The organism is Paenibacillus sp. NPDC058898 (genome assembly GCF_049316025.1).
In the GTDB taxonomy this organism is placed as follows: Bacteria; Bacillota; Bacilli; order Paenibacillales; family Paenibacillaceae; genus Paenibacillus_AQ.
On record NZ_JBMOSM010000004.1, the window covers coordinates 173,015 to 288,357 of the forward strand.

The following is a 115,343-nucleotide window of genomic DNA, read 5'->3' on the forward strand; positions in this document are numbered from 1 at the left end:
GTTGTCACTTATGGCCATATTTTGAAACGGATGCTTAAAGGCGAATTGAAAAAGGTGCTGGTCGTTGCTACCGGAGCCTTGCTTTCGCCTCTTTCTTACCAGCAGGGTGAGAGCATTCCGTGCATCGCTCACGCTGTAGCTTTAGAGATGGGAGGATAACGCAATGCAGTTTTTATGGGCGTTTATTATTGGCGGTCTGATTTGCGTCATTGGGCAAATTATGATGGACGTTATTAAATTGACACCGGCACATACGATGAGTACGTTAGTGGTCGCCGGAGCCATCGCCGACGGGTTCGGATTGTATGAGCCGCTGGTCAAATTCGCGGGAGCGGGAGCCTCGGTGCCGATCACCAGCTTTGGTAATTCGCTTGTGCACGGAGCCTTGACGGAGCTGGGGAGGGACGGCTGGATCGGGGTCGTGACGGGGATATTCGAAGTCACCAGTGCAGGGATATCCTCGGCCATCATTTTCTCGTTCCTGGCCGCTCTGTTTGTTCGTCCGAAGGGATAAAACTAAAATCATCAAGAAGGAGAGACCCAGGCATCATGCCGGGGTCTTTTCCTGTTTATAGGGACGATAAGAAGGTGAATAGGCAAAATATCTCTTCGAATGTACTCCGGGACCTCGATCATGTACAATAGTACTAAAATAAGTATTTATTCCCTTACAGGAGGTTAGTCATACATGCCCGTAAGCCAAGAATCCATGAAAATCATTACCTCGGTGCGAACCAATCTGGAGTCGTGCCTATTAGGCAAAGAATTTGAGATCCAATTGCTCCTTACGGCGCTGCTCGCTGGCGGACATGTACTGATCGAGGATGTGCCCGGCACAGGAAAGACCCAACTGATCAAAGCATTAGCGAAATCCATGCAGGGAGACTACCGACGCATTCAGTGTAACCCGGATATTCTCCCGAGTGATATAACGGGCGTTTCGGTATTCCACCCGAGAGACGAAATGTTTTACTTCCGTCCTGGCCCAGTCATGACCAACATTTTGCTGGCGGATGAAATCAATCGAGCGACAACCAAGACGCAATCGGCCCTGCTTGAGGTAATGGAGGAGCGCAGCGTAACAGTGGATGGAGCTACCCACGAGCTTCCGCATCCCTTCATGCTGTGCGCGACCCAGAACCCGATCGATTTTGAAGGCACCTATATGCTCCCGGAAGCACAGCTGGACCGGTTTATGCTGAAGCTGAGCCTGGGTTACCCTGATGCTGCTACGGAGAAGCAGTTGATGTACCGTTCGCGGGACGGACAACTGGCGGACAAGCTTCAGCCGGTGACGCATATGGATACCATTTCGGCTATTCAACGTGAGATTCGCGAAGTATTCATCGGTGACCCCGTCGCCGATTACTTGCTGAATATTACCCGGTCGACCCGCGAGCACCCTTCCGTTATGCTGGGCGCAAGTCCCCGGGCAACGCTGTCATTCATGAATGCTGTTAAAGCTTACGCCTTCTTGCAAGAGAGGGATTACGTTCTGCCAGATGATGTGAAGACGCTGGCTCCATACGTACTTTCGCACCGGATCATGCTGCGTCCGGAAGCCAGGCTCGACAATGCGAGTCCCGAATCGGTGCTCGAGTTTATACTGCGTCAGGTCAAAGTGCCTGTTCAGATGGGGAGATAGGCATGCGCCGCGCTGTTTCGTTATTTTTGAATGGCATGCAGCCGTCTAGACTGGCAGCGGTATTGGCGGTATGGTGCCTATGTCTTTTGTATGTATTATTTCAGGGAGGCAAAACCTCGCTCATGCTTTTCTCCATGGTCAGCCTTCTGACGATCTATTTGATCGGTGCAGGCTTTGGTGGGGTCAATCGTGTGAAAGCCCAGCGAAGAGTGCTGGGACGATCGGAGCAAGAAGGAGAACTTCTTCACGCCGGTGAACAGGTTCGCGTGAAGTTGGAGGTCCATGTTCCGGGATTGCTTCCGATGCCCTATATGATCGTGCGTGAAGTATTGCAAAGGCACAACGGCGACTCCTGGTCTTTTGAAGATAGCGTCATTCCGAACCTCCGCGGAGCGGGCAAACTTGTATTTCAGACCCCTCCGCTTGAACGGGGGCGGTACGCTTTTTCAAAGACGGAATGTATTAGCGAGGATATTTTCGGATTAATGGAGCACAAGGGACGGATTGAAGTTCAGACCGATTTCCGCGTCCTGCCAAGAACTATATATATTCCTAAATGGCAGCGAAACATACGGAATTCAAGATTGGGCGGTACGCATACCACGGTTTCGGCTTCAAGACGGGAAACAACGCAGATTAACGGAGTTCGCGATTATGTATATGGCGACCGGATCTCCCGAATTCACTGGAATGCAACGGCGAAGACGGGCTCGTGGAAGTCGAAGGAATTTGAGCATGAATCGTTTCCCAGAACGATGATCGTGCTGGACTGCACTGCTGACGGATATGATCATGCCCAGCAATTCGAGCTCGCCGTATCGGCCGCCGCATCGCTGATCGAGTATGGGGCCAAGGAGCATGCGGGTACAGGCTTGTTCACGGCTACCCGAGAAGCTCAAATATTCGCTCCCGCTGATCACGCCGGAGAGCGGATGCGCATGATTCAGCATTTGGTTGACGTGGATTATAACCGCAAAACCAAATTGATTGCTTCCCTGGAGAAATCCTATCGCCATTTTCCAAAAGGAGCCCTGTTCCTGCTGATCAGCCCGATGAGCGGCAAGGATGCTTCAGAGATCATGCGCTGGGTAGAAACCAGGGGAATGAATCCTTGCTTCTTGCAAATAAACAATTCCAATGAAACGAAAAAACGCGATGAATCCATATCGCTTCTGCAATCCCGGGGGATTTCAAGCTATTCGGTTTCTTCCCTTGATGAGCTTCCGGCTGCGCTGGGAGGTGGTGCATGATGAAGTTATGGCTGGACAAACTATCTACTACCTTCTTTAGTACCTTAACGATGCTATGGATCTGGATCATCGGGATGCAGTGGGTCTCCTTTACGGAGACGATATGGCTCTCGGAAACGACAGCCATGGTTATCGCAGCATTAACCATTACGGCGGTTACCGAAGCGCTGCTGCCGATCAAGCAAGGTTACCGGGTGCTTATCCAGTTTGTTTTGATCTTGTATTGTGTGTACAGTTTGCTGAAAACTTACGGTAATCCGGTTCCCGCCTTCGGAGCTGAAGGCGTTCTGACCGAGGAAATCATGTATCTTTTTCCTTATTTGTGGTTTGCTATCGCCGCATGGGCCGCTTTTCTGTTCCTTACGCGGTGGGCCAAAACCAAGGGGCGCGTGCTTTTTGCAGTCGGGATCAACGTCATCGGTTTTGCCGTGCTGGATTCCTTTACGAAAATCGTGCTGTGGGATGAGATCGCCTGGGTGGTTGGAGCAGGGATGGGCTGGCTCGTATCCAGCCATTTTAACCGGTTCCGCAGGCGTTTTCCGCAGGGTTGGGTCAATTTATCGAAATATCCGTTTAAGATTATCGCCAACATTCTGGTCATCTTCTCTTTGATCATTGTGGCCGGTGTGAATATGCCGCATGTGAAGCCGACATTAACCGATCCTTACACGGCGTGGAGAGAGTGGAACGGAGTGCCGTTATCCGGCAGCAGTACAACCGGGACCGGAACCCTTATCGAGTCACCGTCTGAAAGCATGTCCGGGTATGGACGAGAGGATAATGACCTTGGCGGCGGTTTTAATTTTGACTATTCACCGGTGATGTCGATTACCTCGGATGAACGCAGCTATTGGCGAGGGGAGACCAGAGCCGTCTACTCGGGAACTGGTTGGGCGGACGGAGCCAGCAGCCGGCGTTCCGGTACGGGCGTGGGCATCGGTGAGGAATTGCCGGGAGAAGCCAGCGCATCCGTACCTACCAAAACGCTGGAGCAATCGGTAACGATGCTGAGTGATACGGTGTATCCGGTATTGTTCGGTGCCTACACCGTTCGTCAGTTGGAGAATTTGGATGAGGATATCGATCCGAATCGGCTCAGCTGGGTAACCGAAGGCGCGGAGATACATCTGGACGACGTTCGTAATGCGGACTACCCGAAGAGTTATACCTTAACGTCGCAAGTGCCGGTGATTCCAATCGATGAGCTGAGCACCAGGACTTATGATGAACTATATTCCAGCTCGATTGACGATGCTTATATCCAGATGCCGAGAAACTTTCCTGACCGCGTTTCCGATCTGGCCGAAGAAATTACCGCGGACGGAGATACGCCGTATGAGAAGGTCATGCTCTTGCAACAATATTTAACGAGCAACTTTACTTATACCAACACACCGGATCTTACGCGCAAGAAGAGCGATGATTTTGTGGATGCGTTTCTGTTTGAAATCCAGGAAGGGTATTGTGATTATTTCTCTACATCCTTGGTGATGATGACACGGTCGCTGGATATCCCCGCGCGCTGGGTCAAAGGCTACGCGCCGGGAAGAATGACGGCTTCGGAGTACGTTCCGACCGATGGTCAGACCACGATTGAGCCCGGAAACTATACCGTTACGAATGCTGACGCTCATTCCTGGGTTGAAGTATACTTCGGTGAGTACGGCTGGGTTCCGATTGAAGCGACACCGGGCTTCAGCATGCCGATTTTGACGGCCGACACAGACGCTAAGCCTGTCATTGAGGAAGAAGTTGAAGAAGAAGAGAAGGCAGAGGACAAGGCTACGCCAGCCGCAGCCTCTGATCATCAGCAACCTGTCTGGGTTAAAGTTGTTGTCACGGCAGCCGTGGTTGTTATCGTATTGTGGATTCTGTACATCGTGTGGAGAATGCGCATCAGCCTGCGTTTTGCCGGGGCACGCATTCGGGCGGGCAAGCCGCTGACGGCAGCGGATAAAGTCATTGCCGAAACCGAACGATGGATTCGTTCCGTGCAGCGCCGAGGCTTAGTGAGGCAGGAACATGAAACTCTCCGTGAATCGGTTGGCCGCTGGGTAAGTGCACACCCTGAGCTGGGAGCGGAGCTGAGACCGCTGCTGCAGCAATTTGAAGCGGCTCGGTACAGTCCGGCTGAAGTGAAGGATGAGCAATGGCGCTCCGTCCAACATGATGCTCAGAAGCTGAAGAAGTCCATCAAGAAGGTCCGCATTGTATCCGAGAAACGTCTATCAACCTAATCCAAGAAGACAGATTCGCGTGATGGGTGGTTGTTGTTGCGTGTATCAGGATAACTCGATATGAATACGTTCTGATATCCGGTCATTTCAAGACCGCCCGGTCTGCTTCCAATTAGCCGCCGGGTGGTCTTTTGCTAGTAAAGTCAGCGGTGCGGTATAAGGGAAGAAAAAGGCTCGTGATTATTTTTACTAAGGAACCGGAATATGGTATAGTTTTTCGTATGAAATTGAGGTGACGAACTTGTTTGAAATGTTAATTCCAAAGCTCCGTGTCAATACGGTTTTTGATATTAACCTAGAGGAATTATATGAGCAGGGGTATCGGGGGATCATTACCGATTTGGATAATACTCTTGTAGGGGCGAAGGCACCGGTTGCCACGCCGGAACTGGTCGTTTGGTTCAAAAGGGTGAAGGAGATCGGTTTCCAGCTCATCATCGTCTCCAATAACCAGTTGGAACGCGTGTCTAAATTTGCGACGCCGCTGGATATCCAGTATGTGCATGAAGCCCGCAAACCCAGCAATACCCCGTTTCGCAAAGCGATGAAGATGATGGAGCTTACGCCGGAGAAAACGGTAGTTGTCGGCGACCAGATGCTGACCGACGTATATGGCGGGAATCGGCTGGGTCTGTATACGGTACTGGTTATGCCCATCGCCATCAACGATGAGGGATGGTTTACGCGCCTGGTCAATCGCCGGGTGGAGCGCATCGCACTGACCCGTTTGCGCAAAAAAGGATTATGGATGGAGGAGGAACCGAAATCATGACGTTGCCTACTGGCGGAGAAGACATCAAGAAGTGCAGCGGCTGCGGCATACAGCTTCAGAGTGCAGCACAGGACAAGCCGGGCTATTTGCCGGAGAAGGCTTGGGACCGCGACCCGGTTATTTGCCAGCGCTGTTTCCGGATAAAGAATTATAATGAAGCGTCCTCGGTTGCCGTAGACCAGGATGAGTTTTTACGGCTGCTGGGACAGATCGGCGGCAAGAACGCGCTTGTCATTCATATCGTGGATCTCTTCGATTTTGAAGGCAGCCTTATTTCGGGGCTGCAGCGGTTTGTCGGCAACAATCCGGTTATTCTTGCCGTTAACAAGACGGATCTTCTGCCGAAAGTCACCAATTGGAACAAGGTTCTCAATTGGGTACAGAAGCAGTGCAAGGAGCATGGCCTGAGAACCGAAGACATCGTGCTCTGCAGCGCGAAGAAGAATCAAGGCTTTGAGCGGTTGCTGGAGACGGTAGCGCATTACCGAGGCGACCGGGACGTCTACGTGGTTGGCGCCACGAATGTGGGTAAATCCAGCTTGATCAATCGCCTGATCCGCGACTACAGCGATTTAGATCAGGAGCTGACCGTTTCCCGTTATCCGGGAACGACGCTGGATATGGTCAATATTCCGCTGGACGACGGCCGGTATATTATTGATACGCCGGGCATCGTGTACCCTTGGCGCTACAGCGAGCTTGTAAGCCGTGAGGATTTGGGGACGGTTATGCCGGAAAATCCGCTGAAGCCGATGGTTTACCAGTTGAACGAAGGGCAGACGCTATTCTTCGGAGGTTTTGGCCGTTTTGATTTTCTCCAAGGAGAGCACCAATCCTTTACTTGCTTTATTAGCGGCAGATTAGGGATTCATCGGACCAAACTGGAGCGAGCGGATTCGTTATTTGCTGAGCATGCCGGAGAGCTGCTCTCACCGCCGACCAAAGAACGGATTGAAGAACTACCGGAATGGACAAGACATGAAATCCGTATTCCTAAGGGAACCCGCCAAGACGTGTTTATCTCAGGGCTCGGCTGGATCAAGATCAATGGTGAACAGGGAGCGCTTGTTGCGGTTCATGTCCCTAAAGGAATCAAAGTTCTGTCGCGTCCATCCTTGATATAATTGATGAATCGCTCTGGTATACCGTCCGGTTTATCATGGGAGAGATAGGGGAGAAATGAAAGTGAATCCAATGATCGAGCGTGATTATTTGCTCCTTGGCGTAATGGGGGACCCGATCGGTCACTCGAAATCACCGGCCATGCATCATGCGGCGATCACCGTCCTGGGATTGTCAGGGGCCTATGTGCCTCTTCATATACGTCCGGAAGGGCTTAGTGACGCCATCCAGGCTGTCAAAGCGCTGGGATTCCGGGGGGTGAACGTAACGATCCCGCACAAGGTGGAGGTTATGAAGTATCTGGATGTCGTCGATGAAGGGGCGCGGCGCATCGGTGCCGTGAATACCATCGTCAACGACAATGGCCAATTGACGGGTTATAATACGGATGGGATCGGATATGTTCGTTCATTAAAGGATGAAGCCTGTCCCGATCTTAAGGGGAAGCGCATCGTCGTCATCGGCGCTGGCGGAGCGGCCAGGGGGATCATCTATGCCCTTACCGGAGAAGGGCCTCAGAAGATATCCATTGTGAATCGGACATCCGCCAAAGCGCTGGCGTTGGCCGAGGAGTGGAGCTCGCTTGCCGACTTGAGGGGATACGGAGAGGATCATGCCAGAGAGGCGTTGTCGGATGCCGATGTTGTGATCAACACCACTTCGGTGGGCATGTTTCCCCGGGTTTCCGAGCTTCCCATTCCAATGGAGTATATACCGGAAGGGATCGTTGTCAGCGATCTGATCTATAATCCGATGAAGACCGAGCTGTTACGGGTAAGTGAGCTTCGGCAATGCACGGTGCATGGCGGACTTGGGATGTTCATCAACCAAGGGGCGTATGCATTCGAGTATTGGACAGGTCTGACGGCGCCTGTACAGGCGATGAAGGAAGCGGTTCTAACCAGCTTCTAAGTCGAGGTTTAATATCTTGTTTATTGATTAATGCTTATGCAAAAGCTACAATATAGCTTTCGATAAGCAGCAAGCTTTAATAATTGAATATTTAAGGAGTAATGACCAAGCATGTTAACAGGAAAGCAAAAACGACATTTACGTTCGCTTGCGCATCATCTGGATCCGCTGTTCCAGGTAGGCAAGGGAGGCAGCAACGAGCATCTGATCCGGCATATTTCCGAGGCGATTGAGAAACGGGAACTCATGAAAGTATCCGTTCTCAACAACTGTCTTGAAGACCCGCGCGAAATCGCCGAGGAGCTTGCTGAAGGTGCCGGAGCCGAACTGGTACAGGTTATCGGCAAGACGATTGTGCTTTATAAAGAATCGAAAGACCACAAAACCATCGAATTGCCGTAAGGGGGCCCTAATAGCTCCAGTTTAGCGGATATAGAATAACTCTCTTATTAGGGGAGGTGAACCCGAATGAAGGTAGGGATAATGGGCGGAACCTTCGATCCCATTCATATCGGGCATATGCTAGCAGCCGAGTGCGCGCGGGACGCTTACGATCTGGAAGAGGTATGGTTTATGCCAAGCCATATCCCCCCGCACAAGGAAGATGCTGGCGTAACCGGTCTGATGAGGCTGGAGATGACCGCTGAGGCAGTAGCCGACCATCCATCTTTTCGTACATTGGATTGGGAAGTGAAGCGCGGCGGCGTATCCTATACGGTAGACACGGTTAGAGAACTGAGGGATACGTATCCCGAGCATGATTTCTCGTTCATTATCGGAGCGGATATGGTAGCGTATCTTCCCAAGTGGAATCGGATCGGGGAGCTGGCGGACATGCTGACGTTTATTGGGCTTAACCGTCCCGGATCCAAGCTATCGGTGGATGATCTGCCTGATTTCCTGCAAAAGGTGGTAGTGACAGCGGAGATGCCGTTGATCGAAATGTCCTCCACCATGATTCGGAGCAGAGCCGCATCAGGTTCGTCCATCCGTTATATGGTGCCGGACCGTGTATACGATTATATTGTTAGGAGCGGTATTTATGGAGTACAGCCGTGATGAACTCATTGAAGCGGTATCCTCCCAGATGCCGGCCAAGCGCTGGGATCACACAAAAGGTGTAATGGAAACCGCGGTCATCCTTGCAAAGAGGTTCGGGGCCGATCCGGTTAAGGCGGAATTAGCTGCCATCCTGCATGATGTGGCCAAATACTGGCCCATGCAAAAGCTTCATCAAATGATGGTGGAGCATGCGCTCTCCGAAGAGCTGCTCCATTACGATAAGCAGCTTTGGCATGCTGAGGTAGGCGCATTCGTAGCGGAGCAAGAGTATGGCGTGACGGATGCGGAGGTGCTTGACGCCATCCGATACCATACGTCGGGGCGCATAGGCATGACGCTGCTTGACAAGGTGGTCTGTCTTGCGGATTATATGGAGCCGGGACGGGATTTCCCCGGCGTGAATAATATTCGCGAACTGGCCAACCATAGCCTTGAAGAGGCGCTTGCAGCCGGTTTTGATTCGACGATCGGACATCTGCTTTCGCGCAGACAAATCATTTTTCCGTTGACGGTACTAGCCCGCAACGATCTAATTAAGCAATTGGAGGCGAATTCATGACGTTGAAACCGAATGAATTATTAAATGTGGCAGTGACTGCCGCTGAAGATAAAAAAGCGATGGATATCGTGGTTCTGGATCTTAGAGGAATCTCCCTGATCGCAGACTATTTTGTCATTTGCCATGGTAACTCGGATACACAAGTGCAAGCGATCGCAACCGAAATTCGTAAACAGGCTCATGATGCAGGAGTGGCTTTGCGCGGACTGGAGGGAATGGATGCAGCCCGCTGGGTGCTGATGGATCTCGGAGACGTGATCGTTCATATCTTCCATCGCGATGAGCGCGAATATTACAACATCGAACGACTGTGGTCAGATGCTAAAGTGGTGGAGAACGTATGAGTCTGATTGCCGGCACATTAACGAAACTCGTCGTTTCCAGAGAAGTGTCCCCTTATGGTTATTTTCTGGATGGCGGAGATCGGGATGTGCTTCTTCATTATTCGGAGCTCACGGGTAAGATTGAGCCGGGGGATACGGTAGAGGTCTTTATATTCTTTGATACGGAAGACCGCCTGGCCGCTACGATGAAGAAGCCTTACCTTACGTTGGGTGAAACCGCTAAGCTTGAGGTGGCGGACGTCCATCCGCGCCTCGGCTGTTTCCTCGAGATGGGGCTTGGCAGGCAGCTTCTGCTTCCAATCCGAGAATTGCCGGAGTTGCGGGAGCTTCACCCCCAAGTGGGAGACCATGTGTTTGTCATCATGGAGCATGATAAGCAAGGACGACTTCGCGCGAAACTCGCCGGAGAACAAGAGCTTGCTCCGCTTGCGTTCCATGCGCCTGAATCGTGGAAGGGCCAATGGTTCACTGCTCTGGTGTACAAGCCGCTCCAGATGGGCACGTTTGTCATCATCGATGGTGGTGTGATCGGTTTCGGCGCGATCGGTATGATCCATTCCTCGGAACGGACGCGTATGCTGCGGCTTGGTGAAGAGGTGAAGGTCCGGGTCAGCCATATTCGGGAAGATGGCAGGGTCAACCTGTCCATGGTTCCGCAAAAAGAGATCGGCCGGACGGATGATGCAGACCGGCTGCTTGCTTTTCTGAAGGAGCGTCCGGGCCATGGGATGCCGTATTCGGATGAAACGCCCCCCGACATCATTAAGCAGCGGTTCGGCATTAGCAAATCCGCCTTTAAACGCGCGCTTGGCAAGCTGATGAAGGACGGTTTGGTTACGCAAAAGGACAGCTGGACGTATATGGTCAATCAAGAGGAGAACTCCGGATCAAACGAATAACCCGGCAAGGTAGGGGAAGCTTCTAAGGAAAGTGGTGTCATCATGTTGTCTTACCGCAAGTTTGCTTACGTATATGATCAACTCATGGAAGACATGCCGTACCCGGATTGGATTCGTTTTGCGAGAACCGCCTGGGATAAGCACGGAATGCCAAAAAGCGTCGTTGAGCTCGGGTGCGGGACAGGCAGCATTACCATTCCGCTCGTGAACTCCGGTTTCGAGGTAACAGGAATTGATCTGTCGGCAGATATGCTCTCAGTTGCTAGACGCAAGCTGGAGGGTACACCTCAGGGGCATCGATTGTTCCGGGAAGGCAGCGTCCGCTGGGTACAACAGGACATGCGTTCGTGGGAGCTGCCCGAGCAGGTGGATTCCGTCATTTCATTTTGTGATTGTGTGAACTACCTGCTGGAGGAAAAGGACATCCGCTCTGCATTTACAAGGACCTACAACGGTCTCAAGGAAGGCGGCACGTTCCTGTTTGATGTGCATCACCCGAACACACTGCTTCGATACGACGAAGAACAGCCCTTTGTGCTGGACGAACGGGAAGTGTCCTACATTTGGACATGCGACCTGGATGAACGACGGATGGAGATTGAGCATCATCTCTCCATCTTTGCACGTGACGGCCAAGACCCTACGGTCTACCGTCGCTTTGAGGAAACGCATGTGCAGCGGGGATATGACCCCGAATGGATGAAGGTCGAGCTGATTAAGGCCGGATTCCGGGATGTGAAATGTTATGCCGATTTTGAGTGGATGGAAGCGGGCCAGGATGCATCCCGGCTGTTCTACGTTGCCGTAAAATAAACGAAAAAATCCTTTTATGAGAAGCACTTCTCTCGTCTGTAGCGACGAAAGAAAGTGCTTCTTTTTTCGTTATGCATGGATTCATTATATTCAAAGACATTTCTTTTCCGCTTTATTTGACTGTAGTTAAGGTTTGGTAGCAGGGATATGGGTTTGCTTCCGGGACTGTGCTACGATGAGGGGTAGATAGGATGAACAGAAATGAGAGCGCTATCTCAAGAGATGTTTCTATGCATCCGATGTGCTCTGAATGACTGTATTTGAGTTCAATGATGATCAAATGATGCATAAGCTAATCTATTGGGTCGAGAGAGGATGAATGAGCATGAAACTGTCCGTATTTACAGTCGCAACTCCTGACTTACAGCCTGAGGAGTTGGCAAAAGCCGCGGCGGATGCCGGTATTGAAGGAATCGAATGGCGTTTCAAGGAGATTCCGGAAGAAGCTGCGGGGGAGAAGCCCTCCTTCTGGCGGCATAATCGCTGCTCCATGGATCCAAACGGCACGCAGGAGGATTGGCTCAGGTTTCAGCAAGCAGCCGACAAGCATGGCCGGCGGAGTCTTGCGGTCGTCCCTTATCTGACATGCGGCGACGTGGAAGCAACGGAGAAGGTCATGCAAGCGGCCAAGCTGATCGGAGCCTCCTTTATTCGCGTGGGTATTCCGGGATATGACCGAAAGCGAAATTACAATGAACTGTACGACCAGGCGGTCCGTTATCTGCATGAGGTACAGGATCTCGCTGCGGCATACGGGGTCAAGGGAGTAGTGGAAACACATCATCTTACGATCACTCCGAGCGCGGGATTGACGCACCGGCTTGTATCTCACTTCAATCCGCAGCATATCGGCGTGCTGTATGATCCGGGAAACATGGTCCATGAAGGTTACGAGAACTACCGGATGGGCTTGGAGCTTCTTGGTCCCTTCCTGGCTCATGTCCATGTGAAAAACGGAGGCTACCGCAAAACGCCTTCCGAGGATGGCACCTCGGCGACGTGGTCCGGGGAATGGGTCCCGCTTGCCCAGGGGGCCGTGCCATGGAAGCAGGTTATACAGGATCTGCAGTCGGTTGGTTACGAAGGTTATTACGGGATCGAGGATTTTAGCGAAACGTTCCAGTCCAGGGAATTGCTTGTTCGTTTTGCCGAGCAGATGAAGTTGTGGTCAGATCAGAAACAAAACGCGTAGGTCACTTTTGAAGGAGGCTATAGATATGGAACAGGTAAGAGTAGGGGTAATCGGACTGGGGATGGGTTTTTCGCATGCCAGATCGCTGGCGTCCGGGCGGATCAAAGGCGCGCGGCTTAGCGCTATATGCGATCTGAATCCAGCCAAGCAGGAAGAAGCGAGGGCAACGCTGCCTTCGGACGTAAAAATTTGGAGTGATACGGACGCTATGATCTCATCGGGGGAGATAGATGCGGTAATTATTGCTACGCCCCATTATGCCCATCCTCAAGTGGCGATCGAGTGCCTGAATCATGGACTCCATGTCCTGATCGAGAAACCGGCAGGCGTTTACACGAAGCAGGTACGGGAAATGAATCGCGCGGCAGAAGCCAGTGACAAAGTGTTCTCAATTATGTACAACCAGCGCTGTAACCCGCTATATAAGAAGCTGAGAGAGCTTATTGCCGACGGTGAACTCGGCGAAGTCCGGAGGATGAATTGGATCGTAACGAATTGGTACCGGTCCCAGAGCTATTATGATTCAGGCGGATGGCGAGCTACCTGGGCTGGAGAAGGCGGAGGGGTGCTGATTAACCAGTCCCCGCATCAGCTGGACCTCTGGCAGTGGACGACCGGCATGATGCCAAAGAGAATTCGTGCATTTTGTGCTTTCGGTAAGTACCGGAACATCGAAGTCGAAGATGACGTGACGGCTTATGCGGAATACGAGAATGGTGCTACGGCCGTCTTTATTACGACAACGGGTGAAGCCCCGGGCACTAACCGATATGAAGTGACGGGAGACCGCGGAAAAATCGTTATCGAGGACGGCAAGCTCACCTTCTGGCGCCTCCGTGTGCCAGAGCCGGAATTCAATCGGGAGTATACCGGGGGCTTCGGCGAACCGGAATGCTGGAAATGCGAGGTGCCGATCTCGGGGGATAATCCGCAGCATAGCGGCATTATCCAGAACTTTGCGGATGCTATTTTGCATGGAACGCCATTGATTGCCCCGGGTGAAGAGGGAATTCATGGATTGACGCTGTCCAATGCCATGCATCTGTCCACCTGGACCGACAATTGGGTTGATCTGCCTCTTAACGAAGAGCTGTATTACGAAATGCTGCAGGAACGGATCACACATTCTTCCGCTCAGAAAACGGTCAAGGAGATCGGACCGGTGGATATGAGCAAAACGTTTGGATCCTATTAAATAATCAGGAGGCATATGGTATGGACCGCAGTAATGGAATGCTCTATGCGCCGGTGGGCAAGGCCCAGCCGGTGTGCAAGCCCGGAGAGTTTATGTTTGCCGCCATGTCGCTGGAGCATGGCCATATATACGGCATGTGTAACGGATTGATCGAGGCCGGGGCGACGCTGAAGTGGGTATATGACTCAGACCCCGCGAAGGTTGCGGCTTTTTGCAAGGCTTACCCAAGTGTAACCGTCGCTTCATCCGAGGCACAGGTGCTAGAGGATGCGGAGGTTCATCTGGTAGCGGCAGCGGCCATTCCTTCGAAACGATGCGAACTTGGCCTGAAGGTCATGTCGCATGGGAAGGATTATTTTACGGATAAGACGCCTTTCACCACGCTGGAGCAGGTGAACGCTGCTCGCGCCAAGGCGGCGGAGACGGGAAAGAAGTACATGGTCTATTACAGTGAACGGCTGCATGTGGAGAGTGCCGTCCATGCAGGAAGGCTGATCCAGGACGGGGCGATAGGGCGAGTGGTGCAAGTGATGGGAACAGGTCCGCACCGTTTAAATGCGCCTTCCCGTCCGGACTGGTTTTTCCGTCATGAACAGTATGGCGGCATTCTGTGTGATATCGGCTCCCACCAGATTGAACAATTTTTGTTTTTTGCCGGTTGCCGCGATGCCAAGGTGCTCAGCAGCAAGGTGGGCAATTATGCGAATCCGGATTACCCGGAGCTGGAGGATTTCGGAGATGCAACGCTTGTGGGAGACAACGGGGCCACGAATTATTTCCGTGTCGACTGGCTGACACCTGGAGGCCTTGGCACCTGGGGCGATGGAAGAACCTTTATTCTGGGGACGGAAGGATACATCGAGCTTCGCAAATACATCGATATCGCAAGGCATCCGCAAGGCGATCATTTGTACCTGGTTAATGGCGAGGGAGAGTTTCATATGGAGCTTCAAGGCAAGGTGGGCTATCCATTCTTCGGGGAACTTATCCTGGATTGTCTGGAACGTACGGAGCATGCCATGTCCCAGGAGCACGCCTTCAAAGCCGGAGAATTGTGCGTCATCGCCCAAAATGAGGCCGTGCGCATTCCATAAAATCATTTATAATAGAGAAAACCCCGTTTTGTTGAGGGTTGAGGATTAGACAACTCCAAAATCGCTAAAGGGGCGATTCTCTAGATGACCTCATCTGCCGATATGATGCCAGGCTTTGACCGCATGCAGCTGCAGGCGCCGTTCGATCTGACCTATTACAATGAACAGCCGTTGTCCGGAGGACAGTTTCACTCGCATGCTTTTTATGAAATTTATTATTTCCATGAAGGACGCTGCACTTATTTGATCGGCGATTCCGTTTTCACGCTGAGGCCGGGGGATCTGCTCTTGATGAACGGGCTTACGCTCCATTGTCCGAATGTAGAGCCTGATTCCAGATATGTCAGAAGCATTCTGCATTTTGATCCGGCCTGGATTTGCAAGGGGCTTTCGGAGACGGCCAGATCGATACTGCTGGACCCCTTCGAAACGCTGCGAAATCATCGCATGACACTGACAGGGGCGAACCGGGACGAATTTGAAGGCATGCTGGCCGATATGCATCGCCTCTCGGCATCCACGGCCGGTTTTCGTCAGGAACGGATGACCTTGCGTATTCAAGAGATGATGTACGTCATCGCGGACTGGTGCCAGGGTGCTGTGCAGGATCAGGACTCCATCTCCGAGAAAGAACGGCATGTCCAGCATGTCGTGTCGTTTGTCGAGGAAAATTATATGCAGGATCTGACGCTGGAGCAAATCGCCCGCGATATGCATATTACGAAGCACTATTTGTCCTCCTTGTTTAAGGAGGTTACTGGAACGACGGTGTTTAAATATTTGTATCACCGGCGGATTAACCAAGCTAAAATTTTGCTCAGGCTCCATCCTCATCTCAGCATCACGGAGATCAGCCAGGCGGCAGGCTTCAAGCATTTGGCTCATTTCAGCAGGATGTTCAAGGCCATGGTCGGGACGACACCGGAATATTATCGCAGAAGCGGAGAAGAGCTTTCGTTGACTTGATCGGACTTTTTGGGTATAATAGCCACATTAAAACGGTAATATGAACGCGATGATGAGGATCAATCGTTCCACTTTCGATCATGCAGAGAGCCGGTGTCTGGTGAAAACCGGTTGACGATAGGAATGAACTCGCCTCGGAGCAATGGTGTTAACCCGGCCGTCGGAGGGCTGTATTCCGGCAGATTCGGCCGCTGAAGCATCGTCGTCTCATCCGCGATAAGGATGCAAAGGGAGTGAAAGGCAAAGCATGCCTTTGGCTAACTAGGGTGGTACCACGGGAATCAAACCTCTCGTCCCTAGCGATCAGCGCTATGGATGATGAGGTTTTTTTGTTTTTTTGGGCAATGGCATAGGCCTTGTCTCTCGACTGTGAAGGAGGAGCAATGAAGTATGACGGACAATCAACCAACGGGCCACGGCTATCAGCCGCAGGCCATCGAACCGAAGTGGCAGCAATACTGGGATGAGAACAAAACCTTTAAAACGGAAGATACCTCATCCAAACCGAAATTTTATGCGCTGGATATGTTTCCATATCCATCAGGTGCAGGCTTGCACGTAGGGCATCCGGAGGGATACACGGCGACTGACATCGTGTCCCGTTACAAGCGGATGCGCGGATACAATGTGCTTCATCCTATGGGATGGGATGCCTTCGGTCTGCCAGCGGAGCAGTATGCAATGGACACAGGCAAACATCCTCGCGAGTTTACCGTGCAAAATATTGATACATTCCGCCGCCAGATCAAATCTCTCGGCTTCTCGTATGACTGGGACCGCGAGATCAGCACCACCGATCCGGAATATTATAAATGGACCCAGTGGATCTTTATCCAGCTCTATAAGCGCGGCCTTGCCTATGTGGCTGAAGTACCGGTGAACTGGTGCGAAGCGCTCGGTACCGTGCTTGCGAACGAAGAGGTCATCGACGGCAAGAGTGAACGCGGAGGCCATCCGGTCGTACGTAAACCGATGCGCCAATGGATTCTGCGTATTACCGAATACGCGGATCGTCTGCTTGAGGATCTGGATGAATTGGACTGGAGCGAGAGCCTGAAGGATATGCAGCGCAACTGGATTGGCAAATCCACAGGCGCTGAGGTTCGTTTTGACATCGAAGGGTACGATGGTCATCTGGAGGTGTTCACAACCCGTCCAGATACGCTGTTCGGGGCAAGCTACTGTGTCCTGGCGCCGGAGCATGACCTCGTGGATAAGATTACGTCAGCCGATCAGCGTGAAGCCGTCAAGGCTTATCAAGATCAAGCAGCTCGTAAAAGCGACCTGGAGCGGACGGATCTGGCCAAGGATAAAACTGGTGTATTTACGGGTGCGTACGCTATCAATCCGGTAAACGGCGCTAAAGTGCCGATCTGGATCGCGGATTACGTGCTTGCTGGCTATGGAACGGGAGCCATTATGGCGGTTCCGGGTCATGACAGCCGCGACTGGGAGTTTGCGAAGCAATTCGGTCTTCCGATTATTGAAGTTGTTCAGGGTGGAAATGTTGAGGAGGAAGCATACAGCGGCAGTGGCGCGCATGTGAATTCCGGCTTCCTGAATGGGTTGGATAATGAAGAGGCTATCCAGGCGATGAATGAATGGCTGGAGCAAGAGGGCAAGGGCAAGAAGAAGGTAACTTACCGTCTGCGCGACTGGCTGTTCAGCCGTCAACGCTATTGGGGTGAGCCGATTCCGATTCTGCATCTGGAAGACGGAACGATGAAGACCGTGCCGGAGGATCAGCTTCCATTGCTGCTGCCGGATGTGGATCAGATTAAACCGTCCGGTACCGGAGAATCGCCGCTGGCTAACGTTACGGAGTGGGTGGAAACGGTAGATCCCGAAACGGGCATGAAAGCCCGCCGCGAGACCAATACGATGCCGCAATGGGCTGGCAGCTGCTGGTACTACCTGCGTTATATCGATCCGCGTAATAATGAGGAATTGTGCTCCAAGGAGAAGCAGAAGGAATGGCTGCCAGTTGACCTGTACATCGGTGGTGTGGAGCATGCGGTGCTTCATTTGCTGTATGCACGCTTCTGGCACAAAGTATTGTATGACCTGGGTGTTGTCGATACGAAGGAGCCTTTCCAGAAACTGGTCAATCAGGGTATGATCCTGGGCAACAATAATGAAAAAATGAGTAAATCCCGCGGCAATGTCATCAATCCGGATGATATTGTTAACGAATACGGTGCCGACACGCTGCGCGTGTACGAGATGTTCATGGGGCCGCTGGAAGCGACCAAGCCATGGAACACCAACGGGGTTGAAGGAACGCATCGTTTCCTCTCCCGCGTGTGGCGCCTGTTCATCGGAGACGACGGTCAATTGAACCCTAAAATCGCGGAAGGCGAGGGTGCGGACGAATTCAAACGTACGCTGCACAAAACGATTAAGAAAGTAACCGAAGACTTTGAACATATGCGCTTTAACACAGCGATCAGCCAGCTGATGGTATTCATCAACGAGGGATACAAGACGGAAAAGCTTCCGCGCAAAGCGATGGAGAACTTCGTTCAGCTGCTTTCCCCGCTGGCCCCTCACCTGGCTGAAGAGCTGTGGAGCCGTTTAGGCTACACGGAGAGCGTAACTTACGTGCCATGGCCGGAGTATGATGAGGCTTGGACTGTAGAGGCCGAAGTTGAGATTGTTGTTCAAGTTAACGGCAAAATCGTAGAACGTGCCAAAATCTCGAAAGACATGGACCAAGAAGCCATGCAACAACATAGCCTCTCCCTTCCGAATGTCAAGCAGGCGCTGGAAGGAAAGAGTATTCGCAAAATTATTGCCGTACCGGGTAAACTGGTCAATATCGTGGCCGGTTAATCGTAAAACCGAAGGCAGCATCCAGTTTGGCCAAATCCTCCTCATACTTTTCGTGTGTGGTTTTGATCAATTGGTAGAACAATCCGTTCAGGTTTGAATCGAGCAGTGCCAAAGCCTGAGCTGTGATGCCTCCGGGAACCGCAACCCGCTCTTGCAGCTGTTCGGGGGAGAAGCCCTCCTCCGTTAGCAGCTTGCCGGTGCCAAGCAGCATTTCACCGGCTAATGCATTAAGGGTCCTGCGGTCGATTCCGGTTATTTCAACGGCAGCGTCGATCCATTTTTCCATGAATAAACTTAAAAAAGCAGGTCCGCAGCTGGAGAAATCGGAAGTGATTCGTGTGTGCGATTCCAGTATCTCGAGCGGCCTGCTGATATAAGACAGGAGGCTTTCTATAAGCTGCCTGTCTTCTTCTTTTATTCGGGAACCATACATGCATAACGATGCTCCGCCTCCGGTTAAGTTGGTGATGCTCGGTATGATTTTCGCCACCTTGCAGGGCAGCGTTGATTCCAGATGGATCAATTGGACCGGACTCGTGATAGATATCGCGATTTGCCGAGCTTCAAGCCTGTCTTTGATTTCGCTGATGACCGATTTGAATTCAAGCGGCTTGATACATAGGAATATCAGGTCGCTCTGAGAAGCCGTCTCCATGTTACAGCTGCATACCGTCAGACCGGGATGACGTTTTGCCAGCTGCAGCGGCTTTTCAGGGCTTCGGTTGCTGACCCGAATCTGCTCAGGCAGGAGTGCGCCCGATTGTATGAAGGCATCGATCAACAGACTACCCATGCTGCCCGTACCGATAAAACCGACCTTCATGTGTATGTCCCCTCCTTTCGCGCTTTACGGCAGAAATGTACCGTCCTTACGTTTAATGTATGCGGGGAAGATGCCGATTCATGACGGTTTTTCATGCGATTTCGGTAGGGAAACCGAAGAATATTCATAGGTTTGTACCAAATGAACTTTGATGTTAAGGAGAGATCATAGATGAGACGAGTATCTTTAGGTTGGAGTCTTGCCGCAACGATTGCGGGCTGCGGGTTCATCTTGTTTGCTGGCGGTACGAATCAGGGGATCGAGGGCTGGCAGCCGCTAAACGATCAGCTGGAGCAGGTGGTTGCTGCCGAAGAGAATGCGGGTGTGAAGACATCTGGGGCTGATTCCCGGCATAAGGACGTGGAACCGGCTGGAGCATCTGCTGAGCCCGAAGCGGACGTGAAAAATGCTGCAAAGACCGCTCAGGCTGGGCAGATCGAGCCTGCACATAACGCGAAGGAGCCCATGCCAAACCAAGACCAAGGAGCGGCAGGGAGCAGTACAGCAGATCATCTCGCCCCATCTTCAACCTCTGGCCAATCTGCTTCGGCCTCGGTTCCACCTCAGGCTGAAGGTGTCGGTCAGCAGTTACAGCAGCAAGCCCCTGTTAACAGTGTAGCGCAGCAATCAGCAGCTCCAGATTCATCCGGGTTGATTAATGTCAACACGGCGGATGCCGCAACGCTCATGGAGCTGCCTGGCATTGGCGAGGCCAAGGCCAAGGCGATTATCGATTATCGAAATCAGTTTGGTCCATTTCGAAGTCAGGCGGACTTGATGAACGTAAAGGGCATCGGTCCCAAAATGCTGGAGAAGATGAAGCCTTACGTTGGACTTTAGCTATGTGCTACAATAAAGGGAATATTGATAAGGAACAGGTGATAGATGATGAGTGCAGATCAACGTAAAGATTGGGATACTTATTTCATGGATATTGCCTTTATGGTTTCTACCCGCTCTCAATGCCCGCGGCGTCATGTCGGAGCGGTGCTGGTGCAGGGGAAGAAGCTGCTCGGAACGGCATATAACGGCGCGCCGATGGGAGTGCCTGATTGCTCGGAAGCTGGCTGTATGATCGCTGAGGATTATGAATTGGTCGTACAGGACGGCAAGGAGAGCATGGTGAAGAAACAGCGCTGCATCCGGACGATTCATGCTGAGCAGAATCTGCTGTTATTCACGGACCGGATTGATCGTGAAGGCAGCACGGTGTACGTGACGGATGAGCCCTGCTGGACCTGTGCGAATATGCTTGCCAACAGCGGCATTGTCGAGGTTGTGTTCCACCGTCCTTATCCGAAGGATTCGGGCAAGGTGTCCCGCATGATGGAACAGAAGGGTATTTTGTTCCGGCAGCTTGAAGTGTATGAGCCGCCGCGCGAAACCTTGATGACGGTAGCGGAATGATTTATGAATATGGTTGCTGAAGAATGTAAATAGGAAGACACAGAGGAAGGACCTTTGACTGCGATCTGCAGGCAAGGGTTCTTTTTTATTTAATGATGAAGGGATTGTTCAAATCATGAGGCGAAGGCCGTTACTTGTGTTTACCGTGTTATGGGTAATCGGCAGCGGTGCTGCATGCCTGTACGATGGATGGAGGCTGGCTTTGATTGCAGCCGGGCTGATTCTCATACTGCTTGCTGTATGTCATTGGGCGGGGGCGGGGCGTCTTTTTACGCTCTGCATGCTGTTTTCCTTGTGTATGTCGGGTACTTACTGGGAATGGCATGATAGGGCAAATGTAAGTGATTTCGAGTCGGTGCTCCCCGGGGAGACATCGACGGACACCGTTCCGGTTACTGCGTTTGGTGTAATCACATCCCCTATAGAAGTGGACGGTGACCGCGCGGATTTTAATGTTGTCCTGCATGAAGCTGATCTCATGCTAGCAAAGCCTCCAGCGCCGCAAAAACAAGCGAATCCGGATAACGGGACCATGCTGAAGACCGATGATATCGTTAGGGTTCAAGTAAAACTGCTGGATAAAAGGGAGCTGGAGAGGGTTAACCGATGGCAGCGCGGGGACCGCATACAACTGACGGGAGAGTTGCAAAAACCTGGAGAAGCCCGAAATTTTGACGGATTTGATTATGCTCAATATTTGCGAACCCAGAAAATTCATTGGATGATTAAAGTGAAAGGCTCTGAACAAGTGGGGGTCACTCCGCCTGACAGCTGGAATTTAAGTCATATTCTAAGATGGACGGATGCCGTTCGCCATAAGCTTGGGGGCAAGCTGGATGAATTGTACGGCGGAATCCACGCGGGTTATATGAAGGGACTTGTCATTGGCAATCGGGATGATCTGGATCCCGATACATTTATGGAGTTCTCGCGGCTGGGATTGACCCATATTCTTGCGATATCGGGCATGCATGTGGCTGTTGTCGTAGGATGTCTTTTATTCATATGTACCACCCTTCGAATGACGAGGGAGACCTCGCTGACGGTGGTCATGTGGCTGATTCCCGTCTACGTCCTGCTTACCGGGGCAAGCCCTTCTATCGTCCGTGCCGGCATCATGGGGATGATCGGTTTGTATGCCGCACGGCGTCGGCTTTTGAAGGATGGACTGCATATTCTGAGTGTTGCCGTGCTCGCCATGCTGCTGTGGAACCCGTATTTTCTCGTTAACGTCAGCTTTCAATTGTCATTCATTGTGACTGCGGGCTTGATGATATTCGTGCCGAAGCTGATGCCGCTGCTGACATTTTTGCCCCGCTGGCTTGCGGGAACCGTTGGAGTCACGGTCGTAGCGCAGCTGATCTCCTTTCCTCTTACCATTCATTATTTCAACCAGGTGTCGCTGATTTCTGTTTTCGCCAACATGCTCCTGGTTCCAGTCATTAGCCTTGTCGTTCTTCCGCTAGGAATGGTGTCTTTGCTGATGGGGTGGGTGTGGATGCGAGGAGCCGGCTGGCTGGCAGCTGTAACGGAATGGTTAAACCAAATGACGTTCCGAATCGTTGAATGGATGAATGGTTCATCCGTGTTTATGACATTGTGGCCATCCCCGTCGATAGCCTGGATTCTGTGTTATTTTGTTCTTCTGTATGCATTGCTGTCCATTTTGAAAAAGAGTTCCGAAAATCGCGAGGGAGAGCGAAGCGAGTCCGATGATACAGTTCCGTTGGAAGGACGGATACCCTTGGATCGTAGAGGAAGCTTGTCTAGAGCGACCGGCATGTTTCCGCTTGTGGATCGATGGGCCGGTGCATTACGATGGAGAGGTTTTCTTCGCGCCAGTGATTATATCGAACGCTATGCAACGAGATCCGCGATCGTCCTGCTGTCCGGAGCTTTGGGTCTTTTACTGTACGGCGGCTATCAATCTCCGTCCATGCACGGAGCGGGACTGGTACAATTCCTGGATGTAGGACAAGGAGATTCGATACTGGTAACAACACCTGAGGGCAAGCATATTCTCATTGACGGTGGTGGCACGGTGAATTTTCGTAAGGAAAAGGATACTTGGAAAGAACGAAAGTCTCCGTATGAGGTGGGAGCGAAAGTGGTGGTTCCCTTGTTGAAAAAACGGGGCGTACACCAGCTTGAGGCTGTCATCATGACCCATGGGGACCAGGATCATATCGGCGGCTTCCAGGCTGTTCTGCAGGAAATCCCCGTAAAATCGGTTGTATTCAATGGGACCTTGACCGACTCCGCTTCCTTCCGGAAACTGATGTTAACCGCCGTTCAGCAGCGCATTCCCATTTACGAGGCTGGATTTGATCGGGAAGTATGGAAGCTTGACAGTCATACGCAAATCCAATTTTTAGCGCCTATTTTCCCAGAAAGTGGAGAAATCATAAAACCATTACCGTTGATTAAGGAGCAGAATCATGCTTCACTAGTATTTGTCCTTCAGATGAACGGCAGCCGGTTCTTATTTACCGGTGACACGGACCAAGCTGCCGAACATAATGTATTGCTGCACCTGGAGGAACGTTCTTCACAGGATGATTTCGTTTCACGGAGCGCTGCTGCCGAAAACCGGATCGATGTCATGAAGGTTGCCCATCATGGAAGCAAAACCTCGACATCCGCACTCTGGCTGAATGCATGGAAGCCGAAGGCAGCGGTTGTTTCCGCTGGCGTCAACAATATGTACGGCCACCCTCATCCGGATGTGGTCGGACGGTTGGAACGTTCCTCGACGCTCATCTATCAGACCAACCTTCACGGTGAAATCCAGATGAGGATCAAGGATGGACATATTGAAACGCGTACGAAGCTTCCATGAAAAAACAGCCCGCTGTCCTTTGGACATAGATTCGTAGTATGATCTTTTATAGGAAAATGCAGCGGTGACTATAATCTTTATATTTGGTATAGTTAGATGAAGTTTCCTAAAAAAATAATAGGTTACATACTGCAACATTTTTTTAATTCTATCCGTCTGTATGTATGCAGGGAGAGGGGGATCCACTGTGGTGGAGCAGGGACTCATAAGAGCCGCTCAATCGGGCGATCGCGACGCTCTAATCACCCTATTGCGAGAAATTGAGCAACATGTTTACCGAACTGCTTATTACATTTTAAACAATGAACAGGATGCTATGGATGCAGCCCAGGAAGCACTTATACGTGTATATACGAAGATTAACTCCTACGAGGAGAAGGCTCAGTTCAAAACTTGGGTCCAGCGGATTGTCACCAACATATGCATTGATAAATTCCGCAGGACCAAGCCGACGGTTTCCATCGATGAACATGATCTGGTGTTTCGGGATAATCTCGATGTAGAACGGGAAGTGATGTCGGGATATCTGGCTCAGGATATTCAGGAAGCCATTAATCAACTGCCGGATCATCATCGCACGGTCATTGTCTTAAGGTATTTGCAGGATCTATCCTACAACGAAATTGCTGATTGTCTGAACCTCCCGCTCAATACGGTGAAATCCTATTTGTTCAGGGCCAGGCAGCAGCTGCAGAATATGCTCCAAGAGCATCAGAAAGGTGGTGTATCAGGATGAATTGCCAAGAGGTGGTGGAACGTATGCACCGGTATTTGGACCGGGATCTCACTTCGGAGGAGACGGCCGAAATGTATCAGCATATTGCCGTGTGCCCTATGTGTGCGGAGACCTTTAATATATTGAAATCATTGAACAGAGAGCTTGAGGATCTCCCGGCCGTAACCCCGCCTGTCAGTCTGGTAGACGCTATCATGCCTAGACTGGATGCCATTGACCGTGAACGCCAGAACCTTGTCGTACCTCCAGCCGTGAAAAGCCAGGAGCCTGCCGAAATGATGCCGGAAATGCGGCGTCCGCGACGTGCGGGAAGCTGGTGGAGCACGGTTGGCGGAAGAACGGCTATCGGTGCCGCTGCCGCTGTACTTATTTTTAGCGTAGCTATTTTAAATAATGAACCGAAGATGCTATCCGATGCGGAGATTCCATACGAAGAGGCAAGCACGACCAGTGCCGGGGCGAATGACGACTCGGCTGCAACGCAGAGTCAGGAAATCGCTCAGCCGTTTGCCGCCGAAGGCGGCACGGAGTCGGGTGGCGCATCGGATGAGGGAAGCGATCCATCCGCAAATCTGCGGAGTTCGCCTTCAGAATCGTCATCGGAAGCCAATTCTAAGTCAGCTCCGAATGAAACGAAGGCAACGCCGGAACCATCGGATGGGGCTAACGGCACCAAGAAAGATGTTACAGCACCCGATACTTCGGTCCAGAAGAAAGATAATGGGGAACCTCAAGCGTCAGACCAACCTGCAACGAGCAACAATGAGGTACCAAAAAACAATACCACAAGTCCGTCTGACCCTCCCGCCAGTGAACCTGAGCAGGACTCTGAGACCATGGATGCCCAGACTTCGCCTACGGAATCGCCAGATACCTCGTCAGAGATGCTGCCTCCAATTAGCGATCCTTCCGGCGATGCAGGCACGGGAAGCACCGAATCATCCGACAGGTCAACCGGATCGTACCAAGGACTGGTGAAGGTACCGGAACAGTGGTCGTCCCCGGACGGCCTCTACCGAGCTTCGCTGGAGGCCGACCATCTGATTATCTATCGCCTGCCATCGGGAAGCCAAACCTCGCCTGAGGCGGTTGAAACGGTTGAGACGATTCCGCTCGGCGGAAGCTGGGTATCCGGTCAATGGTCAGAGGACGGCTTAACGTTTAAGTACAAGGTGCAGACGAATAACGAATTGGTTGAATCCGTCTATTCCATTGAGAAGTCTCAGCCTCCGGCGACTACGGGGCAGAAGCAGCCTAAACAATAGAAATATTCAGAGATATATACAATCGGTGCACCAATGCCGGGAGATATGAATACACTATATATTAGAGAGAGCATTATACCAACTACCGTCGTATGACCGACGGCGAGGTGTTTCTAGAGCATACTTGCCGGAGTTTATATAGATGTGTTGGGACGAAGGGACCTTGCCGCTGCCAAGCCGAGGTCTCTTTGTTTTCGTGTGGATGATTTCATTTTTATGCTTGTTGTCTATCGCATTCAGGCACTCTTTTTTGGTATAGTGTACAGAGTAGAAAGGGGGGACGCCGATGGATGCCAAAGCGGCGGCCAAGGCGGTTAAGCAGGGAGATGTGTCTGCCGTCTATTTGTTGTATGGCAGCGAGAAATTTCAAATGAAGGAATTCGCTGAATTTCTGGAAGCCCAGCTGATCCCAAAAGAAGACCGTGATTTTGCGCTTGTTCATATGGATTTAGGGGAGGTTCCGATTCAAACCGTCATTGAAGAAGCGGAGACGGTTCCATTTATGGTTCAGAAAAAATTGATCATGGTCAGGGACACGGCTTTTTTTACCGCAGCAAAAGATAACGGGAAAGTGGATCATCGTCCAGAGGCTTTGCTGGATTATTTGACCAATCCCGCTGATTATAGTGTGATTGTCTTTATGGTTGGACAAGAAAAGCTGGATGAACGCAAAAAGGTAGTCAAGGCAGTTAAGAAATCAGGGGTTGCCTTGTCCTTTATGCCTTTGGGCGGGGAGGATCTGCTTCGCTGGGTGGACAAGCAGGTGAAGAACGGAAACTGCACGCTGCGAGAAGGTGCGGCGGAGGCGATCGTGCGAAATGCGGGAACCAGTCTTCAGGCATTATCAGGTGAGATCGAAAAGCTGTGTTTATACGCTGGTGCCGGCGGAGTGATTGATGTCGCAACCGTGGATATGCTGGTGGCGCGCAGCACGGAACAGAATGTGTTTGCGCTTGTAGAGGATATTGCGAATCTCCGATTGGACAAGGCGCTCGGAATCTATTATGAGCTGCTGAAGCAGCGCGAGGAGCCGATCAAGATTGCGGCGCTCATCACCAGACAGTTCCGGATTATTCTGCAGGTGAAGACTCTATCTACCCAGAGCTACTCGCAGCAGCAAATTGCTTCCCAGATCGGATTGCATCCCTATGCGGTGAAGATTGCGGGCGAGCAAGCCCGCAAGTTTGAGACAGCACGCCTTGAAGGAATTCTGAACCATCTGGCGAATCTGGATTACCAGATGAAGACCGGGGCCGTGGATAAGGTGCTCGGCATCGAATTGTTTTTGCTGCGGCTTGGGGCTTAACACATCCGCAGGCTAGTTAAGAGCGTACGGCCGCGGGAGCAGTCGTACGCTCTTTTTGTTTAGAGATCAGAAAGCATGAACTTCAGAGGCTTACCCACCTGATCTTGCAAGAAAAAAAATCCGCTATATGTGGTTGTCTGCCGAGAAGAGCACGTTGATCAACGTACCACAAAAAGCCCTGAGCAGTGTGAACTGTTCAGGGCTTTTTCCATGTCGTATTCAACAAACGTTACTTACGCTTGCGACGTAAGAGCGTTCAGTCTTTTCGCCAGACGGGACTTCTTGCGGGCAGCTGCGTTCTTATGGATCAGGCCCTTTGTTACAGCTTTATCAAGCTTCTTGGAAGCAGCCTGGAAAGCAACTTTAGCAGCTTCGATTTCTGTACCGTTCAACGCTACGTCAGCAGTTTTAACAGCTGTGCGAAGCGCGGATTTTTGAGAAATGTTAAGCGCGTGGCGTTTGTCATTTGTCTTTACACGTTTAATCGCGGATTTAATGTTTGGCATTACATTCACCTCCTGTAAGGCATTTCAATAGAGCGAAATGATTCACAACTTAAAATATTTTAGCATGGGGGTGGACAAAAAGCAATACTCATTCGGACTTCTGCATAATCTCTCCCATACTCTCGCACACTACTAGCAATATGAGGAGGAGTGTGAATTTCGATGGATCTGGATCTGCAAAAATACTCGGTCCGAACGGACCTGGCGGTGGAATCAAGAGAACTGGCGGGAGGCAAAGGGGGCGCGCCCATTCCTGGTGTGATGGAGGATGTGGTGCAGGAGGACGGAATCAAGATTACAAGGCTGGACGTGGAGAACGATGCAGCCTCTAAGCAAATTGGAAGAGTAAAGGGCCATTACGTCACGTTGGAGGTGCCCGATCTTCGCAAGGGGGATACGGGGCTTCAGGATCAAGTATCTGTTGTCTTCGCTCGTGAGTTTGAGGCATTCATGTCCCGGATCGGGATCGGACCCAAGGCAAGCGTGCTCATTGTCGGGCTCGGCAACTGGAACGTGACGCCGGATTCCCTGGGACCGCTGGTGGTGGAGAACGTGATGGTAACCCGACAGTTTTTCGAGCTAATGCCGGATCGGGTGGCGCCAGGCTATCGACAGGTTAGTGCCGTAGCGCCAGGCGTTCTCGGTCTGACAGGCATTGAATCGAGCGAAACGGTTCAGGGCATCGTGGAGCAAACCCGTCCCGAACTGATCATCGCTATTGACGCTCTGGCTTCGCGCTCGCTGGAACGGGTGAATACGACCATCCAGATTGCGGATATCGGAATCCACCCCGGTTCTGGCGTCGGCAATAAGCGCAAAGGATTGACACAGGAGATTCTCGGGGTCCCCTGCATTGCGATCGGAGTTCCGACCGTCTGCTATGCTTCCACCATCGTTAATAACGCCATTGAGCTCATGAAATCCCATTTTGGCGAAGGTGCGCCGGAGACGGGCAAAATTATGGGCATGCTCCATGATATACCCGAAGCTGATCGTCTCGCACTGGTGAAGGAGGTTCTGGAGCCGCTGGGCCATGACCTTATCGTAACGCCCAAGGAGATTGACGAATTTATAGAGGACATCGCCAATATCGTGGCAACCGGCCTGAACGCAGCGCTGCATGAGGCTGTGGATCCCGGCAATGTAGGTGCGTACACGCACTAACCCAGCATGAAAGCTCCGAATCTATCGGAGCTTTTATATTTTTCATGGATCTAGTTCTATCGATTCTCCCCGGTTCATAGATTTGAAATATAAGAGATTACACAAGTCGCGGGAACGGCGGAATGATGGCCGAAATAGCTCCCGGCGAACCGAGGAGGGCATCGTTATGAACAATCGCAAGTTTCGAATCTGGAATATTGCCAGACTGAAACGGAAGGTTATGGAAGGTCTGAGCATGGGTCGAACGCTCATTATACTAATGCTAGGTTCTCTTATATTTTTTATTTTACTAGGGCTCGGAGGGATGGCGGAACAGCGGATGAATTCCTCGCCCGTATCATCAATGAAAGGATTGGCCGCTTCGTTATCCAGCCATTTTTTCATTGATATGATCGGCATGGAGATGCCGCATATGACGGCTTCCAAAGAGACCTCAAGCTTCTCCGGCGAGAAAATGTCGACCTTCGTCTTTGAACTGCTGACGAGTGTGAACCCGAGGGATCCAAAAAGCCTTCTTGCAGGAGAACTGCCTGGCATGAAAGCAAATCAACCGGTACAGCTGTCTCATGGGTCCGGTAACGAGGATGGGGAGGCACCGGCGGATTACCGGCCGGATCCCGCGGAGGGGCAGGCAGAGGGCGATCCTGCTGATGCCGGAGAAGAGCCGCCACAAGGCGGTCGGGGAGATATCGGCAATGAGGATAATGGTGAGGATGTCCCGGGTCAGGGCACGGAGGACGAGCCCGGCAGTAAGAACGATCCTGGAAGCACCTCCAAGGATGGAAAGTCTACGAATGGAAAGAAAGCCGTTCTCATCTATCATTCACACCCGCAGGAAGCATATAACCCGCTGCTGACACATCCTTCCGATAATCCGGGGGCGGTATCCCCGAGCAAGAACGTCATGCTAGTAGGCAGTTTGCTGAGCAAAAGACTTGAAGCCAACGGGATTGGCACCCTGCATGATCAAAGTGACTATCAATCTACCATTGAAGGGTATAATTACAACTTTTCTTATAAATACTCGCGTCAGATGGTCATGGAGGCCATGTCCCAGAACGACGGCATTAACTATCTGATCGATATCCATCGGGATTCGCAGCGGTATAACAAAACGACAGCAACCGTAAACGGCGTCAACTATGCCAAGGTTTACTTCATCATCGGACATGCGAACGAGAACTGGAGACAGAACGAGGCGTTTGCAAGCAAAATCAATGCCAAGCTGGAACAGTCCTATCCCGGGGTGTCTCGGGGAGTGTGGGGTAAATCAGCGGATCAAGGGAATGGGGAATATAATCAATCCCTGTCGCCGAACAGCATCCTGATCGAAATCGGCGGCATCGATAATACGAAGGAAGAATTGCAGCGGACAGCTGAAGCGTTGGCGGACATCATTGCAGATGTGTATTGGCAGGAGCAAGAGGCGAAGAAAGCCAGTGTGAAAAAAGACAATGATCAAACGAAGAAGCAGTCCGTTTCCGCGGAAACCAAGGGCGGAAGCAAAAAAGGCACAGCAGCCAAAGCAGGCTAACATTTCAGCGGCAACGATGGAGCAAGAGTGAGCGGGTAAATCAGGGAGGGACTCTGTGATGTCAAGAATGGGAAAACGATTTGTGGCTCTTATCATATGGACAGGCATCGGCATATTGGTCGGCATGCAGCTTGGCGGGGCAAAGGCACCCGTATCGACAGACGGTACAGGCGCCGTGCAAACTGTGCAGCAAGACCATGCTCAGAATCCGCAAGGCGGAGCTGCCCAAGGGAATGGATGGGGAGGGACACGCAAGACCCCTCCCTTATCAGAGTCCGCTGTTCTAGAACAAGATGCTCGTAAGACACTACCTGAATATGAGCCTACGCCAAGCGACATCCTGCTTCCCGAACGCTCGCAACCGCCTGCCGATGTCCTTGCCGACAAGACGGCAGGACTGCTCCAGCAGCTGTCTGACAAAAGCATCCGCTGGGTCGTGTCGATGTTCGGATCGATCGCGGAATAAATTCACCTTTATTCTCATCATTGCTGTGCATCCCCTCAACTGGTATAATAAGTTGATTCAAACATCTGGTGGTTGTTGGGGGTTAGGCATGACAGACGTACAAGCAAGACAACAAAAAATTCGTAATTTCTGTATCATTGCACATATAGACCATGGGAAATCGACGCTTGCTGACCGTATATTGGAATTTACGGGTGCATTAACTTCGCGTGAAATGCAAGAGCAGGTACTGGATCAGATGGATCTGGAGAGAGAGCGCGGGATTACCATCAAGCTGCAGGCGGTTCGCCTGAATTACAAAGCCGATGACGGCGAGGAGTATATATTGAACCTGATTGATACTCCAGGGCACGTCGACTTTACGTATGAGGTATCTCGAAGCCTGGCTGCTTGTGAAGGCGCGCTGCTCGTCGTTGATGCTGCACAGGGAATTGAAGCGCAGACGTTGGCCAACGTATATTTGGCACTGGATAACAATCTTGAAATTCTGCCTGTCATTAACAAAATTGACCTGCCAAGCGCCGATCCCGAGCGGGTGAAGCAGGAAGTTGAGGATGTCATCGGACTGGATGCCAGCGATGCCGTATTAGCTTCCGCCAAGGCGGGCATCGGAATCAAGGAAATTCTGGAGCAGGTGGTTCAGAAAGTCCCTGCGCCAACAGGCGATTCGGAAGCACCCCTGAAAGCGTTGATTTTCGACTCCCATTATGATCCTTACAAAGGTGTCATCGTATATGTGCGCGTTCTTGACGGAAGTATCAAAGCCGGTTCCAAGATCAAGATGATGGCTACCGGCAAAACCTTCGAGGTTATTGAGGTGGGGGCGTTTAAGCCGCGCATGTCCATCGTGGACGAGCTTAATGTTGGCGATGTCGGTTTCATCGTGGCTGGCATGAAGAGTGTTGGCGATACGCAGGTCGGTGATACGGTAACGGATGCCAAGCGTCCGACGGCCGAGCCGCTTCCGGGTTACCGCAAAATCAACCCGATGGTATTCTGTGGTCTGTATCCAATCGAGACGTCAGACTACAATGATCTGCGCGAAGCGCTCGAGAAGCTGCAGTTGAATGATGCATCGCTCAGTTTTGAGCCAGAGACATCCAGCGCGCTCGGATTCGGTTTCCGTTGCGGATTCCTAGGCCTGCTGCACATGGATGTCATCCAGGAGCGGATTGAACGCGAGTTTAATATACCGCTGATTACAACGGCGCCGAGCGTTATTTACCGCATTACGTTGACAAACGGGGAGCAGATCCAGATCGATAACCCGTCTCATTATCCTGAGGTCGGCAAGGTCGATTATGTTGAAGAGCCTTATGTTAAAGCAGGTATTATCGTTCCGAACGATTATGTTGGAGCGATCATGGAACTCTGTCAAAATAAACGCGGCGAATTCGTGAATATGGAATACCTGGACACAACGCGCGTCACCATTACCTATGAAATTCCGTTGTCGGAAATCGTGTATGATTTCTTCGACCAGTTGAAATCGAGCACCAAAGGATATGCTTCATTTGATTACGAGCTATCCGGGTACCGTCGATCCAACCTGGTCAAAATGGATATTTTGCTTAATGCCGAGCAAGTTGATGCCTTGTCCTTTATCGTGCACAAGGACCGTGCCTATCACCGCGGACGGTTGATTTGCGAGAAGCTGCGCGAGCTGATTCCTCGTCAAATGTTCGAAGTGCCGATTCAAGCTTCCGTTGGTACCAAGGTTGTGGCCCGTGAAACGGTTAAAGCGATGCGTAAAAACGTTCTTGCCAAGTGTTACGGCGGTGACATCTCCCGTAAACGGAAACTCCTTGAGAAGCAGAAGGAAGGTAAGAAACGGATGAAACAAGTCGGCAGCGTTGAAGTGCCGCAGGAAGCTTTCATGGCGGTATTGAAAATTGACGACAAGTAATTTTGCATAGGAATGGCAGGCCCACGAGTTAATGGGCTGGACTGGTCCTACGTGTATAGCCTTAGTAAATGATGGGAAAGCCGATTCTCGGCTTTCCTTTCTTTCATTCCAAGAGGCATAGCGTTATAGTAGAGAAGGAACTTTCGAGAAGTTACTTTAAGTAAGTCATGCCAGAGGTTTACATGAGGGGGCAAGAAAAGAATGACGGCAAACGATCAACGGACGGAAGCAGTGTACATTCACATTCCGTTTTGTACCAATAAATGTTTTTACTGCGACTTCAATTCCTATGTGTTGAAGGATCAGCCGGTGATGGATTATCTGCGCGCGCTGGATAAGGAGATGGAGCTAACCGTTCAGGCCAACTCGCCGGGACGAATCAAAAGCATTTTTGTAGGCGGCGGGACCCCTACGGTGCTGAAGCCAAATGAAATGGAATACTTCTTGCAAAGCGTGAAGCGCCATTTTCCGGAATGGTCGGATGACATTGAATTTTCGATGGAAGCGAATCCCGGCACCACGGATTTGGAGAAACTGTCCGTGATGCGCGAAGGCGGCGTGAACCGGATCAGCTTCGGGGTGCAGGCGTTCCAGAACAGCTTGTTGACCGGCATCGGCCGGATTCACGATACGGATGATGTGTATCGAAGTCTCGAGAACGCCAGAACCGCAGGCTTTGATAACATGTCCATAGATTTGATGTTCGGACTTCCGAACCAAACGTTGAACATGCTTACGGAAAGCGTGGATAAGGCGCTAGAGCTTGGACTTCCGCATTATTCAATCTACAGCTTAAAGGTTGAAGAAAATACGCTGTTCCATACGATGTACCAGCGAAACCAGCTGCCGCTTCCGGATGAGGAGGATGAGCTGAATATGTATCTTCTATTAATGGAGCGGATGCAGGCTGCCGGATATAAACAGTATGAGATCAGTAATTTTGCCAAACCCGGCTTTGAGAGCCGGCATAACATGACGTATTGGCGCAACGAGGATTATTATGGCTTGGGCGCGGGAGCGCACGGATACGTCGGTCGTCAGCGACATGTGAACATCAAAGGCGTCAACCCATATAATGAAGCAGCGAATCAAGGACTTCCGCGATTGGAGAGCTTTGAGGTATCAAGGGAAGAAGCGATGGAGGATTTCCTCATGGTCGGGCTCCGCGTGCTGGATGGCGTTTCGCGCAGCCGGTTCCGGCAGCAATTCGGAACTTCCATGGAAGAAGTATTCGCCGGGCCGCTGAATAAAATGGTGAGTGCGGGACTTCTTGATTCTACGGAGGACGGATATAAACTGAGCAGTAAAGGCATTCTGTTCGGCAACGATGTGTTCGCTGAATTTATAGGCAGTTTGACGGCAAATTAATCTATTGAACTTATATGCGCTCTGTTGTATATTTATTCATAACATGACGGAGCGTGTAAAGGGGAGACGGACAACCATGTCGGCGGTATGCAGAAAGGCGAAGTTAGAAGATGTCGAGCCGCTGTATCAGATGATTCAGGGATATGCGGAACAGGGGATTATGCTGCCCCGGTCCAAAAAAGTGTTGGAGAAACAAATCGGGGAATTCGTTGTGGCCGAATCCGAAGGGAACGTGATCGGCTGCGGTTCCTTGTGTCAGCTGGGAAATGATTTGGTGGAGATTCGTTCACTCGGCATCTCTGATGGTTATAAAGGGCAAGGGATCGGCTCCATGCTCGTGGATTCTCTTCTAGAGGAAGCGAAACGCCGTGAGCTTCCGAAAGTGATGGCTTTGACGTATGAAGTATCCTTTTTCATCAAAAACGGTTTTGCCGTCGTGGAGAAGGAGATTTTTCCCGAGAAGGTGTGGACCGACTGCGTTCACTGCAAGAAGCAGCATGCTTGTGACGAAATAGCTGTTCTTAAAGTACTGAACTGACTTGACAATCCTCAGGTCGGTTTGGTATTTTTGTTATATCGGTTAGCACTCGATGACGATGAGTGCTAACGAAAGAGAAAATAAGCAGTCAGCAAGGAGGGGAGCGACATGTTAACAGATCGTCAACGCATGATTTTGAATGCCATTGTGGATGACTATATCCGTTCTGCCGAACCGGTTGGTTCAAGAAGCATTTCCAAACGCGGGGATGTCGGATACAGTCCGGCAACCATTCGAAACGAGATGGCTGATCTGGAGGAACTCGGATTTCTGGAGCAGCCTCATACATCAGCTGGACGAATTCCGTCACATAAAGGATATCGTTATTATGTTGATCATCTCACGTCGTCGTTTTCCTTGAACCCTGCGGAACTGCATATGATGAAATCCTTTTTTGCAGAAAAGCTGAACGTGATGGAGCAGATGATACAGCATACAGCGAGCATTCTGTCTCAGATGACTAATTACACTTCCATCCTGCTGGGACCGGAAGTTTTTCATACGTCTTTGCGTCATTTCCAGCTTCTTCCTCTCCATGAGGATCAAGCGGTAGCCATCATCGTCACCAGCACAGGGCAAGTCGAGAACAAAATTGTTTCGATTCCGCAGGGTGTGTCTGTTTCGGATCTGGAGCAAGTGGTAAATCTTCTGAACAAGAAGCTGGTCAATGTGCCTCTATATAAACTCAAGACCCGTTTGTATACGGAGATTGGCGAGGAAATGCAGCGGCATATTTCACATTATGAAGATCTCATGAGTATGCTGGATATCGCCCTTAACAATGAACCGGACCATCGCGGCATATATCTCAGCGGCACGACCCACATGCTGAATCAGCCGGAGTTCAAGGATGTTGATAAGGTAAGGGAAATCTTCGAGCTTCTGGAGCAGACACCCGCACTGTTGAAGCTCATGGCCCCCGCTCCCGGTGAGCATGGTGTCCAAGTGAAGATCGGTACGGAGAATACGCACGAGGCGATTTCCAATTGCAGTTTGATCACAGCGACTTATTCAATAGACGGAAAAGCGCTCGGTTCGATTGGTATTCTCGGTCCTACAAGAATGGAATATGCACGGGTGATCGGCATCTTGAATGTGTTATCCCATGACCTGACGAAGCTGCTGTCACACTGGTACAAGTAAAGGAGTGAGACAGATGAGCCAAGGACAACATAGCCAAGTGGACGGAGATGAACGTTATTCTACGCTATTGAACAACAGTAATGCCGTCCGGGCCGTCACGTCCGCTGTTGAAGGCACGCTTGGTCCCAAGGGGCTCGACGTGATGCTGGTGGGTCCACGTGGCGAAGTGGTCATTACCAATGATGGGGTGACGATTCTGGATAAAATGGATGTCACCCACCCGGCAGCGCGCCTTCTCATTCAGGTGGCAAGAGCGCAGCAGGAGAAAATCGGCGACGGAACCACAACGGCTACCGTGCTTGCAGGCGCACTCGTGCAGGAAGGGGTCTCCCGCATAACCCGCGGGGTCCCTGCTTCCAAGGTGGTGGAGGGGCTGCGTCAGGGGATCGAGAAGTCGATGCAGCTCTTAACAAAGCGGGTTCGGCTGATTGACGGATTGGATGATCCGCTTCTGGAACGGACGGTGTACGTAGCTGGGCGTGAACGGAAGGACATCGTGGAGTTGATTATGCAAGCCGCGCGGAAAGCCGGAATCACCCGTCTTCAGGATCCTTCCTACTCGCTCGCAGACAGTATAATTGCTCTGGAGAATGCCGAGAATGAAGTGTTCGAGGGGGTTCTGCTCCGGCAGCGGCCGATCTTCGCCCGGGAGTCCAAGTCGTATGACGATGCAAAAGTGTTGGTGCTCTTTGATTCCCTGGAACCAGATGAGATCGATGAAGAGGCGCTCACAACCGAAGCCGGATTTGCCCAATATATGGACCTCCGAAAAGTGTTCGCTTCCGATTTAGAGAGATTGTCCGAACTGTCCGTAAAACTCATCCTGCTTGAAAAAGGCATCCATCCGGATGCAGAGCAGTTTTGCCTGGATCACGGCATGATGGTTGTGCCGCGCGTGTCACGTGCGGATCTTCGCCGGGTAAGCGACATGACGGGAGCTACTCCCATACGCCGGAAGGCGTTACATAAAGACTCGAAGGAGCTTGCAGCCCTTCTGGGTGATACCCCGCGTGTCGCTTACGATGAAGGCATTGAGAAAATCCGGCTGGCCTGCGGCAGCCAGGACCGGGAACGTATTGTGACGGTTATTGTTGCGGCAAGCACTTCGGAAGTCGTAGGCGAGGCGGCCAGAATTGCGGGAGATGCGGCCTCGGCACTGCAGGCTGCCGTTTCCGGCGGGGTACTTCCAGGCGGCGGGACAAGCGAACTCGCGGTGTCCTACGAATTGGAACGGATCCGGGAGGCTCAGAAAGGCATGGAAGCCTTCGGTATGGAAGCCGTTTCGGCCGCGCTGCGCAAGCCGATGTCGCAGATACTTCTCAATGCCGGTTACAATCCGCTCGAGAAGATGGAAGAAGTGCGTGCTGCGCAAATCCGTGCAGACTCTGATTGCATGGGCATTGATTGCGACAGCGGCCGGGTTGTTGATTACGAGGAGCTGGGCGTGCTGGATCCGGCTCCGGTTAAACTTCATGGCCTGCGAGCAGCCGGCGAAGTTGCTGCAGCCGTGCTGCGGATTCATCACGTCATCAAGATGAAAGAAATAGGCGAGTAACCCTTACGGGATAAAATGAATCACAGACAGTCTGTTTTAGAATATGAAGGAGGTGAAGGCGTCTTGAATAATGAGCATAAGGATGCCGTTCAAGATACAGTTACAGAAGAAATGATGGAAGAAACTTTGGAGAACACGCCAAACTCGGGTGAGAGTGGGTCTACGGAGGAAGCCGTAAATCCCGAACAGGAGATTCCTGTAACGGATTCGGCGGATGATGCAGGTTCAGCTGAGCTTGAGAAACTTCAGGCCGAGGTGCTGGAGCACCAGCAGCGTACCCTGCGAGTACAAGCGGATTTCGATAACTTCCGTCGTCGTACACAGAAGGAGAAAGAAGATCTGGGCAAATACGCTTCTTCCAAACTGATTACAGAGCTTCTGCCTGTCATCGATAACTTTGAGCGTGCGCTTCAGGCATCCGAGGAAAACCCGGAGTTTGAATCCTTCTCCAAGGGCGTTAACATGATCTTCCGCCAGTTGGAATCTGTTCTCGCTACCGAAGGTTTAACAGCGATGAAGAGCGTAGGCGAGCCGTTTAATCCGGAGTATCACCAAGCGATCATGCAGGTGGAGAGCGATGAATACGAGGAAGGCATCGTGGTTGAGGAAGTGCAGAAGGGGTATATGCTAAAAGACAAAGTATTGAGACCTGCGATGGTTAAAGTGAGCATGTAAGCGACTTTCGATAGTCGTTTATCATATAAAAATTGATGAAGATCATGCGAGGATTCGTGTGAATGAATAAGGAGGAAAATTTTACATGAGCAAAGTTATTGGTATCGACTTAGGAACAACCAACTCCTGCGTAGCCGTAATGGAGGGTGGGGAAGCAGTAGTTATCCCGAATCCGGAGGGCGCCCGTACGACCCCATCCGTTGTCGGATTTAAGAAAGACGGCGAGCGTGTCGTTGGGGATACAGCAAAACGTCAAGCGATCACAAACCCGGATCGTACCATTATCTCCATCAAGCGTCATATGGGTACGAATCATAAAGAATCCATCGACGGCAAAGATTATACGCCGCAAGAAATCTCCGCCATCATTCTGCAAAAGCTGAAATCCGATGCGGAAGCTTACCTGGGCCAACCTGTAACCCAGGCGGTTATTACGGTTCCTGCATACTTTAATGACAGCCAGCGTCAAGCGACCAAGGATGCCGGTAAAATCGCGGGTCTTGAGGTTCTGCGTATCGTAAACGAGCCGACAGCAGCAGCTTTGGCATACGGTATGGAGAAATCCGAAGACCAGACCATTCTGGTATATGACCTGGGCGGCGGTACATTCGACGTTTCCATTCTGGAACTCGGCGATGGCTTCTTCGAAGTAAAAGCAACCAGCGGTGACAACAAACTCGGCGGTGACGATTTTGACCAGGTCATCATTGACTATATGGTAGCCGAATTCAAAAAAGAGCAAGGCATTGATTTGAGCAAAGACAAAGCAGCGGTTCAACGTCTGAAAGATGCTGCGGAAAAAGCGAAAAAGGAATTGTCCGGCGTACTGACTACCACGATTTCTTTGCCGTTCATCACCGTTGCTGACGGCGTGCCTCAGCATCTTGAGCTCAACTTGACTCGTGCTAAATTCGAAGAATTGTCTGCTTCTCTTGTAGAGCGTACGCTTGGACCGACTCGTCAAGCGCTTAGCGATGCAGGTTTGACAGCTAACGATATTCATAAAATCGTTCTTGTCGGTGGTTCCACTCGTATTCCTGCCGTACAGGAAGCGATTAAGAAATTGACAGGTAAAGAGCCTCATAAAGGCGTAAATCCTGACGAAGTGGTTGCGCTTGGTGCAGCTGTTCAAGCCGGCGTATTGACAGGTGACGTTAAAGACGTCGTATTGCTCGACGTAACTCCGTTGTCCCTCGGTATCGAGACAGCAGGCGGCGTATTCACCAAAATGATCGACCGTAACACCACGATTCCAACAAGCAAATCCCAAGTATTCTCCACGTATGCCGATAACCAGCCGAGCGTTGAAATTCACGTGCTGCAAGGTGAGCGCGAAATGGCTGCCGGCAACAAAACGCTGGGACGCTTCATGCTTGGAGATATTCCTCCAGCACCACGTGGCGTACCGCAAATCGAAGTTACCTTCGATATCGATGCGAACGGGATCGTAAACGTTTCGGCGACAGATAAAGGTACAGGCAAGAGCCAGAAGATCACAATCACGTCCTCCAGCGGCTTGAGCGACGCTGAAGTTGAACAAATGATGAAGGACGCCGAACTTCATGCCGAAGAAGACCGTAAACGCAAAGAGCTGGTAGAGGCTCGCAACAATGCGGACCAACTCGTATACACAACCGAGAAAACACTCAAGGATCTGGGCGACAAAGTTGATGCTTCCGAAGTGGAAAAAGCGAATGAAGCAAAAGACAAAGTGAAGAAGGCCCTTGAATCCGATAACCTCGAAGAGATTAACGCTTCGGTAGAGGAGCTGACTCAAATCGTACAGCAGCTGTCCGTGAAGCTGTATGAGCAAGCAGCACAAGAGCAGCAGGGTGCTGAAGGTGCCGACTCCGGTGCGGCTAATAAAGACAATGTCGTAGATGCAGATTACGAGGTTGTTGACGAAGATAAAAACAAAGGTTAATCTGAATAGATTGTATGGGAAGGTCAAAGCTGCGCATCTTCGCACTTTGGCTTTCCTTATGTAAAAGAGTAATAAAGAGATTGGGGTGAAACCGTGGCTGATAAGCGTGATTATTATGAGGTGCTCGGTGTCGGCAAGGATGCATCGGAAGATGAGATCAAGAAGGCGTACCGTAAAATGGCTCGCCAATATCATCCGGACGTGAACAAAGCGGCTGACGCGGAAGCCAAATTCAAGGAAGTGAAAGAGGCTTACGACGTATTGAGCGATGGTCAGAAACGTTCGACTTATGACCAGTACGGACATATCGATCCGAACCAAGGCATGGGCGGAGGCGGTTTCTCCGGTGATTTCGGCGGTTTTGGAGATATATTTGATATGTTCTTTGGCGGTAATGGACGCCGTGATCCGAATGCGCCTCAGCGGGGGAACGATCTGCAATACACGATGACAGTTGAATTTAAGGAAGCGGTATTCGGTAAGGAAACGGATATTACCATTCCGAGAACGGAGACATGTGATACCTGTCACGGTTCCGGGGCGAAGCCGGGCACGCAGCCGCACACATGTTCGGTATGTAACGGCAGCGGGCAGCAAGAAGTCGTGCAGAATACGCCGTTTGGACGGATGGTAAACCGTCGCGCTTGTTCGAACTGTAACGGAACAGGGAAGATCATCAAAGACCGCTGCTCGACCTGTAACGGCAACGGGAAAGTGAAGAAGCAGCGCAAGATTCATGTTCGCGTGCCTGCGGGTGTGGACGACGGAGCTCAACTTCGTATGACAGGTGAAGGCGAAGGCGGCTTCCGCGGCGGCCCGGCCGGTGACTTGTATATCGTCATCCGCGTGAAGCCGCATGACTTCTTCGAACGCGAAGGGGACGACATTTATTGCGAAGTGCCGCTTACCTTTGCTCAGGCTGCGCTTGGCGACGAGATTGAAATCCCGACGTTGACGGAGAGAGTGAAGCTGAAGATCCCGGCCGGCACGCAGACGGGTACCTTCTTCCGCCTGAAAGGCAAAGGAGTGCCTCGACTCCGCGGCATGGGACAGGGTGACCAGCACGTCAAGGTTGTGGTCGTTACGCCAAGCAAGCTGAGTGATGAACAGAAAGAGCTGCTTCGACAGTTTGCTTCACTTGATGGCGAACAGACCCATGAACAGGAACAGTCTTTTTTTGACCGTGTAAAAAAAGCATTCCGCGGTGACTAATACAAACTTATGGGGCTAAACACCCCTCATAGCATAAAGAACAGCAGCAGGCTAAAGGTGATCAACCTTTGGCTTGCTGTTTTTTTGTTTCTGGGAGCCGTTGGAGTGTCTGCCAGCTTAAACAGGCCCGTTTCTCAAGAATAAAACACTTAATGATGAAGCAACCTAGGGAAGCTCCATCTTTGGAAGATGCAATCTTGAATAGGAAATGCAGGTGAAATGAAGTGGCAGAGAAAAATATTTTGGCGTATTTCAAAAGTCCGGAAGATGCCCAGCATGCAGCCCGTAAATTGCAGTCGCTGCGCGTTGCCGATATGTCCATCGACCGGTTTAGCGCGGATCCCGGCGGGGAGCTTAACAATCCGATGAATCCGTTGACAGGCAATATTGCAAGCTTAACAACGCTGACCTTAAATGCGGATATTTCGGGGCCGGGGGCCGGAATCCTGGGGGCTGCGGATCCATCAGCCAGCGGGATGAGTAGCGGCGGACAGGACGGAACCGAGGGCCGGGATATTTTGCTGACGGTGGTATTGGACGAAGGCGTATTCCCGCAAGCTATGCGGTTAATCGAAGAATCCGGCGGCATGATTTGAGGTTATAGGCACAGCTTTGATCGTTTATACGGAAAGGAGAATAACACCCATGATGAGACGTGTAAAAAAAGGGAAAATCTCGAGCAAAACCGAAAAGATGATTGCGCTTCAATCCGCTAAGGCGGAGGATGTCGAGTTTTCGGCTATGGAAGCCGACCACGATGATGTGGAGGCGCTGCGCAGAAGCGATGCAGCGGATGAACGCCAATTGAAGAAAATCCTCGATGAAACCAGTAAAAATGTAGATTGATCATTATGATTATCAAGTGATGAAGGAGTCCTCTTACCTTTCTTGTTACGGAGGTGGTAAGCAGGGCTTTTTTTGAAGACATAAGAAAGTATAAACTTTGGAGGCTTATCGTTCTTATTTCGCAACAAAAATTTCTGCCATATGTGGTCAGTCATCTGGAGAGAGTACGTTGATAACGTTTTTCGTATTCGATCGACTTGTAAGAAAAGTCATCATGGTATTTTAGTACAAACTTTGTATCCGGGGTCCTCTATATAGTACAATAATATTTATGTATGAATGAGGAGGAACAGTAGCACATGTTATGGCATGAATTAACGATACATACCACGGAGGAAGCCGTGGAGATGATTACGAATTTCCTGCATGAAGCGGGAGCCGGAGGCGTTTCGATTGAAGAATCCGGTACGACGAACAAGAAGCGGGACACATCCCTTGGACAGTGGTTTGATGAGATCGTTCCTTTTAATGATATTCCTGAAGGTCAAGCCGTTATTAAAGGTTATTTTGATGAGACGGTCACCTTAGAAGCGATCCGTGATGAGATAGCGCCACGCGTGAATGAACTGAAGGAATTTGGGATTGATACAGGCGAAGTCAGGTATGAGATGAAGACGGTTGATGAGAATGAATGGGCAACGGCCTGGAAGCAGTATTTCAAACCGATCCGCGTGTCTGAGCGGTTAACGATCAAGCCGACATGGGAAGAGTACACGCCAGAATCCGATCAAGAATCGATTATTGAGCTGGACCCGGGCATGGCATTCGGCACAGGAACGCATCCGACAACTTCTTTATGCTTGCGCACACTGGAGATGGTGATCAAGGGCGGAGAGGAAGTCATAGATGTTGGGACAGGCTCGGGTATTCTTTCCATCGGCGCAGCGCATCTGGGAGCTTCACGGATACTGGCTCTCGATCTGGATCCGGTTGCCGTATCCAGTGCAATAGAGAATACCCGTCTTAACGGCTTGGAAGATCGGATTACGGTGAAGGAAAGCGATCTGCTCTCGGTACTCACCCATTCGTCCGATCAATCGGATCTGGGCGTGACGCTACCGGTACAAGTTGTAGTGGCCAACATTTTGGCTGAGGTCATCCTGTTGTTTGTCGACGATGTATACCAGGCTCTCAAGCCGGGAGGCGCTTATATCGCCTCGGGCATTTACAAGAACAAAGAAGAGATCGTGGAGAAGGCGCTGATTGCCTCCGGTTTCGAAATTGCCGACATCTGCCGCGAGGATGATTGGGTTGCCTTCGTGGCGAGGAAGAACTGATTATGGATTTTTTGGATCGACTGTTATTCTATCCGCTGGAACAACTTCCATTTTATTTGATTGCTTTAATCATTGCCTTTACCGTGCATGAGTTCTCGCATGCCTATTTTGCGAATAAATTCGGAGACCCAACGGCCAAGCTGCTGGGAAGGGTCACGCTGAATCCGGCGGTGCATTTTGATTTTCTGGGGATTATTCTCTTGCTGATAGCGGGTTTCGGCTGGGCACGTCCGGTACCGATCAATCGCGAGAACTTTAGCAACCCCCGCCGAATGAGTATCATTGTGGCGGCGGTTGGTCCGCTGAGTAATCTTATGTTAGGTATACTTGGAACGCTGATCTATGCGGGACTCTATCAGTTCGGTGTGATCGAGCCGATTGGCGTCACCAAAACAGATCAAGCGATACATTTGTTTTTCAATACCTTCATACTTCTCAATTTCTTTCTGTTCCTCTTTAATCTGATTCCGTTACCACCGCTTGACGGCTACCGGATTCTAGAGAATGTGCTTCCTCCGCGCGTCAGTGCGAGGATTCAGAAGTTCGAGCAGTGGTCGATACTTATTTTTCTGTTGATCATATTGCTGCCAACCTTTCAGAGATATACGATTAAGCCATTATATGATGCAGCACATGCATTATCCATCGACTTTTTGAATCTGTTCATTAAGATGTTCGGGGGATAATGGCGCGGATTTCTCTGGTCAGTTTGCACGAAAAGTTGTATGATGGGATTTGGCGATTTTGGAGTTAGGTGAGGATAAAGATGCAGCGATATTTTGTCACTCCCGCACAATTCGAGGGAGACCGTGTTGAGATTACGGGCGATGACGCCCGTCATATTACCAAGGTCATGCGAGGCAGACTTGGTGATAAATTGATTGTAAGCGACGGGGAATCCCGCGAAGCCATGGTGGAGATTGAGAGCATCGAAGCGGCCAGTGTCATCGCCGTTGTGATTGAACCCATGGAGATGACGCAGGAACCGCGTCTGCAAGTGAGCATCGCTCAGAGTTTGCCGAAAGGCGATAAGATGGAGACCGTCATCCAAAAGTGCACCGAGATTGGCGCGGTGTCCTTTGTGCCCTTCCTATCGGACAGAACGATTGTTCAGTACGATGCCAAGAAGGAAGGAAAACGGCTGGAACGCTGGCGCAAGATTGCGAAGGAGGCAGCTGAACAGGCGCATCGTAACCGGATACCGTCTGTTGAACAGCCTCTGTCGTGGAAAAATCTGCTTGCAGCATTTTCCGGCTACGATGCCGTATATTTTTGTTATGAAAAAGAGCATGGCTCCCAGCTGAGGGACGTGCTGAAGCCTTTTGTAGAGCAGGCGCTGCCGAATTCGGCCGAGAAGGCCAGCTTGCTGCTGGTCGTAGGACCCGAGGGCGGCTTTACGGAAGAGGAATGCCGAGCGGCCGAAGATGCAGGAGCCGTATCCGTTGGGCTTGGAAAGAGGATCCTTCGCTGCGAGACTGCCGGCATGACGGCGCTTGCCTGCACACTATATGAATCTGGAGAAATGGGGGGCGTTTGAACATGCCATCCGTAGCGTTTTATACGTTGGGTTGCAAAGTCAATTTTTACGATACCGAGGCCATCTGGCAATACTTCAAAAATGAAGGCTACGACCAGGTGGACTTCGAACAAACCGCAGATGTTTATTTGATTAACACCTGTCACGTTACCAATACAGGGGACAAGAAGAGCCGTCAGATGATCAGACGTGCGGTTCGCCGCAATCCCGAGGCCATCGTGGCTGTAACGGGCTGTTACGCTCAAACCTCGCCTGCAGAAATTCTGGATATCCCGGGTGTGGATCTTGTGATCGGGAACCAGGATCGCGATAAAATCATGGATTTCATCCATGATATTGAAAAGACGCGCCAGCCGATTAATGCAGTTCGCAATATTATGAAGACCCGGGTATTTGAGGAAATGGATGTTCCGGATTTTGCGGAACGTACTCGCGCATTTCTAAAAATCCAGGACGGATGCAACAACTTCTGTACGTTCTGCATTATCCCTTGGTCCCGCGGTTTGTCACGCAGCCGTGATCCGAAGAGCATCATCAAGCAGGCGCATCAGCTGGTTGGAGCGGGTTATAAGGAAATCGTGCTGACCGGTATTCACACAGGCGGATACGGAGATGATCTTGAAGATTACAGATTGTCAGATTTGCTGTGGGATCTTGACCGGGTAGACGGTTTGGAACGGATCCGCATCAGCTCCATCGAAGCAAGCCAGATCGATGAGAAGATGCTGGATGTGTTGAATCGCTCCAGTAAAATGTGCCGCCATCTTCATATACCGCTGCAAGCGGGGGATGATACGGTACTGAAACGGATGCGCCGTAAATATACAACCGAAGAGTTCTATAACAAGATGGGCTTGATTCGTCAAGCCATGCCCGATGTGGGCATTACGACGGACGTTATCGTTGGCTTCCCTGGCGAAACCGATGAGATGTTCCGTAACGGCTATGACCTGATGAAGGCAATTCAGTTCTCCGAGATGCATGTATTCCCGTATTCGAAGCGTACCGGTACGCCGGCAGCGCGGATGGAGGATCAGGTGGACGAGGAAGTGAAGAATGCACGTGTGCATGATTTGATTGACTTGTCGGAGCAGCTGCAGCTTTCTTATGCTGAACGTTTTGTAGGTCAGATTCTGGAAGTGATACCGGAGCGTGAGTACAAGGGTGCTCCTAATGGCGGAAAGATGCAGGGTTATAGCGATAATTATCTGCAGCTTGTTTTCAACGGATCGCCTGATCTCGAAGGCAAACTGTGCCGCGTAAAAGTAACCAAAGCCGGTGTAAATGAATGCGAGGGCGAACTCCTCAGCGTCATAGATCATGGACTAAAGGCAGCTGCCCAGTAATTCCAATAGCGGCCATACCAGACAAGGATTTCATTTCCTGGCTACCGGAAGTGGAATCCTTGTTGTACATGAAGGAGGAATAGGACATGACATATACACAGATTTCCGCAGGCGGCGTGGTATACCGTCATCATGAAGGGGCGCTTCAGATCCAGCTTATTTTGGACCGTTATGGAAAAACCTCGCTTCCCAAGGGCAAGATGGAAGCCGGTGAAACCATCGAGCAGACTGCACTTCGAGAAATTTGCGAGGAGACAGGTATAGTCGGATCCATCACCTCTCCAGTGGACATTATTGCATATAAATACCATCATCCCGAATTCGGCCAGGTGGACAAGGAAGTCCATTACTATCTGGTTAAAGCAGAAAAAGGTAGCTTAAAACCCCAAATCGAGGAAATCAACGGCGTGGACTGGTTTGAGCCTTTGGCCGCATGGAGGAAGCAGCGCAGCAACGGATATAACAACAATGATATCATCCTGCGCAAAGCGCTAATGCTGCTTGAGGTTAGCATTCCTGCGGATGAAGATATGAAACTTTAGGTCTGTGCCCGCTTGTTCCAGAAGGGCAGATAGCATAGTGGAAGCGCAATAAGCGAGCATACGATATTAAATAAGGTTTGCGCATGGGCGATTTGTCCAGCAGGATCCGCCGCTAACCATCCGGATACGGTGGTTAAGCCTGATATGAACGGAGTAAAGAGCAGAACACCGCCGATATTCAGCCCCATATGGGACCAGGCCACGAATCGCCCTGCTCGGGTACTGCCAATCGCTGCTATAAGTGCTGTTGCGCAGGTGCCGACATTGGAGCCCAGAACGATGGCAACGCCGATCTCCGGAGGCAGCGCACCGCTGGCTGCAAGCCCCATAGCCATAGCGATGACAGCTGCGCTGCTGTGCATCAGAGCAGTCAATATCGTTCCGGCTGCTATACCCCAGAGGACGCTCCGCGAAGCGTGATCCAGGAACCACTGGAATAAACCGAGGCTTTGCAGAGTCGGACCAATAGACTGCATGAATTGTATAGCAAGCAGCACCAGTGAGAATCCGGCGACAGCGAGGCATAAAAACTGACTGCGGATCAAATTGTTTTTTACCTTGTCGTAGCTCGGAGGCACGCGCTCGCTGACGATTACGGCCCCGACCCATAGCATGAGCGAGAGGACAAGCAGAGGCATGGCGGCTTGTCCAATCTGCAGGCTGATGAGCTCAGTGGTTACCGTTGTGCCGATGTTCGTGCCGAGAATAATGCCCAAAGTACCGGCGAGGCTTAACAATCCGGCATTGGCGAAACCTATTGCCAGCACAGTAACGGCGGTACTGCTTTGCAGCAGGGCCGTGACCGCTGTACTGGCGATCATGCCTTTCAGGGGCGTGGATGTCGCTTTATGGAGCCACTTATGCAACAGCGGACCGGCCCAGCGTTGGAGCGCAACCTCCATGACCTTCATGCCGAACAGGAACAGGACAAGACCATAACAGATGGGAAACCAGAGTGAGGATAGCATGATGTTCTCCTTTTAGAGGTTGTTCAAAAAGCTCTCTTTTGATAAGAAAACCAATCGAGGCCAATCAAGGATGAGCGACCGCGATTCAAAGGTAGGTTTTCTATATCTAACACGAAGTGAATCAGGAACTCACTCAGCATCGAATCGATAGACTTTTATCTTAATTACGTATATGACCCTTGGTGGACATGCATGCCTATTGAAATGGCCAGGGGGATAACTTAAGGAGTGAAATACAGTGCCATCGGTAATTTTGGAGCGCAGTCGAAAAAAGAGACTGGAGCAGGGGCATCCCTGGGTTTATAAAAGCGAGATTGCCTCTGTCGAGGGTGAACCCAAGCCGGGTGATATCGTATCGGTATTAAACCATCAAGGCCGTTTTCTCGCTTCCGGTTATTACAACCCGCAATCTCAAATCACCGTACGCACCGTTTCGTATGAGCCGGTTGAGACGATGGACAAGGCCTTTTTCGCCGCCAGGTTTCAGGAATGCCTGAAACACAGGGAACGGTTTATCGGAGATGAGAACGCCTACCGACTGGTATATGGCGAGGCGGATTTTCTGCCAGGGCTGATTGTGGACCGGTTTGATGACGTACTGGTCATCCAACTGCTGACGCTGGGCATGGATCGCTGCCGTGAGGATATCGTGAACGCGCTTGTCGAGGTGGTCCAGCCAAAAGGAATCTATGAACGAAGCGATGTATCCATCCGGGAATTGGAAGGTCTGGAACAGCGCACGGGTATTCTCTACGGGGAGTGTCCTCGCCACGTGACGGTGACGGAGAACGGCTTGAAGATCAAAGTGGATATTGAAGAAGGTCAGAAGACGGGATATTTCTTTGATCAGCGCGAGAACCGGGCATCCATAAAACCGTTAATGAAGGGTTGGGGAGACCGCAGCGGGATCACGCTTCAGACTGTGGAACGGGACGGTGAGATGAAGTCCTTGCCGGTGAACAAAAGCGGAAAAAAAGTCACGTTTCCCTATTGGGACGGTGCTACGGTGCTGGAATGCTTTTCGCATACGGGCAGTTTCACGCTGCACGCATGCCTTTATGGGGCCAAGAAAGTAACCTGTCTTGACATATCGGAGCATGCTATCGAAAGCGCCAAAGAGAATGTGGAATTGAACGGATTCCAGGATCGCGTGGAGTTTGTAGTGGACGATGCCTTCCAATATTTGCGCAACCAGGTAAAAGGCTTGGAAGAACGTGAGCAGCGTGCGCAAGGGGATCAGAAAGTGGATACCTCCAAACCGCTGACCGCGGGAGGTGGACGTTCCTGGGATGTGGTCATTCTGGACCCGCCGGCGTTTGCCAAAACCAGGTCTGCTGTCAAGGGAGCTTGCCGGGGATATAAGGACATCAACCTTCATGGAATGAAACTGGTGAATGAAGGCGGTTATTTGGTTACGGCAAGCTGCTCGTACCATATGCGGCCGGATTTGTTCCTGGAGACGATTCAGGATGCTGCAAAAGATGCCGGCAAAATTCTAAGACTCGTGGAATGGCGTGCGGCTGGCAAGGATCACCCGCAAATTCTCGGGGTCGATGAGGGGCATTATTTGAAATTTGCCGTGTTTGAAGTGCGCAGCAAATCAAAGCTGTAAACTGCCACAGCTTTAGCTGTTGAGACGAAGGATTTTGCCATGGTGGGTAAACCACGATGGCAGGATCCTTTTTTGTATGTCCGCAATATTTTGGAATGGGAATGAAATCCAAACGTATGTTCCATCAAACGATACTTATGCTATACTAGTAATCAACATCTTTTTTGATAGACAACGAACCAAAACGTGGATTTCATATGAATTTTGATACATTTGACGAATAGTGCGTGTTCAAAAAGGTCGATTTTCAGCACCGAGAAGGTTGGATGAAGCTAGGGACGTCAGGAGCGGAGCGTACGATTTGGGTACGTGAGCACCGGAAGGCCCGGCTGAATTCAAGATTCGATGCCGAGCTGCTTCCTGATTCGCTTCGTGATCAAAAGCGGACTTTTTGAACAACCTCTAATAGATTCAAGGGCATGATTTCACCGGAAGCGCAACTTGTTTTGAAGGGTGAAGGAGTCCCTTTCGAAAGACGATGTAAAGGGGGCATAGCATGAGCATTCAATTTGTTATCGGCAGGTCGGGCAGCGGCAAGAGCACGTCGATCCGCCAAGAGATGATCGGGCGATTGGAGCAAGATCCCAAGGGGAATCCGATGATACTGATCGTTCCCGAACAAGGGTCCTATGAAGCAGAGCATGCACTCGTTAATGCGGGAGGCATTCGCGGGATAATGCGCGCGCAAGTGCTTAGTTTCCGTCGACTGGCTTACCGCGTCATGCAGGAAAGCGGCGGGGCCGCAAAGGTGGCGATCAGTGAAGAAGGCAAGCGCATGCTGCTGTACAAAATTTTGCGGAGGCGCAAAGAAGAGCTCCAATTGTTCGGTGCTTCGGGAGAGCAGCATGGTTTTGTCGGTAAGCTGAGCGAGTTGTATACGGAAATGAAGCGCTATTGCATTGACGCATCCTGCGTAGAGGAGCAGCTGGGACAGATGATATCTGGCTCCGGGAATTCACCGATGCTTCGGCGCAAGCTGGAGGACATCGTAACGGTCTTTCGTGATTTTGAGCTTGAGATTTCACGGTTCTACATGGATGAGGAAGATACGCTGGCCTCATTGGCAGCGGGCGTAACCCAATCGGACTATATCAAGCGCGCCGACATTTGGATCGATGGTTTCCATGGTTTTACGCCGCAGGAGTACCGGGTGCTCCGGGAAATTATGGCCCATGCCAACCATGTAACGATTGCGTTGACACTGGACAAGCCTTATACGAACGGCAATGTTCCGCATGAGCTGGATCTCTTTCATCCTACCGCAGTGACGTACATAAAGCTTAAAGGCATTGCCGATGAGATGGGGTTGGATATGGAGCATCGTATTCTGCAACCCGATGTTCTTCCACGGTTTCAAGAATCCCCTTTGCTTGCCCACCTCGAGCGCGGTTATGATCGGAAGAAACGTTGGACGGAAGCTGCCCGAGATGGAAATACAGTGAGCAATCCGGACGGCAGCAGGACAGGTCTTCTTCTGCATTCTGCGAGTCACCGCCGGGCTGAAATCGAAGGAGCTTTACGTGAAATGGTTCGTCTCGCCCGGGAAGAAAGAGCACGATACCGGGAAATGGCCGTGTTTGTCCGGAATATGGGAGAATATGAGCACCTGATAGGTCCTTTGTTCAAGGAACACGGTGTTCCTTATTTTCTGGATCAGAAGCGGAGCGAGCTGCACCATCCGCTGGTCGAATTTATTCGATCTGCTCTTGATGTCATTGGACGCCGCTGGCGTTACGAGGACGTATTCCGCTGCGTGAAGACGGATCTGCTGCTGCCGCTGGACGGTTCGCTTACCCGTGAGGACATGGATCGTCTGGAGAATCACGTGCTGGCTTCCGGAATTCAGGGTTCGCGCTGGACGGATGGCCGCCCGTGGAGGGGAATTCCAAGCCTCTCATTAGAGGATGGCGAGAGTGAGGTGCGCAATCCGGATGGTATGCAGGCGATTGAGTATGCCAGAAAGGTGATTACGGAGCCGCTGCATGCGTTTGAGAAGCGGATGAAAAAGGCAACGAGTGCAATGGATCAGAGCACTGCAGTCTATCGGCTTCTGGAGGAAACCGCTGTTCCCGAAAAGCTGGAGCTGTTAAGCCGCGCTGCTCTGGATGCCGGGCGTCCTGAGGAAGCGAGGGAGCATCGCCAGGTATGGGGGGCTGTGCTTGACCTGCTCGACCAGATTGTAGAGATGATGGGTGCGGAGAAGCTCAGCACCGAATTGTTCACGGGCGTGCTGGGTACGGGACTTACGGAGATGAAAATGGCTCTGGTGCCTCCATCTCTGGATCAAGTGCTGATCGGCAGCATGGATCGGACACGGACGGGCGGGGTGAAATATGCTTTTCTGCTCGGCATTAACGATGGTGTTCTCCCAGCCCAGTTTAAGGACGATGGGATCCTGACAGAACCGGAGCGTGTTCAGCTCGAAGACCGCGGATTGGAGCTTGCTCCAAGCATATCCCGAAGACTGCTGGATGAACGGTTCCTGATTTATAATGCTCTGACTTCGGCCAGCAAGCAGCTTTGGGTCAGCTATCCTGCGGCAGATGATGAAGGCAAGACGTTACTGCCATCCGAGGTCATCCGCCATTTGAAGCTGATGTTTCAGATGGAAGAGGTGCCTTTGTTTCCAAGACCGCATGCCGGGCAATCGGCCTGCGAGCAGGAGCATTATGCGTCACGTCCTAATAAGACGTTGGCTTACTTGACGGGTCGGCTACGGGACTGGAGGAATGGAGAGGAGATTCCGAACATTTGGTGGCATGTGTACAATTGGTACGCGGAACGGCCGAATTTAAGGTCGCGTCTTTCTTCGATGCTCTCGTCCTTGTCTTACCGGAATGAAGCCCGGCCACTTAAGCAGGAAACGAGCAGGCAGTTGTATGGAACGAAGCTGCGAACAAGCGTATCTCGGATGGAGCGCTTTGTTGCGTGCCCGTTTTCCCATTTTGCCTCCCATGGATTGAAGCTGAGAGAACGGCAGCTGTACCGTCTTCAGGCTCCTGACATCGGACAGTTATTTCATGCTGCCTTGAGCAGCATGGCCATGAAGTTTCAATCCCAGCATCGAAGCTGGGGAGACCTGACCGCGGAGGAATGCTTGCGCGAGGCGGAAGCGACCGTCGATCGGCTTGCTCCCATGCTGCAGGGTGAAATCCTGCTTAGCTCCAAGCGATACGGATATATTTCGCGCAAGCTGAAAAATATCGTGGGCAGAGCATCCGTGATTCTGGGTGAACAAGCAAGGCGCGGCAAATTCGAGCCGATCGGCCTTGAGCTTGATTTCGGTCCAGGGAAGCCGCTGCCACCCCTGACGTTTGAATTGCCGAACGGGGTCAAGATGGAGATTGTCGGGCGCATTGACCGGGTCGACATGGCACGCGGAGAGCATGGGATCATGCTTCGGGTCATCGATTATAAATCCAGCCAGAAGGATCTGCGATTGCATGAGGTCTATTACGGATTATCCCTGCAGATGCTGACCTATCTGGACGTGCTGCTGACGTTTGCGGAGGACTGGCTCGGTGAACAGGCTTTGCCTGCGGGAACCTTGTATTTCCACGTTCATGATCCAATCTTGCAATCTGCAAACGGCATGACGCCGGAGCAGGCGGCAGAGGAGCTGCTCAAACGTTACAAAATGAAGGGCTTGCTGCTGGCAGACCGCGAAGCGGTTTCCCTCATGGATTCTTTCCTTGAAAAAGGACACTCGGCTATTCTGCCTGTCGCCGTCAAAACGGACGGAAGCTTCTACAGCAGCGCAGCCGTGGCAACACCTGACCAGTGGGAGACCTTGTTGTCCGCCGTGCGGGAGAATATGCTGAATATCGGCTCCAGAATTACGGGGGGCGATGTCGCGATTGTGCCGTACCGGATTCAGCAGGAGACCGCCTGCACGTACTGTTCCTTCCGGCCTGTATGCCAGTTCGACGACGCAATTGAGGGCAGCGAATATCAGCTGCTGGGTAAACCGGGTAAAGATCAGGTTTGGGATATGCTTGGACATCCGAAGGGAGGAGAGAGCCGGTGAGAGAGATGATAGCAAAACCCGAGGGCAGCATGTGGAGTGACGACCAGTGGAAAGCCATTGCGCTGTCGGGCGATGATATGCTGGTTGCAGCTGCAGCAGGTTCAGGGAAGACCGCCGTGCTGGTTGAACGGATCATTCGCAAAATCCTCGACGATTCCGCGGGGTTCAGCGTAGACCGGCTTCTTGTAGCTACGTTTACCAAGGCTGCGGCTGCCGAAATGCGGGGACGGATTCGGGAAGCGCTTGACCGTGAGCTGGACCGGGATCCGGACAATGAGCATATCCGGCGTCAGCTTGCTTTGCTTGGTAGGGCGTCAATTACAACGCTGCACTCCTTTTGCATGGAAGTCATTCGGCGATATTATCAGTTAATACCGCTGGATCCGGGATTCCGCATTCTGAATGAACATGAGGCGGATTTAATGCGGCAGGATATGCTGGAGGAGCTGTTTGAAGAGAAATACGGCGAGGCCGAGGGTGACCAGGAAAGTCGGTTTCTTCATTTGGCGGACTGGTTCAGTGGCGAGCGAACGGACGACGCGCTGTACCGTCTCGTTCAGCGCCTCTATGATTTCTCCCGCAGCCATTCCTGGCCGGCACACTGGCTAAGGGAAACGGCTGCCGGCTTCCAGGTACAAGATACGGAGGCTCTCGGACAAACGCCATGGGTTCAAAGCATTTTGGCTGATGCCCGTCTGGCTTTGAACGGAGCGGCTGGCTTGCTGCAGCAAGCCAGGGCGATCGCCATGCAGCCGGGAGGGCCTGCACCGTATGTGGACAATCTCGATGAGGACTTGCGATTGGTCGCCTCCCTGCTTGAGGCCATCGATAGTTCGCCGTGGGAATCGTTGTACGGCATTTTTCGCGAGGCGTCTTTCGGCAAGCTCAAATCCGTTCGGAAGGATGAGGTGCTGCCGGAGCTTCAGGAACAGGTTAAGGAACTGCGCGACAACGTGAAGAAAATCGTCAATGAGCTGAAAAGTGCCTTGTTTGGCCGTCCGGCATCGGAATTTTTGCAGGAACTTCACACGGCAGCGCCGCTGATGATGGAGCTGGCCGAGACGGTTATCGCTTTTGGCGAGCGATATCGTGAGGCCAAAGCGGCCAAAGGCATGGTCGACTTTAACGACCTTGAACATTACTGCCTTCATATTCTTCGTCACCCTGATTCCGTGCCGGGGCAAATGATGCCTTCCGATGCGGCGATGGAATACCGCGAGCAGTTTGATGAAGTGCTGCTCGACGAATATCAGGATACGAACAGCGTACAGGAAGACATTGTACGATTGATCTCCAGGGAAATGCCGGGCAACCGGTTTATGGTCGGTGACGTGAAGCAGAGTATTTATCGGTTCCGCTTGGCGGAGCCGGGACTGTTTCTCGATAAATATAAGACGTTTTCTTCCGACGCAAGCACGGCCCAAGCCGGGATCCGGATTGATCTGGCCCGTAATTTCCGCAGCCGGATGGAAGTGGTGGATGCCGTCAATTTGTTGTTCCGGCAGATCATGAATGAATCCGTAGCCGAGATTGCCTATGATGCTCGAGCGGAGCTTGTATGCGGTGCATCCTTTCCGGAGCAGGAGGTTCAGGGCGGTACGAACCCTTACACGCCTGAATTGCTCCTGATCGACCGTCTTGGAAAAGGGACGGAGGAGCAGTCCGAAGAATCATCTTCCGAAGAGGACGGGGTTCATCTTGAGGTTGAGGCGCTTGAGATGGAAACCGCCCAACTGGAAGCCCGCGCCATTGCCTGCAGAATTCGTGAGATGACAGGCGAAAACGGGAAGCCGCTCATGGTGTACGATAAAGGACTGAAATCGATGCGGCCCGCGGAGTATGGGGACATGGTTATTTTGCTTCGCTCAGCCATGGTATGGGCACCGTTAATTATAGAGGAACTGCGGCAGGAAGGGATTCCGGCGTTCGGCGAGCAGAACAAAGGGTACTTTCAGGCGACGGAAGTGGAGATCATTTTATCGCTGCTGCAGGTGATTGATAATCCCCGTCAGGATATTCCCCTGGCTTCCGTATTGCGCTCGCCGATACTCGGATTATCCGAGGAAGAGATGGCACAGGTACGCCTGTGTGCCAAAGGGACTTATTACGATGCGCTTAAGGCTGCAGTCGCGTTAAGTGTCGCCCCGTCGGTCATGGATTTGGCGCGCCCTGTGGGCTTCGTGGATGGCAAATGGACGCCGGGCGTAGAGCTGGAAGGTTTGGCCGAAGCCGCAGCAGGTCACGAGCTCGTGGCAGGCAGCCTACTTTCGGATGCTCCGCTATCAGCGGAAGGTCAGAATATCGAAATATCTCCAGAGCTTAGCTCAAAACTTGGATTGTTTATGGATCGGCTTCAGCGCTGGCGACAGGAAGCGCGTCAAGGAAGTTTGAGTGATCTGATCTGGCAAATTTATAGCGAAACTGGTTATTTGGATTGGGTTGGCGGTCTACCTGGCGGCAAGCAGCGTCAGGGCAATCTGACCGCCTTGTATGACCGGGCTGTGCAGTATGAACAGGATACAGCCTCCAGAGGTCTCTTCCGTTTCCTGACCTTTATCTCCCGGCTCCGGGAGCGAGGCGGGGATCTCGGCACTGCCGGCGGTACGGAAAGCCAGGGCAATGCGGTACGGTTGATGACCATTCACAAGAGCAAGGGGCTGGAATTCCCGGTTGTTTTTGTAGCGGGATTGTCCAAAAATTTTAACCAGCAGGATTTGAATTCCCCTTTCCTTATGCATAAGGAGCTTGGCTTTGGACCGAAGTTTGTGGATGAAGGCATGCGCGTTAGCTATCCCACGCTGCCTAACCTGGCGATCCGGCGCAGGTCGCAGCTGGAGCTGTTAGCTGAGGAGATGCGTGTGCTCTACGTTGCCCTTACGCGGCCTAAAGAGAAGATGATTCTGGTCGGCACGGTGAAGGATTTGCCGAAGAAGGTGGCTGCGTGGGCACAAGCCGATTTTAACCCGGAGCTTCTTCTGCCGGATTACGTCCTTGCCCGGGGCCGGAGTTACTTGGATTGGATCGGCCCGGCTGTGATACGCCATCCATCCGCAGGTCTGCTCCGCGAGAAGGCGGGCTTATCCGGGGAGACGAACTCACGCGTGTTGAGAGAAGATCGATCGCAATGGATATTTTCGATCGAGACGCCGGAATCCTTGGCGCAGGGCATGATCGGTATTAAGGATGACGTGCAGGCGGATAACGATGACCGGATAAATAAGCTGAATGCCCTGCGCAAGCTCGAGCCGGTTGTTCCGATGGCTAGTATAGCCGAAGCGGAAGATAAGGGTACGGATGATCAACGTGCAAGAATCTATGAGCGCTTGTCTTGGAAATATCGTTATGAAATGGTCAGCCAAATTTCCGCCAAAACGTCCGTAACGGAGATGAAGAAGCTGCTTGCCTTGCAGGACAGCCCCTCCCTGGATCTACTGGAGGAGCAGGCCGTAAAACGTCAGAGCAAGGAAAATATCGGGGCAGGTGCATCTTTCACACTAAGCTTGCGACGGCCGAAATTTATGGAGTCAACGAAGCTGACACCTGCGGAACGGGGAACCGTGTATCATACGATCATGCAGCATGTGCCTCTTCAACGATTGGAGGGAGCCGCGGAACCGACGCCGGAAATCGAAGACACGATCCGCTACCTTGTGGAAAAAGAAATCATAACCGGTGAGCAGGCAGCCGTAGTGGAAGCCACGGAGATCAGCGGCCTGTTTGCTTGCGAGGTAGGGAAGCAGCTGCTGACTGCAGAGGATGTCTGGCGCGAGATGCCGTTTTCATATGCACTCCCTGCAGCTGAAGCTTATCAAGGACTCGCTTTCATGGACCAATTCTCGGAACAAGCGGCCGAAGCAGCGCCGGATGTGCAGCTCCTTCAGGACGAAACCGTGCTGATCCAAGGGGTTGTGGACTGCCTGTTCAGGCAGGGCGGTAGACTTGTGCTGCTGGATTATAAAACGGACCGGGTGCTGGAGCATCGCGGCGGCGTTTCGGCCTTAACAGAGCAGTATCGTTTTCAGCTTGATCTATATGCAAAGGCCTTGGAAGATATTTTAGGCGAGCCCGTTCATGAAAAATGGCTGTACTTTTTTGATGGGGGACATGCCGTTCAACTATAGTCATTTCGATTTGTTTGATTGGGAAGTTTGAAGCGGGAGAGGAGATTAGCGATGCGTATTTTGCATACCGGAGACTGGCATCTGGGGCGCGCACTTGAAGGCAGGAGCAGGCTTGCAGAGCAGGAGCGCTTTCTGGATGAACTGGTTAAGCTGGCAGATGAAGAGCAGGCCGATCTGATCCTCATGGCGGGGGATGTTTATGATTCCGTAAATCCGCCTGCGGCTGCAGAGCAGTTGTTTTATGATGCGGCCGCCAGACTTACGGAGGGGGGGCGTCCTATGGTGGTCATTGCAGGCAACCATGATCAGCCGGAACGGGTTGCATCGGTCACGCCGCTTGTTGCAACCAGGGGCATAACGCTGATTGGGACTCCCGTCGCCGATGCGATCACTGTTGCAGCGGCACGTACCGGAGAAACGGCCAAGATTGCAGCACTCCCTTATCCGTCGGAGGCCAGGCTCAATGAGCTGCTTTCGATAGATGGAGATGAGGATCAGCTCCGGCGTGCCTATAGCGAGAGAGTCGGACAACTGATGAGGAAGATGGCAAGGGAGTTTTCTCCGCAGACGGTCAATCTGGCCATGAGCCATATTTATGTACTTGGCGGCGTCGAGAGCGATTCCGAGCGGCCGATTCAGGTTGGTGGAGCGTACACGGTTGATCCGTTGGCACTCTCTGTAGGCGCATCTTATACGGCGCTTGGTCACCTGCATCGTTCTCAGGCAGTAAAAGGGGAGGGAATCATCCGCTACAGCGGTTCACCGCTGGCCTACAGCTTCTCGGAAGCGGGACAGGCCAAGTCGGTGACCCTGGTTGACGTATCGCCAGGAGGAGCACCCGTGATCGAAGAGCTGTTTCTCAGCAGCGGTCGCCCGCTTGTTCGCTGGAAGGCCAAAGGCGGCTTGGAAGAGGTGTATCGATGGCTTGATGAGGGGCGTGATCCCAAAGCTTTCATAGATCTGGAGGTATCCCTAACGGAGGCCATGGGGCTTGCCGACATTCAGCGACTTCGAAAGAGCAGGGACGGCATTGTTCACATCCGTCCGGTTTACCCGGAGATGGAGGCGCTGGAGCTGGAGAGCGAACGGTCCCGACTGCCGCTGCCGGATCTGTTCCGAAAGTTCTACCAGCGGCAAACCGGCGGGGCGGAGCCCGAGGATCATCTGGTCGATTTGTTTCTGGAGCTTGTAGAGGAAGAGGAGTCTGACGGGATGGAGGTGAAGCCGTAAGATGAAACCGATCTTGTTGAAGTTATCCGGACTGCAGAGTTATCGAGAAACGCAGGAGATTGATTTTGAGACGTTGTGCGAAACCGGACTCTTCGGTATTTTCGGACCGACGGGAAGCGGGAAATCCACGCTGCTGGATGCTATTACTCTAGCCATGTATGGAAAGGTGGAGCGCGCAGTTAACGGAACCCAGGGCATCATGAACCATTCGGAGGACAGCTTGACCGTTTCCTTTACGTTTGAGTTGTCTTCCGCTGCCGGGCTGGAGCGATATCGGGTAGAGCGCCGATTCAAACGGGTCAACGAGCTCTCCATCAGCAATACGGTGAGTCGATTTATCCACGTTACCCCCGATGGGGATCAGGTGATAGCGGATAAATTGGCCGAAGTCACCCGCTGCGTAGAAGAGAAAATCGGACTTAAAATGGATGATTTTACTCGCGCGGTTGTCCTTCCTCAAGGAAAGTTTGCCGAGTTCCTCTCCCTGAAGGGGAGTGAGCGTCGGCAGATGCTTCAGCGGCTGTTTCATTTGGAACGATACGGAGACCAGCTTGCGATCAAGCTCAGCCGCCGCGTTAAGGATACAGAGGGTTCGCTGAAATCCGTCGAAGCTGAACAGCAAGGGCTGGGCAGTGCAGGCAAAGAAGCTTTGGCGGAAGCGACTACGAGGCTGGAAGATGCCAAGAAACACGCGGTGTCATGCCGGAATCATCTCCAGGTCGCCATCGAAGCCCATGAAGCCATGGGTAAAATCCGTGAGTTGGATATGGAAAAACGGCGGCTGCAGGGGAAACTGGACGAGCTTGCCCTTCATGAGGAAGAGATGAAGGAGCTGGAACGAAAGCTTGAGCTGACAGGGGCGGCAGCCGCTGTTCTCCCTGCACTTGAGGCATGGCGGGAATCCGGCAAGGTCTGGGAGCAGCGGCGGCAGATTGCCGAAGGACTCACCGCCCAGGCTGCATCCGCTCAGAAGGCGGCGGAACAGGCCGTAAAGGCGGATGAAGCTGCCCAGGCAGCCCTTCGGGCCGAGGAGCCGAAGCTGGTGCTTCGGGAGCAGCAGCTGGAGCAAGCTGTTATATTGCAGCGGGAACGTGATGGATTACGGGAAGAACTGATTAGGCTGGATGCACAGCGAGTGGATGCACGCAAAGAGCTTGAAGGGGGAACTGCCCAACTGCAGAAGGAGCAGGAGCTGCTTGAACGAGGGCGAAAGCGGCAGGAGGAGCTTCAAGCCAAGCTGAAAGGGCTTGAGACCCGCTCTGGTGAGCGGCAGGCGCTTCATATGGCGATGCAGAAGGTTCAAGCCCTCGAGTCAGCCGGCAGACTCAAGCAGAAGGCTGAGCTCGATTTAAAGACACAGGAGAGCAAGTTGAAGGAGCAAAAGGCAAGGTTTATTGCCCTGCAGAAGCAGGAGCAAGAATTGCAGCAGCACTACATACAGCTCTCCGTGCAAGTTGACAGCTTGCAGCGTGATGCAGCCGAGGCCTCATCGTTTGCCGATCGGATGGCAGCCGCGGCAACTCAGGTAAACCAGGCGATGAGCCAATCGCTTCGCGACAAACAGCTTCATGCCCTGTCCCTTTCTCTGGCCGCCGAGCTTCAGGCAGGAGCGCCTTGTCCGGTTTGCGGGAGCGAACATCATCCTCGCCCTGCTGCCTCATCAGGGCAGCCTGAAGATAATCTTGATGAGGGTATGGATCGGCTGACGCAGATCACGCATCAGATCCAGGAGGCCAGATTAACCCTGCGGGGGCAGCTTAACGAAGCGGAAGCGCTGGCTAGCCAGACGCGCTCGCAGATTGAGTCGTACGCAGATGACGAGCTGCTTGCCGTCAAACGCGACGGGCAAGAGCAGGAACGCGGATGGATGGAGGCGGCAGTGTCAGCCATACCTACCGCTGATAAACTGTACGATGTGGAAAGGCTTGCTTCGGATACAGCATGGCTTCTAAAAGCAGCCGAAACTCAGGCTGCTGCCATCGGACCATGCCGTCAGGAAGCCTCCAAGGTACAGCAGAGTCTCTCCACATGCCAGCAGGAGCTTATGAAACAGAGCGCCGCGCTTGAGAATGGTCAAATGACATGGAACCAGCTGCGGGATCAGCTTGCAGGACTGGAAGCAGAAGCTGAGGGTATTCTGAATTCCTGGCAGGAAGTCAAGCCGGATTTCTCTCTGGAAGAGGCGGCCGGCCGTTTTAAGCTCATGCAAGAGAAGGATGCGGAATCCGAGTCGATCAAGGAAGGGCTTGAGCGCAGCGTTCCATTTATCGAGGAGAAGAAGCAGGCCGTCCTTCACTTGGAGCAGCAGCTTCGTGAGCTGGAGAAGCTGCTGATTCAATGGGATGCGCAGCGTGAAGGTAAGATGGAGGGGCTGAAGGATAAAGAAGAGCGTCTTCAGGCATGGATCGGTGACCGGTCGGCTGAGGAGCTGCTGGGCGAATGCCGGACCAGAATGACGATGCTGAATGAATCCGCTGAACAAACCAGAAGCGAGTGCAGGAAGGCAGAGGAGAAGGCTCAGCATGCAGCCAAGGAAGCGGCTCTTGCAGAACAGGTTGAGGGAGCCGCACAGGAGCAGCATCAAGCTGCCAAGCTTGCCTGGGAGAACCAGCTGGCAGGCTCACCGTTCGCTACGGAGCATGCCGTCATGGAAGCCTGTTTAACCCCGGAAGAAATTGAACGATGTGCACAATTAGTGAAAGCCCATCGGGAAGGACAGCGGGAATGGACGCTGAGACTTCGCGACGTCGAACAGAAGCTAGGCGTAAGCCCTTTTCATGAAGAGGAGTGGGAACGGTGCTCAGGCGAGCTTCAGGCGGCCCGTACAGCCGATGAGGAGGCCCTTCAAGCGAGAGCTCGAGCTGAGCGGGACTTGGAAGACCTGAACAAACGTCACATCCGTTTTATGGAATTGGAAGAGCAGCGTCTTAGCCTTCAACGAGAGAGCGAGCGCTTGTCCAAATTGCAGTCCTGCTTGCGCGGAAACGCGTTTGTGGAATACATTGCGGAGGAGCAGCTGATGCAGGTGAGTCAGTCGGCTTCCCAGCGCCTTCGCTATTTGACCAAGCAGCGCTACTCACTTGAGGTGGACTCCGGGGGAGGATTCGTCATTCGGGACGATGCCAACGGCGGCGTCCGGCGTCCGGTATCCACACTATCTGGCGGCGAGACATTCCTGACCTCATTGGCCTTGGCTTTGGCCCTTTCGGCACAAATTCAACTGCGCGGGCAATATCCACTGCAGTTCTTTTTCCTCGACGAAGGGTTCGGCACGCTGGATCCGGAGCTGCTGGAGACGGTCATTACCGCGCTTGAGCGTCTCCATACGGATAAGCTAACCGTTGGCATTATCAGTCATGTGCCCGAGCTTCGGGCGCGTCTGCCGCGCAAGCTGGTTGTACGGCCGGCGGAGCAAGCGGGAGCTGGATCGCAGCTTGCGATCGAATCGATGTAATAGCGAAACATGGATGATGTGATCTAGATCACGGAAACAGCAACATGGCACTGTTATAGTACAGATAAGCCGACATATGTAAGAAGCACCGGGCAGGCGCTTGATCATGAGAGATTCCTATCTTTTTCCTTGCTCTCATGATCAAGCGCCTCCTTACTGGACAGCTGCGTTCCAGGGGTGCTTCTCTTTTTTTTGTGAGTATGCCTTAATTGTCATCTATTGGACGCACTGCCTAATTTCTTATATGATAAAAGTATGTAAACGTAGGAAAGGGGTAACCGTAATGGATTGTCTTTTTTGTAAAATCGTAGAGGGTGAGCTTCCTTCCACGAAGGTACTCGAGAATGATAAGGTGCTTGTTTTTCAAAACATTAACCCGGAGGCACCGGTTCATGTCCTGATCATTCCCAAGAAGCATATCGCATCCATGAATGATATTCAGGATGAAGATTTGCTGCTGATTGGCGAGATGCACAAAGCAGCTAAAGAAGCAGCGGCGAAGCTGGGTATTGCGGAGAGCGGTTATCGATTAATTAACAACTGCGGACCCGATGGGGAACAATCGGTGTTTCATGTGCACTATCATCTGATGGGCGGTCGCCGTTTGGGCGCTTTAACAGGCATTTCACCCGCTCATACATAACATCAGGCCATTGAAGAAATAGATCAGCCTCGCAGCGGGAGTGACGCAGCGGGGTTGTTCTAATTCTTGCCACTATCGTAAAATAGATGTCTAAGGTTGACACCCTATTTCCGTTTGCCCTATAATGAAGTTTGATGAACCGTGTTAATGCTCTTGGACGGTCTGGTCGGAGGGAGGGAAAACTGGTGTCTGAAACTAAAGTTCGCAAAAACGAGACAATTGATGCTGCACTTCGTCGCTTCAAGCGTTCCATTGCTAAAGATGGCGTATTGGCTGAAGTGAAGAAACGCAAGCATTATGAAAAGCCAAGCGTAAAGCGCAAGAAAAAGTCCGAGGCTGCTCGTAAGAGAAAGTTTTAGGAGGATCTGAACTAGCATGAATCTTAGCGAACGATTGAACGAAGATATGAAGCAAGCGATGAGGAGTAAGGACAAGTTCAAACTCTCAACGATTCGAATGGTTCGTTCGACGATAAAAAATCTTGAAATAGATTTGAAACGAAGTTTGGATGACAACGAAGTGCTTGATATTTTTAGTCGTGAAATCAAACAGCGCAAAGATGCCCTCCAAGAATTTGAAAAAGCGGGACGCGACGATCTTGCCGCCGATGCAAAAGCAGAAATTGAGCTCCTTAGCGCCTACCTCCCGGAACAGCTTACTGAAGAAGAAATTAAAGTCATTGTACAGCAGACCATCCAGGAAACCGGTGCTTCTTCAAAAGCCGAGATGGGTAAAGTAATGAGCGCTCTCATGCCGAAAGTTAAAGGGCGTGCAGATGGGAAGCTTGTCAATCAAGTTGTTCAACAATTTCTGTAACAACATAAGTGAAACACCCCTTGTTTTCTCAAGGGGTGTTTTTTCTTTTTTTTGTGGGTATGCTTTCGAGGACCGCCTCTTCGCGATGGTTTTTTAAGAATGGGAATACTTTTTGAAACGAAATCGTTTCTGATTCGTAATAACTACCATATGAGTGCAAGTAGATACATATGCTTATGCAACAGGCAGGCCGCTGAACCCTATTTGTCGAAGTAATGGTTCAGATGGCTTAATACGTCGAAAAGGAGGGGAACAGATTGAGCAAACCGTTTTCGATCCGCAAATTACTGACATTCACGGCAGCTGTTGTTATGATGCTGATATCCATCGGAATGTATGTAGGTCCGCTTAAATCCGCGGTGGCTGCGAACATCGGGTCGGTGTATGTTATTCCGGTCAAGCAGCAAATTGAGCGTGGTCTAACTAGCTTTATGGAGCGTGGATTTAAGGAAGCCGAGAAGATGGGGGCAGGATTAATCGTCCTGGAAATCGATACGCCGGGAGGCCTGGTGGACCAAGCCGGTAAAATTGCATCCTTGATGAAGGACAGCGATATTCCGATTGTGGCTTACATTACGGGTGACGCCGCATCGGCAGGCAGTTACATCGCGCTTAATGCAGACAAGATTGCCATGTCTAAGGGGAGTATGATTGGCGCGGCTTATATGGTGGATGCCAGAGGAAATCCGATTGAGGATGCCAAGATGGTTTCCTGGTGGAAAACGAGCATGGCAAGTGCTGCAGAAGCTTCAGGTCGAAATCCGGAGATTGCCAAGGGAATGGCTGATCTCAATCTAAAGGTAGACATACCTGAAATTGGTTTGACCAAGCAGCCAGGCGAGATTATATCGTTGACGCATGATGAAGCGCTCAAGACAGGTTATGCGGATACGATTGCAACCAGCACAGAGGAAGTCATTGCGTGGATGGATTATTCCACGGAGGATGTGTTTCGGATGGAGCCGACCTTCTCAGAGAAGCTGGCTACTTTTCTTACGCACCCTGGCGTGATGACGCTGCTTCTCTTCATTGGTATCGCAGGTGTTATTATCGAAGTTATTGTTCCGGGCTTTGGCGTGCCGGGAATTCTTGGTGTGGTTGCATTCGTACTGTATTTCTTTGGTAATCAGGTCGCTGGATTTGCCGGTTGGGAGACCTGGCTGCTGTTTGTGATCGGTATCGTGATGCTGGCGATGGAGCTGTTTGTACCAAGCTTCGGGATACTGGGCATCATTGGATCAGCCAGCTTGATTGCTGGCGTCGTAATGGCGGCCTACAGTACGTCACATGTTGCCCTGTCCCTAGGTATTGCAGCGGCATGTGCTTTGGTGGCTATCATCGTGGTTGCTCTCGTATTTAAGGAACGGGGAATATGGCGGAAGTTCATACTCAATGACAGCTTATCCAAAGAGCAGGGGTATATTCCGAATGAAGACCGGGATGTACTTATCGGTCTGGTCGGAACTTCGATTACGCCGCTTCGGCCGGCTGGAACGATGGAGCTGGAGGGACGACGACTTGATGTGGTTACCCTTGGAGGATTCATCGATTCCGGCCGCCCGGTCCGCGTCATCAAGACGGACGGCACCAGAATTGTGGTAGAGGAAGAAAAAGGGTGAACCTCGCCGCGTAATTGTGTAGTATTAAAAGGGCTAGTGTTTTAAAAGTTCTAAGTTTATGAAGCCAATATTCAATAATGGAGGGTAAACGAATATGGAATTGGATGGTTCATTGGTACCGATTCTTCTAATCGGTGTTGTCGCGATTATCGTGCTTAGCGTGTTTTTCAGTTTCTTCCCGTTAATGCTTTGGATTTCGGCGCTCGCTTCCGGCGTGCGCATCGGGATTATTACATTGGTGGCCATGCGCCTGCGGCGCGTAACCCCGAGCCGGATTGTGAATCCGCTCATTAAGGCAACCAAGGCAGGACTTGGCCTTAACATCAATCAGTTGGAGAGTCACTATCTCGCAGGCGGTAACGTAGACCGGGTGGTCAACGCCTTGATTGCAGCCCAACGTGCAAATATTCCGCTCGAGTTTGAAAGAGCTGCGGCGATTGACCTTGCCGGACGCGATGTTCTGCAGGCGGTGCAAATGAGTGTTAACCCTCGCGTTATCGAAACGCCGGTTGTAGCAGCAGTAGCCAAAGACGGTATTGAAGTCAAAGTTAAAGCCCGTGTAACCGTACGTGCCAACATTGACCGTTTGGTCGGGGGCGCTGGCGAAGAGACAATTATTGCTCGTGTTGGTGAAGGTATCGTAACAACAGTGGGTTCCAGTAATTCGCATAAAGATGTCCTTGAAAATCCGGATCTGATCTCAAGAACGGTCCTGTCCAAGGGGCTAGATGCAGGAACAGCATTTGAAATCCTGTCGATCGATATCGCGGATGTGGATGTAGGCAAAAACATCGGCGCGTACTTGCAGACCGAACAGGCGGAAGCCGACAAGCGTATTGCCCAAGCGAAGGCGGAAGAACGCCGCGCGATGGCGGTAGCCCAAGAGCAAGAGATGAAGGCTCGCGTCGTAGAGATGAGAGCACGCGTTGTGGAATCGGAATCCCAAGTTCCGCTGGCTATGGCTGAAGCGCTTCGCAGCGGCCAACTGGGCGTGATGGATTATATGAACCTGAAGAATATCGAAGCCGACACCCAAATGAGGGGTTCCTTCGGTAAGATGGGTGAGAATAATGACAATCCTGGTGACAACAAAACCAAGTAACGATGAGGTGAGCCTATAGTGAGCTGGTTATTCGATAATATTTACATTGTAGCTGTTATAGGCTTCTTCATTATCTCCGCCCTCGGAAGACGCGGCAAGAACCCTGAGGAGGGGAAAAACCCCCGTATGCCGTCCTTTGGCGGCGAAGGGGACCGTCCTGCAAGACCGGGGCAGCAGCGGCCTGAAGCAAGACGGGTACAGACGACTCCACAAGTCTCCCGTCCGGCACCTGTTCAGGAAAGCACCCGGATCGAGCGGATGGATGAAGAAGAGACGGATACCGGAAACGGATACTCTCTTGAACATCGAGAGATTGATCGAGCCAGACGTGAGGAAGAGATGAAGACTCACCCTGATAGCATAGATCATAGACTCGAGATGATGGAGAGGGATTTGAACCGAATTCACTCCAATTTGAACCAGATGACCATCGCATTACCTGAAACGGTTGTCGAAAGCAAAGACGAAGATCCTGAACAGTCTAGGGGTAGTGGATCGTTTCTTGCAGAACAAGCTCGAAATGGCATTGTTTGGGCCGAAATTCTCGGAACTCCGCGTGCCAAGCGCCCCATGAATCCTCGGCGTTAAATTGGATCAGTTAATAGATTCATAGAAGCGGGAGACCGCCTCGTCAGATTTTTTGACGGGGCGGTCTTTTTGCTTTTCATCTCATAAAACATCTTCATGGGGCATAAGGTGTACAGTACAGGAAGGGGGAAAGTCTCCATATGTCCCGCATCAGCCGCAAGCTGCAGAAATGGACCCAAGAAATGCTTGATTTGCCACAGGACCTGTTATTTGATTTGCCGCGGTTGACCCTGATTGGCAATAAAGAGCTGCATATCGAAAATCATCGCGGAGTCCGGCGTTTTTCCGAGGAGCGACTTGTGTTGTCTTTAACGCAAGGTTCTTTGGAGATTTCGGGAACCGGACTTGCGATTCAGGCTATTCAAAGTCATGAAGTGACCATCATTGGCACCATTCATCATATTCAATACATAGGAATGGGGGAGAAACCGTGAAGATTCCGACGATGATCCATCTTCGAGGATATTTGAAGCTCGCTGTTCGCGGTGAGTATGTGGAAGCATTCATCAATTCATTGGCGGAGGCGGGGATTCCGGTTTGGGATGTAACACCGACAGGGGCTCACTCAGCAGAGCTTAAGCTGCTGCTGAAGGATTTCAGAGGGCTCCGTCCGCTGTTAAAACGGACAGGCTGCCGTACGCGCATTAAGGGGCGCTACGGATCCCCCTTCAAAGCTCGCCGCCTGCTGAAACGCAAAGCGTTTGTTATCGGCGTTGTTGCGTTTTTTATGATCCTGCTGACGCTTTCCTCGATGGTGTGGAACGTGGAAGTAGAGGGGAATGAAACCATCGCTTCAGAAGATGTGCTAGATGCGGCCAAGTTGGAAGGGATCTACCCGTTTCAATGGATATTCAAGCTGCAATCGCTGGACAAGCTGTCCGGGAATATGACGGCCCGCCTCCCGGGAACTTCATGGGTAGGGGTGGAACGCAACGGGACGCGCATACGCATACAGATCGTAGAGGCGGCTGTACCGGAGAAACCGCCGCTTCAGAGCCCAAGGCATCTGATCAGTACGCAGGACGCTGTCATCACCCATATTTACGCCGAGAAGGGGGTTCCTAAAGTAGGGATTAACAGCCGGGTAAAGAAGGGCGACGTTCTGATCTCCGGTGTCCTTGGCGATGAAGAAAACTCGGAACGAATTGTAGCCAATGGGGAAGTGAAAGGCCTTGTATGGCATGAATACGATATCGAGATTCCATTGGTGAAGACTCATAAAGTTTATACGGGGGAAGGGAAGAAGCGCTCCTATATCGTATTTGGCGATCGGGCCGTCCAGTTGTGGGGCTACGGGGATATTCCGTTTTCGCAGCAGGAGACCTTGACTTTCTATGATCCGCTTACTTGGAGGACGCGCGTGCTGCCGCTCGGCTGGATGACGGAAAAGATCATGGAGGTTACCGAGGTCCAGCGGACCATAAGCGAGGATGAAGCCAAGAAAGAAGGAATCGAGGGGGCACGCCGGGATATTTTGGCGAAATATGGGGCGGATTCCAAATTCGTGAGCCAAAAAATTTTGCATGATAAGAAAGAGAATGGTAAAGTTTATATGAAAGTGCTTTTTGAGGTGGAAGAGACCATCGCGAAAGAACTTCCCATAGTATATGATCAAGGAGAATGAGGCTATTTGTCACAGCAAACGACCAGCATTCAGATTTTACTTCAAAGCGCGTCAGAAGGTCTGTCCTTATTCGGACCACAAGATACATTTCTTAAATTAATCGAAAAAGAAATTCCTGCGACGATTGATTCACGGGAAGCGGTCATCACCATTCGGGGACAACATCGAAATGTGGAGAGTCTTCAGCAGTTGTTTGAAGTGCTGCTCCAGCTTGTGCGCAACGGCTACATTTTGACCGAGCGTGATATTCTTTATGCAGTAGAACTTGCCAAGGATCTGAGAGCGGATCAATTGCTGGATCTGTACAAGGGCGAAATCACAACAACCTTCAAGGGTAGGCCTATTCGTGTGAAAACCATCGGTCAAAAGCACTATGTGACCACCATCAAGAAACGGGATATTGTATTCGGTATCGGTCCTGCCGGAACAGGGAAAACCTACTTGGCCGTTGTTCTGGCAGTTGCCGCACTGAAGGAAGGATCCGTCAAACGGATCATTCTGACAAGGCCGGCAGTCGAGGCTGGAGAGAGCCTGGGCTTCTTGCCGGGAGATCTGCAGGAGAAGGTTGACCCTTATCTCAGACCGTTGTACGATGCCCTATACGATGTCATGGGCCCGGATCAAACGGCCAAGGCACTAGAGCGTGGGTTGATTGAAATCGCGCCGCTTGCTTATATGCGCGGGCGGACGCTGGATGATTCATTTATTATTTTGGATGAAGCACAGAATACCACACCGGAACAGATGAAGATGTTTCTGACACGGCTTGGATTCGGCTCGAAGATGGTCATAACAGGGGATGTAACCCAGATTGACCTGCCGCGGGGCAAGAAATCAGGACTTATCGAAGCTAAAAGGATATTAAGCGAAATTGAGGAAGTCGGATTCGTCTATTTTGCCGAACAGGATGTCGTACGTCACTCTTTAGTACAAAAAATCATCGTCGCTTATGATAAAGCAGCAGAAAACCAAGATTAAAGGGGATTGTCGCAATGGCCTCCAAAGAACCATCGACGGACAAGTCCATATGGGGTAAAAACAGCGGATGGAAATATAGCGTGGCAACACGCTATATTCTGTTTTTGCTGCTTGCATTACTCTTTTATATCAGTCTAGCATCCAAGCTTTTGCCGGAGCGGTATGACATACAGGTCAATACGAAAAGCGAAAAAAATATCGTGGCGCCCGTGCAAATTGAGGATAGCAAGGCAACGCTGAAGGCACAGGAGGCGGCGGCGGAGAACGTTCAGCCGATTTACCCTCTCGTTCCTCTGCGGAATGACGTTCTGGTTACGCAAATCCTTGATCGCATTGAACGTGTGAATCAGGACGTGGATATAAGCTCTGCGGAAAAGGTGGAAGTTTATCGCAGAGAAATTCCGAGGATGGCCCGAGAATTCGTGCAAAACTTCGTGTCGGCCAACAGCACGAATGAAGCTTATTCCAAAGAGCTGCTTCAGGAAATGCAGCGGGTTATCGAAGAACAAACCTATCGGATCCCTGAGGAAACGTTCATTAAGATACCGAGGTTGAATTCGGAAGATATTATTCAGATGAAGCCTGTAGCTCGCGAGATTGTATCCAGGCTGATGCTGAACGAAATCGTGGATGCCGATACGGCTCGTACCCGCGTGGCGGAGAGAGTGAACACAAGCTCGTTGAATGATCGGACCGCCAGGGAAGTCGTTCAGGAATTGGCGAGTTTAACGATTACGGCCAACAAGTTCTATGATGAGGTTGCCACGAAGAATGCGAAGGTTGAGGCCAGAGAGAATACCCCGCCCGTATTTATCAAACAAGGGGATATCCTCGTAGCGAAGGGCCAGATGATCACACCGGAGCTTTACGAGCTGCTTGGTAAAAATGGCCTGCTGAAGGACGATATCAATTACTGGCCGGAGCTGGGCGTTCTGCTTCTGTCCGTCTTGCTGTCTCTTGGCATACTCAATTTCATTCGGCAGTCGGAACCCGGTAAATTCAAATATAACAACTCGCAGCTGCTAATGCTGGTCCTGGTGTATGTGATCACGCTGATCCCCATGCATTTGACCGCATTTCTGCAAAGCGATTCCCAGATGTATGTGGGATATCTTGCACCTGTCGCGATTGGCGCGATTCTGATTACCCTGCTGTTGGAAACCTCGCTGGCCTATTTCAGCGTTATCATTTTCAGCATCATGGCAAGTGTTATATTGAACGTCCAAGGCGAATTGTTTGACTTCAAGTTCGGGTTATTCGCAGCCGTGACTTCTTGCGTGGCGATCTTCTCGATTCACCGCGCGAGCCAGCGGTCGACGATGCTGAAGGGCGGTATTATGGCTTCTCTCTTCGGCTCATTGATCGTGTTTATCATGCTGCTGCTCAATAACGATACATGGACTACGAGCGAAACGCTGTATTCGATCGGTTTTGCCATCGCGGGCGGCTTGTTAACGGCCATCCTGGTTATCGGGTTAATGCCGTTCTTCGAAGTAACCTTCGGTATTCTGTCGGCGCTGAAGCTGGTGGAATTATCGAACCCGAACCATCCGCTGCTCCGCAAACTGTTGACGGAGACGCCGGGCACTTATCATCACAGTGTCATGGTCGGAAATTTGTCCGAAGCTGCGGCGGAAGCGATTGGCGCCAACGGACTGCTGTGCCGCGTCGGTTCCTATTATCATGATATCGGAAAAACGAAGCGTCCGATCTATTTCATCGAGAACCAGAACAATATGGAGAACCCGCATGATTCCATTGAACCGAAGTTGAGCAAATCCATTATCGTTGCTCACGCAAGGGATGGCGTAGAAATGCTCAAGGAGTACAAGCTGCCTAAACCGATACGGGATATCGCAGAGCAGCACCATGGCACAACGTTTTTACACTATTTTTATCATAAAGCGGTTCGTCAGGCTGAAGAGCAGGGCATCGAACCGGATTTCACCGAAGATGATTTCCGTTATCCAGGACCGAAGGCTCAATCCAAGGAGTCTGCGATTGTCGGCATAGCCGACAGCGTGGAAGCGGCTGTCCGTTCATTGCGTAAACCGACGGTGGAACAGGTTGAATCGATGATCGAGAAGATTATCAAAGGTCGTCTGGATGACCATCAGTTTAATGATTGTGATTTAACGATGAAGGAACTGGATATTATCGCCAAGACATTAAAGGAAACGGTGATGGGGATTTTCCATTCCCGGATCGAATATCCGGAAGATGTGAAGCGTCCCAAGCCGTCCGCACCAAATGGCGATATCTCGACTGCTTCCGAGACATCCGCAACGAGTGAGGAACAGAGAAGGAGCGTATAAGAATGAGCCTGCAGCTGGCATGGAATAATGAACAAGAGGATTTTCAGATTAGCGAGGAATTGATCGCCCTGCTTGAAGTGATTCTTCAGAAGGCCGGAGAGGCTGAAGGCGTAACGGATGGAGAGGTGGATCTGACCTTTGTCGATGATGAGCAGATCCATGAATTGAATCGGGAGTATCGTGGAATCGATCGTCCGACCGACGTTCTCTCCTTTGCAATGAATGAGATTACGAACGATGAGCTCGAGATCATTTATGAGATCGAAGAGGGAGAAGATCTGGAGAGCGTGCCGGATGTTCTGGGTGATATCATTATCTCGGTCCCTCGGGCGAAGCTGCAAAGCGAAGAATATGGTCATTCCTTGGAACGGGAGCTTGGTTTTCTGTTCGTTCATGGATTTCTGCATTTGCTCGGATATGATCATCAGGATGAGGCGAGCGAAGCGGAAATGATGGGCAAGCAGGAGGCTGTACTTGCAGAAGTAGGATTGACAAGATAGTGAAGCCGCACAGACAATCGTTATACAGGGCATTTGGGTGCGCGATACGCGGCATCTTGACGGCTGTACAAACGGAACGCAATATGAAAATCCACATTGCTGCTGCCTTGATTGTATTCATCGCAGCAGCTTTGCTGCAATTGGATCGAATGAGCTGGTTGTTTTTGTTATTGGCGATTGCCCTCGTATTTATCGCGGAGCTGGTGAATACTGCAGTAGAGGCCATTATCGATCTGATCTCGCCAGAAGAACATATTTTAGCTCGGGTGGCTAAGGATACAGCAGCCGGTGCAGCGTTAGTTGCAGCGGTGTTTGCCGTCGTAATCGGCATTCTGGTCTTCTATGAACCGCTATGGGAATGGATACAATCAATGACAAGTTGAACAATAGGAGGAACTGGATATGGATGCAGGATTATTAATGCAGGAAGCGATTAAAGCACGTACGCGGGCGTACATACCCTATTCGGCATTTGGGGTGGGGGCAGCCCTGCTTGATTCGCACGGAGAGGTACATCTTGGCTGTAATGTAGAGAATGCCGCATATGGCCCTACCAATTGCGCTGAGCGTACAGCATTGTTCCGTGCGATTGCCGATGGTCATGAAGCAGGAAGCTTCCAGGCCATTGCCATCGTTGCCGATACGGAAGGCCCGTGCACGCCTTGCGGGGTATGCCGGCAAGTGCTGGTGGAGCTGTGCAAGCCGGATATGAAGGTGATCATGGGAAATATGAAGGGTGACATCAAGGAGACGACCGTCAGTGAACTGCTGCCGGGAGCGTTTGGTCCTTGGGATTTAAACAAGCAGTAAGTTTGCAAATGAACAGGAACATATCAAGGTTTACCCCAACATGTAGATACAGGAACAGTAGCGGAGGAATGGTATGCAAAAAAAACAATTTAAGTCCGGGTTTGTGGCTATAATCGGAAGACCAAACGTAGGGAAATCAACGCTGATGAACCAGGTGATCGGTCAGAAGATTGCCATCATGTCGGACAAACCGCAAACAACACGGAATAAAATTCATGGCGTTTATACGACCAACGATTCCCAAGTGGTGTTTCTGGATACGCCGGGCATTCATAAACGTCAATCCAAGCTCGGGGATTACATGAATCAGACCGCTTTGAGCACGCTGGGCGAAGTTGAAGCCGCCTTGTTTCTGGTAGACGCTTCCGAGGGAATCGGCGGGGGAGACCGTTATATCGCCGAGCAGCTGCAGAAGATCAAGACTCCGATCATCCTGGTCATGAACAAAATCGACAAGATTGAGCCGCCCGCTCTGTTGCCTCTGATTGAGCAATATCGGAAGCTGCATGATTTTGCTGAGATCGTCCCGATTTCCGCGAAGCTCGGCAATAATGTCGACACGCTACTTGAACAGATACAGAAGTATTTGCCTTCTGGCCCGCAGTATTATCCTGAAGACCAGGTGACGGATCATCCGGAGCAGTTCGTGTGCGCAGAGCTGATTCGCGAGAAAATTTTGCATATGACAAGAGAGGAAATTCCTCATTCCATTGCGGTTACCATCGAGGATATGCGGGTGGAGGAGAACGGAACCGTATATATTTCAGCCGTGATTTTTGTAGAACGTGACTCCCAAAAGGGCATCATTATCGGCAAGCAGGGTGCTCTGTTAAAAGAAGTTGGCAGACAAGCTCGTCAGGATATTCAAAGGCTGCTCGGGTCCAAGATTTTCTTGGAACTCTGGGTGAAGGTTAAAAAAGATTGGCGCAACCAAGAACGCGTTCTTCGCGATCTCGGATTTCACCGCGGGGAATAAAGCCGTAGTGCAAATCGGAGCCAAATCATACACGGCGCCGCCTGCCAACAATTGCATTTCATAAATCTGCTCTAGGCGCACATCCTAATTTTCGTAGATGCGAAACGTCATTTCCGAAGAGAGGATGAATACGAATGCGAGATTTTTCGTGGAAGTATTTTGCGATGACTGGAGATGTCGATGCGTATTTGCTGTATAAGCAAACCGAGGGTGAGTCGGTTCTTACAGCTGCATCCGTTGAAGATGAGGCGGCCCCGCATGAAGAAGACGAGTAATTATTGGTTGTTCCAGGAATGGTTGGGGGAAAGCGCATGCTATATCGGGCGGAAGGGATTGTCATCCGCAGCATGGACTACGGTGAAGGGAACAAAATCATTACACTTTGCACCAAAGAATCGGGCAAGGTAGGCGTGCTGGTCAGAGGAGCAAAAAAGGTGAAAAGCCGACATGCTGCTCTGACACAGCTATTTACCTATGGAGAGTATGTTTTCTTCCGAAATGGTACGGGGCTCGGCAACTTGAATGCCGGTGAGATCATGGAGTCTCATCACGGGCTCAGGGAGGATCTTGTGAAAGCCGCCTATGCTTCTTATGCTTGCGAGCTCTTGGATCGGGTGCTGCAGGATGAGGAGACGGGCGCTTTTTGGTTTCATCAGCTCAAAGCTTGTATGGAGGCTCTTCAGGAGGATAAGGATCCTCAAATTATCATCAATCTGTACGAGATGAAAATTCTGCAGGCCGCAGGGTACGGGCCGGAGCTGGATGTGTGCATCTCGTGCAATCAGCCGAGAAAAGACGAGGATTTGCTGGTGAGCCCCCGTCTTGGCGGCGTCCTGTGCCGTTACTGCAAACATCTGGATCCGCCGGCGATGGCGATCTCGCCCAGAACGTTGAAGCTGCTCCGCCTGTTTGGACGGCTGGATTTAAGACGGCTCGGCAATGTGGATGTAAAGGACGAAACGAAGGCCGAGCTCAAAAAAATCATGCGGGCCTTGATGGATATGCAGCTTGGGCTGCGTCTGAAATCGCAAAACTTTTTGGATCAAATGGACAAGTACAATATTTGACGTAAGATATAGAATGAGGTATTATATTTATCAGTTTATTAGTTTTTTGAATACTGACATGCATTGAACGGGAAAGTAGTGAATGATCGATCCGAGAAATAGCGAGCCGGGGGCGGTGGAAGCCTGGTGGGAGATATTCATGAACAGGGCACCCGGGAGCATGATGAAACGATAAAGTGGGTTTTGTTGATCGCTGAAGACCAAGATTCTGTAGGCGACGCAGCAGGGCCAAGTAGGGTGGAACCGCGGGAAGCTACAGCTCTCGTCCCTATGTCTGTACAACAGGCGTAGGGCGAGAGCTTTTTGTTGTACAGAGAATGGATACGTATGACGGAATGAATTAGAAAAAGAATGTAAAGGAGCTAAAATCATGAATTTTCAGCAGATGATTTTGACGCTGCAGCAATTTTGGGCAGAACAGAATTGCATCATCGTGCAGCCGTACGACACGGAAAAGGGTGCCGGTACGATGAACCCGATGACATATTTGCGTTCGATCGGACCCGAGCCTTGGAATGTGGCTTATGTAGAGCCTTCCCGTCGCCCTGCTGACGGCCGCTATGGAGAGAACCCGAACCGTCTGTATCAGCATCACCAATTTCAGGTCATTTTGAAACCTTCGCCGGACAATATTCAAGAGCTGTATTTGGAGAGCTTGAAGCGTCTTGGCATCAACCCGCTTGATCATGACATCCGTTTTGTTGAGGACAATTGGGAAGCGCCGACGCTTGGTGCATGGGGCCTTGGCTGGGAAGTATGGCTGGATGGTATGGAAATTACGCAGTTTACGTACTTCCAGCAGGTTGGCGGCATTGACGCTAGCCCAGTCGCTGTAGAGATTACCTATGGTATGGAGCGTCTTGCCTCCTACATCCAGGATAAAGAGAACGTGTTTGATCTGGAATGGGTAGACGGCATCACCTATGGAGACGTATTCCATCAGCCGGAATTCGAGCATTCGAAGTACACTTTTGAAGTATCCGACGTGAAGATGCTGTTTACGCTGTTTAACATGTATGAAGAAGAAGCGAACAAAGCAATGAACCAAAATTTAGTATTCCCGGCGTACGATTATGTTCTAAAATGCTCCCACACGTTTAACCTGCTGGATGCCAGAGGGGCGATCAGTGTAACGGAGAGAACGGGATACATTATGCGCGTGCGAAACCTGGCTCGTCAGGTTGCAGCCACATATTTGGAGGAGCGCGAGAAGCTGGGCTTCCCGCTGATTAAGAAAGGGGGCGCAGACCATGACTAAGGATTTATTGTTTGAAATCGGTCTGGAAGAAGTCCCGGCGAGATTTCTGCGCGCCGCGATGGAACAGCTTCAAGACAAATTGGTCAAATGGCTGGATGCTTCCAGAATCGGACATGGCGAAGTAACGGCATATGCTACGCCGCGGCGTTTGGCGGTATGGGTACAGAACGTTGCGGACAAACAAGAGGACGTCAGCGAAGAAGTGAAAGGGCCTTCCCGTAAGATCGCATTGGATGATAGCGGACAGTGGAGCAAGGCAGCGCTTGGCTTTGCAAAAAGCCAGGGCGTAGATCCCGCGAGTTTTACGTTTAAGGAGCTCGGCGGGGTAGAGTATATCTATGTGACGAAGAACAGCGTCGGCGTGGATACGAAGTCGATCCTGTCCGAAGGACTTCTTGGCATTTTGACTTCGATGACATTTCCGAAAAATATGCGCTGGGGGGCGCACGAATTTAAATTCGTTCGTCCGATTAAGTGGATGGTCGTTTTGCTCGGCAGTGAGACGATTGATCTGGAAATTACAGGCGTGAAGGCGGGCAACGTGACCCGTGGTCACCGTTTCCTTGGTGGAGAAGCCGTTATTCCTGAGGCATCCGCTTACCGCGATGTATTGCGCGAGCAGCATGTCATCGTAGACGTGAATGAACGCCAAGAGATGATTGTGTCGCAGATTCAGGCATTGGCCAAAGAGAAGGATTGGAATATCGCCATCAAGGATGATTTGCTCGAAGAGGTATTGTTCCTGGTTGAGACTCCAACTGTGCTGTATGGATCATTCGACTCCTCATTTCTCCGTATTCCGCAGGAAGTATTAATTACTTCAATGCGTGAGCATCAGCGGTATTTCCCTGTACTGGATAAGCAGGGACAATTGCTTCCGTTCTTCGTAACCGTGCGCAGCGGAGACAGCCGTTCCCTTGACGTTATCGCAAGAGGGAATGAGAAGGTGCTGCGGGCTCGTTTGTCGGACGCCAAATTCTTCTATGAGGAAGATCAGAAGCTTCAGATCAAAGATGCCTTATCGAAGCTGGAGAGCATCGTTTTCCATGAGGAGCTGGGGACCATCGGTGATAAAGTCCGCAGAATCCGCCGGATTTCCGATCAGTTGTCCTCGAAGCTTAGCATTTCGGCTGACGAAGCCGATTCTGTGAGCCGTGCAGCTGATATTTGCAAATTCGATCTGGTGAGCCAGATGGTTTATGAATTCCCTGAACTGCAGGGGGTTATGGGAGAGGATTATGCAAGAAAAGCCGGTGAGAAGGAGCAGGTCGCCAAAGCGGTGTTTGAGCATTACCAGCCTCGCTTCGCCGGTGACGCAGTGCCTTCTACCTCGGTGGGATCCATCCTAAGTATCGCGGATAAAATCGATACGATTGTGGGATGCTTCTCCATCGGCATCATTCCGACAGGCTCCCAGGATCCTTACGCACTTCGCCGTCAGGCTGCGGGCATCGTTCAGATCATCTTGGAGCACAAATTCCCGGTGACGTTATCGGACGTCTTCGGCGTGGCTCTGGAGGTTCATGAGAACATTCGCGTATTGAAGCGCTCGACGGATGAAATCCGTAAGGACCTTAAAGAGTTCTTCGGGCTTCGCGTGAAGAAGCTGCTGTCCGAAGATCAGCGTTATGATGTGGTGGATGCCGTGATTACCGCTGGATTTGATCATGTGGTGTCGGTTGTATCCCGCGGTCACGCGCTGATGAATGCTGTGGATCATGTCCAGGACTTCAAGGCGACGGTGGAATCCTTCAACAGGGTCAGCAATTTGGCTGCCAAGGCCGGCAAGGCTGCGGTCAATCCTGAACTGTTTACGGAAACGGAAGAAGGCAAGCTTTATGAAGCTTGGAGCGCGATCCGCGAAGATTACCATGCCGCGCTGCAAGCTGCTGACGGTGAACGTTCATTGTCCTTGCTGGGTGGACTCAAAGAACCGATTACCGGGTTCTTCGACTCCGTTATGGTCATGGCTGAGGACGAAGCCGTTCGGGCCAATCGTCTCGCACTGCTCTCCGGTATTGATGGAGATTTGAAGCGTTATGCCGATTTCACAAAATTAGTGTGGTAGTAGTGACAGCATGATTTTACTAATGTTATAATGCATTGTTCAGTGAAAGCGACAGCCCGTGATTATGCACGGGATGGCGCTTTCGCTATGAACGGACGGAATCAAGCAAGTGAGGGTCATTGTTTATTTGATGAGATAAGAAAGTATAAGCTTCAGAGGTTTACCATCCTTATCTCGCAAGAAAAACTTCCGCTATACGCGGTCTGTCTTCTGTGAAAGTACGTCGATAGACGTTTTTCTTATAAGCAGGATTTTAATCGGCCAAAGACGTATATAATAATATACAGCATAAAGATGAATCCCAAGATTAACGATAAAAGCCGGTGATGCAAATGAACGAAAGCAACTCCATTTCGATCGTGGTTGACGGTGATGCATGTCCAGTCAAGAAGGAAATCGCAGAGACTGCTCGTACATTTCGTGTGCCGGTACTGCTTGTTTCTTCCTATGATCATCTGCAGCAGGCAGAAGAAGGGGTTACGACGGTCCAGGTGGATCGGAGTGATCAAAGTGCGGATCTATACATCGCTAACCACATATCCAGGGGGGATATCGTGGTGACCCAGGATTGTGGACTGGCTGCACTTGCGCTTGCCAAATCATGCCATGTGATATCTTTTCGTGGTCGTATTTTCCATAATGCGGATATCGATTTCATGCTGGATTCCCGTCACCATCAGGCGAAGGCGAGGAAGCAAGGAAAGTATGGCAAAGGGCCCAAAAAACTGCTTGACGAAGACCGGAGTTTTTTTCAACATAAACTGACAAAACTTTTGCATGAATTGCAGGAGAATGTCCACCCGTAGCGAATACTATTTACGTGCCAAAAGAGATGAAGGTGGTTTGGATGAGTACCGGACAAGGTAATATTCCGGATGATGTCATTGAGGAAGTACTGGCCAAAAGCGATATTGTGGACACGGTCAGCAAATACGTGCATCTTACCAAACAAGGGAAATACCTGAAGGGCTTGTGCCCATTTCACTCAGAGAAGACTCCTTCCTTTACGGTTACACCGGAACGCCAAATCTTTTACTGCTATGGCTGCGGTAAGGGCGGAAACGCCATTAAATTTAGAATGGAAATCGAAGGATTTTCTTTCCCCGAAGCCGTAAAGACAATGGCAGAAGAGAATGATATCTCGTTGCCGGAAGGTCAAGGAGTTCCCGTAATTCCTCGTAATCCGGAAAAAGAACGTTTGATTGAAGCCTATGAGCTTAGCGCCAAGCTGTACCATTTTCTGTTGAAGAATACGGAGCATGGTACGGAAGCCATGAAGTATTTACGATCCCGTGGAATGAGCGACAAAATGATTGACCAGTTCCAAATCGGTTATGCGCCAGATCGTTGGGACACGCTCGTTCAGTTCCTGACGAAGCGAGCCTTTGACTTGAAAGAGATGGAAAAGGGCGGTTTATTATCCGCAAGAAATGAACAAGAAGGCTATCTCGACCGTTTTCGCGGACGAATCATGTTTCCCATACATGACCGCAGCGGCAAGGTCATTGCTTTTGCTGGCAGAATACTGGGGGACGGTCAACCGAAGTATCTGAATTCCCCGGAGACACTTCTATTTAATAAGAGCCGCACATTGTACAACCTGCACCAGGCAAAGACATCCATACGCAAATTGCGTCAAATTCTGTTATTCGAAGGTTACGGTGATGTCATTTCGTCATGGGAAGCAGGACTTCACAATGGTGTGGCAACGATGGGGACCTCTCTAACGGAAAACCAAGTAGCAATCATGAAATCGGTGGCTGAAGAAGTTGTTGTTGTCTATGACGGTGATAAAGCCGGTATGGCTGCTGCGTTAAAAGTCATTCCAATGCTGGAAGGCGTTGGTCTCAGAGTACGAATCGCTTTGGTGAACGAAGGAATGGATCCCGATGATTACATCCGCAAATTCGGTGCCGAGCGTTTCAGGCATGTAGTAGAAACAGCTGTTTCAACAACAAAATTTAAACTTATATATCTGAAGAAAAACCATATACTGCTAGAAGAAGATGGTAAGATTGCGTACGCCCAAGAGGCATTGCCCATTATCGCAGTACTGAATTCCTCAACTGAACGAGAAGTTTACTTGAGGGAATTGTCCTCCGAGCTTCATCTTTCCTACGAAAGTCTTAAGCAGGATTGCAATCTGCTACGGCAATCGATGCAAAAAAAGATGGGCGATGGGGATAATAAGGAAAAAAGGTGGAATAATGGTAGGCATAAAAAAGGGCGCCAGCCCGCCCCGGTACTTCTGCCTGCTTACCATGCTGCAGAGCGGCGGCTGCTGTCGCTGATGCTGCAGGATGCGGAAGCCGCGCGATACGTTGGCGATCGCCTGGGAGAAGCGTTTAATATTGAAGATCATGCGGCAATTGCTGCTTATCTATATGCTTTTTACGCACAGGGTAAATCTCCGGATATCAGCCGTTTCATGTCATCGCTCCACGACGATCGTTTGGAAATGACGGTCAGCTCGATCATGATGATGGAAGCACCAGCCGAGTGGAATGTTCAAGTGCTCGATGATTGCATACGTGAGGTGCTGAAATTTCCGCAGCAGAGAGAGATCGACCAGAAAAAAGAAGAGATGATAAAAGCGGAGCGCTCAGGTGATTTTTTGCGAGCCGCACAAATTGCAAGTGAGATTATCGCCCTAGAAAGACAATGAAGCCCCGCACATTGCTGTTTCTAGGGAGGAGGGAGTCGAATGATGGCGAATGATCAGCATACTGAACTAGAAACGGAATTTACGCTGGATCAAGTCAAGGATCAGTTGATTGAACAGGGTAAAAAGAGATCCGTATTGAGCTATAAAGATATTATGGAGAAATTATCGCCATTTGATCAGGACACGGAGCAGATGGAAGAGTTCTATGAGCAGCTGGCCGACCTGGGTATCGATGTAGTAAATGAGAATGATGAAGAGGGTACTCACCGGCAATCGGGAGATTCTGAATCCCATGATAATGAGGATTTTGGGTTTGACGACGATCTTTCACTGCCTCCGGGGATTAAGATTAACGATCCGGTGCGGATGTACCTGAAGGAAATTGGACGGGTTCCGCTGTTGTCAGCTGATGATGAGATTGAACTTGCCAACCGGATTGAACAGGGGGATGAGGAAGCCAAGCGCCGTCTGGCCGAAGCCAATCTGCGTCTTGTTGTAAGTATCGCGAAGCGTTATGTCGGACGAGGAATGCTGTTCCTGGATTTGATTCAGGAGGGCAACATGGGTTTGATCAAAGCCGTGGAGAAGTTCGATTACAAAAAGGGTTTCAAATTCAGTACGTATGCAACCTGGTGGATTCGCCAAGCGATCACCCGTGCTATTGCTGACCAGGCCCGTACCATCCGAATTCCTGTGCATATGGTGGAGACCATCAACAAACTGATTCGTGTATCCAGACAGCTTCTGCAGGAGCTCGGACGCGAGCCTTCGCCGGAGGAAATTGCTGCAGAGATGGAACTCAGTGTTGAGAAAGTTCGGGAGATTATGAAGATTGCCCAGGAGCCGGTCTCGCTGGAAACGCCAATCGGTGAAGAAGACGATTCCCATCTTGGCGATTTCATCGAGGATCAGGAAGCGCTCGCTCCTGCGGATGCGGCTGCTTACGAGCTTCTAAAGGAACAGCTCGAAGATGTGCTGGATACGCTGACAGAGCGCGAGGAGAATGTCCTTCGTCTTCGTTTCGGACTCGATGATGGGCGCACGAGAACACTGGAAGAGGTCGGTAAAGTGTTCGGTGTTACACGCGAACGGATTCGGCAGATCGAAGCGAAAGCGCTCCGTAAGCTTCGTCACCCAAGCCGCAGCAAGCGGTTAAAGGATTTTCTCGAATAGTTTAATCCACGGACCTTCTGCAGTAACGGCAGCAGGTCCTTTTTTTCGAATTCATGCATCGCATGTATAAGTTTCTTGGTTATGGAATTTCTTCCTGCATTTGTTTTATTGGTCTTTATTTTAGCTCTTTTTCAGACCCATTGCAAATGACCTGGCACAACTTATTTTCACCGGCTTTGCCGGTTTGCAGTTTGGTATCGTCTCTGTTAGGGTAAGGAATAGATCGTGATTTGGACGAAAATATGGAATGGTAAGGTGTGTCAACCGTGAAATTATCAAGAAGATTAACGCAAATACTGGAGAAGATTCCACGCGGCAGCCGACTTGCAGATATCGGTTCCGATCATGCCCTGCTGCCTGTGGCTGCCGTAGAGAGCGGAGCTGCAATTCAAGCGATCGCCGGTGAAGTTAATCCCGGCCCTTATGATGCTGCTGTCAAGCAGGTCATCGAATCAGGGATGACGGATGTCATCAGCGTGCGAAGAGGAGACGGTTTGAACGTACTCTCAGCCGGTGAGGCCGACGTCATTACGATTGCCGGTATGGGCGGTAGCTTAATTGCAGCGATTTTGGACCGCGGCATCAATAAGCTGGAAGGCGTCCGCAGGCTGGTCCTGCAGCCAAATGTAGGAGAAGATATCTTGCGCAAATGGCTGTACTCCCATGGCTGGGTGCTGATCGAGGAATTGATCCTAGAGGAAGACGGCAAAATTTACGAAGTGCTGATCGCCGAGCCTTCGCATACAACAGACATGACGAATGAGCAGGTTTACACGGAAAGAACGTTTGGAGACGGAGTCCGGCTATCCACGGACTGGCTTTTCCGTATGGGACCTTGGCTGACGAAGTCCCCGAGTCCGGTGTTCTACGATAAATGGAAGTCGGAGATGGAGAAGCTAGGGTATATTCTTCAATCGCTTTCCCGTTCAGATCTCACCACGGCAGCCGATAAGGCGAGTGAGATACGATCAGATATCGAGTTTATTCAGGAGGTGCTGGCATGCTTGCCAAAGGACAAACGGTAATTCAATACATGGAGCAATTGGCCCCGAAGCACGTGGCCGAACCCGATGACCGAATCGGACTCCAGCTTGGAACATTGCAAAAGGACATTCGCACGGTGCTGATTGCACTGGATGTCAATGATGAAGTGGTGAATGAAGCCATCGAGCTTGGAGCTGACCTGATTATCGCGCATCATGCAATTATATACCGTCCGCTGAAACAATTGCAGACGGATACGCCAATGGGCAAGGTATACGAGAAGCTGATCAAACACGACATTGCGGTATATATAAGTCATACCAATCTGGACGTAACCGAAGGCGGGATGAACGATTGGATGGCGGAAGCCTTGGGAATTGAGAATACGTCGCCTATTCATGATATGCATAATGAACAGTTGTCCAAGCTGGTGGTATTTGTGCCGAAGAGCCATCATCAAGAGGTGCTGGATGCTGTGCTAGGCGCTGGTGCAGGCTGGATCGGAAATTACAGCCACTGCAGCTTCAACATCGAGGGCTTTGGCACCTATGTTCCGCGAGAAGGCAGTAATCCTTTTCTAGGTAAGGAAGGCAAGATGGAACGTGCAAATGAGGTTCGGATCGAGACGATTGTTCCTCATGCCATCCGGAATAAAGTGATCCAGGCCATGCTGAAGGCGCATCCTTATGAAGAGGTTGCCTATGATCTGTATGCGATGGATCTTAAGGGTAGATCCCTTGGTCTTGGCCGGGTCGGTAAGCTAAAGGAGCCTAAGACGTTGGCTGAGCTGGTAGACGTGGTAAAAGAGAAACTGGAGGTTCCTCATGTTCGTGTCGTAGGTGACCTCGACCGAACCATCCGCAAGGCGGCCGTCATAGGGGGCTCCGGAGGACGCTACATGATGAAAGCACTGTTCCGAGGAGCTGATGTGCTGGTCACGGGAGATGTGGATTATCATACAGCACAGGATGCCCTTGCAGCGGGACTTACGATCATTGATCCGGGTCATAATGCCGAGAAGATCATGAAGGTCAAAGTGGCCGAGTGGATGGAGCAGAAACTGCAGGAGCATAAGTACGAAACCCGGGTTGTCGCTTCCCGCATCAATACAGAGCCGTTCCAGTTCGTTTAAAGAACAGCATTGTAAGGCATGGAAAAGGGTTCTCTTTTTAACACGTGACCATGAACATTACGTCGTCCAAGCTGGGAAATTAATCAGTTGCTGTTAATGTTTAATGGGTTGTGTACCGCTTCAAATCACTGTATAATATATAATGTTGTCCGGAAAGTTTGACAGACAATCGCTGGCGGCGTCAAAGCCGCGAGAGGAAAGTCCGGGCTCCATAGGGCAGGGTGCTGGATAACGTCCAGTCAGCGCGAGTTGAAGGATAGTGCCACAGAAATGGACCGCCGATGGCCGCCTTAGGGTGGCACAGGCAAGGATGGAACCGAGGTGTAAGAGACCCCGAGGAACGCTGGTGACTTCGTTCCTGGTAAACCCCACCTGGAGCAAGACCTAATGGGACGCAGTCTCCTTCGAGGAGACAGCCTTAGCCCGAGGCGCGTCCGGGTTGGTCGCTTGAGTCGATTAGTAATGATCGGCCTAGATAGATGATTGTCGCTCATGGTGGCAGGGTAGTTCCCGCTATGACCACGAAGAGCACAGAACCCGGCTTACGGAAAGCTTTCCCAACTGAACAACATATTGCTTTATGGATATTGCAATGATACAAACGCGCATTTTCTTTACATTCCTCATCAGGTGTGTAAAGGAAATGCGCGTTTTTTCAAGATATCAGAAAGTATAAACTTCGAAGCTTGGGTCTTCCTGATATCGCAAGAAAAACTTCCTCTAACCGCGGTCTGTCTTCTGAGAAAGTACGTCGATAGACGTTTTTCTTTTAGATATTAGAAAGTATAAACTTCGAAGCTTGGGTCTTCCTGATATCGCAAGAAAACTTCCTCCAACCGCGGTCTGTCTTCTGAGAAAGTACGTCGATAGACGTTTTTCTTATGGTTTTGTGAAAATATTGGGAGTTCATCCGCCCTTTAAGGATAATCGTCCATACCAAATAGCCCTTTGGGTAATAAGCTATAATCATCAACGGAAAGGAGATGCAAAAAACATGTCTTGTTATAACGAAAATCCATGTCCTCCTGTGTCACCGATAGTGTGCGAACCGATCGTTGTTGTTAGAGACCACTATGTACCGCAAATTGTACCCGTTATTCATCCGATTAAAGTGGTGGATAAGATTCACTGTGTACCTGTAGAAAAACATCTATATACGTACAGCGAAGAAGAAGTCGTATCCGAGAAGGCAGGCTATGGCGGAGTTACCGTATCTGGCAAGCGTTCGAAGAAAGCTGCAGCACGTGCTAGCCGTTCCCGCCTCAAGAAATAAATGTAACGGCGCTTTGCCTCTGAGTATGAATAAAGCAGCTAACGCTAGCGAGGCGGAAGCTGCTTTATTTCGATTATTTTATTCCTTTGAGCTGTTTAATTTGCGAAGCTCCCGCTCCAGATTCCGAAGCGTTTGACCTGGCCACATTTGGAGTGGGACTTCGGGCACGCCAACAGATTTCAAGGATTGGAAAATATCAATCTGACCATGACCGTAATATTTATCTTTTCCTTTATCGCCAAGATCGACCGCTTGGTTTATCATGGCGTCCATGACTTCCTGATTGGTCAGGTCAGGGTTAAGGGAACGAATGAGACCGGCCATGGCAGCTGCGTGGGGGCTAGCCATGGAGGTTCCGGATAGAGCCGCGTATTGATTCCCTGGAAAGGTGCTTGCAATATTGGTCCCTGGAGCAGCCACGTCGATATAATCGCCGTAGTTGGAATATTCCGCCCGCTTCTGATTGGAATCCGTTGCGGCGACGGCCAGCACTTCCGGATAGGCGGCAGGATAACCAGGGCGCTCCGTGTTATCATTGCCTGAGGCGGCAACAAGGACAACGTCACGGTCATAAGCATATTTCACGGCATCATGCAGGAACTGGGAGTCCGCATAGTTGCCTAGACTCATATTGATCACCTTGGCTCCGTGATCTGTCGCCCAAATAATCCCTTCTGCGACGGCATAGGTTGTTCCGGATCCGGATCCGTCAAGCGCTTTGACCGGCATGATTTTGTTGTACCAGCTTACCCCGGCAACACCTTCACCGTTATTGACCAGGGCGCCGATGATCCCGGCCACATGCGTTCCATGACCAACATCATCCAAGGGCTGCTTGTCCTTATCTACGATGTTGTACCCTTCCACCAACTGCCCATTCAAATCGGAATGCTGAAGATCCACTCCCGTATCAACGACTGCAATGATCACGTCTTCACTGCCCCTGGACAAATCCCAGCCCCGGTTCGTCTCAATGACGGGTAAATTCCACTGATATTCAGAAAACAGTAAATCATTCGGGATATTGACCTGCGCGTTCGCTCCATCCGGTAAGGAATCCGAGCTTACCCTGGATTGATGGATGCGATCATTGGTTAAATAGATGTAGTGAGGCTCGGTATATTTGGGTTTCCACTTCTGCTCGAAATAGGAGCGGAGTTTAAGGTAGTCCATATCCTTGGAACGGAAAACATAAGCATAGCCAAGTTTCCTCGGAGTTTCACACGATATTTCCTTAGAGATATCGTGGAGCTGCTGCTGTGACGGCTCATTTTGAAAGGACACCACAATTTCATTTTCGTAAAAGTGACTGGCCTTTTCATTATCATGTCCGGTTTTGACGGTGATGTCGGAGAGGGTATCCGCATGAATGGATTCGACCTTGAATTTTCCTTCCTTTGGGTACGGAATTAATCGCAGATTCCGCTTCTGGTGATTGCTTACTTCATGTAGTATGCCTTGATTAACCAAAGCAGCGGCGCCATATTTGCCATCCTTGGACGGCTCGGCAACAACAAAATAAGGCTGTCCCGCGACATTGAACTTGGGTGAATCATAAGTTTCTCCCCGTTTAAGCTTCTGCTGCGCGATTTGGAAATGATCGGTAATCAGTTTTTTATCTTTTTTGCTCATTTTGGGAAGCAGACCCTGTATATCTGTCATTGTGTTTTGCTTAAGGTTATACCACCGTACTTGCTGAAAATGCTTGTGAAACTTTTGTTCTTTTTGCGTATAGGCTTTTATTTGACCTGGGCTGCGCAAAGCGTTATTGTTCAGCATCCTGCGCAGATGACCTTTTGCATCAATACGGTTTAGTTGATCCGTTGCCTGGATATCGCTTTGCATAGTAAAGTGCTTAGCCTTGTTCTCCTCTTGGGGCCTTAAAGGCTGTGCCGGTTCAGCTGTTGGAGCAGGCTGTTTCGAACCGGGGATGAACAGTAAGATCAGAAGCGCGCCAAGAACTGACGCTGCACCTAGGATGCTCCACAGGGTACGAGATTTCACAAGTTTTCCTCCTCGCCGCATTTCATGATTTAAGTAGTCTTAGCGTGGGAAGAGTGAATCCTTTTTATGCGTTCCATTTCGTGATAAAACGGATGTGAGTTCGCAAAATGAAATGTACTAAAAATAACCGTGTAAGTGTATTCATGATAGGGATTTCGTTATCCCAAAATTTGTGTTAGGATAGTACATATTATAATGACCGCCAGGTTATATGACCTGTAGGGTCACGACCATTTAAGGGGGATCTATCGTAATGCCAGCAGACAATCTTCAGAAATTATGCTCAGAGTCCAGAGAAAAGTTGAAATCTGCTATTTCGATTATGGAAACGTTTTTGAACGAACATGCTTTATCCCAATTGGTAACGGAACAGGACGAGGAAACCGTTCATTTTTACAAAGGATTTCTGTCGGATGTTCGCCATTTGCTTGTGTTTTCTGAAGTTTCCTATGAGAAGCTAGGTGTTGTACAGCGTCGCCCTAATTTTGATATCGATTTTGCCGAGAAGGCTTTGTATAATTTGTATCACCGCTGTGTTAACAGTTTCTTCTATCCCAAAAATGAAAGCTATTCCGAAGATGGTCGTTACGCCTATACCGGACAGGATGCGATCCGTTTCCGGAAGAAGCCGGTTCGTCCTGCCCGTGATGTCATTATGAACATTACCAAGATTTATGAAGAGCTACGTGATGATCTTGCTTATTACGAAAGCGATTATTTGACGGAGCGCCGTATGCAATCAGAGAAAAGTCACGCTTAACATATTAAGGAATACTCATGAGATGCCAACCATTGGCATCTCTTTTTGCGTTTTGCTGCTTAGGCACCAACTGACAATCGTTCTTGTGCATACCGGCAGTAAACTAAGGAAAAAATGTTGACGAGGTGATGCTAAAATGGCCAACGAAGCCAAACCATTAGTGAAGTGCAGTGTCAGCAATTGCCATTACTGGGGAGAACAAAACTTATGTCATGCCGAGATGATTATGATTGAAATTGACCGTCATGCGAATGTGAAACTCAATGAAGAGTATGGAGCAGAGCCTTACGTAGACGACCATCAGGATGTTGCTGACAAGTCTTCCGAGACCTGCTGTTTGACCTTTAAGCCGAAGGGCTAACAGGAAAAAAGCCGGATAAAGTCCGGGTGCTGGGCACTTTAGGATGATGGAAATGGAGGAAGCACGTTTATGGATAAAAAACATCGCAAGCACAAAATGAAGGTTGTTGAAGGCAAGCGAAACAGGGTAGACTTCCCGCGCAAAGATCATCGTGAAGAATATGCAACTGAGGTTGCTCCCCCTATGGATGCCTCAACACGAAGAGCAGACGATGATAAGGCAGACGTTTCTACCGGACGTACTGTCGGATATGTGGGCTTGGTATTGGGCATCGCCTCCTTGTTCATGTGGTCGGTTATCCTGGGGCCCATCGCAGCGGTTGTTGGATATTACGCGTACAGCAAAGGCAGCAGAACGACAGGCGCGTGGTCGATCGGACTCGGCATATTGGCAACCCTCAGTTATTTTATCTTGATTCCTTTCAGTAGGTAATTCATTTTGTAATGAGGTGAATATGGGCGGGTCAACCAGTGAGTGGTTGATTCGCTTATTTTTTTGCCGAATAGGTCTAGCAGATTGTTCCAGTTCCATGATAAAATAAAGGACAAGTTTGAAATTTTGCTGCAGAAAGTGAGTTAAACGATGCAAATAGACCCGATATCATGGAAGCAAATGACGGATATACCACAGATGAATACGAATTCCACCGAGTCGGCAACCGGATTTGTCAATGTGCTAAGCAGCTTGCTTGCCGAAGATTCCACCTCCAAGCCGATTGAACGTTCCATGACACAGCTTGCGCCGGGAGTAACCTTTAAGGATGGACTGTTGTGGCAGCAGCTAGGAGCTGTAGATGAATCCGCCTCGTCTATACCAATGGAGGGGGTCGTGCATGACACGGGGGCAACAAAGCCAACAACCTTTGAGGATTTAATTACAGCGGCAGGGGAACGGTATGGAGTGCCGGTATCGCTGATTAAAGCGGTCATTGATGCGGAATCCTCCTTTAATCCGAATGCGGTGTCCTCTGCGGGAGCCAAGGGCCTGATGCAGCTGATGGACGGCACAGCAAGGGGACTTGGGGTAAGCAACCCATTTGATCCGGCTCAGAACATCGAAGGTGGTACTAAATATCTGTCCAATCTGATTCAGCGGTTTGGCGGAGAAAAGGCTATGGTACTTGCAGCGTATAATGCAGGTCCAACCCGTATCGCCAATATGGGTGTATCCAGTGATGAAGAGCTGATGTCTGTTGCTCATGAATTACCTGAGGAAACACAGGCATACATTAGTAAAGTCATGAACGCTCAATCAAAATACACTTTATAAACCCGCTTGGGGATAAATAGTAACCTGATAGAGGATCAAACGATAAGCGCCACTTTGTCCGATCTAAGATGGAGTGCGGCTTTACCGTTTGGTCTTTTTGTGTAAATATAAAGGTCTGGAATAATAAGTTCTACAACGTGCAATGCGTATGATGGAAAGGGGAATTTACCTTGATATATTGGGATCACGCCGCAACGACCCCTCCCTATGATGAAGTAGTGGACACGATGGCTGAAATCATGAAAATGCATTATGCTAATCCGTCAGCGCTCCATCGTTCAGGCGAGGCTGCCGCTAAACTGCTGAAGAAGGCAAGAGAGGTGTGTGCAGCCGCGCTGGACGTTCAGCCTACGGAGATCGTATTCACATCCGGGGCAACCGAAGGCAATAACATGGCGATTAAAGGGGCTGCGATGCAGTACAGCAGCCGGGGCCGGCATATCATCACGACCGGAACCGAGCATCCTTCCGTATTTGAATGCTGCAAACAGCTGGAAACGCTGGGATGGGAAGTGACCTATCTCCCGGTGGATGCCGCCGGCGTGGTGGATCTGGCTGCTTTGACGGAAGCTGTGCGCAAAGATACGGTGCTCGTCAGCATCATGCATGTCAATAATGAGACGGGGGCCGTCCAGCCGCTGGCTGAAGTGGGGCGTATCGTCAAGGAACGAAATTCACGAACGCTGCTGCATATCGATGGCGTACAGGGATTTGGCAAGCTGCCGGTTACTCTTTCCCAGTGGCAGGCCGACTTATACAGCCTGTCTGCACATAAATTCAATGGCCCGAGAGGAATGGGCGTGCTGTACATTAAGCAAGGCGTGCAGTTGTTCCCGTTGGTATCGGGCGGATCACAAGAGAATGGGCACCGGGCAGGAACGGAGAATGTTGCTGGAGCCGTAGCGATGTCGAAGGCCATGCGGTTATCCAGAGAACGCCAGCCCGAGTTTTATGCAAGGATGACGGAATTAAGGGAGCTTCTGCTCCAGGGCATCGACAAAATTCCGGGATTGGTGTTAAACAGCAGTGAGCAGAGTGCGCCACATATCCTTCATTTTTCGTATCCGGGATTAAAACCCGAGGTGATGGTCCATGCTCTGGAAGAGATGGGCATGCTCGTATCAACCAAATCCGCTTGCTCCTCTAAATTAAGCGAACCCAGCCGGGTCCTGTTAGCGATGGGGAAGGACATGGACGTTGCTTCCTCCGGAATTCGTATCAGTCTTGGCAAAGAGCATCAGCTGGGCGATGCAGCGCGACTAGTCGAAGTCTTGGCAAAAGTTTGTGGGAACCTGCGTCCCATTATAGAAAGAGAGGGTAACCGAAGATGACTTACGATAAACTGCTGCTTCGCTTTGGCGAATTTACCCTAAAAGGCAAAAACCGCAACCGATTCGAGAGATCGGTATTAAATCATATTCGAAGCGTGCTCAAACCGTTTCCGGGAGCAAAAATCGTAAAGGAATACGGCCGCTTGTACGTCGAGCTTAACGGGGAGTCACCCGAGGCTCTGATCCAAGTTCTAAAAAAAGTATTTGGTCTTGTTTCCATCAGTCCGGTTCGCGTATGTCCTTCCAAGCTTGACCGCATTATCGAAACAGCGATTGATTTTGTGGGACAGAAGGAACTGGCTGACCCGTCAACCTTCAAAGTCAATGCCAGAAGGGTGTGGAAACAATTCCCCCACTCCTCGCAAGAGATGAACCATTTCGTCGGATCGCCTTTGCTGCGAACATATCCCCAGCTTAAAGTAAAGGTAAAGCAGCCCGATATGGAGCTTCGCGTGGAAATTCGGGAGAACGAGACGTATTTGTATTATGAAGTAATCCCAGGCGCCGGCGGGTACCCGATTGGTACGAATGGGAAGGCCATGCTGCTCCTCTCGGGGGGGATTGATAGCCCTGTAGCGGGCTGGTCGGCCATGCGCAGAGGCCTTGAAATTGAATGTGTACACTTCTACAGCTTCCCTTACACGAGCCAACTGGCGAAGGAAAAGGTAATGGAGCTAACCAGGCTGTTATCGGGCTTCACCGGCAAAATCAAGCTCCACCTGGTTCCGTTTACCGATGTACAGACTTCATTTGTCGGTATCGGCCAGGATAATCTGATCATTACGTTTATGCGCAGAGCGATGTTACGAATTGCTTCCTCGCTTGCGGAGCGGGAAGGGGCATTGGCTATCGTGACGGGAGACAGTCTCGGACAAGTTGCCAGTCAGACGCTGCCGAGTATGAATGTGATCGGCAGAGCCACCGAGCTGCCGCTGCTGCGACCGCTCGTCATGATGGATAAGAACGACATCATCAATATCGCGATGGACATCGGCACATTCGAGACATCGATTTTGCCGTATGAGGATTGCTGTACGTTGTTTGTGCCTAAATCGCCCACCACCAATCCGAATTTGAAGATCATCGAGAAGGTGGAGGCTTCCATTACCGAGCTACCTGCACGGATCCAGGCAGCGATTGAAGGTACGGAGACTGTGATCATAACCCCGGATAGCAAAATCGGCGAGCTAGGCGAGAAGCATGCGGGGGCCTTGGTAAACGAAGACTGGTTCTAATCGAGGTTCAAGCGAAGGTCAACATAAACAACACCCCAAAGCTTCTTGGAAGCCTTGGGGTGTTGTTTTTATCGCGCCTATGGAGTTTCAATTATGACTGGATAGATGACTTGTGGCGCCCGGCAGATCTCTTTCTCAGATGTCCTGCAGTCAGGACACCGATAATGATGGCAGCTATGAAGAGATATTTTATAAGCTGATGCGCTTCGAAATATCCCAGAAAATGCTTCTCTTCGGTAATCATGGAGGACGCCGTGTATGCAAGCACCGCAGAGCCTACATAGATAATCCATGGGAAACGGTTGATCAGTTTGATAAACAATGTGCTGCCCCATACCACGATGGGTACACTGATGAGCAGGCCTAGCGTTACAAGGATCACATTGTGTTTGGCTGCGCCTGCAACGGCAATGACATTGTCAAGACCCATAGCAGCGTCGGCTACAATGATGGTACGAATGGCAGCACCAAGGCTTTTACCGGCTTTTATATTGTCGTGGTTATTATTGTCGTCGGTCATCAGCTTGTAGGCAATGCCAATCAGGAGTACACCTCCGACAAGCAGCAACCAAGGGATGTTAAGCAGCCAGACAACGAGGATGGTGGCAATGATACGAAGAATAACAGCTCCGGCAGTGCCGTAGATAATTGCTTTTTTCTGGGTTTCCTTCGGAAGATTACGTGCTGCAAGACCGATCACAATGGCATTGTCCCCGGCCAAGATCAGATCCAAAAAGACAATGTTGATTAGTGCAAGAAAAAATTCAGCGGCTGTAGTTTCCATGAATGTCACTCCTCTTAGAATACGGTTCCACCATTAAACAAAGTGGATTAATTATAGGCCTATTTTTCCCGTTGTGCAAGCATAGCCTGGACCATTACCACATATGTGTAGAGTGGGGGTGTTGTTCTAGTGGAGACGATTTTTTTATTGGGACAGATATTGATGATCAACCTTGTACTCAGTGGCGACAATGCCCTGGTTATCGCGATGGCCAGCAAAGACCTTCCCGAAATACATCGCAGACGGGCGGTCTGGATCGGGACTGCAGGGGCTGTTCTCTTACGGTGTATTCTGACTTTTTTGGCGGTGTTGCTGCTGAAAATCCCATTTTTGCAGGCTGGCGGCGCATTACTGTTGATCTGGATCGCAGTCAAACTCATGATGCAAAAGGAACATGACCGTGCAAGCTTGGCTAAAGCTTCAACGATATGGGCCGCTGTCAATACAATTTTGGTTGCCGATTTCGTGATGAGCCTGGATAATGTCTTGGCCATTGCGGGGCTTGCAAAAGGCGATCTTTCCTTGATTGTCATCGGAATATTATTAAGCATTCCCATCGTTGTATGGGGAAGCGGGATGATCTCAAACCTGCTTCACAAGTTTCCCGTGCTGCTTTACATAGGTGCCGGCATTCTAGCTTTTACAGCAGGCGAAATGCTCATACAGGATGCTCGCGTAGGGCTGATTCTGGCTTACTGGATGCCTTATGCCCACAATCTGCTGCCCATTGTTATTGGAGGTGCTGTCGTACTCATTGGCGGATTACAGACAGTAAGACGGCCAGGTATGTAACGGGATTTTACTTCAACAGCCTATTCGCGTAAACGGGAGTGTTCAATCCAAAAATGGACGACTGTCTTGTACAGTTGTCCATTTTTTGTTAGCTTCATGCAGGTATATGAGGCGGGCCTAGGTTATTTCAAGTGGAACAAGCTCGGGATATGGTTTTTTTTGTCGGTTTGGGCTAAAATTAACGTAACTGCTTCTTTTAGAAACCGCTATTTTTGGTGATACATATATTGAAGAGAGGGTGATCAAATGTCCTCCAGAAAAGATTTGGCGTTGGGTATATTCATCGTTGTTGCTGGAGTCGTTATTTTGCTCGGTAAGCTTGGTGTGTTTGGATTTCTGGGAAGAACGTTATGGCCGCTCGTCCTGCTGCTGCCGGGTATTTTTTTGCATATCATGTTTTTTGGTCGCCGTGCCTCTGCCGCAATTCTTATTCCAGGCGGTATTCTGACGGTATATGGCCTTCTGTTCTTCATATGTAATATCGGGGGATGGGGACTGATGGCTTCATTATGGCCTGTGTTAATTCTCGGTGTGGCTGTCGGCTTGTATGAATATTATCTGTACGAGAGCCCGCGACCTGGCGCAGCGCTGCCGGTTGCGCTTGGACTGACGGTGCTTTCCGTTTTGATTTTCATCTTCACCTGGCTTGAGACAGGGGCGTTCTACATTATTGCCCTGATCTTAATCGCAGCGGGCATTTGGATGATCTTTGGCCGCAATCGTTCCGGGCGCAATAATAAATGGAGCAGAGGTTGGTAATTAGTAAGAGGTAAAAGTTGCTGGAAGTTTTCTGAAAAGACTTGATTTTCCCGCTCGTTTACCTATATTATAGGATGTATGTTGAAGCGTCGGCATGTCGTCCGGCGCTTTCTTTGTGGCTCATTCGAACAGAAGGGATTTGAGATATATTTATGCAATCAAGAGATCAGATTCGCAACATTGCCATTATTGCTCACGTTGACCATGGCAAAACAACACTTGTAGACCAACTGCTGCAGCAGTCCGGTATTTTCCGGGAGCATGAGACGCTGCAGGAACGCGCGATGGACTCCAATGATTTGGAGCGCGAACGCGGAATTACCATCCTAGCCAAGAATACGGCTATTACGTATAAAGATTTCTTGATTAACATTGTGGATACACCTGGACACGCCGATTTCGGTGGTGAAGTTGAGCGTATTATGAAAATGGTCGACGGCGTTCTGCTCGTTGTTGACGCTTATGAAGGATGTATGCCTCAGACCAAGTTTGTGCTAGGTAAAGCTCTTGCACATAACTTGACTCCAATCGTCGTTGTGAACAAGATTGACCGTCCGGCCGCCCGCCCAGCAGAAGTGATCGATGAAGTGCTTGATCTGTTCATTGAGCTTGGTGCGAATGACGACCAACTGGACTTCCCCGTTGTATATGCATCAGCCCTAAACGGTACTTCAAGTCTGGATCCGGAGAAGCAAGATGATAACATGCTTGCTCTTTACGAGACCATTATTGACCATATCCCATCCCCTACTGAGAAAGTGGACGAGCCTCTTCAGTTCCTCGTTACCTTGATGGATTACAATGAATATCTGGGCCGTATTGCCGTCGGCCGTGTGAACCGCGGTATCATTAAGCAAGGCCAACCGGTTACCGTTATGCTTCGTGATGGTTCCACCAAGAGTGCCCGTATCGAGAAGCTGTTCGGCTTCCAAGGATTGAAGCGGATCGAGGTTGCTGAAGCAGGTGGTGGCGACATCGTGGCGATCGCAGGTATCAAAGACATTAACATTGGAGAGACCATTGCGGATCCACAGAATCCTGAGGCATTGCCTGTCCTTAAAATTGATGAACCAACCCTGCAAATGACGTTCCTTGTTAACAACAGTCCTTTTGCCGGACGCGAAGGCAAATGGGTAACATCCCGTAAGCTGCGTGACCGCCTCTTCAAAGAACTGGAAACGGACGTAAGTTTGAGAGTGGATGAGACGGAGAGTCCTGATGCCTATATCGTATCGGGACGCGGTGAGCTTCACCTCAGTATTTTGATTGAGAATATGCGTCGTGAAGGTTATGAGCTTCAAGTATCCAAACCAGAAGTTATCGTTAGAGAAATTGATGGCGTCAAAATGGAGCCGATCGAACGTCTTATGATCGATGTACCAGAAGAAAGCATGGGTTCTGTTATGGAAAGTCTCGGAACACGCAAGGCTGAAATGGTGAACATGGTGAATAACGGAAATGGTCAAGTGCGTTTGGAATTCCTGATTCCCGCTCGTGGACTTATCGGTTACCGTACCCATTTCCTGACCTTGACACGCGGTTATGGTATTATGAACCACGCATTCGACAGTTACGGTCCGCTTATTGGCGGTCAAGTGGGCGGACGTCACCAAGGCGTGCTGGTTTCCACGGAGAACGGATCTTCAACGTTCTATGGCATGATGTCAGTGGAAGACCGCGGTACCCTGTTCCTGGAACCGGGAACTGAGATTTATGAAGGTATGATTGTCGGGGAGCATACCCGCGATAACGATATCGTCGTAAATATTTGTAAAGAGAAGCAATTGACCAACGTTCGTTCGGCAACGAAGGACGACACGGTTAAATTGAAAACACCGATTATTTTCTCACTGGAACAAGCGCTTGAATACTTGAACGATGACGAGTATTGCGAGATTACGCCGAAGTCCGTTCGTCTTCGTAAGAAGATCTTGAACAAGAGTGAGCGCGAACGTGCAGAAAAGCATCGTAAAATGGCGCAAGCAAATCTATAATAGATAGAGATCTACTTGTCCAAAAGGAGTGAACCTATCATGCAAGAATGGTTTGCCTCGCACCCACTCATCTCTTATATCGTGATTTTTGTGCTGATCACCTACGTTTATAACAAGGTATTCCGGGTGAAGCAGAAGCTCCCTCTGTTGAAGGAGATTCTCCTGTATATCTTGATGGCCTTGGGTTCGGCGATACTGCTTGTGTTTCAGATTGATAAGCTGCCGATTATCCAGTGCTTGTTAGTAGCTGTGGCATTGATGCTGATGGTGCGTATTCGATATTTTGTTGAAGATCGTCAGAAGAAGAAGGCTCAAACCGAGCCGAAGTCATAAGCTTTGTAGAAATTTAGCAACTCAGGTAACAACCATACGGCAACTTTTTGTCAGTCCCCATCGTTTATAAGAGAGAGAAGTCAACCAAGGTCCGGTAAATGCTTCGAAATTTGAAGCGTTTATCGGACATTCATCTAATTTGAATGAAATAAGGTGTTATGATATGAAACCTACTCATACCAATCTCCCTCCGAGAGCCAAAAATGGGGGGAAGGGCAAGAAACAGCCAGTTCCAAAAAAGAAAAAAAGCGCATGGAAATCATTTTTTAAATTCATTCTTATCGTCTTGTTAATCGCAGTAATCTCTGCAGCAGGTTATGCCGGGTACTTGCTCTTGAAGGGTAATGAGATCATTGAGAAAAGCGGGATTGATAAACCTGTAGCTCCAGGACAATCTGCAAAAGAAAAACCGATTACGGTGCTTCTCTTGGGAACGGATCATCGCCCGGAGACGGGAACTTACTTGACGGATGTGGTCATGGTTGCCACCATGCATCCGGAAACTAATACGTCGACGCTGGTTTCCCTGCCGCGGGACACACTGATTGAACTCGAAGGATACAAAGCGAGTAAACTGAACGCTTATTACCCAAGGTTTAAAGCGGCCTACAATGCTGCGGAGAAAAAGGAACCGGGCAGTGGCATTCCGGCTGAAGAAGAAATGAAAGTTATGATGAGCAAGTATCTTGGCGTTAATATCGACTATGTAACGGTTATCGATTTCCAGGGATTCCGTGATGTGGTGGACACATTTGGTGGCGTAGATGTTAACGTTCAATACAATATGTGTTACCGCGATACTGCCGACGGGACCGACATTAACCTCACTGTGGGTCCTCAGAAACTGGATGGCAAGAAGGCGCTGGATTATGTTCGTTACCGTAAATCGAGTAAAAGCTGTTCGCCGAAAACGAAGGAGTCAAGCGATTTTGAACGTAATGCTCGCCAAAGCGAAGTATTGCATTCCCTGCTCGATAAGATGAAGACGCTTGGAGGCGTTGCGAAGGTGGGCAATGCTCTAGATGCGGTCAGCGATAACATGACCACTGATTTCGAGCAGGAGCAGATTCGAAATTTGATTGCGACTTATTATGATATCGGAAAAGATGATGTGAAATTCATGCCGGTTACAGGCAATTGGAAGAGCCCTTATGTGTATATAAGCAGCAGCGAGTTGGATGCAGCGAAACAAGCGCTGCAAGATGAGCTTGCCGGCAAGCATAACGCCGGCGAGCAGGGGACAGAAGCGGATTCTGCAACAACTCCGTGACAATTGAAGGCAAGTTTTATTGTATGCTATAATACAATGTATCAGATGGAGATCATTGTACAGGAGGCCGAAGGCATGTCCTACCTTATGATGCATACGACACACCCATTGATCTGTAATCGGCAGACGGATAAACCTGCCCATGCATTTGTTCGAGCAGATTTCATTTGGGGATGGGAGCCTTTCAGATGTCATCCTTCTGATTCCATGTCTTCTCAGGCGTGTTCATTCGACATGGGTGTCAATTTCACACCAAACAGGCTACAGAACTCCGAATATGATACGGGTCATGTCACTGGCGAAGCAGAAATGCTCGTTAGTCGCGTTGTTATGACCTTAAAAAAAGCCCAGTGAGCTTCACTGGGCTTTTTTGTATGAAATTTGGGGTTAGGTGACGGGCAAACTCGAGTTATGACAGGATTTGTCTTCTGCTGATTGGTGAGTTTACCTTCAAGAAGGTCTATTTATTATGGTGCGGGTTGGCTGGTGCATTCCCTCGGTTATTCGGTTTAACCGAGGGAGTACCGTTTTGCTGTACATTCCCGTCTCGCGGCGTTACATCTTTAGGCAGCTGAGGAATGATGCGACCTACGATGTCAGCAAGTTCACTGGCAAGTCCTGAAACAGGATGCCCCTCCTGAATATGCCGACCAAGATCGGCAATCCGGTTTGCAACGTCCACATCGGCCGTAACAAGTGCATTGGCACCTGCCGGATCGGCTTGAAGGGCTTCCGCGACTGTGTATTTTATGGTTCCGACTTCCGCACGATCTAAATTTCCATCTACATTAAGTCCAACAACAGCCGTTTTTCCCATGACAACACAGTTCGCGTTTTTAACGCCGGGCACCCTCTCGGCAAGTGATTTCAGGTGATTCGCGGTTGTAGTGTCGACTCGTCCGTTGTTATCATTTACGTTGCCAACTCGTCCCGTATTCGTGTTATCCGGAGTCCGGCCGTCTACATTGTTAGTGGTATAACCTCTGTTCCCGCTCATGTTGTGAACACTGTTAGCAGTAGTACCATTGGTTTTACCACGAGGAGAGGGTGATGCATTGTGATTGGCGGTCCCGCAGCCTGCGAGCAACAACACCGTTAGCATTATGGATAGAGCAGCTCTCATGGATTGATCTGTCCTTTCGTAGTAGAGTTCACTAAATGACTTCAGTCGCTACGCTTATTATGTCCGGGACAGAAAGGTTTATGTGTGTACCTGATGAAGAAGCAGTGGAGGGATAAGATGAAAAAAATATTTGTGCTGGATACGAACGTATTACTTCATGATCCTCAGTCGATTTATGCATTCGATGAGCATGAAGTCATCATTCCTGCGGTGGTTCTTGAGGAGATTGACTCGAAGAAACGAAATGCGGATGAAATCGGCCGCAACGCCCGCACGGTCTCCCGATTACTTGATGGTATAAGAGAACAAGGCCATCTTCATGACGGAGTTCTTTTGGAGAACGGCGGGACGTTGAAGGTCGAGCTGAATCATCGCAGCTTCGTCAAGGTACAGGAGTTATTTAGCGAAGCATCCAACGACAACCGGATTTTGGCTGTCGCGTTAAATTATAAATTGGAGGAGGAGCCGAAGGAGGGCGGAAGACCTGTCGTTCTGGTCAGCAAGGATGTGCTTGTTCGAATTAAGGCCGATGTGCTCGGATTAACGGCACAGGATTATCTATCGGACCGTACAGCCGATCCCAGTGAATTATATCCTGGATTCTCTACCTTAAAGGTTCACCCTTCGGTGATTGACGAATTCTACAGCTATCGTTATTTGCCGATTAAACCTCTTCAATTGTCTTATCCACTTTATCCCCATGAATTTGTTATCCTGAAGGATGAGATGGGGTCAGGGAAATCTGCCCTCCTTCATGTAAATGAGGATGCAACTAGATTGGAGCCCCTTCATTTAAGCAATGAACCTGTTTGGGGCATCAGCGCCCGTAACGCCCAACAGCGTATGGCGATTGAGCTTCTTCTGAATGACGAGATTCCGCTAGTCACCATTACCGGGAAGGCCGGAACGGGAAAAACCTTGTTGGCTTTGGCAGCAGGCCTTTCCAAGGTGGAGGATGAGCATAAATACAAAAAACTGCTGATTGCGCGTCCGGTCGTTCCAATGGGGAAGGATATCGGTTATTTGCCTGGCGAAAAGGAAGAGAAATTAAGACCATGGATGCAGCCGATATATGACAATCTGGAATATTTGTTCGACACCAAAAAATCGGGTGATATCGATAAAATATTGATGGGGCTTGGCAGCATCCAGGTGGAGGCTCTGACTTATATCCGGGGCCGCTCGATACCAGGTCAGTTCATCATTGTGGATGAGGCCCAGAACTTATCCCGTCATGAGGTCAAGACGATTGTTTCCCGAGCGGGAGAAGGGAGTAAGGTGATCCTGATGGGAGATCCGGAGCAGATTGATCATCCTTACCTGGATGCTGTGAGTAATGGGCTGACCTATGTGGTTGAACGCTTCAAGCAAGAAAATCTGAGCGGGCATATTACGTTGACAAAAGGGGAACGATCCAAGCTGGCTCAGTTGGCTGCCGACTTGTTGTAATATATATTTCCCGAGAAATGATAACGCAAAGTAAATTGTATGATAAAGACTGTTCAAGACTCATAGGACAGTCTTTTTTTCTTCCCATCGTTAATTAGTAAAATCTGGACTAGATAATTAACAAAAAAGATAGGACAAGAGCACTAGAAGTTTGGTAAAATAAGGGCGTGCGACTATTGAAGGAGTGAAGATGGGATATGAAGCGGAAGAAATATTGGTTCTTATTTGCCATTTTACTGTTGTCTTTATCCAGTTTATCTCCCAGCTTTGACTTCACTCACCATACTAGACGAGAGCCCCCGGGGGATGAACCGAAACCTCCGCAGCAAAGACCGGAGGTACCGGAGACTGATCTGGGCCCGATCAAGGTCGGTGTTCAGTTAAACCCGGATGAACTGAGACAACTTAAAGCTCTTAATGAGCGTTTTATGGAAGAGACCGGTGCTGAGATTGAAATCACGCCTCTGGAAACGAGTGAAACACAGAAAGAGTCGTTTCTGCTCGAGATGTCCCTTGGTGAAGGACCTGATATTGTATTAACGGATTCACACCTTATTAAAGCGCTTGCAATGAGTGGCTGCTTACTGCCTGTTGATGCTTCTCAAGGCGCAATGCCAGGCGAAGATATCTTGAATGGTCTTCTGCCGCCGCTGCAGTGGAACGGGTATCAATGGGGAATGCCGTTTGATATAGACCCCTATATTATGACTTGGCAGACCAAGGGAAAGGGCGGCGAACCATTTAAAGTGCCAGAGAGCCGTCAGGCGTGGCAGGAATATTTGGAGCGGCATAAGGTAAGCCCTGTCCTCTCATTTGACTGGAATGATCCTTATGCGTTCGGTGCGGCGGTTCATTTGCTCGAAGGTGATCCCTCCAAGCCGGATCAAGAGGTGCTCGATATGCTGATTCGCAATCATGGAAGAGTGACAGAATCAGCGCAAGGATCGACAGAGGTAGACGTTAATGGCCAAGAGTCGACCATCTCCGGTAAGGTGGAAGCAGCCGTGGTCATTGGGCCGTATTCGAGCTTTTCAAATCAAGAGGACGTTGGAGTGTCACTTGCATTGGCAATGGGGAAGGCGCATCTGGATACGCCGGTTGTCCGAACTCGAAGTTTTGCGGTTGCCGCACACACGGAATCATCGGCGCTTGCCATGAAATGGATTACGTATATGACTGGCAAAGCGATGCAGCGTGAATGGAGCAGAGCGGCAGGAACGCTGCCCGTTATTTCCGAGTTGTATGTCATGGGTACAAACCTAAGTGATCGGGGCATTTGGCAAAAAGCGGCCGTTCCAGCCCAGGTGCTGCTCTCTCGAAATGAGCCGGCTGCTTTGAATTTTGGTGATTCGGAAGGTTTTCAAACATACAGCCAAGCAGCAAATCGATTGCTGCTTGGCGAAATCACGATCCAACAATATATGGAATTGTACTCGTCTCCTCAACCTTAAAAAAGCTGCCCAAGTGAAGGGCAGCTTTTTTCTATAAATCCAGCTCCATTTTGACCACTAATCTTTGATCCTGGCTGGATACCTGTGTTGCTTTTAAGAAAGACACCAACTGTTTAGGATAAAAATTCATGTCGAATTCGTCCTGCAGGGCTTTGCGCGTGGTGTCAGGCAATTCCAGTCGATTGAATACAAGTTTGTCGACTTGAAACATGATGGCATTCTCCGGTTCGTTGATCACGGTGTATTTTCCTTCAATCAGCAGCGACAGATTTCCGCTCTCACCCGAAGCTATAACTTTTCCATCGTCAAAGTGGAAAGCAAAACTGTTAAAGATTTCATCTTCGGATCTTAAAAATGCGTTGAGATCGTCTTCATGGATATCGATGGTGTACTCCTTGCCGTTTGTTTTCAGCATATTCTTACTTCCCTGGACAAATTGCGGCAAGTTTTCCATGGCGCTGGCTAAAGCCTGGAAGTGACGCTTTACTTCGTACAGCCCCACGTTCTCCCAATAAAGGGTGAATTCCTCAATCAACTTTTTCATGGCATCCGGGTTGCCGCTGGCTGTCAGTGCTCCGTCAACCTGCTGTTCAAGTGCCAGCACCCGTTCACGCTGCTTAACAAGGCTGTCCTTTACTTCGGCGAGCTGAGAAGCATTGCGTGCCGCTTCAGCCTGGGCGGAGGCAAGGGAGCGGTACTGATTGTTATATACCGCAAGTGTATCCCGATCATTTTGAATAATGATATCGTAAAAGTCCATGATCCGGAATAAACCGGCTAAGTCTTTTGCAGACAACAGCATAAAGAATAAATGATCACGTTCACCCATGTAATAAGACCGAAGAACAGCTCCAGCCCGATCGCGCCGGTCTTCGATACGCAAGCCCATATCCTGAATTTTGATTTGCAATTCGCTCTGAAGCAGCTGCAATTCGGCGATGCGTTTGGTTATCCGTTCGATTTCATGGTCGATCTCCACGATGGAGAGACTGTCCTCCAGAAGTTTGCGTGCCTCTTCCGAATCAGGCATAACCGGGCTTACATCCTGCTCGGAATATACCAGAGCGGGAGTCCCTATGAAGCAGAATAACAGGGTTATACACAGCATGACCGGGAGGAGAGTTTTTTTTACTCGTACATTCAAACGGGAGTCCTCCTTGAATGGTTGTTAGTCGAAAGGAATCCAACCACTGTCTGTCCCTTCATTTTAACCAATATATGACGTATACGACTTAATTATCAACCTTCAGGCACTAAAAAAGCGATCCGGCCGCTAAAGCACCTGATCGCTCTTTTAAGTACTCTCGTTCTCTAATTGCAAGGAAAATCCACCAGCGGGCCTCTGTTTGTCCAGGTTGAGCGCCGGTGGATTTCAAGCATCGCTTGCACCATTTACCTGTTAGAGTGGTTTGCCCATAATGAAGACCGTCCAATAGCTAAAGCCTGTGAAGGTCACGATCATATAAGCCCAGAAGAGAAGAATATAGGTTCTCTCCGTGAATTTCAAATATCCCAGGATCACGAAAAATGCAGTCTGCAGGAAGAAAAGCAGTGCCATTTCAATATGATCTCCGGCAAAGGCCATCAACCCGATAGTCAGGGTGAAAAAGCCAAGGACTCGAAACATCCGTGCCACGATTATATCCTCCTCTCGTATGTACGCACATAATGCTGCTATCAACATTATAGCGTTATGGCAAAAACGTGTAAACGCCTAACTCAAGAAAACCCTTTATTTTTTATTATTAACCAGAAGTAAGACATTGAATTCGTGAATAATTTGGACGAATCTCCCCCTTTTCCCTTCGTATGAGTATGATCTGTATTCAAAATGGAAATACATTTTAGTATCAAATAGATTCTATGAACTCTATGAGAGGCATAGAAATGAATTAAGCAGTTTTTATACCCTATTCAGCAGCCGATTTACGGTATTGAAGACGGTTATTTTAGGATGTCGTTAGGAGGGTTTTGTGGTATGTCAGCAGTGAGACAGGATGCATGGAGTGCAGAGGACGACCTAATATTGGCGGAGGTGACTCTTCGTCATATTCGTGAGGGCAGCACCCAATTGGCTGCCTTTGAGGAAGTGGGAGAAAGAATCGGCCGGACATCGGCAGCATGTGGATTTCGTTGGAATAGCTGCGTTCGCAAGAAATATGAGGATGCTATTAGCTTGGCGAAATCTCAGCGTCAAAAGAGAAGTTATTATAAAAAACAGCCTTCGGTAAGTGGACCGCAGGTTGCCGGCTTGGCTGCTCCGGAATTGGAGCACGATGTCTATAAGAATGATGGTGCAAGTGAAGAAACACTGTCCATCGATGCCGTTATCCGTTTCCTTCGTCAGTGGAAGGGCGGGCTTCAGGAAAGTTCACGTCAGTATAAATTGCTTGAGAAGAACTTGCGTGAAAAAGAGGATGAGCTTTCAAGACTCCGCAGTGAGAATCAAAGGTTATTGAAGGAAGTCAGCGAAGTGAAAACGGACTATCATGTGGTCAATGACGATTATAAGGCACTGATTCAGATCATGGATCGGGCACGCAGACTTGCTTTCTTAAATGAAGAAGACGAGGAGCTTAAAACACGCTTCAAAATGGACGCAAACGGTAATCTGGAACGAATCGAATAGGTAAAGGTTATCTTGCTCTAGCCGTAACCCGCATTAGTGCATTCCATGCGCTTTGGCGGGTTATTTGTGCGTATCGAGGATTATTCTGATATATACTAGGACTAGTACTTCGTGGTTGATTACAATAATGGGGGATTATGATGAATATCCATATTATCGGAGCTGGCTCATTGGGGCTATTATATGCGGGTAAACTTGCGAATTCAGGGTGCCGTGTCACGTTATGGAGCCGAAGCGAGGAGCAGGCGGACAAGCTTCGGGCTTCCGGCATAACCATCGAGGAGAAGGGGCAGCACCAGGTCGTTGACGCCCATGCGTTCTCGGTCTGTTCATGGTCAACGTTTGCGCAGTCGGGTGGCGCTGGCGATGCGGATTATCTTTTCCTCATGTTGAAGCAGCAAGGGATCGAAGAGATGGCAACGGAGATGTTGGCTCAATATGGTCAAGAACATCGGAGACTAATATGTTTTCAGAACGGTACAGGCCATTTGGAGCGGCTTCAAGACCTGCTGCCGGTATGGACGATCTACGCTGCCATTACTACGGAAGGGGCCAATCGTTCAAGCAGCGTCTCTGTTTTGCATGCCGGTCATGGAACGACGACAATCGGCAAAATGATGCCCGCTGGGAGCCCATTAGATCCTTTCTCTCAAGAAAATCATGAAATTGAACTGGTTAAACAGCTGAATAGAGCAGGATTTGAAGCTTTTTTGTCGAATCAAATGGATGAGATGATTTATCGCAAGCTGTTGATGAACGCAGTCATTAATCCATTGACTGCATTGTGGCGGATTCCTAACGGAGCGCTGTTATCTTCCCCTGAACGAGTCAGGCTCATGAAGCAGTTATATCATGAAGGCATCGCCGTATATGAAGCGGGCGGAATTCCTTACGGAAGCGGGCTGTGGGAATGGATTATATCCGTCTGCCAATCGACTTCAGGTAACACGTCCTCCATGCTTAAGGATGTAATGGACGGCAGAACGACGGAAGTTGCCTGGATTAACGGAAGTATTGTCCGTTTGGGCCAAAAATATGGCATTTCTGTTCCAACACACGAGCTGGTCACACAGCTCATCGAGGGGATGAATACATAGGGGGTCTTAGCATGGGTTTCTTGCAGGGGCTGTTTCAAACATTAAGTTCTTTTCCGTTCATTCCGTTTTTACTGGTTTATTTCATTGTCTTGCAAAGAAATAAAAATCGAAAGCAAGCGCTGGAGCTGGCCATGGATGTCACCACATTTTTTATGCTGTTTTCGGTCTCCGCCTTGTTTAATAATACATTCCAGTCCAAATTCGGTTTCTATCTCATACTCCTCATGCTGCTCATTGCAGCGGGGCTGATCGGCAGTGCGCAGAACCGCTGGAAAGGCAAGGTTAACGGTAAAAGGCTGCTGCGCGCCGTGTGGCGTCTCGGGTTTGTCAGCATGAGTTTCGGGTATATCATGTTCACATTTTTTGGTGTCCTCTCCTACATAATTAAGATGATGTAAGAACAATCTAATAACTAGAATTTTATGATAAATCTGTTTGATCCTTGGGTCAGGCAGATTTTTCAATTTATTGATTTCTGGATTTTTTTGACCACTGGTTGTATAATCGATAAGCATATACCTAAAATCTATGAGGGGGATACCGCAAGATGAAGAAACAAAAGAAATTAATGCTTCTAATGACGTTAATTCTTGCTTTCAGCTCAGTTTTAGCAGCATGTGGAGCTGACAAGAACGATGGCGCCAATAAAGGCGGAACGGCGGACAAGCCTAAAGAGCAAGTCTTCCGTATGAACCTTGCTTCCGACCCTCCTACATTGGATCCGGGCTTGGCTCAGGATAACACGTCGAATACAGTAATCAGTGCTGTGTTTGAAGGTTTGGTTCGGAAGGGTGCAGACGGCTCAGAAGAGCCTGGCGTAGCCGAAAAATGGGATGTTTCTGAAGATGGATTGAAATATGTCTTCACCCTTCGCAAAGATGCCAAATGGAGTAACGGCGATGCAGTAACGGCAAAAGATTTTGAGTATGCATGGAAACGCGTACTTGATCCGAACTTTACTCCAGCATCACCATATGCGTATCAGCTCTATTACATTAAGAACGCTGAAGCTTACAATCTTGGAGAGATCAAAGACGCCAATGAAGTCGGCGTAAAAGCAACCGATGATTATACGCTCGAAGTAACGCTGGCAAACCCAACGCCATACTTCCTCAGCTTGATGTCATTCCAAACCTACTTCCCGATTCACAACTCCGTTGAAGGTAATGCTTCTTGGGCAACTAAACCGGAAACATTGATTGGTAATGGTCCGTTCAAAGTTTCACAAATGACCAAAGGTCAAAAGATCGAGCTTGTGAAGAACGACCAATATTGGGACAAGGATGCAATCAAACTTGAAAAAGTTCAAATGAGTATCGTGAACAGCTCTGCAACTGAACTTTCAAGCTATCGTAACGATGAATTGGATTATGCAGGACATCCAACAGGGAATATTCCGACGGATCAGCTGAATGCGATCAAGAAGGAATTGGGCGATGAACTGATGATTAAAGGTATTTCATCGACGTATTTCTATATCTTTAACACAACAGAAGAACCATTTGACAATGTGAACATCCGTAAAGCTTTCGCAATGGCGATTGATCGTCAGGCGATCGTAGAGAAAATCACGCAAGGTGGACAACTTCCTGCACATGGTTTTGTTCCTCCTGGTATCAAGGGTGAGTCCGACGAGTACCGTAAAGAGGTACCGGATACTTATTTCGATGAAAATCTTGAAGAAGCTAAGAAACTGCTCGAGCAAGGTATGAAGGAAAAAGGCTATACCACATTACCGGAAGTTACTTTAATTCATAACTCCGATGACAACCATAAGAAAATTGCGCTTGCTATTGCAGATATGTGGAAGAACAATCTCGGCGTTAGTGTGAAGGTACAAAACCAAGAGTGGGGCGTATTCCTGAAGAACCGTGATGCTTTGAACTATCAAGTGGCACGATCCGGTTGGGGAGCAGACTATAACGACCCGATGACTTATATCGATATGTGGACATCCAACGGCGGCAACAATGACACTGGCTTCAAGAGCGAAGAATATGACCAGCTTGTGAAGGATGCTTATGCAACTAGCGATAACGCTAAACGCATGGAGCTGATGTCCAAAGCTGAGAAAATTCTCGTTGAAGACAACCAAGTTGTTATGCCGATCTACTACTACTCCAGTGTGTCCCTGGTTAAACCATGGGTGAAGAATCTTCATCTGGATTATAAGGGTGATATCGATTTCACACGTGCATATATCGAGTAGTCTTTTGTAAACCATTTATAAAAGACTACAGTTCGGGATATATATGTGGGGCACTTCAAACCTCATATATATCCCGATTTTTTTGTATGAGCACAAGGTTTCCAAATCTTGTGTCCGTTGGTGAAAGTTAAGGGATGCCAGGTCCGTTCTAGAATAATACAATTATATAGACGGCTTGGTTTAGAACAACTGATCAGGAGGCTAGCGAAATGCTGAGGTATGTGGCGAGTAAGTTTTTTTATATGCTTGTATCGTTGTTCATACTGATCTCAGCCACTTTTTTTCTTATGAAAGCCATACCGGGCGATCCGTTTATGGGAGAGAAAAAGCCATCGCCTGAAATTTTGGCGAGGCTGATGGAGCAGTATGATTTAGATAAACCGGTATTTCAACAATATACGAAATACTTGGGCAATATCGTTCAGGGTGACTTTGGTTTGTCTATGAAAAAACAGGGGCAATCCGTCACTGATATTATTGTTGATACATTTGGCCCTTCACTTCGATTGGGTCTTGTCGCGATCGTAGTATCTGTTATTGTGGGTGTCCTGCTGGGGATGCTTGCAGCTCTGTATCACCGCAAGCTGATTGACAACATCGCCATGATTATCTCGGTTCTCGGGATCGCGGTACCGAGTTTTGTACTCGCATCATTGTTGCAATTCGTTCTCGCAGAGAAAGCGGGCATTTTCAATGTTATGGGCTTTGAAGGACCGCTCGACTACGTGCTTCCTGTTATGGCTCTATCTGCTCAGCCGATTGCATTTATCGCGCGATTAACGCGATCCAGCATGCTGGAAGTACTGCATTCGGATTATATCAAGACGGCGAAGGCCAAGGGTCTTAACTGGTTCGCTATTATGTTCCGCCACGTGATCCGAAACGGGATATTGCCGGTCGTAACTTATGTCGGCCCAATGACAGCGAACATCATTACCGGTTCGGTCGTTATTGAACAGATCTTCGGTATTGGCGGCATTGGCAAGCAGTTTGTGGAAAGTATCACAAACCGCGATTATACAGTCATTATGGGGATTACCATATTCTACGGCATCTTGCTGATGCTGGCGCGTTTCATTACAGATATCGTATATGTATTTGTGGATCCACGCATTAAATTGACCGGCGGGAAGGAGGGGTAGACATGGAGAAAGAACAAAGTATGCCTCATCCTGCGGCACTAAACTTGAAGCCTGAAGATTTTCAGAAGATTGGTCCTGATGAGAAACAATCCGAGGTAATACAGCGTGAAAGTTTGTCCTCCTGGAGAGATTCATGGGAAAGATTGCGCAAGAACAAGCTTGCTATGTCCGGCTTGATTATTATGATCCTGATTGTCATCATGGCCATTATCGGCCCGATGATCTCTAACTATGATTATGAAACGAATGATTTGATGAATACGAATATGCCGCCTTCATCAGAACATTGGTTTGGAACCGACGATCTGGGCCGCGACGTTTTTGTTCGTACTTGGATGGGTGCTCGGATTTCCTTGACCGTTGGTCTTGCAGCAGCTGCGATTGACTTGATGATTGGTGTAATATATGGCGGCATCATGGGTTATTTCGGTGGCCGTATCGATGAGTTTATGAATAAGTTTGCCGAAATTTTGTATTCCATTCCGTACCTGCTCGTTACGATTTTGCTGTTGGTTGTATTTGAACCAAGTTTAGGAACGATCATACTCGCCTTAACCATCACCGGTTGGATTAACATGTCCTGGATTGTGCGGGGCGAGATTATGCAGCTTAAGAACAGAGAATATGTCCTCGCTTCACGTTCGATGGGTGCGGGAACCGGGCGCCTGTTGTTCCGGCATTTGATTCCGAATGCGATGGGTCCGATTATCGTTACCTTGACCCTGTCGGTTCCAAGTGCGATTTTTGCCGAGGCTTTCCTGAGCTTCCTTGGTCTTGGAGTTCAAGCACCAATTGCTTCATGGGGCTCCATGATTAATGATGCCCTGTCCGGATGGATGTACTATCCATGGCGGATGTTGTTCCCTGCTCTATTTATCAGCTTGACGATGTTAGCATTTAACATTTTCGGTGATGGATTGCGTGATGCGCTGGATCCGAAATTGAAAAAATAGGAGGTGGGAAGGTATGGAACCGATCTTGCAGGTAAAGGACCTCAACGTATCGTTTCGTGTTCGCGGCGGTGAAGTAAAAGCAGTCCGCGGCATGAATTTTGAAGTCGGCAAGGGGGAGACGGTTGCCATCGTCGGTGAGTCCGGAAGCGGTAAAAGTGTTACCGCCCAGACCATTATGCGATTGATTCCGTCCCCGCCCTCAGAAATAAAAAAGGGTGAGGTCATTTTCCAAGGACAAGACCTTCTCAAAAAAACAAATAAACAGATGGAAGCGATTCGCGGCAAGGATATCGGGATGATCTTCCAGGATCCAATGACGTCGCTAAACCCGACCATTCGAATAGGTAAGCAAATTACGGAGGTGCTGATCAAGCACCAGGGGATGTCTTTCTCCGAAGCCAAAAAACACGCCATAGAAATGCTGAAGCTGGTGGGTATCAAAAATGCGGAGGAGCGCTTCAATCAGTATCCGCATGAGTTCTCCGGCGGTATGCGGCAGCGTGCGATGATCGCCATTGCGCTTGCATGTAAGCCGACGCTGCTGATTGCGGACGAACCGACAACGGCACTCGACGTGACCATTCAGGCACAGATTATGGACGTTATGAAGGAAATGCAGGAACGCTTGGGCACATCGATCATTCTGATCACGCATGACCTCGGCGTTGTTGCCGGCATGTGTGACCGTGTCATCGTAATGTATGCAGGTGAAGTGGTGGAAACAGGAACGAAATGGGAGATTTTCAAAAATCCGCAGCATCCTTACACCAAAGGTTTGCTTCGCTCCATGCCTCGTCTGGATCAGAAGAAAGACGAACCGCTTATTCCAATTATCGGAACACCACCGGATCTGATCAAACCGCCTGTAGGCTGTCCGTTCGCCGCTCGCTGTGATGAAGCTATGCGAATTTGTGAACGGGTGGATCCGGGCGCAACGGAATTTAGCGACACGCATATGGCCCGCTGCTGGAATCTGCATCCGATGGCGAAGGAGGCGCAGGGTTCATGAAGGATAACCACTTGATTGAGGTAAAAGGCTTGAAGAAGTATTTTAACGTAGGCAAAGGCCGGATTCTTAAAGCAGTTGACGACCTGAACTTCTATATCCGTGAAGGCGAAACGCTTGGCATGGTGGGAGAGTCGGGTTGTGGTAAATCAACAGCAGGACGGACGATTCTTCGTCTCTATGAACCTACGGCCGGCAGCGTTAATTTTAACGGAACGGATATTTACAAGCTGTCTCCGGGCAAGATGAAGGCGATGCGCCGCGATATGCAAATGATCTTCCAGGATCCGTATGCCTCGCTGAATCCAAGATTCACGGTGTCGGATATTATCGGAGAAGCTTTGGATATTCACGGTATGGCCGGCAGCCGCGCCGAACGCAAGAAGCGGATTGAGGAGCTGCTGGATATGGTCGGCTTGAATAGTGACCACTCGACGCGTTACCCTCATGAATTCTCCGGCGGTCAGCGCCAACGGATCGGGATTGCTCGTGCTCTTGCGGTAAACCCTAAATTCATCATATGCGACGAGCCAATCTCGGCGCTTGACGTTTCGATTCAGGCGCAGGTTGTCAACCTGCTCAAGGATTTGCAGGACCGTTTGGGCTTGACCTATCTCTTCATTGCGCATGACCTGTCCATGGTTAAGCATATCAGTGACAGGGTAGCGGTTATGTATTTGGGTAAAATGGTGGAACTAGCAGACAGTGAAGAACTGTATGCAAATCCGATCCATCCTTATACCAAGACCTTGTTGTCCGCAATTCCGATTCCGGATCCAGAAATTGAGGCAAACAAAAAGCGTCTCAAGCTGGAAAACGATATGCAGGGGCCGATTTCAGCTGCCAAAGGCGAAGACGGAACGGTTCAACTGGATGTGAAGGATTCGGAATTGGTCGAAGTGTCCAAAGGACACTGGGTTGCAAAAGCCTACGCTTGAACAAGCGGACCTGAATATGAGAAAGCTGCTTCAAGAATAGCCGCTGGCATCGTGCCGGCGGCTATTCTTTTCCTTTGACGCAGAATGCCAACATTCGGTACAATCAAGAAAGGCAAAATGTTATAGAATAAATTAAATTTCATGCACAATCTAGATTTGGTTGCGACGTAGAATAGGAGGAATACCTCATGAATATCGTTCCGGAACCATTATCCCTCGCTTCGCGTCTCGCTCAGGATTATATTCATCACTTCGACCGGGTAAGCGGGTTCTACGGTGAAGATTACCGCGGCGAGCACAGCTATGCAGAGCGGGTACAATGGCTGGATCTTTCGGAAGACAAACGAATTCAGCGTAAAGCGCTGGCAGATTGCCTTCGGACGTATAATCAGAAACACAATGATCATCCCGCTGTACATAAATCACTCCAACTTCTGGAGCAGCCAGGAACGGTTACCATGGTTGGTGGACAACAAAGCGGTTTGTTCACCGGACCTCTGCTTGTCATATATAAAGCAATTACCGTCATTCAAGCGGCCCGCGAAGCGGAAGAGCGCTTGAATCGTCCTGTCGTGCCTGTATTTTGGATCGCAGGGGAGGATCATGATTGGGATGAAGTGAATCATACGTACTTCCTGAGTCAGGATCAGCAGCTTTCCAAGATCAAGCTTGATGCCAAGGACGGACTCAGGACGTCGGTTAGTTATACTGACGTTGCTGAAGAAGATTGGAATGCAATGCTGGCAGAGCTCCAGATTCAACTGGCAGACAGCGAATATAAGGCGGATCTGCTGAAGATGGCCAGGGAATCGTTTGACGGTTCGGCTGGACTCAGCGAGGCATTTGCTAAACTCATCAGCTGTATGTTCGGCAAATATGGGCTAATACTCCTGGATTCTGCAGATCCGGGACTGCGGGCGTTGGAAGTGCCCGTATTCGAATCTTTGATTACCCGCAACGAAACAATGGGACTTTCGTACCAGCAGGCAGCAAGGGATATCGCAGGTTTGGGTTATGAAGTGCAGGCTGATGTATCCGAGAATGGGGCCAACTTGTTCTACTTGCATGAAGGCAGACGCTTGCTGCTTTACCGAGAAGGACGTGTATTCTCAGACCGGAAAGGCATCATTACGCTCACGGAGGAAGAACTGCTTCGGGATTTGCATCAGCATCCTGAACGCTTCAGCAACAATGTGCTGACCCGTCCAATTATGCAGGATTCGCTGCTGCCCGTGCTCGGAACGATACTCGGTCCAGGCGAGATTTCTTATTGGGCGATTACGCGCTATGCATTTTCCGACTTAGGTTTGCAGATGCCACTGATCATCCCGAGAATGTCATTCTCCATCGTTGATGGAACCGTCCATAAGCTTATGGAGAAATATGGATTGTCCTTCGAGGATGTTCACCTCCGTTTGTCTGAGAAGCGTGAGGCTTGGCTTGCCAGCAAGGATGAGTTGAATCTTGAGGGACGATTCAGTCAAACCCGGGAACAATTTGAAGCATTATATCAGCCTTTAATAGAAGATCTTGGCAAAATGCAAAGTGGACTGTTAAAATTAGGTCTAACCAATAAAGAAAAAATATTGGAGCAGATGGATTACCTGTTAAGTAAATCCCGGAATGCCTTGGAACAGCAGCATGAGGCCGCACTGGCACAGTGGAAACGCATTGAACAGACACTGATGCCGGAAGGGAAACCTCAGGAGAGGGTGTATAATATCCTGGAATACATGAATCGTTATGGATTGAATCTGGTGGATCGCCTGATGGAAATCCCATATGTTGCTTCGGGCATTCACAGGGTCGTTTACGTATAATGATCAGGAATTCAATCATCAGATCATAGGAGGCCGTTAAATGAGCTCATCATCAATACAAACCAGCAATATTACCGACTTGAAACTGGCACCGGAAGGTCATTTGAAAATTGATTGGGTGAAAGCGCATATGCCGGTATTAAACCGGGTGCGTGAACAATTCGAGAGAGAACAGCCATTCAAAGGGTTGAAAGTCGCCATCTCCTTGCATCTGGAAGCCAAGACCGCTTATCTGGCGAAAGTCGTTCAGGCTGGCGGAGCTGAAGTGACAATTACGGGCAGTAATCCGTTGTCTACTCAAGATGATGTGTGTGCCGCATTGGTAGAAGACGGGATCACGGTGTTTGCCAAGTATAACCCGGATCCTGCAGAATACAAGCAGCACCTCATTTCAACACTCGAGACCAGACCCGATCTGATCATTGACGATGGCGGGGATCTCGTAACGATCCTTCACTCGGAACGTACGGATCTGCTTGAAGGAATTCGAGGCGGTGCGGAAGAGACAACGACAGGCATCCTGCGCCTGAAATCTTTGGAGAAGGAAGGCTCACTGAACTTCCCGATGGTTGCCGTGAATGATGCATACTGCAAATACTTATTCGATAACCGTTATGGTACTGGACAATCGGTCTGGGACGGAATTAACCGGACGACCAACCTGGTGGTTGCAGGCAAGACCGTCGTTGTCGTAGGGTATGGCTGGTGCGGGAAGGGCGTCGCCATGCGTGCCAAAGGTCTTGGTGCCAACGTCATTGTGACCGAGATTGATGCAATTAAGGCCGTTGAAGCTTATATGGACGGCTTCCGCGTCATGCCAAT

105 protein-coding genes, 1 other RNA gene and 1 other annotated feature (2 of these 107 running past the window's edge) are annotated in these 115,343 nt (G+C 50.1%); of the genes, 98 read left to right on the forward strand and 8 right to left on the reverse strand.

Annotated features, from left to right (window positions below; genetic code table 11):
• The 19 genes from spoVAD to leuS form a co-directional block, all read left to right on the forward strand.
• On the forward strand, window positions 1–159 hold the end of the coding sequence (gene spoVAD, locus ACOZB4_RS12735) for a stage V sporulation protein AD (RefSeq protein WP_379415796.1). It extends 855 nt beyond the left edge of the window; 159 of the gene's 1,014 nt are visible here — the last part of the coding sequence; the start codon falls outside the window, past its left edge; its stop codon occupies window positions 157–159.
• A 4-nt stretch (window positions 160–163) separates the two neighbouring features.
• Window positions 164–514, forward strand: coding sequence for a stage V sporulation protein AE (gene spoVAE / locus ACOZB4_RS12740; RefSeq protein ID WP_015734153.1), 351 nt, complete (start codon window positions 164–166; stop codon window positions 512–514).
• A 174-nt stretch (window positions 515–688) separates the two neighbouring features.
• A complete protein-coding gene (locus ACOZB4_RS12745) occupies window positions 689–1,645 on the forward strand; it encodes an AAA family ATPase (RefSeq protein WP_076320542.1) in 957 nt (318 codons plus the stop codon).
• A gap of 2 nt (window positions 1,646–1,647) precedes the next feature.
• Entirely contained in the window at window positions 1,648–2,895 is a 1,248-nt protein-coding gene (locus tag ACOZB4_RS12750) for a DUF58 domain-containing protein (RefSeq protein WP_339271891.1), read from the forward strand.
• Window positions 2,892–5,132 (forward strand): DUF4129 domain-containing transglutaminase family protein, encoded by a 2,241-nt coding sequence (locus ACOZB4_RS12755; protein ID WP_379415791.1) that lies wholly within the window; start codon window positions 2,892–2,894, stop codon window positions 5,130–5,132. Before ACOZB4_RS12750 ends, ACOZB4_RS12755 begins: the two co-directional genes overlap by 4 nt.
• 241 nt (window positions 5,133–5,373) lie before the next feature.
• Complete coding sequence (locus ACOZB4_RS12760; RefSeq protein WP_098742677.1) at window positions 5,374–5,904, forward strand: YqeG family HAD IIIA-type phosphatase; 531 nt, start codon at window positions 5,374–5,376, stop codon at window positions 5,902–5,904.
• Window positions 5,901–7,028 (forward strand): ribosome biogenesis GTPase YqeH, encoded by a 1,128-nt coding sequence (yqeH, locus tag ACOZB4_RS12765; protein WP_076320546.1) that lies wholly within the window; start codon window positions 5,901–5,903, stop codon window positions 7,026–7,028. Before ACOZB4_RS12760 ends, yqeH begins: the two co-directional genes overlap by 4 nt.
• A gap of 55 nt (window positions 7,029–7,083) precedes the next feature.
• The gene (locus ACOZB4_RS12770; protein ID WP_379415787.1) at window positions 7,084–7,938 is read left to right on the forward strand and encodes a shikimate dehydrogenase; all 855 of its coding nucleotides are present in this window, start codon (window positions 7,084–7,086) and stop codon (window positions 7,936–7,938) included.
• Between the two features lie 111 nt (window positions 7,939–8,049).
• Window positions 8,050–8,340, forward strand: coding sequence for a ribosome assembly RNA-binding protein YhbY (yhbY, locus tag ACOZB4_RS12775; RefSeq protein ID WP_076320548.1), 291 nt, complete (start codon window positions 8,050–8,052; stop codon window positions 8,338–8,340).
• A gap of 66 nt (window positions 8,341–8,406) precedes the next feature.
• On the forward strand, window positions 8,407–8,997 hold the full coding sequence (nadD, locus tag ACOZB4_RS12780; protein ID WP_379415782.1) for a nicotinate-nucleotide adenylyltransferase: 591 nt from the start codon (window positions 8,407–8,409) through the stop codon (window positions 8,995–8,997).
• The gene (gene yqeK / locus ACOZB4_RS12785; RefSeq protein WP_379415779.1) at window positions 8,981–9,559 is read left to right on the forward strand and encodes a bis(5'-nucleosyl)-tetraphosphatase (symmetrical) YqeK; all 579 of its coding nucleotides are present in this window, start codon (window positions 8,981–8,983) and stop codon (window positions 9,557–9,559) included. The genes nadD and yqeK overlap by 17 nt, the downstream gene beginning before the upstream one ends.
• Entirely contained in the window at window positions 9,556–9,903 is a 348-nt protein-coding gene (gene rsfS / locus ACOZB4_RS12790; RefSeq protein ID WP_071222884.1) for a ribosome silencing factor, read from the forward strand. The genes yqeK and rsfS overlap by 4 nt, the downstream gene beginning before the upstream one ends.
• The gene (locus ACOZB4_RS12795; RefSeq protein ID WP_076320551.1) at window positions 9,900–10,802 is read left to right on the forward strand and encodes a CvfB family protein; all 903 of its coding nucleotides are present in this window, start codon (window positions 9,900–9,902) and stop codon (window positions 10,800–10,802) included. Before rsfS ends, ACOZB4_RS12795 begins: the two co-directional genes overlap by 4 nt.
• A gap of 42 nt (window positions 10,803–10,844) precedes the next feature.
• Entirely contained in the window at window positions 10,845–11,615 is a 771-nt protein-coding gene (locus ACOZB4_RS12800; protein WP_076320552.1) for a class I SAM-dependent DNA methyltransferase, read from the forward strand.
• Between the two features lie 325 nt (window positions 11,616–11,940).
• Window positions 11,941–12,807 carry a sugar phosphate isomerase/epimerase family protein gene (locus tag ACOZB4_RS12805; protein WP_379415773.1) on the forward strand — a complete coding sequence of 289 codons (867 nt, stop codon included), beginning with the start codon at window positions 11,941–11,943 and terminating at the stop codon, window positions 12,805–12,807.
• Between the two features lie 25 nt (window positions 12,808–12,832).
• Complete coding sequence (locus ACOZB4_RS12810) at window positions 12,833–14,002, forward strand: Gfo/Idh/MocA family protein (protein WP_379415771.1); 1,170 nt, start codon at window positions 12,833–12,835, stop codon at window positions 14,000–14,002.
• A 20-nt stretch (window positions 14,003–14,022) separates the two neighbouring features.
• Window positions 14,023–15,096 (forward strand): Gfo/Idh/MocA family protein, encoded by a 1,074-nt coding sequence (locus ACOZB4_RS12815; RefSeq protein ID WP_379415769.1) that lies wholly within the window; start codon window positions 14,023–14,025, stop codon window positions 15,094–15,096.
• 84 nt (window positions 15,097–15,180) lie between these two features.
• Window positions 15,181–16,062: an AraC family transcriptional regulator gene (locus ACOZB4_RS12820; protein WP_379415767.1), complete on the forward strand. Its 882-nt coding sequence runs from the start codon at window positions 15,181–15,183 to the stop codon at window positions 16,060–16,062.
• A gap of 40 nt (window positions 16,063–16,102) precedes the next feature.
• Window positions 16,103–16,363 (forward strand) — a binding site (T-box leader).
• Between the two features lie 89 nt (window positions 16,364–16,452).
• Entirely contained in the window at window positions 16,453–18,894 is a 2,442-nt protein-coding gene (leuS, locus tag ACOZB4_RS12825) for a leucine--tRNA ligase (RefSeq protein ID WP_339271901.1), read from the forward strand.
• Here the strand turns inward: leuS and comER are convergent.
• Window positions 18,875–19,717, reverse strand: coding sequence for a late competence protein ComER (comER, locus tag ACOZB4_RS12830; protein WP_379415765.1), 843 nt, complete (start codon window positions 19,715–19,717; stop codon window positions 18,875–18,877). The genes leuS and comER overlap by 20 nt on opposite strands.
• 171 nt (window positions 19,718–19,888) lie before the next feature.
• Between comER and ACOZB4_RS12835 the strand changes: the two genes are divergently transcribed.
• The 6 genes from ACOZB4_RS12835 (at window position 19,889) to holA (ending at window position 27,270) form a co-directional block, all read left to right on the forward strand.
• Window positions 19,889–20,557, forward strand: a complete 669-nt coding sequence (locus ACOZB4_RS12835) for a helix-hairpin-helix domain-containing protein (protein WP_379415762.1) — start codon at window positions 19,889–19,891, stop codon at window positions 20,555–20,557.
• 48 nt (window positions 20,558–20,605) lie between these two features.
• Window positions 20,606–21,124 carry a deoxycytidylate deaminase gene (locus tag ACOZB4_RS12840; protein WP_076320559.1) on the forward strand — a complete coding sequence of 173 codons (519 nt, stop codon included), beginning with the start codon at window positions 20,606–20,608 and terminating at the stop codon, window positions 21,122–21,124.
• Window positions 21,125–21,269: 145 nt separating this feature from the next.
• On the forward strand, window positions 21,270–23,963 hold the full coding sequence (locus tag ACOZB4_RS12845) for a ComEC/Rec2 family competence protein (protein ID WP_422759544.1): 2,694 nt from the start codon (window positions 21,270–21,272) through the stop codon (window positions 23,961–23,963).
• A 187-nt stretch (window positions 23,964–24,150) separates the two neighbouring features.
• Window positions 24,151–24,699, forward strand: coding sequence for an RNA polymerase sigma factor (locus ACOZB4_RS12850; RefSeq protein ID WP_036644490.1), 549 nt, complete (start codon window positions 24,151–24,153; stop codon window positions 24,697–24,699).
• The gene (locus tag ACOZB4_RS12855; RefSeq protein ID WP_379415756.1) at window positions 24,696–25,964 is read left to right on the forward strand and encodes an anti-sigma factor family protein; all 1,269 of its coding nucleotides are present in this window, start codon (window positions 24,696–24,698) and stop codon (window positions 25,962–25,964) included. Before ACOZB4_RS12850 ends, ACOZB4_RS12855 begins: the two co-directional genes overlap by 4 nt.
• A gap of 286 nt (window positions 25,965–26,250) precedes the next feature.
• Window positions 26,251–27,270 carry a DNA polymerase III subunit delta gene (gene holA, locus ACOZB4_RS12860; protein WP_076320562.1) on the forward strand — a complete coding sequence of 340 codons (1,020 nt, stop codon included), beginning with the start codon at window positions 26,251–26,253 and terminating at the stop codon, window positions 27,268–27,270.
• 233 nt (window positions 27,271–27,503) lie between these two features.
• Here the strand turns inward: holA and rpsT are convergent, their stop codons facing one another.
• Complete coding sequence (gene rpsT, locus ACOZB4_RS12865) at window positions 27,504–27,776, reverse strand: 30S ribosomal protein S20 (RefSeq protein WP_009590780.1); 273 nt, start codon at window positions 27,774–27,776, stop codon at window positions 27,504–27,506.
• A gap of 162 nt (window positions 27,777–27,938) precedes the next feature.
• Here rpsT and gpr point away from each other — a divergent pair, with 162 nt between their 5' ends.
• From gpr to ACOZB4_RS12955, 18 genes are all read left to right on the forward strand, one after another.
• Window positions 27,939–28,940 (forward strand): GPR endopeptidase, encoded by a 1,002-nt coding sequence (gene gpr, locus ACOZB4_RS12870; protein WP_379415749.1) that lies wholly within the window; start codon window positions 27,939–27,941, stop codon window positions 28,938–28,940.
• Between the two features lie 166 nt (window positions 28,941–29,106).
• Window positions 29,107–30,474: a stage II sporulation protein P gene (locus ACOZB4_RS12875; protein ID WP_379415746.1), complete on the forward strand. Its 1,368-nt coding sequence runs from the start codon at window positions 29,107–29,109 to the stop codon at window positions 30,472–30,474.
• A 58-nt stretch (window positions 30,475–30,532) separates the two neighbouring features.
• Entirely contained in the window at window positions 30,533–30,940 is a 408-nt protein-coding gene (locus ACOZB4_RS12880) for a hypothetical protein (protein WP_379415744.1), read from the forward strand.
• Window positions 30,941–31,028: 88 nt separating this feature from the next.
• Window positions 31,029–32,846: a translation elongation factor 4 gene (lepA, locus tag ACOZB4_RS12885; RefSeq protein WP_076320566.1), complete on the forward strand. Its 1,818-nt coding sequence runs from the start codon at window positions 31,029–31,031 to the stop codon at window positions 32,844–32,846.
• A gap of 201 nt (window positions 32,847–33,047) precedes the next feature.
• The gene (hemW, locus tag ACOZB4_RS12890; RefSeq protein ID WP_379415740.1) at window positions 33,048–34,214 is read left to right on the forward strand and encodes a radical SAM family heme chaperone HemW; all 1,167 of its coding nucleotides are present in this window, start codon (window positions 33,048–33,050) and stop codon (window positions 34,212–34,214) included.
• Between the two features lie 76 nt (window positions 34,215–34,290).
• Window positions 34,291–34,752 carry an N-acetyltransferase gene (locus ACOZB4_RS12895; protein ID WP_076320568.1) on the forward strand — a complete coding sequence of 154 codons (462 nt, stop codon included), beginning with the start codon at window positions 34,291–34,293 and terminating at the stop codon, window positions 34,750–34,752.
• A gap of 108 nt (window positions 34,753–34,860) precedes the next feature.
• Window positions 34,861–35,895, forward strand: coding sequence for a heat-inducible transcriptional repressor HrcA (gene hrcA / locus ACOZB4_RS12900; protein ID WP_076320569.1), 1,035 nt, complete (start codon window positions 34,861–34,863; stop codon window positions 35,893–35,895).
• Window positions 35,896–35,908: 13 nt separating this feature from the next.
• Window positions 35,909–37,450, forward strand: coding sequence for a TCP-1/cpn60 chaperonin family protein (locus ACOZB4_RS12905; RefSeq protein ID WP_379415736.1), 1,542 nt, complete (start codon window positions 35,909–35,911; stop codon window positions 37,448–37,450).
• A gap of 63 nt (window positions 37,451–37,513) precedes the next feature.
• Window positions 37,514–38,125 carry a nucleotide exchange factor GrpE gene (grpE, locus tag ACOZB4_RS12910; RefSeq protein WP_379415734.1) on the forward strand — a complete coding sequence of 204 codons (612 nt, stop codon included), beginning with the start codon at window positions 37,514–37,516 and terminating at the stop codon, window positions 38,123–38,125.
• A gap of 85 nt (window positions 38,126–38,210) precedes the next feature.
• Window positions 38,211–40,049, forward strand: coding sequence for a molecular chaperone DnaK (gene dnaK / locus ACOZB4_RS12915; protein WP_076320572.1), 1,839 nt, complete (start codon window positions 38,211–38,213; stop codon window positions 40,047–40,049).
• 93 nt (window positions 40,050–40,142) lie between these two features.
• The gene (gene dnaJ, locus ACOZB4_RS12920; protein ID WP_076320573.1) at window positions 40,143–41,261 is read left to right on the forward strand and encodes a molecular chaperone DnaJ; all 1,119 of its coding nucleotides are present in this window, start codon (window positions 40,143–40,145) and stop codon (window positions 41,259–41,261) included.
• Window positions 41,262–41,485: 224 nt separating this feature from the next.
• On the forward strand, window positions 41,486–41,857 hold the full coding sequence (locus ACOZB4_RS12925) for a hypothetical protein (protein ID WP_339292825.1): 372 nt from the start codon (window positions 41,486–41,488) through the stop codon (window positions 41,855–41,857).
• 49 nt (window positions 41,858–41,906) lie between these two features.
• A complete protein-coding gene (locus ACOZB4_RS12930; protein ID WP_379415728.1) occupies window positions 41,907–42,107 on the forward strand; it encodes a YfhD family protein in 201 nt (66 codons plus the stop codon).
• 299 nt (window positions 42,108–42,406) lie between these two features.
• Entirely contained in the window at window positions 42,407–43,384 is a 978-nt protein-coding gene (gene prmA / locus ACOZB4_RS12935) for a 50S ribosomal protein L11 methyltransferase (protein ID WP_076320575.1), read from the forward strand.
• Window positions 43,385–43,386: 2 nt separating this feature from the next.
• A complete protein-coding gene (locus tag ACOZB4_RS12940; RefSeq protein WP_076320576.1) occupies window positions 43,387–44,070 on the forward strand; it encodes a site-2 protease family protein in 684 nt (227 codons plus the stop codon).
• 80 nt (window positions 44,071–44,150) lie between these two features.
• On the forward strand, window positions 44,151–44,921 hold the full coding sequence (locus ACOZB4_RS12945; protein WP_379415725.1) for an RsmE family RNA methyltransferase: 771 nt from the start codon (window positions 44,151–44,153) through the stop codon (window positions 44,919–44,921).
• A gap of 2 nt (window positions 44,922–44,923) precedes the next feature.
• Window positions 44,924–46,267, forward strand: a complete 1,344-nt coding sequence (gene mtaB, locus ACOZB4_RS12950) for a tRNA (N(6)-L-threonylcarbamoyladenosine(37)-C(2))-methylthiotransferase MtaB (RefSeq protein ID WP_076320578.1) — start codon at window positions 44,924–44,926, stop codon at window positions 46,265–46,267.
• Between the two features lie 86 nt (window positions 46,268–46,353).
• A complete protein-coding gene (locus ACOZB4_RS12955; protein WP_339292828.1) occupies window positions 46,354–46,809 on the forward strand; it encodes an NUDIX hydrolase in 456 nt (151 codons plus the stop codon).
• Here ACOZB4_RS12955 and ACOZB4_RS12960 read toward each other — a convergent pair.
• Window positions 46,806–47,777, reverse strand: a complete 972-nt coding sequence (locus tag ACOZB4_RS12960; protein ID WP_379406577.1) for a Na/Pi cotransporter family protein — start codon at window positions 47,775–47,777, stop codon at window positions 46,806–46,808. The genes ACOZB4_RS12955 and ACOZB4_RS12960 overlap by 4 nt on opposite strands.
• Before the next feature lie 238 nt (window positions 47,778–48,015).
• Here ACOZB4_RS12960 and ACOZB4_RS12965 point away from each other — a divergent pair, with 238 nt between their 5' ends.
• The 31 genes from ACOZB4_RS12965 to ACOZB4_RS13115 all read left to right on the forward strand — a co-directional run bounded on the left by ACOZB4_RS12965 (window position 48,016) and on the right by ACOZB4_RS13115 (window position 85,812).
• Window positions 48,016–49,389: a class I SAM-dependent rRNA methyltransferase gene (locus ACOZB4_RS12965; protein WP_379406576.1), complete on the forward strand. Its 1,374-nt coding sequence runs from the start codon at window positions 48,016–48,018 to the stop codon at window positions 49,387–49,389.
• Window positions 49,390–49,655: 266 nt separating this feature from the next.
• Window positions 49,656–49,784: a hypothetical protein gene (locus ACOZB4_RS12970; RefSeq protein ID WP_272914357.1), complete on the forward strand. Its 129-nt coding sequence runs from the start codon at window positions 49,656–49,658 to the stop codon at window positions 49,782–49,784.
• 101 nt (window positions 49,785–49,885) lie between these two features.
• Window positions 49,886–53,416, forward strand: coding sequence for a helicase-exonuclease AddAB subunit AddB (gene addB / locus ACOZB4_RS12975; RefSeq protein ID WP_379406575.1), 3,531 nt, complete (start codon window positions 49,886–49,888; stop codon window positions 53,414–53,416).
• 5 nt (window positions 53,417–53,421) lie between these two features.
• Window positions 53,422–57,537, forward strand: coding sequence for a helicase-exonuclease AddAB subunit AddA (gene addA, locus ACOZB4_RS12980; RefSeq protein WP_422759561.1), 4,116 nt, complete (start codon window positions 53,422–53,424; stop codon window positions 57,535–57,537).
• A gap of 51 nt (window positions 57,538–57,588) precedes the next feature.
• Complete coding sequence (locus ACOZB4_RS12985; protein WP_379406573.1) at window positions 57,589–58,767, forward strand: exonuclease SbcCD subunit D; 1,179 nt, start codon at window positions 57,589–57,591, stop codon at window positions 58,765–58,767.
• Between the two features lies 1 nt (window position 58,768).
• Window positions 58,769–62,221, forward strand: coding sequence for an AAA family ATPase (locus ACOZB4_RS12990; RefSeq protein ID WP_379406572.1), 3,453 nt, complete (start codon window positions 58,769–58,771; stop codon window positions 62,219–62,221).
• 283 nt (window positions 62,222–62,504) lie between these two features.
• A complete protein-coding gene (locus tag ACOZB4_RS12995) occupies window positions 62,505–62,864 on the forward strand; it encodes a histidine triad nucleotide-binding protein (RefSeq protein WP_071222932.1) in 360 nt (119 codons plus the stop codon).
• A gap of 185 nt (window positions 62,865–63,049) precedes the next feature.
• Window positions 63,050–63,223: a 30S ribosomal protein S21 gene (gene rpsU / locus ACOZB4_RS13000; RefSeq protein ID WP_005547957.1), complete on the forward strand. Its 174-nt coding sequence runs from the start codon at window positions 63,050–63,052 to the stop codon at window positions 63,221–63,223.
• Window positions 63,224–63,239: 16 nt separating this feature from the next.
• The gene (locus ACOZB4_RS13005; RefSeq protein ID WP_053489149.1) at window positions 63,240–63,680 is read left to right on the forward strand and encodes a GatB/YqeY domain-containing protein; all 441 of its coding nucleotides are present in this window, start codon (window positions 63,240–63,242) and stop codon (window positions 63,678–63,680) included.
• A gap of 314 nt (window positions 63,681–63,994) precedes the next feature.
• The gene (locus ACOZB4_RS13010) at window positions 63,995–65,299 is read left to right on the forward strand and encodes an NfeD family protein (RefSeq protein WP_339273448.1); all 1,305 of its coding nucleotides are present in this window, start codon (window positions 63,995–63,997) and stop codon (window positions 65,297–65,299) included.
• A gap of 94 nt (window positions 65,300–65,393) precedes the next feature.
• Entirely contained in the window at window positions 65,394–66,401 is a 1,008-nt protein-coding gene (gene floA / locus ACOZB4_RS13015; RefSeq protein WP_339271915.1) for a flotillin-like protein FloA, read from the forward strand.
• Window positions 66,402–66,419: 18 nt separating this feature from the next.
• Complete coding sequence (locus ACOZB4_RS13020; RefSeq protein WP_339271916.1) at window positions 66,420–66,989, forward strand: hypothetical protein; 570 nt, start codon at window positions 66,420–66,422, stop codon at window positions 66,987–66,989.
• Window positions 66,990–67,129: 140 nt separating this feature from the next.
• Complete coding sequence (gene yqfC / locus ACOZB4_RS13025; RefSeq protein ID WP_379406571.1) at window positions 67,130–67,423, forward strand: sporulation protein YqfC; 294 nt, start codon at window positions 67,130–67,132, stop codon at window positions 67,421–67,423.
• Entirely contained in the window at window positions 67,420–68,613 is a 1,194-nt protein-coding gene (gene yqfD / locus ACOZB4_RS13030) for a sporulation protein YqfD (protein WP_379406570.1), read from the forward strand. The genes yqfC and yqfD overlap by 4 nt, the downstream gene beginning before the upstream one ends.
• Before the next feature lie 6 nt (window positions 68,614–68,619).
• The gene (locus ACOZB4_RS13035; RefSeq protein ID WP_339271919.1) at window positions 68,620–69,591 is read left to right on the forward strand and encodes a PhoH family protein; all 972 of its coding nucleotides are present in this window, start codon (window positions 68,620–68,622) and stop codon (window positions 69,589–69,591) included.
• Window positions 69,592–69,605: 14 nt separating this feature from the next.
• Window positions 69,606–71,906, forward strand: coding sequence for an HD family phosphohydrolase (locus ACOZB4_RS13040; RefSeq protein ID WP_076320590.1), 2,301 nt, complete (start codon window positions 69,606–69,608; stop codon window positions 71,904–71,906).
• A gap of 2 nt (window positions 71,907–71,908) precedes the next feature.
• A complete protein-coding gene (ybeY, locus tag ACOZB4_RS13045) occupies window positions 71,909–72,406 on the forward strand; it encodes an rRNA maturation RNase YbeY (protein WP_076320591.1) in 498 nt (165 codons plus the stop codon).
• Window positions 72,406–72,789 (forward strand): diacylglycerol kinase family protein, encoded by a 384-nt coding sequence (locus ACOZB4_RS13050; protein WP_379406569.1) that lies wholly within the window; start codon window positions 72,406–72,408, stop codon window positions 72,787–72,789. Before ybeY ends, ACOZB4_RS13050 begins: the two co-directional genes overlap by 1 nt.
• A gap of 19 nt (window positions 72,790–72,808) precedes the next feature.
• Window positions 72,809–73,216 carry a cytidine deaminase gene (gene cdd / locus ACOZB4_RS13055; protein ID WP_076320593.1) on the forward strand — a complete coding sequence of 136 codons (408 nt, stop codon included), beginning with the start codon at window positions 72,809–72,811 and terminating at the stop codon, window positions 73,214–73,216.
• A 73-nt stretch (window positions 73,217–73,289) separates the two neighbouring features.
• Window positions 73,290–74,192 carry a GTPase Era gene (era, locus tag ACOZB4_RS13060; RefSeq protein WP_339271920.1) on the forward strand — a complete coding sequence of 301 codons (903 nt, stop codon included), beginning with the start codon at window positions 73,290–73,292 and terminating at the stop codon, window positions 74,190–74,192.
• Window positions 74,193–74,326: 134 nt separating this feature from the next.
• Window positions 74,327–74,467, forward strand: coding sequence for a YqzL family protein (locus tag ACOZB4_RS13065; RefSeq protein WP_076320595.1), 141 nt, complete (start codon window positions 74,327–74,329; stop codon window positions 74,465–74,467).
• Between the two features lie 36 nt (window positions 74,468–74,503).
• Entirely contained in the window at window positions 74,504–75,259 is a 756-nt protein-coding gene (gene recO / locus ACOZB4_RS13070; protein WP_379406568.1) for a DNA repair protein RecO, read from the forward strand.
• A 370-nt stretch (window positions 75,260–75,629) separates the two neighbouring features.
• The gene (gene glyQ / locus ACOZB4_RS13075) at window positions 75,630–76,517 is read left to right on the forward strand and encodes a glycine--tRNA ligase subunit alpha (RefSeq protein ID WP_379406567.1); all 888 of its coding nucleotides are present in this window, start codon (window positions 75,630–75,632) and stop codon (window positions 76,515–76,517) included.
• Window positions 76,510–78,585, forward strand: coding sequence for a glycine--tRNA ligase subunit beta (gene glyS / locus ACOZB4_RS13080; RefSeq protein WP_379406566.1), 2,076 nt, complete (start codon window positions 76,510–76,512; stop codon window positions 78,583–78,585). The genes glyQ and glyS overlap by 8 nt, the downstream gene beginning before the upstream one ends.
• 326 nt (window positions 78,586–78,911) lie before the next feature.
• Entirely contained in the window at window positions 78,912–79,391 is a 480-nt protein-coding gene (locus tag ACOZB4_RS13085) for a YaiI/YqxD family protein (protein WP_379406565.1), read from the forward strand.
• Window positions 79,392–79,432: 41 nt separating this feature from the next.
• A complete protein-coding gene (dnaG, locus tag ACOZB4_RS13090; protein WP_379406564.1) occupies window positions 79,433–81,250 on the forward strand; it encodes a DNA primase in 1,818 nt (605 codons plus the stop codon).
• A 42-nt stretch (window positions 81,251–81,292) separates the two neighbouring features.
• Entirely contained in the window at window positions 81,293–82,423 is a 1,131-nt protein-coding gene (gene rpoD, locus ACOZB4_RS13095; protein ID WP_076321292.1) for an RNA polymerase sigma factor RpoD, read from the forward strand.
• A 266-nt stretch (window positions 82,424–82,689) separates the two neighbouring features.
• Complete coding sequence (locus ACOZB4_RS13100) at window positions 82,690–83,448, forward strand: tRNA (adenine(22)-N(1))-methyltransferase (protein ID WP_379406563.1); 759 nt, start codon at window positions 82,690–82,692, stop codon at window positions 83,446–83,448.
• Window positions 83,424–84,539: a Nif3-like dinuclear metal center hexameric protein gene (locus ACOZB4_RS13105; RefSeq protein WP_379406562.1), complete on the forward strand. Its 1,116-nt coding sequence runs from the start codon at window positions 83,424–83,426 to the stop codon at window positions 84,537–84,539. The genes ACOZB4_RS13100 and ACOZB4_RS13105 overlap by 25 nt, the downstream gene beginning before the upstream one ends.
• Window positions 84,540–84,692: 153 nt before the next feature.
• Window positions 84,693–85,099, forward strand: an RNA gene (gene rnpB, locus ACOZB4_RS13110) — RNase P RNA component class A.
• A gap of 467 nt (window positions 85,100–85,566) precedes the next feature.
• A complete protein-coding gene (locus ACOZB4_RS13115) occupies window positions 85,567–85,812 on the forward strand; it encodes a hypothetical protein (protein ID WP_422759545.1) in 246 nt (81 codons plus the stop codon).
• Between the two features lie 78 nt (window positions 85,813–85,890).
• On the opposite strand, the gene ACOZB4_RS13120 is transcribed toward ACOZB4_RS13115, so the two are convergent.
• The gene (locus ACOZB4_RS13120) at window positions 85,891–87,816 is read right to left on the reverse strand and encodes a S8 family peptidase (RefSeq protein ID WP_339292842.1); all 1,926 of its coding nucleotides are present in this window, start codon (window positions 87,814–87,816) and stop codon (window positions 85,891–85,893) included.
• Window positions 87,817–88,069: 253 nt separating this feature from the next.
• On the opposite strand from ACOZB4_RS13120, the gene ACOZB4_RS13125 reads away from it, so the two are divergent.
• The 6 genes from ACOZB4_RS13125 to thiI all read left to right on the forward strand — a co-directional run bounded on the left by ACOZB4_RS13125 (window position 88,070) and on the right by thiI (window position 92,772).
• Complete coding sequence (locus ACOZB4_RS13125) at window positions 88,070–88,576, forward strand: YpuI family protein (RefSeq protein WP_006209041.1); 507 nt, start codon at window positions 88,070–88,072, stop codon at window positions 88,574–88,576.
• 136 nt (window positions 88,577–88,712) lie between these two features.
• Window positions 88,713–88,937, forward strand: coding sequence for a DUF1540 domain-containing protein (locus tag ACOZB4_RS13130; protein ID WP_006209042.1), 225 nt, complete (start codon window positions 88,713–88,715; stop codon window positions 88,935–88,937).
• A gap of 69 nt (window positions 88,938–89,006) precedes the next feature.
• A complete protein-coding gene (locus ACOZB4_RS13135) occupies window positions 89,007–89,369 on the forward strand; it encodes a hypothetical protein (protein WP_379406560.1) in 363 nt (120 codons plus the stop codon).
• A 150-nt stretch (window positions 89,370–89,519) separates the two neighbouring features.
• Entirely contained in the window at window positions 89,520–90,206 is a 687-nt protein-coding gene (locus ACOZB4_RS13140) for a lytic transglycosylase domain-containing protein (protein ID WP_379406559.1), read from the forward strand.
• A gap of 170 nt (window positions 90,207–90,376) precedes the next feature.
• Window positions 90,377–91,537, forward strand: coding sequence for a cysteine desulfurase family protein (locus tag ACOZB4_RS13145; protein ID WP_379406558.1), 1,161 nt, complete (start codon window positions 90,377–90,379; stop codon window positions 91,535–91,537).
• A complete protein-coding gene (thiI, locus tag ACOZB4_RS13150; protein WP_379406557.1) occupies window positions 91,534–92,772 on the forward strand; it encodes a tRNA uracil 4-sulfurtransferase ThiI in 1,239 nt (412 codons plus the stop codon). Before ACOZB4_RS13145 ends, thiI begins: the two co-directional genes overlap by 4 nt.
• A 91-nt stretch (window positions 92,773–92,863) precedes the next feature.
• On the opposite strand, the gene ACOZB4_RS13155 is transcribed toward thiI, so the two are convergent.
• Window positions 92,864–93,556, reverse strand: a complete 693-nt coding sequence (locus ACOZB4_RS13155) for a TerC family protein (protein WP_379406556.1) — start codon at window positions 93,554–93,556, stop codon at window positions 92,864–92,866.
• Between the two features lie 129 nt (window positions 93,557–93,685).
• On the opposite strand from ACOZB4_RS13155, the gene ACOZB4_RS13160 reads away from it, so the two are divergent.
• From ACOZB4_RS13160 to ACOZB4_RS13185, 6 genes are all read left to right on the forward strand, one after another.
• Entirely contained in the window at window positions 93,686–94,348 is a 663-nt protein-coding gene (locus ACOZB4_RS13160) for a TerC family protein (RefSeq protein WP_379406555.1), read from the forward strand.
• A gap of 246 nt (window positions 94,349–94,594) precedes the next feature.
• Window positions 94,595–95,107 carry a hypothetical protein gene (locus ACOZB4_RS13165; RefSeq protein ID WP_076320610.1) on the forward strand — a complete coding sequence of 171 codons (513 nt, stop codon included), beginning with the start codon at window positions 94,595–94,597 and terminating at the stop codon, window positions 95,105–95,107.
• A 152-nt stretch (window positions 95,108–95,259) separates the two neighbouring features.
• Window positions 95,260–97,101: a translational GTPase TypA gene (gene typA / locus ACOZB4_RS13170; RefSeq protein WP_076320611.1), complete on the forward strand. Its 1,842-nt coding sequence runs from the start codon at window positions 95,260–95,262 to the stop codon at window positions 97,099–97,101.
• Window positions 97,102–97,140: 39 nt separating this feature from the next.
• The gene (locus ACOZB4_RS13175) at window positions 97,141–97,434 is read left to right on the forward strand and encodes a YlaH-like family protein (RefSeq protein ID WP_076320612.1); all 294 of its coding nucleotides are present in this window, start codon (window positions 97,141–97,143) and stop codon (window positions 97,432–97,434) included.
• Between the two features lie 163 nt (window positions 97,435–97,597).
• Window positions 97,598–98,704 (forward strand): LCP family protein, encoded by a 1,107-nt coding sequence (locus tag ACOZB4_RS13180; RefSeq protein WP_379406554.1) that lies wholly within the window; start codon window positions 97,598–97,600, stop codon window positions 98,702–98,704.
• A gap of 45 nt (window positions 98,705–98,749) precedes the next feature.
• Window positions 98,750–99,058 carry a hypothetical protein gene (locus ACOZB4_RS13185; RefSeq protein WP_422759546.1) on the forward strand — a complete coding sequence of 103 codons (309 nt, stop codon included), beginning with the start codon at window positions 98,750–98,752 and terminating at the stop codon, window positions 99,056–99,058.
• Window positions 99,059–99,164: 106 nt separating this feature from the next.
• On the opposite strand, the gene ACOZB4_RS13190 is transcribed toward ACOZB4_RS13185, so the two are convergent.
• Window positions 99,165–99,827, reverse strand: a complete 663-nt coding sequence (locus ACOZB4_RS13190) for a YhcN/YlaJ family sporulation lipoprotein (RefSeq protein ID WP_422759547.1) — start codon at window positions 99,825–99,827, stop codon at window positions 99,165–99,167.
• Window positions 99,828–99,944: 117 nt separating this feature from the next.
• Here ACOZB4_RS13190 and ACOZB4_RS13195 point away from each other — a divergent pair, with 117 nt between their 5' ends.
• Together ACOZB4_RS13195 and ACOZB4_RS13200 are read left to right on the forward strand one after the other, a co-directional pair.
• Window positions 99,945–101,276, forward strand: a complete 1,332-nt coding sequence (locus ACOZB4_RS13195) for a PhoH family protein (protein ID WP_076320616.1) — start codon at window positions 99,945–99,947, stop codon at window positions 101,274–101,276.
• Window positions 101,277–101,473: 197 nt separating this feature from the next.
• Entirely contained in the window at window positions 101,474–102,727 is a 1,254-nt protein-coding gene (locus ACOZB4_RS13200) for an extracellular solute-binding protein (protein WP_379406552.1), read from the forward strand.
• Window positions 102,728–102,758: 31 nt separating this feature from the next.
• On the opposite strand, the gene ACOZB4_RS13205 is transcribed toward ACOZB4_RS13200, so the two are convergent.
• Both ACOZB4_RS13205 and ACOZB4_RS13210 read right to left on the reverse strand, forming a co-directional pair.
• Window positions 102,759–103,871: a coiled-coil domain-containing protein gene (locus ACOZB4_RS13205; RefSeq protein WP_379406551.1), complete on the reverse strand. Its 1,113-nt coding sequence runs from the start codon at window positions 103,869–103,871 to the stop codon at window positions 102,759–102,761.
• Window positions 103,872–104,126: 255 nt separating this feature from the next.
• Window positions 104,127–104,363: a DUF2626 domain-containing protein gene (locus ACOZB4_RS13210; protein WP_006209059.1), complete on the reverse strand. Its 237-nt coding sequence runs from the start codon at window positions 104,361–104,363 to the stop codon at window positions 104,127–104,129.
• A gap of 342 nt (window positions 104,364–104,705) precedes the next feature.
• On the opposite strand from ACOZB4_RS13210, the gene ACOZB4_RS13215 reads away from it, so the two are divergent.
• From ACOZB4_RS13215 to ACOZB4_RS13260, 10 genes are all read left to right on the forward strand, one after another.
• A complete protein-coding gene (locus ACOZB4_RS13215) occupies window positions 104,706–105,356 on the forward strand; it encodes an RsfA family transcriptional regulator (protein ID WP_076320619.1) in 651 nt (216 codons plus the stop codon).
• Window positions 105,357–105,496: 140 nt separating this feature from the next.
• A complete protein-coding gene (locus ACOZB4_RS13220; protein ID WP_422759548.1) occupies window positions 105,497–106,453 on the forward strand; it encodes a ketopantoate reductase family protein in 957 nt (318 codons plus the stop codon).
• Window positions 106,454–106,464: 11 nt separating this feature from the next.
• Complete coding sequence (locus ACOZB4_RS13225) at window positions 106,465–106,851, forward strand: DUF3397 domain-containing protein (protein ID WP_339271936.1); 387 nt, start codon at window positions 106,465–106,467, stop codon at window positions 106,849–106,851.
• Window positions 106,852–107,000: 149 nt separating this feature from the next.
• Window positions 107,001–108,662: a peptide ABC transporter substrate-binding protein gene (locus tag ACOZB4_RS13230; RefSeq protein WP_339271937.1), complete on the forward strand. Its 1,662-nt coding sequence runs from the start codon at window positions 107,001–107,003 to the stop codon at window positions 108,660–108,662.
• A 209-nt stretch (window positions 108,663–108,871) separates the two neighbouring features.
• The gene (locus tag ACOZB4_RS13235; protein ID WP_379406549.1) at window positions 108,872–109,804 is read left to right on the forward strand and encodes an ABC transporter permease; all 933 of its coding nucleotides are present in this window, start codon (window positions 108,872–108,874) and stop codon (window positions 109,802–109,804) included.
• A 2-nt stretch (window positions 109,805–109,806) separates the two neighbouring features.
• A complete protein-coding gene (locus ACOZB4_RS13240; protein WP_379406548.1) occupies window positions 109,807–110,757 on the forward strand; it encodes an ABC transporter permease in 951 nt (316 codons plus the stop codon).
• 13 nt (window positions 110,758–110,770) lie between these two features.
• Window positions 110,771–111,766 carry an ABC transporter ATP-binding protein gene (locus ACOZB4_RS13245; RefSeq protein WP_076320625.1) on the forward strand — a complete coding sequence of 332 codons (996 nt, stop codon included), beginning with the start codon at window positions 110,771–110,773 and terminating at the stop codon, window positions 111,764–111,766.
• Window positions 111,763–112,701, forward strand: coding sequence for an ABC transporter ATP-binding protein (locus ACOZB4_RS13250; protein WP_379406547.1), 939 nt, complete (start codon window positions 111,763–111,765; stop codon window positions 112,699–112,701). Before ACOZB4_RS13245 ends, ACOZB4_RS13250 begins: the two co-directional genes overlap by 4 nt.
• A 188-nt stretch (window positions 112,702–112,889) precedes the next feature.
• Window positions 112,890–114,521: a bacillithiol biosynthesis cysteine-adding enzyme BshC gene (gene bshC, locus ACOZB4_RS13255; RefSeq protein WP_379406546.1), complete on the forward strand. Its 1,632-nt coding sequence runs from the start codon at window positions 112,890–112,892 to the stop codon at window positions 114,519–114,521.
• A 40-nt stretch (window positions 114,522–114,561) separates the two neighbouring features.
• On the forward strand, window positions 114,562–115,343 hold the 5' portion of the coding sequence (locus ACOZB4_RS13260) for an adenosylhomocysteinase (RefSeq protein ID WP_379406545.1). The gene runs 487 nt beyond the window's last position; 782 of the gene's 1,269 nt are visible here — the first part of the coding sequence; its start codon is at window positions 114,562–114,564; its stop codon lies beyond the right edge, outside the window.

Coding starts and splice junctions, on each gene's coding strand:
- addB (WP_379406575.1), top strand. CDS start 49,886: ATGAGCATTCAATTTGTTATCGGCAGGTCGGGCAGCGGCAAGAGCACG.
- ACOZB4_RS12755 (WP_379415791.1), top strand. CDS start 2,892: ATGATGAAGTTATGGCTGGACAAACTATCTACTACCTTCTTTAGTACC.
- ACOZB4_RS13190 (WP_422759547.1), bottom strand. CDS start 99,827: ATGAGAGCTGCTCTATCCATAATGCTAACGGTGTTGTTGCTCGCAGGC.
- glyQ (WP_379406567.1), top strand. CDS start 75,630: ATGAATTTTCAGCAGATGATTTTGACGCTGCAGCAATTTTGGGCAGAA.
- ACOZB4_RS13220 (WP_422759548.1), top strand. CDS start 105,497: ATGAATATCCATATTATCGGAGCTGGCTCATTGGGGCTATTATATGCG.
- dnaK (WP_076320572.1), top strand. CDS start 38,211: ATGAGCAAAGTTATTGGTATCGACTTAGGAACAACCAACTCCTGCGTA.
- ybeY (WP_076320591.1), top strand. CDS start 71,909: ATGAGCCTGCAGCTGGCATGGAATAATGAACAAGAGGATTTTCAGATT.
- ACOZB4_RS13135 (WP_379406560.1), top strand. CDS start 89,007: ATGGATAAAAAACATCGCAAGCACAAAATGAAGGTTGTTGAAGGCAAG.
- ACOZB4_RS12990 (WP_379406572.1), top strand. CDS start 58,769: ATGAAACCGATCTTGTTGAAGTTATCCGGACTGCAGAGTTATCGAGAA.
- ACOZB4_RS13245 (WP_076320625.1), top strand. CDS start 110,771: ATGGAACCGATCTTGCAGGTAAAGGACCTCAACGTATCGTTTCGTGTT.
- ACOZB4_RS13005 (WP_053489149.1), top strand. CDS start 63,240: ATGAATCTTAGCGAACGATTGAACGAAGATATGAAGCAAGCGATGAGG.
- ACOZB4_RS12815 (WP_379415769.1), top strand. CDS start 14,023: ATGGACCGCAGTAATGGAATGCTCTATGCGCCGGTGGGCAAGGCCCAG.
- ACOZB4_RS13250 (WP_379406547.1), top strand. CDS start 111,763: ATGAAGGATAACCACTTGATTGAGGTAAAAGGCTTGAAGAAGTATTTT.
- prmA (WP_076320575.1), top strand. CDS start 42,407: ATGTTATGGCATGAATTAACGATACATACCACGGAGGAAGCCGTGGAG.
- ACOZB4_RS13185 (WP_422759546.1), top strand. CDS start 98,750: ATGGAGATCATTGTACAGGAGGCCGAAGGCATGTCCTACCTTATGATG.
- nadD (WP_379415782.1), top strand. CDS start 8,407: ATGAAGGTAGGGATAATGGGCGGAACCTTCGATCCCATTCATATCGGG.
- dnaG (WP_379406564.1), top strand. CDS start 79,433: ATGAGTACCGGACAAGGTAATATTCCGGATGATGTCATTGAGGAAGTA.
- mtaB (WP_076320578.1), top strand. CDS start 44,924: ATGCCATCCGTAGCGTTTTATACGTTGGGTTGCAAAGTCAATTTTTAC.
- rsfS (WP_071222884.1), top strand. CDS start 9,556: ATGACGTTGAAACCGAATGAATTATTAAATGTGGCAGTGACTGCCGCT.
- ACOZB4_RS12945 (WP_379415725.1), top strand. CDS start 44,151: ATGCAGCGATATTTTGTCACTCCCGCACAATTCGAGGGAGACCGTGTT.
- rpsT (WP_009590780.1), bottom strand. CDS start 27,776: ATGCCAAACATTAAATCCGCGATTAAACGTGTAAAGACAAATGACAAA.
- holA (WP_076320562.1), top strand. CDS start 26,251: ATGGATGCCAAAGCGGCGGCCAAGGCGGTTAAGCAGGGAGATGTGTCT.
- gpr (WP_379415749.1), top strand. CDS start 27,939: ATGGATCTGGATCTGCAAAAATACTCGGTCCGAACGGACCTGGCGGTG.
- ACOZB4_RS12905 (WP_379415736.1), top strand. CDS start 35,909: ATGAGCCAAGGACAACATAGCCAAGTGGACGGAGATGAACGTTATTCT.
- ACOZB4_RS13195 (WP_076320616.1), top strand. CDS start 99,945: ATGAAAAAAATATTTGTGCTGGATACGAACGTATTACTTCATGATCCT.
- ACOZB4_RS12795 (WP_076320551.1), top strand. CDS start 9,900: ATGAGTCTGATTGCCGGCACATTAACGAAACTCGTCGTTTCCAGAGAA.
- ACOZB4_RS13200 (WP_379406552.1), top strand. CDS start 101,474: ATGAAGCGGAAGAAATATTGGTTCTTATTTGCCATTTTACTGTTGTCT.
- ACOZB4_RS13235 (WP_379406549.1), top strand. CDS start 108,872: ATGCTGAGGTATGTGGCGAGTAAGTTTTTTTATATGCTTGTATCGTTG.
- ACOZB4_RS12820 (WP_379415767.1), top strand. CDS start 15,181: ATGACCTCATCTGCCGATATGATGCCAGGCTTTGACCGCATGCAGCTG.
- ACOZB4_RS13225 (WP_339271936.1), top strand. CDS start 106,465: ATGGGTTTCTTGCAGGGGCTGTTTCAAACATTAAGTTCTTTTCCGTTC.
- leuS (WP_339271901.1), top strand. CDS start 16,453: ATGACGGACAATCAACCAACGGGCCACGGCTATCAGCCGCAGGCCATC.
- cdd (WP_076320593.1), top strand. CDS start 72,809: ATGGATGCAGGATTATTAATGCAGGAAGCGATTAAAGCACGTACGCGG.
- ACOZB4_RS12750 (WP_339271891.1), top strand. CDS start 1,648: ATGCGCCGCGCTGTTTCGTTATTTTTGAATGGCATGCAGCCGTCTAGA.
- ACOZB4_RS13180 (WP_379406554.1), top strand. CDS start 97,598: ATGAAACCTACTCATACCAATCTCCCTCCGAGAGCCAAAAATGGGGGG.
- rpoD (WP_076321292.1), top strand. CDS start 81,293: ATGGCGAATGATCAGCATACTGAACTAGAAACGGAATTTACGCTGGAT.
- yqeK (WP_379415779.1), top strand. CDS start 8,981: ATGGAGTACAGCCGTGATGAACTCATTGAAGCGGTATCCTCCCAGATG.
- ACOZB4_RS12745 (WP_076320542.1), top strand. CDS start 689: ATGCCCGTAAGCCAAGAATCCATGAAAATCATTACCTCGGTGCGAACC.
- ACOZB4_RS13085 (WP_379406565.1), top strand. CDS start 78,912: ATGCAAATGAACGAAAGCAACTCCATTTCGATCGTGGTTGACGGTGAT.
- ACOZB4_RS13065 (WP_076320595.1), top strand. CDS start 74,327: ATGCGAGATTTTTCGTGGAAGTATTTTGCGATGACTGGAGATGTCGAT.
- ACOZB4_RS12930 (WP_379415728.1), top strand. CDS start 41,907: ATGATGAGACGTGTAAAAAAAGGGAAAATCTCGAGCAAAACCGAAAAG.
- ACOZB4_RS12875 (WP_379415746.1), top strand. CDS start 29,107: ATGAACAATCGCAAGTTTCGAATCTGGAATATTGCCAGACTGAAACGG.
- hrcA (WP_076320569.1), top strand. CDS start 34,861: ATGTTAACAGATCGTCAACGCATGATTTTGAATGCCATTGTGGATGAC.
- floA (WP_339271915.1), top strand. CDS start 65,394: ATGGAATTGGATGGTTCATTGGTACCGATTCTTCTAATCGGTGTTGTC.
- ACOZB4_RS12840 (WP_076320559.1), top strand. CDS start 20,606: ATGAGTGCAGATCAACGTAAAGATTGGGATACTTATTTCATGGATATT.
- ACOZB4_RS12810 (WP_379415771.1), top strand. CDS start 12,833: ATGGAACAGGTAAGAGTAGGGGTAATCGGACTGGGGATGGGTTTTTCG.
- ACOZB4_RS13165 (WP_076320610.1), top strand. CDS start 94,595: ATGTCCTCCAGAAAAGATTTGGCGTTGGGTATATTCATCGTTGTTGCT.
- comER (WP_379415765.1), bottom strand. CDS start 19,717: ATGAAGGTCGGTTTTATCGGTACGGGCAGCATGGGTAGTCTGTTGATC.
- ACOZB4_RS12970 (WP_272914357.1), top strand. CDS start 49,656: ATGAAGCTAGGGACGTCAGGAGCGGAGCGTACGATTTGGGTACGTGAG.
- ACOZB4_RS12835 (WP_379415762.1), top strand. CDS start 19,889: ATGAGACGAGTATCTTTAGGTTGGAGTCTTGCCGCAACGATTGCGGGC.
- ACOZB4_RS13230 (WP_339271937.1), top strand. CDS start 107,001: ATGAAGAAACAAAAGAAATTAATGCTTCTAATGACGTTAATTCTTGCT.
- ACOZB4_RS13175 (WP_076320612.1), top strand. CDS start 97,141: ATGCAAGAATGGTTTGCCTCGCACCCACTCATCTCTTATATCGTGATT.
- ACOZB4_RS13215 (WP_076320619.1), top strand. CDS start 104,706: ATGTCAGCAGTGAGACAGGATGCATGGAGTGCAGAGGACGACCTAATA.
- ACOZB4_RS12960 (WP_379406577.1), bottom strand. CDS start 47,777: ATGCTATCCTCACTCTGGTTTCCCATCTGTTATGGTCTTGTCCTGTTC.
- ACOZB4_RS12800 (WP_076320552.1), top strand. CDS start 10,845: ATGTTGTCTTACCGCAAGTTTGCTTACGTATATGATCAACTCATGGAA.
- yqfC (WP_379406571.1), top strand. CDS start 67,130: ATGTCCCGCATCAGCCGCAAGCTGCAGAAATGGACCCAAGAAATGCTT.
- yqeH (WP_076320546.1), top strand. CDS start 5,901: ATGACGTTGCCTACTGGCGGAGAAGACATCAAGAAGTGCAGCGGCTGC.
- lepA (WP_076320566.1), top strand. CDS start 31,029: ATGACAGACGTACAAGCAAGACAACAAAAAATTCGTAATTTCTGTATC.
- ACOZB4_RS13040 (WP_076320590.1), top strand. CDS start 69,606: ATGGCCTCCAAAGAACCATCGACGGACAAGTCCATATGGGGTAAAAAC.
- era (WP_339271920.1), top strand. CDS start 73,290: ATGCAAAAAAAACAATTTAAGTCCGGGTTTGTGGCTATAATCGGAAGA.
- ACOZB4_RS12855 (WP_379415756.1), top strand. CDS start 24,696: ATGAATTGCCAAGAGGTGGTGGAACGTATGCACCGGTATTTGGACCGG.
- ACOZB4_RS12985 (WP_379406573.1), top strand. CDS start 57,589: ATGCGTATTTTGCATACCGGAGACTGGCATCTGGGGCGCGCACTTGAA.
- glyS (WP_379406566.1), top strand. CDS start 76,510: ATGACTAAGGATTTATTGTTTGAAATCGGTCTGGAAGAAGTCCCGGCG.
- spoVAE (WP_015734153.1), top strand. CDS start 164: ATGCAGTTTTTATGGGCGTTTATTATTGGCGGTCTGATTTGCGTCATT.
- ACOZB4_RS13105 (WP_379406562.1), top strand. CDS start 83,424: ATGCTTGCCAAAGGACAAACGGTAATTCAATACATGGAGCAATTGGCC.
- ACOZB4_RS13140 (WP_379406559.1), top strand. CDS start 89,520: ATGCAAATAGACCCGATATCATGGAAGCAAATGACGGATATACCACAG.
- hemW (WP_379415740.1), top strand. CDS start 33,048: ATGACGGCAAACGATCAACGGACGGAAGCAGTGTACATTCACATTCCG.
- addA (WP_422759561.1), top strand. CDS start 53,422: ATGATAGCAAAACCCGAGGGCAGCATGTGGAGTGACGACCAGTGGAAA.
- ACOZB4_RS13130 (WP_006209042.1), top strand. CDS start 88,713: ATGGCCAACGAAGCCAAACCATTAGTGAAGTGCAGTGTCAGCAATTGC.
- ACOZB4_RS12805 (WP_379415773.1), top strand. CDS start 11,941: ATGAAACTGTCCGTATTTACAGTCGCAACTCCTGACTTACAGCCTGAG.
- ACOZB4_RS13155 (WP_379406556.1), bottom strand. CDS start 93,556: ATGGAAACTACAGCCGCTGAATTTTTTCTTGCACTAATCAACATTGTC.
- ACOZB4_RS12880 (WP_379415744.1), top strand. CDS start 30,533: ATGTCAAGAATGGGAAAACGATTTGTGGCTCTTATCATATGGACAGGC.
- recO (WP_379406568.1), top strand. CDS start 74,504: ATGCTATATCGGGCGGAAGGGATTGTCATCCGCAGCATGGACTACGGT.
- bshC (WP_379406546.1), top strand. CDS start 112,890: ATGAATATCGTTCCGGAACCATTATCCCTCGCTTCGCGTCTCGCTCAG.
- ACOZB4_RS13125 (WP_006209041.1), top strand. CDS start 88,070: ATGCCAGCAGACAATCTTCAGAAATTATGCTCAGAGTCCAGAGAAAAG.
- ACOZB4_RS12940 (WP_076320576.1), top strand. CDS start 43,387: ATGGATTTTTTGGATCGACTGTTATTCTATCCGCTGGAACAACTTCCA.
- ACOZB4_RS12895 (WP_076320568.1), top strand. CDS start 34,291: ATGTCGGCGGTATGCAGAAAGGCGAAGTTAGAAGATGTCGAGCCGCTG.
- ACOZB4_RS13240 (WP_379406548.1), top strand. CDS start 109,807: ATGGAGAAAGAACAAAGTATGCCTCATCCTGCGGCACTAAACTTGAAG.
- yhbY (WP_076320548.1), top strand. CDS start 8,050: ATGTTAACAGGAAAGCAAAAACGACATTTACGTTCGCTTGCGCATCAT.
- ACOZB4_RS12995 (WP_071222932.1), top strand. CDS start 62,505: ATGGATTGTCTTTTTTGTAAAATCGTAGAGGGTGAGCTTCCTTCCACG.
- typA (WP_076320611.1), top strand. CDS start 95,260: ATGCAATCAAGAGATCAGATTCGCAACATTGCCATTATTGCTCACGTT.
- thiI (WP_379406557.1), top strand. CDS start 91,534: ATGACTTACGATAAACTGCTGCTTCGCTTTGGCGAATTTACCCTAAAA.
- ACOZB4_RS12770 (WP_379415787.1), top strand. CDS start 7,084: ATGAAAGTGAATCCAATGATCGAGCGTGATTATTTGCTCCTTGGCGTA.
- ACOZB4_RS12955 (WP_339292828.1), top strand. CDS start 46,354: ATGACATATACACAGATTTCCGCAGGCGGCGTGGTATACCGTCATCAT.
- ACOZB4_RS13010 (WP_339273448.1), top strand. CDS start 63,995: ATGCTGATATCCATCGGAATGTATGTAGGTCCGCTTAAATCCGCGGTG.